The sequence below is a fragment of the Mycobacterium sp. OTB74 genome, assembly GCF_029892685.1.
Lineage (GTDB): Bacteria > Actinomycetota > Actinomycetes > Mycobacteriales > Mycobacteriaceae > Mycobacterium.
Map to the genome: position 1 here is coordinate 1 of NZ_JARXVD010000013.1, position 115343 is coordinate 115343.

Below are 115343 nucleotides of genomic sequence, written 5' to 3' on the forward strand. Positions count from 1 at the left end.
ACTCCTTGGGATACGGCTTGGACACGATGACATCCTTTCAGCCCAGCTCTGAAAACTAGGCAGATCAGGTGTCACCTATTCGTGCAGCAGACCCCTTTACTGCGATGTTAATTTGCGAAGTGAACTGTTGCGTACGTCTCTCGAGGTAGGTCACATGGGCACGCCTTACCCTCCTCCGAGCGGGGGGATTCGATGGGCCGGAAAGCGCGGGCAGTCCACGATTCGGCGCTGGACTAGGACGAACCTGTTTGCCTAGACACAAGAGAGCAAAGGAACTGCAATGGCCGCCGCCAGTCCACGTAAATCGCGGCGGACAAAGGGGAAGCACCGTAAGCCCTCGAACTTCCAGTCATCTACTTATGCGCACTGGTTAGGGATCGGCGCGGTCGGCATCGGGCTGGTCGCGTCGGCTGCCAACGCCACCGGTGTCGCGTCGGCCGATGATTCGTCGGGTACGAATTCGAAACCCAGCGCGCCCAGCCCCGGGACTGCGGCCACAAAGAAACCCGACGGGGCCAACCACAACAGCAAGGCCAAGCCGAAACGACCTACAACGACCGGCTCCACGCACGCGACCACTACAACCGACGGCGTCGGCGACGCTGCCCCTGCCGCCACACCGCGCACGCCCTCCGCCAAGGCCCATGGCCGGAAGCAGGCACAAACCGACCCGGCGCCGTCGGCCCACCCGGCTCCGGCGTCCGCGACCCATTCCTGGCGCCCCCAGAACGTCGCCGCCGCTCCGTCGGCCCGGACGCCGGCCGTCGCGGCAGCGGCGCCGACCAACGTGGTGGTGACGCCCGCGTCGGCGACGACCCCGACCGCCGCGCCGACTATTGCGGTCGCCACGGCCGCGACGTCATCTGCCCAGAACGCGAAAACCGAACCGAAGCCCTCCGGTTTCCAGGCCGCCATCGACGACGTCCTCAAGAAGATCGGTCTGGGCTCGTCCGCAAACTTCGGCTCATCGCCCGTCGGTTCCGTGGACGCGGTGGTGCCGACGATGTGGCTGGCCGCCCGCCAACACCGCAACGCCCAGATCAGCCAGATCAGTAAGCTCCCCGCGGCCACGACCACGACGTCGGATGTGCCGCCGGCCGCGGCCGAACCGGCGGCGGCCACCGACGCGTCGACGACCACGACGTTGTCAGAATCCGAGCGCGAAGCACTCAGCGCGACATTGAACAAGTTGTTGGGTTGGATCCCGGGTCTGAGTACCGTGAGCAACACGTTGGGCCAGGATCTGAGCCAATTCACCCACGCCGTCCAACACACGGACCTCACCGGGATCGCGGACGAAATCGGCAAGATGGCTCTCGATGTCATCGGCACGGTGCCGGTCGTCGGCGCGCTGCTCACGGGGGAACTGAACCACCCGGCGATGTCGGCCGCGGCCGTCTCCACCGCAGCCGTGTCGGCCGCAGCCACCTCCACCGCAGCCGTGTCGGCCGCAGCCACCTCCACCGCAGCCGTTGACCCCACCGCCGCGGCGTTTCTCTTCGTCTTGCAGAGGGCGGTCGATCGGCTGGCCGGCACGAGTTCCTGGATCTGGCACAACCTGGCGTGGGCCGGAACGCCACAGACGTTCGTCTCCGTAGCGACCAACCAAATCGACCAAGCTCTGGACGCCGCAGACACCCAACTCAACGCCTTGATCGCGAATCCGCCCGCGGGCTCCCCAGCAGCTGTGATTTCTGGGTTGGTCAGCATTCTGAACTTCTGGTCGACCCCCGCGATCCCGACCTACACATTCGCGGACACCCTAAACGCGCTGGGCGACTTCCTGAACCGGATCGTGCCGCAGGTCCAAATCGCCTCTGGGGCAGGCACACTCAGTGTGATCTCGGTGTACAAGATCGTGGGCGCTGCAGTGGCCGGAACTGCGACAGCCTTGAGCGACATGCTCAACAACGTCTATGACCCGCAACAGATCGAGATTGACGTCATCTACACAACCACCGGCGCCACCGTCACCAGGGATGACCTCAGCAACACCGCCAGTCTGGAAACCAAGATCGCCGCGTCGATACTCGTGGGCGGCGGCGTCTACAGCAACCCGGGAAAGCTCCTGTCCATGACGTTGCCGACCTGGACCGCCGCGCAGGTCAATCCGTCCACGATCGTGACCTACATTGTGCTGGTCGCGCTGTACAAGCGGTTCCAGGAGATTTCCAACTACGCACAGTTCAGCACCAGCACGACGTACGAGAGTTGGCTTTACACCATTGGGAGCGGCAGCTCGGAATCGGAGTATGCGGCGGGAACGTTCACTGCGCTCGACCAGGACGGCCGTGCGGTTAACTTCCAGCCCGCTGACGGGAACACCTACACCTCGGCATGGGGGGCGTTGGTGACGATCAACACCTACGGCGGTGGATACACCTACACGGCCACGCTTCCCGGCACTGCGTACTTCCACGCAGGCGCGGCCGGCCAGTCCGACACCGTGACCATACCCGTGTACACGGCGGACGGCGCGCCCTACAACGTCACCTTCGCGATCAAGATCATCGGCACGCAGAACAACGCCCCTACGGTGTCCAGCTCCGTGGGCAGCGCCGATGCGCTAGGTGTGGTGCGCGGCGCGGTCACCGGCACAGACGCCGACGGCGACACCTTGACCTATTCGCTGGTCAGCTCGTCGGTCACGGGTCTGAGCGGCAACTCCGCCTACACCACCAACGGCGGCACCGTCACCCTCAATTCGTCCACGGGCGCCTTCACCTATACCTCGACGGCGACGGGTGGTAGCTCGGCAAGCTTCCAGGTACAGGTGGACGACAGCCACGGCGGTGTTGTCACGACGACAGTCACGGTGCCGAACTCCACCGCGATCACCGCAGCCAACATCAACACCGCGACGCAGGGCGTCGTCACCGGGTCACTGCCGGCTCCGACCGCCGACGCCGGAATGTTCACCTACACGCTGGGCACCGGTCCGTCGAATGGCACTCTGTCGTTCAACCCGACCACCGGCGCCTTCACCTACACCCGGACCGCTGCGGGCCACACCGCTCCGGCCGCCGACTCGTTCACCGTGATCGCCACCGACGCCAACGGCCGCACGGTCACTCTGCAGGTGCCCGTCCAGCCGACGATCGCCAACACCGCGCCCACAGCGACGCTCACCACCGCCCCGACGGTCGGCACACTGTCCGGGACGACGCAGACCAGCACTGGGAAGTTCACCGGAACCGACGCGGACGGTGACACGATCACGTACACCGCGACCACCGGCTCCCAGGGCGGCACGCTCACGTTCAACCCAGACGGGAGCTTCACCTACACCGGGAATCTGTCGACCACAGTCCGCCACGCAGCCGCCAAGATCGGTGCCACGTCGGCACAAATGAATGACACGTTCACCGTCACGGCCAGCGACGGCTTTGGTGGCACTGCTACCTACACCGTCAATGTGCCGATCTATGCGATAAACACCCCGCCCACGATAACCGGCTTCGGCGGCCTCACCTGCGCCTTCGGCGTCTGCACGGTGGGCACGATGACCATCAGTGATGCCGATGGCGACAGCATTCCCAACACGGCGATAACCCCCGGCGCAGGCGCCGGGTACACCCTCGGCACCGGATCTGTCACCGTTTGGGGCTCCGGCACGACCACCATCTCGTGGAGCGCCGGCGGCACCCTCGGTACTACGCCGACGGCCAATACCTTCACCGTTTACGACGGCTACTACACCGTCACCAACGGTGTGGTCAACGTCGGCACCCTGTCGCAGGCCTGGGCGCAATGGGCCGCCGGCTCCGGCACCAGGACCACCGGCAACTAACCGTGATGTCTTCGTCTGAGGGCTAGCAACTGAGCCGACAAGCCCTTATTGCCCCCGCCGTCTGAGCAGCTGGCGGGAGGTCAAAACTTGGGTTGAGTAGTACCGCCCCATGCCAGGCGAAATTGCAGTGGCGCGCTACTTCACCTGTCGCGCCTCACGCGAATTACGATTTCCGCTATCTCTGATCAGCGAAAATTCAGCAAGAGCCGCCCGTGGGGACCTGCCTCACGTCGAAGGATTGCAACATGTCCAAACGCCGCCAGACCAGGTGCACACCACGGACGTCGGCTCGCAGGTGTGTGACCACCGGCGGTGCCGCCGCGATGACCGTGACCGGAATGCACCGTAGCAACCGAGCCGAGGCCGACGTTGAACGCAAGAAGGCAGCCCGCCGCGCCCATCAGCATCATCACCAGGCATCGACGTGGCTCGGCGCGGGTGCGCTCTCCCTCTGTGTCGGTGCGGCGCTGGCCAGCGGGTCGGGCTTGGCCCACGCCGACACGTCACACACCGGCACTTCCACGGCCGGCGGCAGTAGCCAATCCTTCGGCTCCAGAGGCTCTGCCACCCCGGGCTCCACGGCGAGTGGCCCTACCGCCAAGGGCAGCTCCCCAACCACCCCCGGCATCACCGGCCCGGGCAGCAGCACGGGCTCCGTCGGTACCGCCCGATCCGCGCTGTACATCGGCTCTGGTGCCCCGACCGGATCGAGCCACAATAACGGGGGCGGCTCCAATCCCCCCGGCACGATTCCCAGCGCGTCGAACACCAGCGGGACTATCCCCGCGTCCACGAGCAGCACGACCGGCACACACCGGAATTCCAACCCCACCACTGTGTCCACGTCCGCCATCGACTCGGGCACGACCGCATTGAGCACCCCGACACCGAGCACCGCGCCGCGGTCGGTCACGGCGGCGGTGGTGCTCGCTCCACCGAGCACCACGCCGGTCGGCACCGCGGCTGTCAGCCCGAGCGTGGTCACGGCGGTCACGGTCAGCACCCCGCCACCAGTGACAGCGAGCCCGTTAGAAGCCTTCGGGAATTCCCTCGCCGACGCGTTCTTGTCGTTTACCGGCCTGAACCCTGCAGACCCGCAGCCGAACCCGAGCAGCTTCTTTTACGTGTTCCAGCTGTTGAGCCTGGCGGTGGCCCGCGAGGTGGAGAACGTGTTCGATCCGGCACCGCCAGCCGGCACCCCAATCGTGGGCACCGCAGACCCCAACACCGGCACGGTCACAGGATCGGCAGTCTTTGGCACCGACCCCAGCGCGGACCTGACCTACACCGCTGACCCCACCAGTGCCGGCGGCGGCACGGTCACCTTCAACCCCACCACCCTGGCCTTCACCTACACCCCGAATGCGATCGCCAAGCTCAGCGCTATCGCCACCGGGACGGACAGCTTCACCGTCACCGTGCATGACGGCCTGTCGACGACCGCCGAAACCATCACCGTGCCCGTCTCACCGCCCACGATTGTGGCCACCGTCATCACCGGATACGGCCCGGCGGGGATCGCGGTCGCCCCCAATGGCAAAACCGTCTACGTCTCGAACTTCAGTTCCGGCACGGTGACGCCGATCGACACCACCACCAACACCGCCGGCACCCCCATCACCGTCGGAGTCAGCGGCTTGGAGGGCGTGGTGATCACCCCCAATGGCAGCACCCTCTATGTCGCTAGCGAGCAGAGCGGCACGGTGACGCCGATCGACACCACCACCAACACCGCCGGCACCCCCATCACCGTCGGGGGCGCGCCGTTTTATCTCACGGTCACCCCTAACGGCAAAACCGTCTACGTCGAAAGCGGCGCGGTGACCCCGATCGACACCACCACCAACACCGCCAGCACCCCCATCACCATCGGGGGCTCACTGTTTGGTCTCGCGGTCACCCCGAACGGAAGCACCGTCTACGTCTCCAACGGCATCAGCACAGTGACCCCGATCGACACCACCACCAACACCCCCGGCACCCCCATCACCGTCGGACTCGGCCCGGCGTCGGGACTGGTGGTCACCCCCGACGGCAAAACCCTCTACGTCGCCAACTTCAATTCCGGCACGGTGTCGGTGATCAGCACCGCCACCAACACCGTCGTCGATACCATCGGCCTCGGCCCAGGAACCGACCCGCAGGCGGCGGCGGTCAGCCCCGACGGCAGCCTCGTCTATGTCGTGAACGACGGCACTGGAACGGTGTCGGCAATCAGCACCGCCACCAACACCGTCGTCGGTACCATCCCCCTCGGCACATTAACCCAACCGCAGGCAGTGGCGGTCAGCACCGACGGCAGCCACATCTATGTTGCCCTCGGCGACGACAGGGTGTTGGTGGTCGCCGTGTAGCGCCCGGATCAGACCCGTCAGCAGGTAGCTGCTGGTCTGCCCTGTGGCCACGTCCACCCCGCGGAAACGGCGCTTGCGATTCGCGCACATCGCGCACGAAATCGTCGGGTTTCCCGCAGGATCACAGTATGAAACTGACTGCCATGCTCGCGCTCGGTGGATTCGCCTCGCTCATGATCACCGCCCCGACGGCTGCCGCTGCGCCACCGTGTTCAGCAAGCGGGCTGGCCAACACCGCCAGTGGAGTGCTGGCCCAGGCCGGTGGCTACCTGGATGCACACCCGGACGCCAACGATGTGCTGACCGCAGCGGGCAGCCAGCCGACCGATGAAGCCGAACGGTCCGTCCGCGCTTACTTCGTCGGCCATCCCGGTGAGTTTCTGGACCTGCAGAACATCGCACGGCCACTGACATCGATGCGCGGTCAGTGCGGGACGTCAGTTTCGCCGGGGCAGTTGGCGACGCTGTTCAACGCGTTGTCCTGATCCACCCCGTCATCGCGTAATCAGCCTGTCGCGCCGTACATCGCCATAGGATTCGGCGGTGCCCACGCCGTGGAGCGTTCCCCAGCATGCCGAGGCGCTGAACGCGCTGACTGCGGCCCTGCAGGACCCGGACTGCCCCGGGGCGGTTGTGCTGGGTCCTGACGGCGCAGGCAAATCCACGCTGGCCAGGCTGGCCGCCGAGCGGTACGCCGCGGCGCATCCGCAGGCTGTCCTGCGCCGGGTCATCGGGACCCCCACCGAGCGCCATGTTCCGTTCGGTGCGTTCAGCCATCTGGTTGACGTCTCCGATATCGGCAAGCCGGCCGCCTTGCTGCGCGCGGCACGCGAGTCGCTGCAGGCCGATGCCGAGGACGTGCTGATCGTCGACGATGCCAATCAGCTCGACGCGCTGTCGGCCACCCTGGTCTACCAGGTGGCGTTGGCCGGCGACACCCAGATGATCGTCACTGCCCGTGCCGACACCGCACCGCAAGCCATCCGAGCACTCTGGGACGACGGGCTGATGCGCCGCATCGACATCGGAACCGATACCGCGGCAACCAATCTCACCGATGTGCGGCGCTTTGTGGCCGAGCTCCCGATGCAGGCGCGCGAAGTACTTGACCTGCTCAGCGTGCAGGAGCCCATCGCCCTGGCCGACCTGGTGACGCTGACCTCGCAGCCGGCGGTGCGCGACGCCGAACGACTGGGAGCGGTGGAGCGTTTCGACCAGATAAGCCCCACCGGAACCACCGCGATGATCTACCCCGCCCATCCGCTGTTCGCCGAGACCGCGCGTGCGGCCCTGGACGAAAATGCCCGACAACTGCGCAGCCGACTGCTGCCGCTGACAGCGGCCCGCGCCCGCGAACACGCCAGCGACCGACTGCGCGTAGCCGAACTGGCGTTGGACAGCGACGACCCACAGTCGGCTCCAGAAATGGCGGCAGCGTCCGCCGAGGCGCTGCGGCTGGGAGATCTGCCGCTGGCAGAGCGGCTGGCCGAGTCCGCACTACGGCGCCAAGACACATTGGCTGCCCGGCTCATCCTGGGCCAGGCACTGGCCTGGCAGGGCCATGGGCGGGCCGCCGACGAGGTGTTCTCGGCAGTGGACCCCGCGCAGTTGTCTGACCCGGAGCTGATCGAGTGGGCGCTGCCACGAGCCGCCAACCAGTTCTGGATGCTTGGACAACCGGAGCAGGCAACGGCCTTCCTGCGCACGACCCGGCTCGGGCTCACCGAACAGAAGGCGCAGACCACCATTGACGCGCTGGCGGCGACGTTCGCGATGAACGCCGGAAATCCCGCGCGCGCTGCCCAACTCGCCGACGAGGTGCTCAGTTCGACGGGCGCCTCCGATACCGCGGTGGCATGGGCAGCCAGCGCTGCATCGTTGTGCGCAGCGCGGACGGGACGGTTCGCAGAGGTGGAACCGATGGCTCAGCGGGCCTTCGGTGCCGAGCACCCAGGCCTGCTGCGATTCACAGTCGGCCTGGCCCAGACCACCGCGCTGCTGATGGCTGGAGACAACACAGGTGCCCGGGCAGTGGCCCAGCAGTACACCGATTTCGCCGAACTGCAGCAACCGGGCCGTGCTATCGGCGAAGTGCTGTTGGCTCACGTTCTGCTGGAAACTGATGAATTGGAGGCGGCTGCAGAGCTTTTAGGCCCTGCGTCGATGATTCTGGAACGCACCGGCTACTCATGGGGCCCGCTGTCGCTGACCCTTCGGGCCATCGCGCTGGCCCAGTTGGGTCAACTCACCGAGTCGGCAAAGGTGTTGTCGCGGGCCGAATCCCGGCACGGGACCAAGTCGGCCCTGTTCGCCCCGGAACTCGGACTCGCCCGCGCCTGGCGATTGCGGGCCGGACGGGACCACCACGGAGCGGTCAGTGCGGCGCGGCAGGCCGCTGGGATGGCCGAGAGGTCCGGGCAGTTCGCCGTAGCGGTACTGTGCTGGCGCGCCGCAATACGGCTGGGTGACGTGCGGGCCGCGAATTCGCTGGATCGCGTTGCCGCGCAGGCTGATTGTGTGCTGGCACGAGAGGCGGTCGCCGAGTCCGCGGTTGCGGGCACGACCCAGCACGACTCCAGGTAGTTGTTGACGGGCCCTCGCGAACCTCAATACACATCACGTACATACCGCCTGTCGGCAATGAGTTCACGCTTGTAGGTTTGCGCCGCCGACTCAGACTTACCGCCATGAGTTCGGATGATGGTGGTCAGCGCGGCATCGACGTCCTTGGCCATCCGGGCGGCATCGCCGCACACATAGAAGTGCGCACCGTCCTCCAACCAGCGCCACAATACCTCGCCACGCTCGCGCATCCTGTGCTGCACATACACCCGCCGCGCCTGGTCCCGGGAGAACGCGAGGTCTAGCCGGGTCAGCAGACCGTCCGCCTCGAATGCCTCCAACTCGTCGCGGTAGTAATAATTTTCGGCCCTGTGCTGGTCGCCGAAGAACAACCAGTTGCGCCCGGTGTGGCCCAGCGCGCGACGCTCGTGCAGGAAGCCCCGGAACGGCGCGATCCCGGTCCCCGGGCCGACCATGATCATCGGGGTCAGCGCGTCTTCAGGCGGCCGGAAATGCGGAGCCGGTTGCAGGAACACCGGTACCTTGTCGGCGCGGTCAGCCAGGAAAGTAGAGGCCACACCGTGCCTCATCCCACCGCGAGCCCCTCGGTAGCGCACGACCGACACCGTCAGCTGCACCTCGTCTGGGCTGACCAGCGGACTGGACGATATCGAATAGGACCGGGGAGCCAAGCGCACCAACGCATCTCGCCACTCTTCGATGTCTGCACGCACCCGGAATTCCTCGACCAGGTCCAACCCGGTGCGGCCGTCAAGCCAACGATCCCTTTCTTCGCGGGGCGCACGCAGAATCTTGGCACCACACCGCTCGGCCAAGAAGTTGATCAGGTTCGGGGTCACTTTGCAGATGTCATACGACGTGCTGAGGGCTCCACGTAGGGATGTTTCACCACTATCGATCTCGATCACCTCGTCACCGGAGAACCCGGTGGCGGCGAGCCAGGCGGACACCGCATCGGCCGAGTTGTTGACAATCACGCCCAGTGCGTCGCCGACTCCATAACTGACATCGTGACCGGAAAGGTCGAATCCGAACTGACGCACTTCCTTGATCGATTCACCTGATGTGAGAAGAACGTTGCGGCACAACGGAACAGATAGCGGGTTGGCCCGGGTGAACGGAGCGGCTGGCTTGGTCGATGGTTTAGCCGGAACCGCGGGCTTGTCCGGTTCGGCGGCTGGGGTGGTGACCAGGTCGGTGACAGCATCTGCCCACTGCGCCAACGGTTCATCGTCGTATGCCTCGCAGTCGGCACGGGCCAATAGCGCGCTGGCGCCGAGCTCGCCGAACCGGCGATCCAGCGATTTGGCGTAGCCGCAGAAGTTGCCGTACGACCGGTCACCGATACCCAACACGGCGTACCGAACGCCGCTCAGGGACGGTGCGTCGGCAGCTCCGAGTTGTGCCCAGAACTCTGAGCCATTGTCCGGAGGGCCACCATCACCGAAAGTACTTGTCACGACGACGACATCGTGTGCGGCCGCGACCTCGGACAACGCGGTGCCGTCGAGTTGCCGCAGTCGCGCGCCGGCGATCCGCGCGGCCAGACGTGCTGCGAACTCTTCTGCGGTGCCTGTCTGCGACGCCCAGAGGACCAGTGGGCCAGTGGGCGTCTGCACCGGCTCTGCCTCGATCACCGGTGCCGCCGAACCATGTGCACCGGCCAGCGCGCCGTTGACCCAGAGTCGTACCGTCGCGCTGACCGGTGCTGAACCGGGCAATACCGGGACCCCCACGGCATGCTGGGCGCCGGCGAAAAATCCTGACAGGTAAACCTTTTCGTCCTCATTGAGCGCCGGTGGTCCGCTCAGGCCCAGAGTTGCGGCCAGCGGATGGAGACCGGCTACCACCGGCTCTGCTACCGGCTTGGGTGCTGGCGCGACCGGGGCCAGCCGGACCGCGCACGCCTTGAACTCGGGCTGCAGCGATTCCGGGTCCACCGCATCGTTGGTGACCGCATTGATGGTCAGGTGCTCGCCCTGCTCATCGTTCCAGTGGAACGGGGCAAAGCAATTGCCTTGGCGTACCCGGTCGGTCACCACTGCAGGCAGTACCGCCCGACCGCGGCGCGACGAAATCTCGACCGGCGCACCATCGGTAATCGCCAGTTCGGCAGCGTCGAGTGGATGGACCTCGATGAACGGCGACCCGTTGAGCTTGTTGAGCTTGTCCACCACACCGGATTTGGTCATGGTGTGCCACTGATGCTGAAGCCGTCCGGTGTTGAGCACCAACGGGAAATCGTCATCCGGCAGCTCGGCCGCATCCAGGTGGGGCCGAGCATGGAACACCGCCCTCCGGGACGGTGTCGCGAACGCGAGCTGGGGCTGGTGCCCGTCGATTTCGAAAAGGTCCTGGGACACACCGTCATTGAGGTAGCGGATCGGGTGCCGGTCGGTGCCTCCCCCGGGTGTGTCTTCTGGCGGGCAGGGCCATTGCAGCGGGGTCTGCCGCAGCCGTTCGTAGGTCACCCCGCGCAGGTCGTATCCGGTTCGGGAATTGGCGAATTGGCGGATCTCGGCGAAGATCTGCTCGCTGGACTTGTAGTCGAACTGGTCGCCAAAGCCCATGTGCCGGGCGACATTGCAGATCAGCTCCCAGTCCGGCCGGGCGTCGCCGGCTGCCGGGATGCTCTGCTGCAGCAGCGTCAGGTTGCGCTCGGAATTGACCATCACGCCATCGGCCTCGGCCCACAGGGTGGCCGGCAGCACGATGTCGGCGTAACCGTTGGTTGCGGTGTCCCGGTAGGCATCCTGGGTGATGACCAGTTCGGCGGCCTGCAACCCATCGATCACGGTCTGCCGATTGGCCACAGTGGCAACGGGATTGGTGCAGATGATCCATACCGCTTTGATGTCACCGGTGCCCAGCATCCGGAACATCTCGACGGTGCCGGGACCGACGTCAGTGCGGATGGTGCCCGGTTCCAGCTCCCACTGGTCCTCGACGAATGCCCGGTCGTCGGTAGAGGTCACCGCCCGCTGCCCTGGCAATCCCGGTCCCATGTAGCCCATTTCGCGACCACCCATGGCGTTGGGCTGACCGGTGAGCGACATCGGCCCGCTACCGGGCCGGCAGATCGCCCCAGTGGCGAGGTGCAGGTTGCAGATGGCGTTGGTGTTCCAGGTGCCGTGCGTGCTCTGGTTCAACCCCATGGTCCAGCACGACATCCACTCCCCCGCCTCGGCGATCATCTCGGCGGCGCGGCGGATGTCGGCTTCGGCGATACCGGTGATCGCGGCAACTGTTGCGGGTGGATAGTCGGCCAGGAACGCGGGCATGGTTTCCCAGCCCTCGGTGTACTCGGCGATGAATTCGGTGTCGATGGCACCGTTTTCGACCAGAAGGTGCAGCAGACCGTTCAACAGTGCCAGGTCGGTTCCCGGCTTGATCTGCAGGAACAGGTCGGCTTTGTCGGCGGTGGTGGTTCGCCGCGGGTCGACGACGATCAGTTTGGCGCCCTTGGCCATTCGATCGGCCATTCGCAGAAACAGGATCGGGTGACAGTCGGCCATGTTGGCACCGATCACGAAAAACAGGTCACTGCAATCGAAATCGGTGTACGAACCGGGCGGGCCGTCAGCACCCAGGGACTGTTTGAAACCGGTACCGGCGCTGGCCATGCACAAGCGCGAATTGGATTCGATGTGCATGGTGCGGATGAAACCCTTGGCCAGCTTGTTGGCCAGGTACTGCGCCTCGATGGTCATCTGCCCGGAGACATAGAGCGCCACCGCATCGGGACCGTGTTCGTCGATGATGTCCTGCAGCCGACGGCCGGCCTCTGCGGTGGCCTCATCTGTTGCGACACTGACCATCTCGGTGCCGCGTCGCACCAATGCGCTGGTGAGCCGACCGGCGTCGGCGGCCATCAACTCGGCATGGGTGGCTCCCTTGGTGCACAGCCGTCCGAAGTTGGTGGGGTGTAGCCGGTCCCCGGAGACTCGTGCGATCACGGGCAGGCCCGTTGCGGGGTCGCTGCGGGTTTGGACCGAAATCCCGCAGCCGACACCGCAATACGAGCATGCCGTGCGTGTGGTCACCGCGCCTGGTGACGTCATGGCCGTCAGCCCGCGCCCACCGGCGCAGGAACCATGACCGCCCGGCCGGACTCGCTGCGCACCCGCAGGAATACCACCCAGGTGACCGCAGCGCACACCACGTAGAAGGCCAGGAACACCCAGAATGCGTTGGTGGCCGACTTGGCCGGGCTGACATAGGAAGCCCTGAGCACGATGTTGATGAACACGCCGCCCAGGGCGCCGATCGCGCCGGCGAATCCGATCAGCGCACCGGACATCCGGCGGGCCCAGGCAGCCTTCTCATCACTGCTCAGCCCGTCCCTGCTCTGCGCCTTGGCCTCGAAGATCGCCGGGATCATCTTGTAGGTCGAACCGTTTCCGATGCCGGACAGGACGAACAAGGCGATGAAACCAACTACGTAGCAAGCCATTTCGGTGCCGTTGGCCACTCCGCGGTGACCGTCCACGATGGCGCCGGTGGCAACCAGGATGCCTGCGGCGAACATCATCGCCACGAAGGTGTACAGCGTGATCCGCCCGCCGCCGATCCGATCGGCAAGCTTGCCGCCGAACGGCCGGGAAATCGATCCCAGCAGCGGTCCCAGGAACGAGATTTGCGCGGCGTGCAGCGCAGCCTGGGCCGCGGTGTCTCCAGTGGCCAAGAAGTTGATCTGGAGCACCTGAGCGAAGGCGAAGGAGAATCCGATGAACGAGCCGAAGGTACCGATGTACAGGAAGCTCATCACCCAGGAGTGCCGGTACCGCAGCACTTCTGCGATAGCGCCGAAGTTGGCCTTCTGGTTACGCAGGTTGTCCATGAACAGCGCCGCCCCCAGCGCCGCCACCGCGATAAGCACCAGGTACACCGCACAGACCAGCCAGGCGGCGGTGTTGCTGACGGTCGCGATGACCAACAGGCCGACCAGCTGGATCACCGGGACGCCGATGTTGCCGCCGCCGGCATTGAGGCCCAGCGCCCAGCCCTTGAGACGTTGTGGATAGAACGCGTTGATGTTCGTCATCGACGACGCGAAGTTACCGCCGCCCAGACCTGCAACCGCGGCGACCACCATGAAAGTGGTGTACGAGGTGCCGTGATGGGTCATGGCCCATAGCGTCAACGTGGTCGGGATGAACAGCAGCAGTGCACTTGTCACCGTCCAGTTGCGACCGCCGAACTTCGCGGGAGCAACGGTGTACAACACCCGCATGAAGGCGCCGACCAGTGTCGGCATGGCGACCAGGTAGAACTTTCCTGCCGCGTCGATGTGAAAGATGCTCTGCGGCATGAAAAGGACCATCACCGACCAGATGGACCAGACCGAGAAGCCCACATGCTCGGCCACGATGGACCAGATCAGGTTGCGCCGCGCGATGTCCTTGCCGCCGGCCTCCCAGGCATCAACATCTTCGGCATCCCAGTGCTCGATGTCGTGGCTGCGGGTCAGTGCTCTCACGGATTCTCCTGAACTCGTAGTTGTGTTGATACAGATCTACGAGCGCGCGATTCCGCGGCCGTTGCGCCGCTATGTACGCTGCGTCAAACCCCGCTCACATCCTGGGCTTGTCGTGGTGCACAACGAGTTCCACAACCGCAGCGCGGTCGAAATGCCCATGAAACATTCAGGAAGGACAGCCCCAGGCAGAACCCCGTTACTGCAGCTCAGTACTGCCGGCTCAGTCCGGGCGCCGACTCGACCGACGTCGCCGCGCCCAACCCGCCCAGGACACCAGCACGATGCCGACCGCCAGCACCCGTACCAACCCGGTGGCAGACGCCGGATACAGCACTCCGGTGATGTAGTACGCGATGAACCCGTCGGGCGGCAGGGGGGCCATGCCGGCGCCTCGACGGGCCCATCGTTCGAAATCGGTGAGCGGGCAATCCAATCCGAACACCGTGCTCCAAACACCCCACAACTCCGCTACGACATGCAGCCAGATAACGCAAGGCCAGCGCCAGCTCAGAAATCCGCCGAACACCATGAAGGCGATGAAAAAGAAATGCACCGCCACCACGGCCCCCACCAGAAGTGGGAATGCCGTCATGGCGGTGCAATCAGTGACCGGTCAGGTCTAGTCAGGCTCACCCTTGTCGGCGCCAGCCTTCTCGTCGGCCGAGTCATCCTCAGCCACAGCGTGTTCGGACTCGACGGACTCGCCCTCAGATTCAGCTTCACCCTCGGGGTAATCCTCGGCTTCGTCCTCGTCGGCATGGACCTCAGCGTCGTCAGCCTCGTCCTCGCCGCTATCGGCAATCTCCTCGGATTCACCCTCACGCGACCGTTCGCGCAGCGCATCGACGATGAGCAACAGCACGCCGATGACGCTGGCTGCAATACACACCCACGCGATCAGCTCGTTGCTGGTGACAATCGCCGTAACCAGCGCCGCCAAGGCGATGACGGCCAGTACCAAAGCGATGATCAGCATATGTCAGCCGTCAGTTGTTGCCTCGATTGAACTGGCCGAAGCCAGCACCGTCACTGCCGGCCGACGAGTCCGCCGGTGCCGCAGAGCCGCGCTGGCCAAGCTCCTCGAGCTGCGACTCCAGGTAGGTCTTGAGACGGGTCCGGTACTCACGCTCGAAGGTACGGAGCTGCTCTAGCCGGCCTTCCAGCACGCCACGCTGCTGGTTGATGTTGCCCATGATCTCGGTGTGCTTGCGCTCGGCGTCGGCCTGCAGGGCGTCGGCCTTCTCCTGCGCCTGACGCAGCTGGGTGTCCGAACGAGTCTGCGCGTCGGCCAGCATGGCCTCGGCGCGCTGCTTGGCATCTGCCAGCGTGGTCTCGGCGGTGTGCCGGGCGTCGCTGACCAGAGCGTCGGCCTGCGCCCGCGCGTCGGCCAGCGTCTTGTCGGCCTCTGCCTTCGCCGATCCGGTCAACCTGTCTGCGGTGTCCTGGGCCAGGCTCAGTACCTTGGCGGCGCGGACGTGGTGGTCCTCGCCAACCGGGGCAGAGGCGAACTGCTGCGGCGGGGCAGGCGGCGCGACTGGCTCGGGCTCGGGTTCCGGCTCGGGCTTGGCGAATACCGGCGCGGGCACGGGCGCAGTAAGGGGACCACCGCCGGCACGGGCGGACTTCAGCTCGGAGTCGAGTTCGGCGACCCGCTGCCGAAGATCGCTGTTCTCCTCGATGAGCCGGGTCAGTTCGGTTTCAACGAGATCGAGGAATGCATCGACCTCGTCCTCGTTATAGCCACGCTTGCCAATAGGCGGCTTGCTGAATGCGACGTTATGGACGTCGGCTGGAGTTAGCGGCATCTTCTGCCCCCTTGAAGTCTTGGACCGTCAATCGCTGTCAGAGTGTAGAGCCATCGTGGAGTAGTAACTGGCGTCCATCCTGTCACAGCAGACCCGGCGGTTGCGTGTGAGGTCGAGAATTAAGAACGAATTTCAATGTTTCATTGGAATTTCCGTAGCGAAGGTCACAGCTGTCCAATAGCCGCAGAACGCAAGAAGCGTATTAATTACACGAATGTAATTAATACGCTTTTCGCAGGTCAGGGCATGACCGATCAATTCTGCGCCTACGCACCGACCTGGCGGAACGCGAACTGCATGCCGATGAACACGACCATGAGCAGCACCATGATCGACAGATCGAATCGCACCGCGCCGATGGTCAGCGGAGGGATCAAACGCCGCAACAACTTCACCGGCGGATCAGTCACCGTCATGATCGCCTCCAGCACCACCACGGTCAGGCCCCTGGGCTGCCAGTCCCGGCTGAACGATCTGATGAACTCGACCACCACGCGAGCAATCAGCAACAGCCAGAAGATGAACAGCGCAAAGCCCAGAATGTCGAAAAACAGCGCCAACGCAGTGGACCTCACTACCGTCTGAATGGGATTCCGGCGATCTGTGCCCCGCACATCGGGGCGCCGGTCGCACCCAGCGTACCCGCCGACCGCGGCCCCCTCCGGAGCGTGCCGAAGGCCCGTGCCGCCGCCGGTGGCTACTGGTAGCTGTAGAAGCCCGCCTCAGCGATGCGCCGCCGCTCTTCTGCGCTGACATCGACATCGGCCGGCGACAGCAGGAAGACCTTGGTAGCGACCTTGTCGAACGATCCGCGCAGCGCAAAGGCCAGGCCGGCAGCGAAATCGACCAGGCGCTTTGCATCGGCGTTGTCCATCGACACCAGGTCCATGATCACCGGGGTGCCGTCACGGAACCGCTCGCCGATGGTGCGTGCCTCGCTGTAGTCCTTGGGACGCAGCGTGGTGATCTTGGCAAGCGCGCTGCCGGCCTCGAACAGCTCGGCCATCCGGCGGGGCTCCATGGCGACCGCACCACGAGTGGCACCACGCAGGGTGTTGAACCGCGGGCGCTCGAACTCGCGCGGGCCGCGAACCGGCATCTCGTCGTAACCACCGCGGTAACCCATTGGGGCACTGTCCATTTCGCGTCCGTACTCACGACCGCCGAGGCGCTCGTCGTAGCCACGCGGCTCACCGCGGCCGTAGTCGTCGTCCTCGAACCGGTCCTCGCGACGGCGCGGGTAGGGGCGCGGCGAGTGGTCTTCGTCGTCGTAGTACTCGTCGTCGTAATCGTCCATCGGCGCCATACCAAAGTAGGCCTTGACCTTGTGCAATGTGCTCATCGGATGCCCCTAGCTCAGACTGTGGTGGTTGGTGTCTGTGATGTTTGTGTGACTGGAGTGACTACTCATGGTGACGTTAGAGGACGTGGTCCCATAAGCGCGGTACCGACACGCACACAGGTCGACCCGTATCGAACCGCGGTTTCCAGGTCATCCGACATCCCCGCCGACATGCCGAGTGGTTGCTGGTATTGCCTTTGGACCCTGACCAATTCGGCCTGCAACCGGCCGAACGATTGCTCGGGCTCGGCGGCCACCGGCGGAATGGCCATCAGCCCGGCCAATTCCAGCCCGGGTTCGCGGTGCGCGGCGGCGCACAGAGCGTCGACCTCAGCCGGTCGCTCCAACGAGACCCCGCCGCGCGCCGGATCGCCGTCCAGACTCACCTGGATGTAAACCCGCAGCGGCGCCGAACGACGACCGTGCTCCAAGGCGTCAACCGCGCCCCGCCCCAATGCAGAGATCAACGGCGCGCTATCGACTGAATGCGCCGCCCACGCCCAACCCGCAACAGCGCGGGCCTTGTTGCGCTGAATTCGCCCAATCATGTGCCAGCGAATTATGTTGTCGTTCAGTACTGATTCAACGTCGACGACTTTGCGGGCCGCCTCCTGCTCGCGCGATTCACCAAATGCATTACACCCCAATCGATACAACGCAATGACATCACTGGGCGGAAAGAATTTTGTAACTGGAAGAAATTCGATTTCGCTGCGATCGCGTCCGGCCGCTTCAGCGGCAGCATCGACACGGGCCCGCACCCGAACGAGTGCATCGGCAAGTTCAGCCTCGCGCACCGACATCGTCATTCCATCCACACCACCGACGCCAGCCGTCCGGTCGGAGCACCGCGCCGATGGCTGAACAGGTTCGGGTCATCGACAGTGCACCGCGGATCGATATCGATGGACTTGACCCCCGCAGCGGTGAGCTGTCGGGCAATACCGGCCCGCAGATCGAGTCCGGCAGTGCCGTGCGCGGTGGTGGTCAGGCTGCCGGGCAGCGCGGCCTCCACCTCGTCAGCCATCTCGTAGGGCACCTCATAATTGCGGCCGCTGACTGCCGGACCAAGCAGCACCGAGATGTCGGCGACATCGGCACCCATCCGCTGCATGGCCTCAAGCGTGCGCAGCACCACACCCTTGGCGGCACCAACCCGCCCGGCATGCACGCCGGCCACCACACCGGCTCGTGCATCACCCAGCAGTACCGGCACGCAGTCGGCGGTGATCACCGCCAGCGCGAGCCCAGGTTTCGTGGTCACCAGAGCGTCGGTGTTGTCGTAGGCTCCCCCGGCTCCAGTTCCGGGGCCTTCAACAACTTCGACATGGTCACCATGTACCTGGTTCATCCACACCACGTCGGCCACGCCGACACCGATCGCCGTGGCTAGCCGAGATCGGTTGGCGGCCACTGCCTTTGGATCATCGCCGACGTGATCACCGAGGTTGAACGTGTCGAATGGCGGCTTGGACACCCCACCGGCACGCGTTGTAGTCACCCTGCGGATACGGAAGGTCACGAGTCCCAGTGTCCGCGTCCTGCGCCCACCGTGATCAGTGCTTCATGAAAGGCGGCACGTCGACGTCATCGTCGTCATCACCACCGCCGACCCGCACCGTCACCCCATTGGTCGGAGCCGGAACACTGGTCGGATCGGCCGGCGTGAACGCGTTGGTCAACTTGCCGGCGCCGCCTGGTGCAAAGGTCTGGGGCGCGCGATGTGCGCCGCCACCACTCGAGGCCGGAGCGGTACCGGGAACCGCCTGCGTGACGGGCTTTCGGCCCGGACCGGCCGAATCAAACCCGGCCGCGATGACGGTGACCCGGACCTCGTCGCCGAGCGAATCGTCGATGACCGTTCCGAAGATGATGTTCGCCTCGGGGTGCGCGGCTTCCTGCACCAGCGATGCGGCCTCGTTGATCTCGAACAGCCCGAGGTCGCTGCCACCGGCCACCGACATCAGCACGCCGTGTGCACCGTCCATGGAGGCTTCCAACAGCGGCGAGTTGATCGCGATCTCGGCGGCCTTGAGGGCACGGCCGTCACCGCGCGCGGCACCGATACCCATCAACGCCGTGCCGGCACTGCTCATGACGCCCTTGACGTCGGCGAAGTCGACGTTGATCAGACCCGGTGTGGTGATGAGGTCGGTAATGCCCTGCACACCGTTGAGCAGCACCTCGTCGGCGCTACGGAAGGCATCCATCAGGGAGACCGCGGCGTCGCCCATCTGCAGCAGCCGGTCGTTCGGGATGACGATCAGGGTGTCGCAGCTTTCGCGCAGCGCCTGGATGCCGGTCTCGGCCTGGTTGGAGCGACGCTTGCCCTCGAACGAGAACGGCCGGGTCACCACACCGACGGTGAGCGCACCGAGCTTGCGCGAGATGGCCGCCACGACAGGTGCGCCGCCGGTGCCGGTGCCACCGCCTTCACCAGCGGTCACGAACACCATGTCGGCGCCGCGCAGCAGTTCCTCGATCTCGTCTTTGGCGTCCTCGGCAGCCTTGCGCCCGACCTCGGGGTCGGCGCCGGCGCCCAGGCCACGGGTGGAATCTCGGCCCACGTCCAGCTTGACGTCGGCCTCACTGAGCAGCAGTGCTTGGGCGTCGGTGTTGATGGCGATGAACTCGACGCCACGAAGGCCCTGTTCGATCATCCGGTTGACGGCGTTGACGCCGCCACCGCCAACGCCGACCACCTTGATCACAGCGAGGTAGTTGTGCGGGGGTGTCATTGGTCGTCTTCCTCCCTGGATCGGCCTTTGGAACGGTTGTCCCGAGCGAAATTTCTCGAAATAAACCCTCAACCTCAACCATAGGCTTAGAGTTATGTCAAGTTGTTCCGCGCAACCAGAACGGTAGGGTGCCGCCGCGCCGCAATCGCGCAGGCGCGCCGATAGTTCACGCGATTTTTCTGCCTGGGCGAGCGGAGCGACGGGGAAATAAATGGCCTGGGCGAGCGAAGCGACGGGAAATGTATGGGCTACTTCACAGTGGGCAGGTCGGGGCTGGACACGTCGTAGATATGCCCCGGTTGGGTCAGCAGCGCCCCCAGCTTCAGTGCTTTCTCGTCGGTCCGGTCGGTGGTTCCCCAGATGACCTGACGCCCGTCGTTCAGGGTCAAGATCAGCCCGGCCACCGACGGCGCACCGATCCGCACCACCTGGCTTTCGACCTCCGGACGCAGCGACAACAGCACCTCCAACGCCGCACGCGTCGGCGGGTCCTTGGGGCCCGGCGTATCGGTGTCCAGATACGGCACGCCCGCCGGCGGCGGCGCGGTCGCGAAGTCGACGCCATCCCTGTCGATCAGGTGCGGCCCGTCCGGAAAGTCCTTGACCGCCACCGGAACCCGCTCGACCACCGTGATGCGCAGGGTCGACGGGTACTCGCGCTGCACCCGGGCGCTGGCTACCCGCCTGATGGTGGCGATCCGCTCGGCCATCGCATCGGTGTCCACCTGCAAAAGCGGGGTCTCCGGTCGAACGGCCGCGGCCTGCTCGACCTCTTCCTGGCTGATGGCCGCCAATCCGGTGATCACGACATTACGTACCGACATGATCGGGGTGAAATACAGCACCAAACCCAGCGCCACCGCCAACACCGCCACCAGCGCCGACCACATCAGCATCTTCAGCCCTCGGATCACACCTCGGGTCGACGTGCGGGCGGCGTCTTGATTACCGTTCGCGCGGCGCTTGGCATCACGACGGGCCTCTTCGAGGGCACGGGACCTGGCCAACGCAGCGCGGCGCTCTTCACGTTCACGGCGAGCACGGCGGCGCGGGCCCTCGTAATCCGGCTGGCCCGGGTCGTCCTGCGGCGCAGCGGAATCCTCAGTCTCTTCAGGCTCCTCAGGTTCCTCGGCTCCAGCAGCCTCGTCCACCGCCTCGACCGCTTCAGCCAATTCGGCCGTCTCGGCTTCCGGCGAATCCGACGGTTCGGTCACGACAATCCCGGCCGCCCCGGGGCGGCCCGATTCGCCTTGGCCTGCAGCGCCGTCAAGATTTCCCGCCCCAGCAAGGTGACGTCACCGGCGCCCATGGTGACGATGACGTCACCAGGACCGGCCTTCGCGGCCACCCGTTCGGCGACCGCCGAAAAGTCGGGTATGTACTGCACTGGGGCACTGACATGTTCGACGATGCTGGCGCCACTGACCCCTGGCATCGGCGCCTCGCGCGCCGCATACACGTCGAGCACGAAGACCTCGTCGGCCCGGTCCAGAGCCTTGCCGAACTCCGAGGCGAAAGCCTTTGTCCGCGAATACAAGTGCGGCTGAAAAACCACTATCGACCGGGATGTTCCAGCCACCGCCCGCAGCGCTTCCAGAGTGGCCCGAACCTCGGTGGGGTGATGCGCGTAGTCGTCGAAAACCCTTACCCCGTAAGCGGTTCCGACCGCCTCGAAGCGGCGGCGGACGCCCTCGAAGTTTGTCAGTCCGTCCAACACCCGCTCCGGATCGGCCCCAACTTCGCGCGCGGCCAACAGCGCGGCCAGTGCGTTGAGCGCCATGTGCCGACCCGGCACCGACAACCGCATGCCGCGCTGGTGGGGTTCGCCGGCCAACTGAATGGCCGCCACCCCGCCGGTCCCCTGCTGCTGCCAGGTCAGCAGTCTGGCCTCCAGATCGGTGCGCTGGCCGCTGCCATAACGCAGCACCCGCACGCCCTTGCCTGCAGAACGCTGCGCCAGCGCCTCACCACCCGGATCGTCGGCACACACCACCAATGCACCGCCCGGACGAATCCGCGCCACAAACTCGTCGAACACTGCGGTGTACGCCTCGACGCTGCCGAAATGGTCCAGATGGTCGGCCTCGATGTTGGTCACCACGGCCACGTCTGGGGTGTACTCCAACAGCGAGCCATCGCTCTCGTCGGCCTCGGCAACGAAACAGGGACCGCTGCCGTGATGCGCGTTGGTGCCGGCCTCCCCGAGGTCCCCACCGACTGCGAAAGACGGGTCAAAACCGTTGTGCTGCAACGCCACAATCGCCATGGAGGTGGTCGTCGTCTTACCGTGGGTGCCGGTTACCAGCACCGTTCGGTAGCCGTTCATCAACTTGGCCAGAACCACCGGCCGCATGATCACCGGGATGCCGCGCCGGCGCGCCTCCACCAGCTCCGGGTTGTCCTTCGGGATGGCGGCATGGGTGCTCACCACGACGGTCGGTCCGCCCGGCAGCATGTCCAGCGACGACGCGTCATGGCCGATCCGGATCGATGCGCCGCGGGCCCGCAACGCCACCACCCCGCGGGATTCCTTGGCATCCGATCCGGACACCTGCCCACCCCGGTCAAGCAGTATCCGGGCGATACCTGACATCCCGGCACCACCGATGCCGACCATGTGCACCTGAGCCAGTTCGGGTGGCAACTGATTGGTGCTCATCGGGCGCCCGCCGCATGTGCAGCTTCAGCCGCGACGTCGAGCGCAACCTGCGCCACCCGCCGGGCGGCGTCGCGATGTCCGGCCCGGGAGGCCGCGGCGGTCATCTTGTCCAGTTCGGCAGAGTCACCAAGGAGCGCACCGACCGTGCCGGCGACGTACTGCGGGGTGAGGTCGGCGTCGTCGACCAGCAGGCCGCCGCCGGCGTTCACCACCGGCAATGCGTTGAGCCGCTGCTCGCCATTGCCGATCGGCAGCGGAACATAAACCGCAGGCAGACCGACTGCCGTGACCTCGGCGACCGTCATCGCCCCAGACCTGCAGATGGCCAAATCAGCTGTGGCATAAGCCAGATCCATTCGGTCCAGGTACGGCACCCCCACGTATGGCGGGGCACCGGGTGCCGGGTCGGGCAAATCCAGAGTGTTCTTGCGGCCATAGGCATGAAGCACCGAAATACCTTGTGCAGCAAGCCTTTCAGCGGCTCCGGAAACGGCCCGGTTGAGCGACTGGGCACCCTGCGAGCCGCCGAACACCAACAACACGCGGGCATCGTCGCCGAAACCGAAGAACTCACGGGCCTGCGCCCGCAGCGCGGCCCGGTCCAGAGCAGTGATCGATTCGCGCACGGGAATGCCCACCACCTCGCTGCCTTTGAGCCCGGAGTCCGGCACCGCGGCCAGCACCCGGCGCGCCGAGTGGGCGCCGACTCGGTTGGCCCAGCCGGCACTGGCGTTGGCCTCATGCACCACCACCGGGACAGCGCGACGACGCAGCCCGCCACGTGCGGCCAGATAAGCAGGCAGCGACACATACCCGCCGAATCCGACAATGACATCGGCCTGCACTGCATCGAGTACTCCGCGGGTCTCGCGCACCGCGGAGCGCACCCGCAGCGGGAGCCGGGCCAAATCCGCAGAAGGCTTGCGCGGCAACGGAACCGGAGTAATCAATTGCAGATCGTAGCCACGCTCCGGCACCAGCCTGGTTTCCAAACCGCGGGAAGTGCCCAGCGCGGTGATCCGAACATCGGGCCGCAGTGACACCAGGGCGTCAGCCACCGCCATCGCGGGCTCGATATGACCTGCTGTGCCACCGCCGGCTAGGACCACCGAGATATTACGAGTTCTCCCGTCGCTCAGCTCGCCTCGGCCCGAACTCACACCCAATCCTGACTCACCCGTACCGATGACCTTCCACTGCGCGGACCCTCCGGTCCGACATACGAGGGTCACGTCGTTGTTGACTCTGACGGTCACCATTTTGCCTTGCGCGCCGTCCCGCCCCGTCGGCCGGTATGGACTTACCTCGGCCGTGGTCCGATGCGGCGGCGCGGCCGTACCGCACCGGCACGTCGACACGGTGCTGACGGGCCGGCACGTTGCTCTTCGCCGGCCTGCCCCGCTTGTTCGCGTTTGCCGCTTTGGCGGTCTTGGTCCCCTTGGCCGGCTGATCGCGTTTGCGCTGGGCCGGGACGCCGGGCCGGGCAGCCTTGGCGGCTTTGGACCGCAACCGGTCGCGCGCGGACTCCAGCCGCGTCGGAGAGTAGGGCTCGGGCAACGGCAGCCGCAGCAGGCGGTTCATCCGATCGTCGCGACCGGCCCGTAGCGCAGCCACCGCCTCGGGCTCGTGCCGGGCCGCGTTGGCGATCAAGCCGATCAGTAGAAGCGTGGTGGCAGTCGCGGTGCCACCAGCTGATATCAGCGGCAGCTGGATGCCGGTGACCGGCAGCAGGCCGAGCACGTAGCCGACGTTGATGAACACCTGACCGACCACCCACAGCGTCGTCGTGGCGGTCAGCAACCGCAGGAACGGATCTGCTGAGCGGCGCGCAATGCGCATGCCGGTGTAGGCGAACAAGCCGAACAGACACAGCATGCCCAGTGCCCCGACGAACCCCAGTTCCTCGCCGATGATCGCGAAAATGAAGTCGTTGTGCGCGTTGGGCAGATAGTTGAACTTGGCTGTGCCCTGGCCCAGTCCGTCGCCGAACATGCCGCCATTGGCCAACGCGTACTTCGCCTGACGGGACTGGTAGCCGGTGCCGAGCAGATCAGCGTCCGGGCTCAGCCAGGCCCGCACCCGGTCCGACCGGTAGCCCGCCGAAACCGCCAGGACGGCGCCGGCCGCCATGGCTGCCAACAGTGAGGTGACGAAGACCCGCAGCGACAGGCCCGCGTACCAGAGCAACCCGAGCAGGATGATGCAGACCGACACCGTCTGCCCCAGGTCCGGTTCGGCCACGATCAGCCCGAGAGCGAGCACCGCGGCGGGCACCAGCGGAATCAACAGTTGCTTCAAGCTCGCGTGTTCCGCTCGGCGGCTGGCCAGCAGGTGAGCGCCCCAGATAGCGAATGCGATCTTCGTCAGCTCGGAGGGCTGCATGGAGAAACCCGCAACGACGAACCAACCACGAGCGCCGTTGGACAGGTGACCGATACCGGGAACCAGCACCAGCGCCACCAGGACGAGGCTGACCATGAATGCCGGCAACGCCATCCGGCGCATGAACGCGATGGGCAGCCGCAAGGCCACGTAGAAGGCGACCAGCCCGATGGCCGTCCACAACACCTGCTTGGCGAAGATGGTCCAGGGCGAGCCGTCCTCGTCATATGAGTGCACACCCGATGCCGAGAGCACCATGGTCAGTCCGAGCGTGACCAGCAGCGCCGCCACCGCGATCACCAGATGGAACGACGTCATAGGACGTCCGAGCCAGGCTCCGATGCGGGCCCGCGGCCCGATTCGGTCGGCTGCGACGGCTGTGATCCTGTCTGACTTATCGGCTTTGTTGGCTTGTTCGGCTCTGTCAGCGACGACCGAGGAATCAGCGTCCGTGGCACCGGCCGCGGCGCTGTCGTCGAGCGCGACGTCTTTGCGGCGACGCAGTTTGGCAAGGATTTCTGACATGCGACTACCGAACCTCGTTATTCACACGAGTAACAGCAGTCACATCTGACCCAGTTATCCCTTCCACCCCAGAATCCTCCCCCGTCATCCGCGCAGCACGCGGCACATCCAGCGCGTGTCGCGAGAATGACCGGATCGCCGCGATCAAACCCGCGGCGCGCTCCGCCGTGGGTCAGCGACCGCCGGACGAGAGCCATTCGCTGTAGAACAGGGCCACTCCCAGGCCACAGGCAATGGCTGTCAGCAGCCAGAATCGGATGATCACCGTGGTCTCGGCCCACCCGGCCAACTCGAAATGGTGATGGAACGGCGCCATGCGAAACACCCGGCGGCCTGTCGTGCGGAAGGCCAGAATCTGCACCACCACCGAGACGACCTCGGCCACGAACAGCGCACCCAGCACCACGGCCAGCGTCTCTGTGCGACTGGTAACCGACAGGCCGGCGATGACGCCGCCGAGCGCCAGGGACCCGGTATCGCCCATGAAAATCTTGGCCGGCGCGGCATTCCACCACAGGAAGCCGATGCACGCACCGGCGGTGGCCGCAGCCACCAACGCCAGATCAAGCGGGTCGCGCACGTTGTAGCAGCCCGGCAGTGGATTGGTCGCGCAGGCGTTCCGGTACTGCCAGAAGGTGATCAACACGTACGCGGCACTGACCATCGCCATGGCGCCGGCGGCCAGGCCGTCCAGGCCGTCGGTGAAGTTCACCGCGTTGGACCAGGCGCTGACCAGGATCACCACGAACAACACGAACAGCAGCGGCCCGAGCGTCACCGTCGCGATCTCACGCACATAGGACAGCCCGGCGCTTCCGGGCGTCAGCCCGTACTCGTTCCGGAACTGAAGCACCAGCACACCGAACAGCACCGCGGCCACCAGCTGCCCGACTGTCTTGGCGGTCTTGTTCAGACCCAGATTGCGGGCCCGACGGATTTTGATCAGGTCGTCGATGAAGCCGACCCCGCCCAGCGCAGTGGCCAGTCCCAGCACCAACAGGCCCGATGCCGACGGTCCTTCGCCGCCCACCAGCAGTCCGACCACATGGGTACCCAGATAGCCGGCCCACATGCCGGTCACGATGGCCACGCCGCCCATCGACGGGGTGCCGCGTTTCTTCTGGTGGCTGGCCGGACCGTCTTCGCGGATCTCGTGTCCAAAGCCCCTGCGGGTGAACAGCCGGATGAGCACCGGCGTCAGGACGATCGACACCGCCAGCGCAATACCGACGGCGAACAGAATCTGGATCACGCCTCGCCTCCCCTGGCCGCCCCTTCGCGCGCCAGCGCGTCGGCCAGCGACCCGAGGCCCGCCGAGTTGGATGCCTTGACCAGCACGACGTCACCGGGCTGCAGCTCGGCACGCAGCACGTCCAGCGCGGCAGCGGCATCGGGAACAGGTGTCACTTCGCTGCCCCACGATCCTTCCATCACCGCGCCGTGATGCATGGCGCCCATAGCTCTCCCCGTTCCGACGACGACAAGTCGTGACACATCTAAGCGCACGGCCAGTCGACCGATGCTGTCATGCTCGGTGATCGCGTCATCACCGAGTTCGGCCATCTCGCCGAGCACGGCCCAACTGCGGACCCGTGCACCGGATGCCCCGCCACCGGATTTGGCCATCCAGGCAAGAGCCTTGAGCCCGGCCCGCATCGAGTCCGGGTTGGCGTTGTACGCGTCGTTGACCACGACCACCCCGTCGGCGCGGGTGCTGACCTGCATCCGGTGCTTGGAGACGGGTCCGGCACCGGCCAGGGCGTCAGCCACCTGCGTCAGGCTGGCGCCGCACTCCAGGGCGACCGCGGCCGCACACAGCGCGTTGGAGACCTGATGGTCACCGTGCACCGCGAGGGCGACGTCGACCTGCCCGGTCGCGGTGTGCAGGGTGAAGCGCGGCCGCGCCAGTTCGTCGAGCGAGACCTCGCCGGCCCACACGTCGACGTTTGAGCCCGGGTCCCGCGACACCCGCACCACCTGTGCAGCCGTCTGCTCCGCCATGGCGGCGACGGCACCGTCGTCGACATTGAGCACTACCACCCCGGACGACGGAACAGCTTGCGGCAGTTCAGATTTGGTTGCGGCGATGGCTTCGCGCGAGCCGAACTCGCCCAAATGAGCGGTGCCGACGTTGAGCACCACACCGATCGACGGCGGCGCGATGGCGGCCAGCGCAGCGATGTTGCCTGGATGCCGTGCGGACATCTCCAGCACCAGGTAGGCGGTGTCGCGGGTGGCCCGCAGCACCGTCCACGGATGGCCCAGTTCGTTGTTGAACGAGCCCGGAGGCGCAATCACCTGGCCCAGCGGCGCCAGCACCGCGGCCAGCAGATCCTTGGTGGAGGTCTTGCCCGACGACCCCGTCACCCCGATGATCCGCAGCCCACCGGCCACCAATTCGTCGGCGACCGCACGGGCCAGTTTGCCGAGCGCGGCCAACACCGCCCCACCCGAGCCGTCGGTGTCGTGCTCCAACGCACCAGAAGATGAATCAACCTGTCCAGCAACGGGTTTCACCACAATCGCCGGAACACCTACCGGCCTGGCGGCCAACACCGCAGCGGCGCCTGCGGCCACTGCGCCGGCGGCGAAGTCATGACCGTCCGCCCGTGCGCCCGGCAGCGCCAGGAACAGCCCGCCGGGCGTCACGGCCCTCGAGTCGAACTCGACGGTGCCGGTCACCCGCGTCGTGGCGGCAGCCTCCGGAGTGATGTCACAGAGCTGCCCGCCGACGATGTCGGCGATCTGGGCCAGGGTCAGGTCGATCATGCGGATGACTCCAAAGCGTCTAGGGCAGCTGCCAATTCGTCACGGTCGTCGAACGGGCGGGTCTGCCCGGCTCGGGTCTGCCCTGACTCATGGCCCTTACCCGCGATCAACACGGTGTCGCCGGCCCGGGCCCACTGCACCGCATAGTCGATGGCCGCTCGCCGGTCACCGATCTCGACCACTTGCGCCGAACCTCCTGCCTGCGCCGCACCGGCCGCAATAGTGGCGCGGATCAGATCGGGATCCTCGTCGCGCGGGTTGTCATCGGTGATCACCACCAGGTCGGCCAGTTCGGCGGCCACTCGTCCCATCGGTTCCCGTTTACCGGCGTCCCGGTTGCCCCCGGCACCGAACACCACCGCCAGCCGGCCGCTGGTCTGCGGCCGCAGCGTCTCCAGAACCGCTTGCAGCGCACCAGGTTTGTGAGCGTAGTCGACCAGCGCCAGAAAACGTTGGCCGCGGTCGACAGGCTGCAACCGGCCGGGCACCGCGGCGGTAGACAGCCCGGGCGCGGCCTGCTCGGGCGTTACCCCGACCGCATCGAGCAGCGCCGTAGCCAGCAGCGCGTTGGCGACGTTGTAACCGCCGGGCAGGCCGATTCGCAGCCGATGCGGCGTGCCGTCGGGCCCTGTCGCGGTGAACTGCTGCCCACCACGGTCGGCGACGACGTCGCTGACAGTCCACGCCGCCGCACCACCGGTCGTGCTGACGGTCACCGGATCGACTGCCCGGCCGGCCATCTGGCGGCCCGCATCGTCGTCGACACAGATCACCGACACCGCCGCGTGAGTGGGCGAATCCGGCTCGAACAGCCGGGCTTTGGCATCGAAGTAGTCCGCCATGGTGGGGTGGAAGTCAAGGTGGTCACGGGACAGGTTGGTGAATCCGCCCGCCGCGTAGCGCACTGCGTCCACCCGGCCCAGCGTCAGCGCATGGCTGGACACCTCCATGACCACGGTGTCCACACCGCGCTCGACCATGGTGGCCAGTAGCGCCTGCAAGGCGGGCGCCTCAGGGGTGGTCAGCGAGCTGGGTAGGTCCCGGCCGTCGATGCGCAGTCCGACGGTGCCGATCAGCCCCGCGACGCGCCCGGCTGCTCGCAGCCCGGCCTCCACCAGATAGCTGGTGGTGGTCTTGCCCGAGGTGCCGGTGATCCCGACGACCTGTATCCGCTCGGACGGCCGGCCGTAGATCTCCGCGGCGACTTCACCCAGAACGGCACGGGGGTCCGGGTGTACCAACACCGGCACACTCACATCGAGCAGCTCCAGCCCAGCTGGGTCGGTCAACACCGCAACGGCTCCCGCCGCGATCCCGTCACCGGCGAAACTGGCACCGTGCACCGCCGCCCCCGGCAGCGCGGCGAACAACTCCCCGGACACCACGTCACTGCTGCTGAGCGTGACGCCGGTGAGCTGCAGGTCGGGAATGGACCGACCGAATGCCGCGGTGGCGCCGATGTGCGCGGCGACCGAGCCCAAGGCGGCCCCGACCGGCTCGGCAGGACGTAGAGACGCCATCAGCGGGACGCAATCGGAGATGCGAATGGAGGCAAGGACATGGCCATGACACAGTACCGGCTCGAGCGGGGGCGCCCTGCCGGTCAGGTCGCCTGCAGCACCAGCGGTGCACCCGGGTCCGCCGACAGTGGCACGTTGTCGCGCTGCAACAACCAGGCCGCGATGTTGTGGAACAGCGGTGCCATCGAGTGCCCCGGCGAACCGTCCGGATTGCGCTGCGGGTTGTTGGCCATGATGCCGACGACGTAACGCGGATCATCCGCCGGCGCCATGCCGGCGAAGGTGATCCAGTAGTGGTCCTCGTAGTAGCAGCCGCAGGCCGGGTTGATCTGCTGGGCGGTGCCGGTCTTGCCGGCGACCTGATAGCCCTCGACGGCGGCCGGCCAGCCGGTGCCCTGCTGAGTGCCGCGTGGGTCCTTCTGGACCACCGCGCGCAGCATGTTGCGTACCGTGCGGGCGGTCTCCGGCGAGACCACCTCAACGCCATCGGGGCGGGGCTGGTCGAGGTGGCTGCCATCGGCGGCGACGACGGACTTGACGATGCGCGGCGGAATCCGGACACCGTCGTTGGCGATGGCCTGGTACATACCGGTCATCTGCAACAGCGTCATCGAAAGTCCCTGCCCGATGGGCAAGTTCGCAAATGAGCTGCCCGACCACTGATCGATGGGCGGCACCAGGCCGGAGCTCTCACCGGGCAGGCCCGAACCGGTGCGTTGCCCGAGGCCGAACTTCTTGAGCATGTCGGCGAAGCGCTCCGGACCGACTCGCTGCGCCAGCATCAGAGTGCCTATGTTGGAGGACTTTCCGAACACCCCGGTGGTGGTGTACGGCTCGGTGCCGTGGCCCCAGGCGTCGTGGATGGTGACGCCGCCCATGTTGAGGGTGCCGGGCACCTGCAACACCTCATCGGGGTTGGACAGCCCGAACTCGATGACGCTGGATGCGGTGATGATCTTGTTCACCGACCCGGGCTCGAACGGCGAGGACACTGCCAGATTGCCCATCTGCTTGGCGTCCTGGCGACCGACATCCTGGGACGGGTCGAAGGTGTTGTCGTTCGACATGGCAAGAATCTCACCGGTTTTCGCGTCCAGCACCACCGCCGAGACGTCATGTGCACCGGACAAGTCCTTGGCTTGCTGCACCTGCTGCTGGACGTAGTACTGGATGTCGTTGTCCAGCGTCAGCTGGATGGTCGAACCGTTCATCGCGTCATGGCGATCGCGGTAACTGCCGGGGATGACCACGCCATCGGAGCCCCGGTCGTAGGTGACCGAGCCGTCGGTGCCGGAAAGCTTCGCGTCGAATGCGTCTTCGAGGCCCAGCAGACCATGGCCGTCCCACGCGATGCCGCCGACGATGTTGGCGGCCAACGATCCGCCCGGATATTGCCGGATGTCCTGACGCTCGGCGCCGACCTCGGGGTACTTCTTGGTAATGGCGTCGGCGACCGAGGGGTCCACCGCGCGGGCCAGGTAGACGAACGTGTCCTTGCCGCTGATCTTCTTCAGCACGGTCTGGGCGTCGGGCTTGTTGTTCAGCAGTCCGGCGACGCCGACGGCGATCTCGTTCAGTCTCTTGTCGGGATCGGGCGCCTTGGCCGGCATCTTGGTTTTGGCGTCAGTGAGCTGCTGACGGATTCGCACCGGCTGGAACGTCAAGGCGCGGGCCTCGATGGTGAACGCCAGCTTGGCATTCTTGCGGTCGACGATGCTGCCGCGCACCGCCTTCTCCACGTCGGTGACCTTCAGCTGGCCGGCGGCCTCGGCCCGCAGACCGGCCGCTCGTGGGCCCTGCAGGCTGAACAGTTGTACCGCGGCGATCAACAGCACCACGATGATCACGATGTTGCCGACCCGGTGCCGGAAGGCGAATCCCCCGGTGCGGCTCAGCATGCTCACCGGCTCACGGATACGCCGTTCACTTGCCGAATGTGGTTGGTTGGCACGCGGTTTGGCCGTTGGGGGTCGGCGTCGCCGACCGTTGGCCGGGCCGGTGCCACTCACGCCGGCGCACCCGGTGCCGATTGCGCCAGCAACGGTGCCCAGATCGGCGCACCGGGAGTGACGACCGGCGGCGAAACCGGCCGGGGCGCAATCGGTGCCAGCTGTACCGGCGGCTGCGGGACGACCTGCTGAACCGGCGGCACGGCCTGAGGCACGGCTTGTGGAGCCGGCTGAGCGGGTGCGGCTTGTGGAGCGGCCTGGACGGGCACAGCGGCAGGGTCGGTCAGTTGTTGGGCAGCAGGGCCGGGTGGCGTGCCAACCCCTTGCGGCGCAACGGGAACCGCCTGTGGAGCAGGAACCTGGCCGGGTACCACCGCAGGAGCCGGAGCCATGGGATCCGGCGCCCGTACGCTCAACTCACGGGGATCAACGACCCGCGGCGCCGGCGGAGCGGGTGGTGCCGGCGGGGCCGGGTCGGCCAGCGGAGCGTTCAAAGGTGGTGGCGGAACACCTTGTGCCGGTTTGGGACTGCCGACCACTGTCCAGTTACCGCCCGGGTCCTGCACCAGGTGCGCGGTGTCGCGCGACGGGATCATCCCCAGGTTGCGGGCAGCATCAGCCAGCGCCGGGGCTGCCTGCGCCTCGAGCACATCGCGTTCCAGCGCCTCTTTCTGTTGTTGCAGAGCCTGATTGGTCTCCTTGGCGCGCCCCAGCGTGTAGGAGTTCTCCGCTGCAGAGGTCGACAGCCACAACGTGACGGCCAACCCCAGGGCGAGGGCGACGATGATGAGCACGACGAACGGGACCCGTCCGAGCAGGCGCCGCGGGCTCAGATCGATCTCGGCGAGCCGCAGTAAAATCCTGTCCTGCAGCGAGGTGCGAACGACTTTGGGAGCCTTGGCCTTACGAGCCTTGGCCCGAGCCTTGGCCTGAGACGCGCTCTTCGGCCGCGACGGTGCGCCCGTGGGCCGGGCGAACGGCGAGGTCTGAGGACCCGACCGCTGCGGCCGGGTGTCACTCTTACCGCGCTTGGCGCGGGTATCGGCCTTACCGCGCGCGGCGCGAGTGTCAGCCTTGGTACCGGCCTTCCCGTCGCGACCGGCACCCCGCGCCGCCTCACGCTTGCCGTCCCGGGCTGTGGCGACGCTCCGCTTCCCACCCCGTTTGGCAATCTCGTTGTCGCGCAACGCAGTCTGCTTGCGGCCGTCGGTGCCGCCGCGGCCGGCCCGACCGTCCTGCCGGCTACTGCCACCGCGTACCGGTGCCGGTCGTCGTGCCATTATGCCCCTCCCCCTGTGGCAACTTTTTCCAAGGCGCGCAGGCGAACCGATGCGCTGCGCGGATTGAGTTCGAGTTCGTGTTCATCAGCCCGCTCGGCGCCGCGGGTCAACGACACAAAGGGTGGTTCGTGGCCGGGCAGTTCCATCGGCAAGCCCGCCGGGGTACGGGATGCGGTGGCATTGGTGAAGTAGCCCTTGATAATTCGGTCTTCCAGCGATTGGTAAGCCTCAACGGCAATCCGGCCACCGGGACGCAGGGCCTCCAACGCTGCGGGAATGGCAGCTCGCAAGCAGTCCAGCTCGCCGTTGACCTCGGTGCGCAGCGCCTGGAAAGTGCGCTTGGCCGGGTGTCCCCCGGTGCGACGGGCCGGCGCCGGGATAACGGCGTAGAGCAATTCGACCAGTTCACCGGTGGTGGTGAAGGGACGACGAGCCCGCTCACGGACGACCGCGCCGGCGATCCGGGACGCGAACTTCTCTTCGCCGTACTCGCGTAGGACGCGGGTGAGTTCCCTGGCGTCGTAGGTGTTCAGGATGTCAGCCGCGGTGAGCCCGACGGACTGGTCCATCCGCATGTCCAGCGGAGCGTCCTGCGCGTAGGCGAACCCGCGGTCGGCCTGGTCCAGTTGCATCGAGGAAACCCCGAGGTCGAACAGGATGGCGTCCAATTCCCCTGGGCGGTAACCGGATTGGGTCAGCGCATCGTCGATCCCGTCGTAGCGGGTGTGCACCGGGCGAAACCGGTCGCCGAACGGGGCGAGCCGCCGGCCGGCAAGTTCGAGGGCGGTGAGGTCGCGGTCCAGGCCGATCAGGGTCAGGCCGGGGAACTGCGTCAGGAAGCGTTCGGAATGGCCACCGGCGCCCAAGGTCGCGTCGATCAGCACCGCACCGGCACCGTCAGGATTGCGCCGGGTCAGTGCCGGTGCGAGTAGTTGGACGCAGCGTTCGAGCATCACCGGGATGTGCGGCCGGCGATCGGTCAACGCGACACCCCCAATCGGCTTGTCCGGGTCCTGCCTGTCTGGATCGAAGTGTGCGGCCCCTGCAACGAGGTCCCTGTCCGAAATCACGAACCTGACGTTGGGGAAGTACGCCAGGGTCGGTTCGGGCAGAGGCCACGCTGCACGGGCCAGCAGGTCAGTGGGCGTTTCCGAGCGCTTCATCGCTGGCCGCGGAGAAGTTCTCTTCGTGAAGGTCTTGGTAGGACTGCCAGGCGCCGGCATCCCAGATTTCGAGGTAATCGACCGCGCCGATCACCACGCACTCTTTTGACAGGCTCCCGTAACGACGGTGGTCGGCAGACAGGGTGATACGGCCCTGAGCGTCGGGGAGCTGCTCGTCGGCCCCCGCAGCGAAGACGCGCAGGTCGGCGCGAGCGGCGGGATCGTTCCGCGGGGTGCTGGCCACCCGGCGTGCGATTTCGGCTTCGAACTCAGCCTTTGGGTACACGGCCAGGCTGTGATCTGGACTTTTGGCGACCATCACACCTCCTGCCAGTGCTTCGCGGAACTTGGCGGGCAGCGTCAGCCGCCCCTTGTCGTCGAGCTTCGGCGTGTAGGTGCCCAAAAACATCAGGCCACCTCCCGCCATTTCGGAACCTTGCCGCTCCGATGTCCGCCACTTTACCCCACATTCCCCCACATTGCTCCAACCCGTGGCGAAAAGTGACCTCAGCTGCCCCACCTACCCCAGAGATCTCAGAGAAAACAGCGCCGTCAGCGCGCTGTCGGACCCGAAGAGCCAAGAAAAAGTGCAGTTCACAAGCCAGAAGGCAGTGCGGTGGGGAATTGTGGGGGCATTCGGCGCCCTCCCAATGGGGCGGCCGCCATCGCCGTCGCATGGCGGCCGTGCGGGATGACCTCCGGCGTGTCGCCGTAAACAGTCTGAAAACAAAACAGGGGCAGCCCTATAGGGCTACCCCTGCATAAGAGCAGTGATCAGTCGCTGGTCATTCGTCGAAACGACGCCGAAACCGATCTTCCATGCGGGTGGTGAACGAACCGCCGCCCCTGGTCCGCTTGGACCGGTTGGCACCCACGGGCGGCGCAGCCTTGTCCTTGGCCAGCACCCGCGGGCCGGTCAGCGCGAACACGGCGCCGGCGAACATCACTACGAACCCGATCACGCTGACGATGGGCAGCTGGTCGATCCACAGGACGCGGAATGCGATGCCAACCACCAACAGCGCCAGCCCGGCGACGAACAATGCCGTGCCCTGCAGCCGCCGCCGTGCCGACGGCGCGTGCAATGCACCGCCGCGGACACTCGACACGAACTTGGGGTCCTCGGCGTAGAGCGCGCTCTCGATCTGGTCGAGCATGCGCTGCTCATGATCGGAGAGTGGCATCCGTGCCTCCCGTTTGGCCCAGTGCCGCCGTGCGGCATCGTTTCTCGTGCCGCCGGTGCGGCATCGTCTTGCCCTGCCGCAGAGCGGCAGTTGTTCACAATCGCATGCACCCGCCGGTCACGGGCACCTAACAGTCATGATACGAGGTCATACAGACCCGTACCACATTGTTCGCAACTCCCGGATTGTAAGACTGGGCCAAGTACCCCCTAAACCCCGGATCTCCTCACCCCGAACGCATCCCGGGGCCATATCCTCTGGACGGACCTGGTCGGCCCCGCGCACCGAAAGGCACTACATCGTGGCGACGTTCCTCACCGATCTGTCGCCCGCAGATATGCAGCTTCGCCTCGATGACGCGTTGGCCGTGTACATCGAAGCCATGCAATACCCGCGTGGCACCGAACGGCAGCGGGCGTCGATGTGGCTGGACCACACCCGACGCGATGGCTGGTTTGCGGTCGCAGCGCTCGATGCCGGGGCGGATACCGCACTCGACGCGGACCCAAACTCCGCGAATGCAAACAATCTCGACCCCGCACTGATCGCCACCGCACCGATGCAAGGGGTGGCCTACGGTTACCGCGGCGCGCCCGACCAATGGTGGCAACAACAGGTATCCGAAGGGCTGCGCCGGATCGGCACCCCGGCCGACCGGATCGCTGACCTGATGACCGGCTACTTCGAACTGACCGAGCTGCACATCCACCCCCGAGCCCAAGGGCATGGCCTGGGTGAGGCGCTGATCCGCAGGCTGCTGGCCGGACGCACCGAATCGCACGTGCTGCTATCCACCCCGGAAATCCACGGCGAGGGCAACCGGGCCTGGCGGCTGTACCGCCGCCTCGGCTTCACCGACGTCATCCGCGGCTACTATTTTCCTGGCGACCCGAGGCCGTTCGCCATCCTCGGCCGAGCCTTGCCCCTGTGAGCCCCTGCGCCCTCTGAACACGTACGCCCAGGGAGATCTGGCACGATAACTGCGTGAACCGCCGCCGCCACCGCCTGCCGGCCCTAGCGCTGGTGCTGTTGTTGCTGCCGATAATGACCGGGTGCGTGCGGGTGCACACGTCGCTGACCGTCTCCCCCGATGACAAGGTCTCCGGGCAGGTAACGGCTGCAACCAGGGCGAAAGGCCCCGACGACAAGGGGCCCCAGCTGTCCAACAACCTGCCGTTCGCCACCAAGGTGGCGGTGTCCGAGTACCACAAGGACGACTACGTCGGCTCCGAGGCGGTGTTCTCCGACCTGAGTTTTTCCGAGCTGCCGCAGCTGGCCAACTTGAGCAGCGACGCAGCCGGCGTCGACCTCTCGCTGCGCCGCGCAGGTGAACTGGTGATCCTGGAAGGCCGTGTTGACCTCACCACACTCAGCGACCCGGATGCCGACGTAGCGCTCTCGGTGTCCTTCCCGGGCGACGTCACCTCAACCAACGGCGAACGGTTGGACAGCTCCACCGTGTCCTGGAAGCTCAAGCCCGGCGTGGTCAGCACCATGAAGGCCCAGGCCCGGTACACCGACCCCAGCGCCCGGTCCTTCACCGGTGCGGCCCTTTGGATGACGCTGCTGTCGTTCGCCGTGGCCGCCATCATCGGCGGGCTGGCCTTCTGGACTCGAGACCGCTCTCCCCGGTTCACCAGCCTCAGCGACTCCTGAAGGCTGGAAATCCGGCCGCACACACTAGGCTGGATTAACTTCGGGAGCACCCGGAGGCAAAGAACACCGGGTCAGGAGAGGGGCGCGCGCTGAGCGTGGACGCCGCAAGTCCGTCGGCTGGCGAGCTGGCGAACGCCATCACAGATCAACTGCGCGAGTATCTCGGCGAACGCCGGCGCGACAGTTCCTACATCGGCGACGACTACGCCGAGCTCACCGCTGCACTGGAGGAATTCGTGCTGCGCGGGGGCAAGCGGGTACGGCCGGCCTTCGCGTACTGGGGTTGGCGCGCCGTCACCGAAACGCCGGACCAACCGGCCGGCCCGACCGAGCTGCGCCTGTTCTCGGCACTGGAATTGCTGCAGGCCTGCGCCCTGGTCCACGACGACGTCATCGACGATTCGGCGACCCGACGCGGCTTGCCGACCGTGCACCGACTGTTCGCCGAGCGCCACCAACAGCGAGGCTGGCGGGGTTCCTCCGACCAGTTCGGCCTGTCAGCAGCCATTCTGCTCGGCGATCTTGCCCTAGCCTGGGCCGACGACATCGTGGTCAGCGCCGATATCTCCGTCGACGCGCACCGGCGGGTGCAAAACGTATGGGCCCACATCCGCACCGAGGTACTCGGCGGGCAGTACCTGGACATCGTCGCCGAATCCAGCGGAGCACAGACCGTGGATTCGGCGATGAACGTGAACATGTACAAAACCGCGTCCTACACGGTGACGCGGCCACTACAGCTCGGCGCCGCGGTCGCGGCCGACCGGCCCGACGTCCAGAAGATCTTCCACGAAATCGGAACAGACCTGGGCATCGCATTCCAGCTGCGCGACGACGTGCTCGGCGTCTTCGGCGACCCAGCCGTGACCGGCAAGCCGTCGGGAGATGACCTGCGCTCGGGTAAACGCACCGTGCTGCTGGCCGAAGCGATAGCCCTGGCCGAGAGCACTGACCCGACTGCCGCCGGGCTACTGCGGGAATCGATCGGAACCGATCTGGACGACGACCAGGTCGGCGCGCTGTGCGGGGTGATCGAATCGGTCGGTGCGCTGGCGGCCGTCGAGGACCGGATCACGCTGCTGACCGAGCGCGGACTGACCGCGTTGGCGGCGGCGCCCATCGACCCGAACGCCAGGGCCGGACTCACCGAACTGGCCCGCCGCGCGTCGAACCGGTCTGCCTGACGTTCATGGTCACCGCTATCGCCACCCAACCCCCGGGGCGTATCGCCCGATTGTCGACGTTCGGGCGTTCCCCCGAAGGCCGTCCTGCGCTGCTGGGCTTCGCCGGCGCAGTGCTGATCACCCTGGGCGGGCTCGGCGCCGGTAGCACCCGATTGCACGATCCGCTTCTGGAGTCCTTACATCTGTCTTGGCTGCGGTTCGGCCACGGCCTGGTGGTGTCCTCGATCCTGCTGTGGACCGGCGTCGGCCTGATGCTGATCGCGTGGCTGTGGCTGGGTCGCCGGGTGGTGGACCGCACTGCTGGACGGCGGGCAGGAGCGGAGCGATCCGGGGATGTTTCCGACTACACGATGATCGCGACCACCGGATTCTGGTTGGCACCACTGCTGCTGAGCGTGCCGGTGTTCAGCCGCGACACCTACTCCTATCTGGCCCAGGGCGCGCTGCTGCGCGACGGTCTGGACCCGTACATCGTCGGGCCGGTCGACAATCCGAATTCGTTGCTGGACAACGTGAGTCCGATCTGGACCACCACTACGGCACCGTACGGTCCAGCGTTCATCCTGGTCGCCAAGTTCGTCACCATGATCGTCGGCAACCACGTGGTGCAGGGCACCATGCTGCTGCGACTGTGCATGCTGCCGGGGCTGATCATGCTGATCTGGGCGGCACCCCGGGTGGCCCGGCACGTCGGCGCCAACAGCGCTGCGGCGCTGTGGATCTGTGTGCTCAACCCATTGGTGATCATTCATCTGATGGGCGGCGTGCACAACGAGATGCTCATGGTCGGGCTGATGATGGCCGCGCTGGCGGTGACGTTCAACCGTCGACCCGTGCTCGGTGTCAGCCTGATCGCCGTGGCTGTTGCGGTGAAAGCCACGGCGGGGCTGGCACTTCCGTTCATGGTCTGGGTATGGATGCGACAACTCCAGGAGCGTCGATCCTGGCGGCCGGTGACCGCCTTCGCCGCGGCCACCGCAGCGTCGGCAGTGATCTTCTCGGTGGTGTTCGCGGTGCTGTCCCTGTTGGCCGGGGTCGGACTGGGCTGGCTGACCGCATTGGCCGGCTCGGTGAAGATCATCAACTGGCTGACCATCCCGACCGCGGCCGCCAACGTGATTCACGCCGTCGGCGGTCTGTTCATGGCGGTCAGCTTCTACGCGGTACTGGACGTGACCCGCATCATGGGCATCGCGATCATCGCGATCTCGCTGCCCTTGCTGTGGTGGCGATTCCGGCACACCGACCGCGAAGCGCTGGTCGGTATCGCGCTGTGCATGGGCGTGGTGGTGCTGTTCGTGCCGGCCGCGCTGCCCTGGTATTACACCTGGCCGCTGGCCGTCATCTCCGCCCTAACCCAGAGCCGATCCGCGATCGCCCTGATCGCCGGGTTCTCGACCTGGATCATGGTGATCTTCAAACCCGACGGCTCGCACGGCATGTACTCCTGGGTGCACGTCATCTTGGCCACGGGATGTGGTGTCGCAGCGTGGTATTCGCTGGCGAAGGCGCCTGAACCGGAGACTGGCGAGGACGCGTTGGCGGAGCCTAGTACGCCGTAGACGGCCGAGCCGTCAGAACGCCACAGACGGCCCAGCCGTCAGAACGCCACAGACGGCCCAGCGTCAATAGGCCGCAGGCGGCCGAGCCGTCAATAGGCCGCAGACGGCCGAGCCGTCAATAGGCCATAGCCTGCGCACGCCGCAGCACTTCGCGCGCCTGGTGCGAATGCAGCGCGTCGACCGGACGCGCGTTGGCCTGCCGCTCAGTCGACCCGTCCCGGGTGATCACGAGCGACTCGTCGGCAGTGAACAACCAGCGCACGATGTCGGTCTCGTGGTAACCGCCGTCGTACAGCACCACCAACAGACCCGACAGCGGCTTGACCACATGACCTTTGGCGTCGAAAAAGACCTTGGGCACGACCACGACGCCCTTGCGGCGCACGGCGATCAACTGCCGGTCACGCAGATACTGATGAACCTTGGTCACCGGAACGCCCAACATGGACGCCACCGCAGGAAGGTCGTAGACCGCTTCGTCAGGATCGAGAACGTCCTCGGCGGCCGGAATGCTGCTCACCGCACTGATTCTAGAGCCGTACGATTGCCGGGTGCAGTCATCCCAGCAACCGGACCCGCTCCTCGGTGCGGTGCTCGATGGGCGCTACCGGGTCGACGCCACCATCGCGAGCGGTGGTATGTCGACGGTGTACCGCGGGCTGGATGTCCGTCTGGACCGCCCTGTGGCGCTGAAGGTGATGGATTCGCGGTACTCCGGTGATCAACAGTTCCTGACCCGATTCCAGCGCGAAGCCCGGGCTGCGGCCGGGCTCAAGGATCCGGGCCTGGTCGCCGTGTATGACCAGGGGTTCGACGGCCGTCACCCGTTCCTGGTGATGGAGCTGATCGACGGCGGCACCTTGCGCGAACTGCTGCGCGAACGCGGCCCGATGCCGCCGCACGCCGTCGCGGCCGTGCTGGCCCCGGTGCTCGGCGGACTGGCCGCAGCCCACGACGCCGGCCTTGTGCACCGCGACATCAAGCCCGAGAACGTGCTGATCTCCGACGACGGTGCGGTGAAGCTCGCCGACTTCGGCTTGGTCCGCGCCGTTGCCGAGGCCAAGATCACCGCGACCAGTGTGATTCTGGGCACTGCGGCCTATCTGTCTCCCGAGCAGGTCAGCACCGGCGACGCCGACCCGCGCAGCGACGTCTACTCCGTCGGTGTGATGGCCTATGAGCTACTCACCGGGGTCACCCCGTTCACCGGCGACAACACTCTGTCGGTGGCCTACCAGCGGCTGGACCACGACGTTCCGCCGCCAAGCGCGGCGATCGCCGGGGTGCCAAAACAATTCGATGATCTGGTGGCCTGTGCGACTGCCCGCGATCCGGCCAACCGCTACCTCGACGCGCGGGATATGGGCGCTGAGTTGGCAGCAATCGTCACCGACCTCGGGCTGCCCGAATTCCGTGTGCCCGCACCGAAGAACTCGGCCCAGCACACCGCCGCCGCGGCAGCTGAGCACAGCCCGGCACGGGCCGAGCGCACCACGACCGCCACAGGTCGGGCAGCAGAGCAGCCGAAGCCAAACCACACCCTGCAGTTCACCATGGACCCGGCGCAGTGGCACGATTCACGCAAGGCCGAATCATCTTATGCGGCAGGACAATTCGCGGGCATCAACATCGAAGACTTCGAATGGGCCCGGCAGCGTTCCCGGCGGCTGACCCTGTTCTGGGTGATCGCCGTCCTCACCATGACCGGACTGGTGGCCGCTGGCGCCTGGGCCTTGGGCAGCAACGTCAACGGACTGCTCTAAAACGCCGAGTGGCCACCTGCGACACGGCTTTTCGAGAAAACCGTGTGGCAAGTGGCCACTGGCGCGATGTTTCTAGTCGCGCAGCATCTCCGCGACCAGGAAGGCCAACTCCAGGGACTGCTGGGTGTTCAGCCGCGGGTCGCACGCCGTCTCGTAGCGGCCGGCCAGGTCGTCATCGGAGATATCCTGTGCGCCACCAAGGCATTCGGTGACGTTCTCGCCGGTGATCTCGACGTGGATGCCACCCGGGTGGGTACCCAGCGCACGGTGCACCTCGAAGAAGCCCTGCACCTCGTCGACAATCCGGTCGAAGTGCCGGGTCTTGTAGCCGGTGGAGGACTCGTGGGTGTTGCCATGCATGGGGTCGCACTGCCAGATGACCTGGTGGCCCGACGCCTCGACCTTCTGGATGATGCCCGGCAGCACGTCGCGCACCTTGCCGTTGCCCATCCGGCTCACCAGGGTCAGCCGGCCCGGCTGGTTGTTCGGGTCCAGCCGCTCGACGTACTCGACAGCCTGCTCAGGCGTGGTGGTCGGGCCGATCTTCACGCCGATCGGGTTGGCGATGGTCTCCATGAACGCGATGTGCGCGTGGTCGAGTTGGCGGGTGCGCTCCCCGATCCACACGTAGTGCGCCGACAGGTCGTACAACCGAGGCTCGGGGGCATCGATCGGGAACTCAGTAGACAGCCGCAGCATGGCGCGCTCGTAATCCAGCACCAGAGCCTCGTGGCTGGCGTAAATCTCGGCGGTCTGCAGGTTGCGGTCGTTCACGCCGCAGGCGGTCATGAAGTCCAGGCCGCGGTCGATCTCGGCGGCCAGCGCCTCGTACCTGGCACCAGCAGGCGAGGTCCGGACGAACTCGCGGTTCCACTCGTGCACCTGATGCAGCGAAGCCAGACCCGACGAGGTCAGCGCCCGCACCAGGTTCATCGCCGCACTGGCGTTGGCGTAAGCACGCACCAGCCGGGACGGGTCGTGCACCCGGGCCGCGGGGTCCGGGGCAAACCCGTTGACCATGTCACCGCGGTAGGAGGTCAGACCCAGCGAATCGGTGTCGGACGACCGCGGCTTGGCGTACTGCCCGGCGATCCGGGCCACCTTCACCACCGGCACGCTGGCGCCGTAGGTCAACACAACGGCCATCTGCAACAGCGTGCGGATGTTTGCGCGGATGTGCGGCTCGGTGTTGTCTGCGAAGGTCTCGGCGCAGTCGCCGCCCTGCAGCAGGAACGCCTTGCCCTGGGCCACGTCGGCCAGCTGGAGCTTCAACCGCTCGATCTCCGACGGAACGGTGATCGGCGGGACGCTTTCGAGCACCTTGCGCATGGCCGCGGCCTGGTCCGCCGGCCAGCTGGGCTGCTGTACCGCCGGGCGCGCGAGGGCCTCAGCGAGGCGCGCCCGCAGATCCTCGGGCAGCGGTGGCAGCTCGGGCAGCTGATCAATGGGTACGTCGACGGTCCAGTTCACCCGTCTATGGTAACCGCGCGGGACCAGCGCGTTTTACCACACCAACCCCGCAGCCGCCGAGAACTTCGATACCGCCGGGAGAAATACGGGCCCCATGCGCGACTATTAGTCACGTGGAGTGCGAGGTTGCCCGCGAAGCGCTGTCCGCGCGAATGGACGGCGAGCGTGAGCCCGTGCCTGCCCAACGGGTTGATGAGCACCTGGCCGGGTGCGCCGAATGCACCCGCTGGCATCAGCAGATGACGGCTCAGATGAGCCTGCTGACCGTCCTGGCGTCCGGCGATCGTTCGCGGATGGCGCCGGTGGCCGACACTGTGCCGCAGCTAACTCCCCCGACCCGCCGGATTATCTGGCCACAGATCGCCTTGGTGTTGGTCGGCGTGACCCAGTTGGGACTGACGCTGGCCCAAGCGCTCGGCGCCACGGTCGGCCTGCACGCGGGCCACCCGACCGGTGGCCACCTGGTCAACGAGGCGATTGCCTGGTCGGCCGCTCTCGGAGTCGCCATGGTGGCGGCTGCGCTGCGTCCGGCCCTGGCTCCGGGCCTGGCCGTGATCGGCGGGGTGTTCACCGCGGTACTGACCGGCTATGTGGTGGCCGACGAAGTCTCCGGTGCGGTCACCATGACGCGGGTGCTCAGTCACCTGCCCGCACTGGTCGGCACCGTGCTGGCCGTCGTGGTGTGGCGGCTGCGCACTACCGATCCTGACCCGCAGGCAAGCAGCGCACCTATCGAAGTTGACGACATCACGCTGCCGGACAACGCATCTCGAGGACGGCGCCGCGGCCACCTGTGGCCGACCGACGGCGCCGCCTGACCATCAGCGGGCCCGCCACCAGCCGACGGCGAGATCGGCAGCGATGAACGCGACCAGCGATAGCCCGAACAGCGGGGCGAAATAGCCGAACCCCACGAGCCCGACGAGCACCAGCGCGGCCTCATACGGCCGCAGCGCGGCCAGCACCGACGGCCCGGCACCCGCTCGCGCCGCCGGTGGCCCCGTGGGCAGCCGCAGATTCCCGGCAGGCCGGCGACGCCACCACATCCGGTACCCGAGCAGCATCCCGACAATCATCGCGACGGTGACCGCAATCAGGGCCACCTGGTTGAGCACGCCGAACAGAATCCCCATGTGCGCACCCACGATCCAGTCGGCGAGCTTGGCCATCAACGGCCAGTCGGCGAAGTTCAGGCGTTCTGTCACCACGCCGGTGTCGGGGTCGACGACGATGGCGTCATACCGGGTGGGCCAGTCCCGCTTGTTCTCGTCGACCCGCCAACCGTGCCCCGGCTCGGACGGCGGATACATCCAGATCGGGTTGCTCAGATGTGCGTCCTGCGCGGCCTGCAGTGCGGTGTCGATGCCGTGCAGCGTGCTCGAATGGTCGTGCTGGTCGTGCGGCGCTGAGTGGTGCGACCCCGCGGTGTGCGGCTGCTCAGTTTGCGACAGCTCGGTCGTCGGCAGCGCGGTATCCACCGACGGGGTCGTCCAACTCAGTTCAGATCGCAACTCGGCAACGTTGGCCCCGGCAAAACGCGACCACGTCAGGCCCGAAACCGCAAGCAGCGCAACGGCTGCCAGGGTCCACACCCCGAGTGCGCCATGCCAGGACAAAAGCCGCCGCCGGCCAGACGCCCGCAGATCCGGGATGACCAGACGCCGACCGCGCTGCTGACCAAGCCACAGCAACAGACCGGCCCCTGCGATCACCCACAACCAGCTGGCGGCCAGCTCGCTGTAGTTGCGGCCGAGCGCCCCCAGGTGGAGGTTGCGATGCAGCTCGTCGAACCAGGCCCGTACCGGCAGCCATTGGCCGTAAGTGGTCAGCGCTCCGCGGACCGCTCCCGTGTAGGGGTCGACGAACACCGTGCGGCCGTAGTCCGGCGGCACGTCGTCAACGGCGAGGGTCACCTGCGTCGTCTCGGTCGGGCTGGTTGGCGGCCGGATGCTGGCTACGGTGCCTTCCGGATGGGCCGCCCGCGCCGAAGACACCTGCTCGGCCAGCGGCAGCTGGCGCTCGCCGACCGCATCGACGGTGAGTTCGTGCCGGTGCACCGCGTCATCGATCTGCGGCACCACCGCGTAAAGCAGGCCCGTGATGGCAGCCACCAGGACAAACGGGGCGACGAACAGGCCCGCATAAAAGTGAAGTCGCACCAACAGCGGCCGGAACCGTGTCCAGGCCGACCGGTCCGGGGAGCCGGTTGAGCGGGGTTCTTGCAGCGGTGTTGGACTCACGATGGCAGCAGCTCTCAACTCTCGATGGGCACAGCAGTCTGAGATATCGCTGCATTGGTCGGTGTCCGAGCGCGAAAAGTTCCCGGCCGTCCAACGGCCGCTACGACGACTCGTCGTAGACTGGCTGTGATTGGTTGTCTGCTGGAAGGCCGGTATCTCATGGGCTCGAACCCCACTCGGGCCGGACGCGTTGCCCTGCCGGTCGTCGGCTACTTGATCGCGGTAGCTGCGCTGATCGGATACGCCGTGGCCTCCGGCAGCCATCGCTTTGTCGCCACCGGCGACACCTACCCCGGCCTTCTCACCGCATGCGCCGAGCCCATCGGCTATTTCACCGCGACCCTGGCCGGGGCCATCTGCCTCGGCGGGCTGGCCTACATAGTGACCACCGCGCGGCCCGATACGAACGGGCTGATCGACCCGCCGGCGTACCGCGTTCACCTTGTGCTGGAACGAGTTTCGCTGGTGTGGGTGGCTGCGGCTGCGATCATGGTGGTGGTTCAGGCGGCAAACAACTCAGGCGCCTCGGCCGTGCGACTGATCACCAGCGGGACCGTGGGCGATGCGATCGCCGCCTCCGAGATGTCACGGGCTTGGATCGCCACCACCCTCTTCGCCGCGGCGGTGGCGATCACGCTGCGGTTCACCGTGCGGTGGGTCGCGATGTGTGTCTTGTTGCTACCCAGCCTAATCGGGGTGCTGGCGTTGCCCGTCAACGGCAACGCGTCACAGGGGCCCAGCCACGACTATGCAACCAGTTCGATGATCGTGTTCGCCGTCGCAGTGGCGGTGCTGTCCGGCATGAAAATCGCGGCGGCCATCAGCCCACCGTCCGCTGACCTGCAGCGCCGCCTCACGCTTCTGACCACGGTGTGCGCGGCGGTGGCCTTGGTCTACGGCGCGATGCTGCTGCCCCTGCTGCTCGGCTCAGGTGGGCTGACCGGTGACGGCTATGGCCGACTGGCGATCGTGGCCGCCCTGGCGTTGGGCGCAACCCTGGTGCTCGACGTGGTGGCACTGCGCCGCGGCACCGGCGGAAGCTCGGCGGTGGTGCTGTTGGTGATCACCGCGCTGGCCGCACTGTCGGCGATGGCGGTGCAGACGGCGCCGCGATTCCTGGAGCACCAGTTCACCACCTGGGACATCTTCCTCGGCTACGAACTGCCCGACCCACCGAATGTGATTCGGATACTGACGGTTTGGCGGTTGGACACCTTCATCGGCGTCGGGGCGCTGGTGCTGGCCGCGGCGTATCTGTATGCCTACTTGCGGCTGCGCAGACGCGGCGACGAGTGGCCGGTGGGTCGACTTGTGGCGTGGCTGATCGGTTGTGCCGCACTGTTTTTCACCAGTAGCTCGGGCATGAAGGCCTACGGGTCGGCGATGTTCAGCGTCCACATGGGCGAGCACATGACGCTCAACATGTTCATCCCGGTGTTGCTGGTGCTGGGCGGACCCGTCACCCTGGCACTGCGCGCCCTGCCTCCGGCAGGCGAGGGCGCACCGCCCGGACCTCGGGAATGGGTGCTGCGCCTGGTGCATTCGAAGGTGACGGCGTTCATCTCGCACCCCGTGGTCGCCTTCGTGCTGTTCGTCGCGTCGCTCTACATCGTGTACTTCACCCCGATCTTCAACACCCTGGTGCGCTATCACTGGGGTCACGAGCTGATGAGCGTGCATTTCCTGCTGGTGGGCTACCTGTTCTACTGGGGCATCATCGGTATCGACCCGGGGCCCAAGCGGCTGCCGTTCCTGGGCCGACTCGGATTGTTGTTCGCGGTCATGCCTTTTCATGCGTTCTTCGGCATTGCGACCATGACCATGACCTCGACGATCGGCGGCCCGTTCTACCGATTCGTCGACCTGCCGTGGCTGCACAGCATCAACGCGGACCAGCACCTGGGCGGCGCGATCGCCTGGGGTTCAAGCGAATTGCCGGTCATCGTGGTGGTGATTGCATTGGTATCGCAGTGGGCCCGCCAGGATCGCCGCGCAGCGGTTCGCACCGACCGGCACGCCGACGCCAGCTACGGCGACGACGACCTGGACGCCTACAACGCGATGTTGCGTGAGTTGGCCCAGGGCCGAGGGCCCCGGCAGTAGAGCCGTTACCGACTGCACTGCCTGATTGGCGGCTCAGCCGCCGAAGTTCCTCAGGCGCAGGCTGTTCGACACCACAAAGAACGACGAGAACGCCATCGCACCACCGGCGATCAGCGGGTTCAACAGCCCGGCAGCCGCAATCGGAATCGCCGCGATGTTGTAGCCGAACGCCCACACCAGGTTCATCCGGATGGTGCGCATGGTGGCCCTGGCCAGATCAAGGGCCTGCGGCACCACGTCCAGACTGTCCCGGACCAGGATGATGTCGGCCGCACCGATTGCGACGTCGGTACCCCGGCCGATCGCCAATCCCAGGTCGGCGCAGGCCAATGCGGGGCCGTCGTTGATCCCATCGCCCACCATGGCCACCATGCGTCCGCTGTCTCGCAACTGCTGGATGACGTCGACCTTGCCATCGGGCAGCACATCGGCGATGACGTCGTCGATACCGACAGCAGCGCCCACAGCGGCCGCGGCCGCGGCATTGTCACCGGTCAGCACAATGGTTTTCAGCCCGCGCTCCTGTAATGCCGCAACAGCGCCGGCCGCCGAGTCGCGAACCGCGTCGGACACTGCGACCGCACCACACAACTCGTCGTCGACGGAGACGAAAACGACTGTTTCGCCGCGTGATTCAGCCGTCCGGCGCCCCTCGGTCAACGCCGCGGGGACAGCGCCGGCGAACCACCCCGGCTTGCCGACCTTGACGCGACGCTCCCCCACCACGCCGGTCACACCACGGCCGGGTGCGGCCTGAAAGTCACTGACCGACTCAGGATTCGGCGACGCCGTTGTAATAGCAACCGCCACTGCATGTTCCGATGCCGATTCCACCGCGGCCGCCAGCGCCAGCACCTGGTCGGGATCCCAGCCGTCGACGACGGTGACGGCAGTGACCGCGAGCCGACCGGTGGTAAGCGTCCCGGTCTTGTCGAAAACCACGGTGTCCACCGCGCGAATGGCTTCCAGCGCCCGGTAACCCTTGAGGAAGATGCCCAACTGAGCGCCGCGCCCAGAGGCCACCATCATGGCCGTCGGTGTCGCCAAGCCCAGCGCGCACGGGCAGGCGATGACCAGCACGGCCAGTGCTGCGGCGAATGCCTTGTCCGCGCCCGCTCCGGACAGGGCCCAGCCGGCAGCGGTCGAGGCAGCAATGGCGAACACGCACGGGACGAACACCGAGGAAATCCGGTCGGCAAGTCGCTGCGCCTGCGCCTTCTGTGCCTGTGCTTCCTCGACCAGTCGCACCATGCCGGCAAACTGCGTGTCGGCGCCCACCGCGGCGGCCTCGACGATCAGCCGGCCGTCCAGCACCACCGTCCCGCCGACCACGCTGCTGCCCTCGGAGGCTCGCACTGGCTTGGCTTCGCCGGTCATGGCGCTCATATCGACCGCGGCGCTGCCCTCGACTACCAGGCCGTCGGCGGCGATGGTCTGCCCGGGCCGCACCACGAACTTCTGTCCTTCGGACAGTTCCTCGGCCGGAATCGTCATCTCGGCCCCATCGGCCAGCAGGATCGTGACGTTCTTGGCGCTGAGTGCAGCCAATGCACGCAGCGCACTGCCGGCTTTCGACTTGGCTCGGGCCTCGAAGTAGCGGCCAGCCAGCACGAACACCGTCACCCCGGCAGCCACCTCCAGATAGATGGAGTCGCTGCTGGTCAGGGCCTGCCAGACACCATGCACCTCACGCGTGTGATGGCCGATGAAGATGGTGTACATCGACCACGAGGTGGCCGCGGTGACGCCGACCGAGATCAGCGTCTCCATGGACGCCGCGCCGTGCCGGGCGTTGCGCAGCGCGACCCGATGGAACGGCCAAGCCGCCCAGGTGACCACCGGCGCGGCCAATGCGGTCAGCACCCATTCCCACCCGGGAATTCGGGTGCTGGGGACCACCGCGAACATCACCGACAGGTCGGCCAGCGGCACGAACAGCACCGCTGCCACCGCGAGTCGGCGCAGCAGGTCGCGGGCCGTGTTGAGGTCTTCGTCGGGCTGGTCCTGCGGGGGCGTGCCCGAGCGCAGCGCAGCCTGGTAGCCGGCCTTGCCGACGATCTCGCACAGTTCGGCGTCGTCGAGTTCGGCGGGGGCATCGATGGTGGCGACCCTGGTGGCGTAATTCACCGAGGCGTGCACGCCGGGTAGCTTGTTCAGGGTCTTCTGCACCCGCGCGGCACAGGCGCCACAGGACATCCCTGTAACGTCCAGTTGGACGCGCCGGTCGGTCCCGTCAACTACAGGGGCCGTCATGTTTCTCCTCTTCCGCGGATGTCTCATTCATTAGTCGCGCCGCACCGCCCGTCGGTTCCCGCCGGAATCGTCCGCTAGGGTCGGCCCGTGAGTTTCCGCGGCGACGACGATCAGGTCACCCGGCTGGCACTGGCCGCCGGACGGGGCGATCGTGCCGCATTGGACCAGTTCATCAAGGCTACCCAGGCCGATGTCTGGCGCACAGTCGCCTACCTGGCAGAGCCGGCCAGCGCCGACGACCTGACCCAGGAAACCTATCTGCGCGCACTGGGGTCACTGCCCCGGTTCACCGGCCGCTCGACGGCACGGACCTGGCTGTTGTCGATCGCCCGACGGGTGGTGGTGGACCAGATCCGGCGCAAGCAGGCTCGCCCGCGCACCGTAGCGGGGGTCGAACCGGAGGCCATCGAGACCGCGGCCGAGATGCGTCGTCGGAGTTCTTCACGGTTCGAGGACATCGTCGAAATCCGGCTGCTGCTCGACGGTATCGATACCGACCGCCGCGACGCGCTGCTGCTCACCCAAGTGCTGGGCCTGTCCTATGCCGAGGCCGCCGAAGTGTGTGGCTGCCCGGTCGGGACCATCCGCTCTCGGGTGGCTCGGGCGCGTGATGACCTGTTGCGGGCAGGGCAGCACGACCAGAGCGCAGGCTAGTTCCATCGAGATTGCCGCCGGTTAGCCCATGTGCAGCGCCATAGACTGAGCAGGACGTACGGGGGAGGTCAACTGCATGGGCGCGTTGGATGCCTTCAATTCGATCTGGAGTCAGGCGCGGGCCACGTTCGGCGAGGGCGTCCCGGTCGACGGCACCTCGTATGACAAGAGCGCGCAATTCCGGGACCTCCAGTCACAAACCCAGGCGGCGGCTCCCGGGGCGCACTGGACGGGACCAGCGGCAGACAACTATGCCGATGCCAACGACGCCCACGCCCGCAAGTTCGGCCGGATGGCCGAACTCGATCAGAAATTGGGTGCGGAAGTAACCCGGTCAGCCGAGGCCGTCATGGCCGGCCGCCGCGACTTGGAATCGGTGCGGCAATGGGTGAACGACGCCGCCGCTGGACTGCCGAAGACCGCCGCCGGGGATGCGCAGCTGTATGCGGCCGTCTCCAAGGGCAGCGGCGAAATCGCCGACATCATCAAACGGACGCACGGTGAAATGGTGTCCGTCACGAGGCGGGTGAACGACATCAAAGCAGGGTGGGACGAACTTCGTAACCATCAGAATTAAGCCGGCGTTTGCGATCAGACAGGTTTCAACGCCGATGCCAAATAACTTGCCGCATTTGAATAGGCGGGCCTGGGGTGTCGCCACCCGGTGGTCACCCGTTGTCATCCAAGTTGTTCTGGCCGTGCTCGTCGTGATGATGTGTGCTGCCGATAATCGCTCTCGATGCGCTCGTCGCATTCGGGCTGACACGGGGTGGCGGGAAGATCGCGCAGATCGGGCAGGGCATGCTCGTCGGCTGCTTGGCGCCAGTGGTTACTTTGGTTCTGGCCGTTCCTGTCTTCCTTCTGCTCAGGTGACGTGCGTAGGCCACGAGTCGTACATCCCAGGGAACCAAACCGCACTCCCCTGCGACTAACTACATGTGATCGACCAATCCGCCCTGCGCTGGGCGCTGACCGCGGTGTTCGTCGTCGCGACCGTCCTGTTCGTCGTTGCGGGCCGACGTGCCAGCAGGTGCACCGACCAGACCGGTGTGCCGTTCACCGTGTGGACGCTGCATGCGCTGGCCTCCATCGTGATGATCGCAATGCTCTGGCCAGTCGGTATGCGGGTCTCACCGCTGCTCTACGTGCTGGTATTCACCGGCTGTGCGCTGTACTTCGCCTACCTCGCGCTGTTCGGAGACCGACTGCCGCACCCCATCTACCACTGCACGATGATGGCCGCAATGGCGCTGATGGGCCTGTTGATGGCGCCCAACTCAGCAACCCCGCCGATGACGCACGCCGGGCATCAGATGTCACACGGCTCGCACATGGCGATGGCCGAAGCGGCGCATCCCATACCCCACCTGCCGACGCCAACCTGGTTGACCGCGACTTCGACCACGCTGGCAGTCGGTTTCGCCGTCGCCTCCCTGTGGTGGTTCTACCTGCTGGTTCGTGGGCCGCAACGCCCCTACGCCGACCTGTTGATGGCGCTCGGCATGACCGCCGCCTTCGCCGCCATGGCGGCCTGACACCCACCCCCATCCGCTCCCGAGAGGACACTCATGCACAAATTCCGCTCCGCTGCAGTGCCCAAATTCCGCTCCGCCGCAGTGCCCAAATTCCGCTCCGCTGCAGCACTCGCCGCAGCCGCCGCCGTCGCCCTCGCCGCCCCCGCCGCGGCGCACGTCAAGGTGACCGGCGATGCCACCCAGGGCGGCTGGGGCGTACTGACTTTCCGGGTGCCGACCGAGTCGGACACCGCGTCCACCACCGACCTGCTGGTCACGCTGCCCGACGACCAGCCGATCATCTCTGTCAGCACCCAGCAGAAGCCGGGCTGGACGGTCAACGTCACCAAGAAGAAGCTGGCCACCCCGCAGAAGGACGACGACGGCAACGAGATCACCGAATACGTCTCGACCATCGAATGGAAGGCCAGTGCGCCGCAGGCCGTAATCCCGCCACACCAGTTCGACACGTTCGCCATCTCGGCCGGTCCGCTACCCAAATCCGAGTCGATCTCGTTGCCCGCGGTGCAGACCTACAGCGACGGCAAGGTGGTGAACTGGGATGAAAAGGCCAACCCGGGACAGGCCGAACCGGAGCATCCCGCGCCGACCGTGACGCTGAAGCCTGCCGGTCCTCAAGCCGCAGCCCCGACCGCCGCCGCTGCCGCACCTGCCTGGCCGGGAATCGCTGCGCTGGTCGTGGCGGCCGCAGCATTACTGCTGGGCATCGCTAACCTGGCTCTGTTACGACGAAAGAATTGAAATTCAGTGCAGCGCTGCTGGGGGTGTTGTTTGCCCTGCTCGCGCTGCCGACACTCATTGCGGCGCCGGCACACGCGCACGCGGTCCTGGTCGCCAGTGATCCGGTAGACGGCTCCAACCTTCCCGTCAGCCCGGCCCGCGTCACCCTGACGTTCGACGAACCGGTCCGTATGGTGCCCGGCGCCGTCCAGGTGGTCTCAGGCAACGGAGCGCACGTAGACCTGGGTGCACACCTGCAATCGGGCGGCGCGGTTGTCGAGTTGACCCTGCCCCCGAGCCTGCCGCGCGGTAGCTACACCGCGATGTGGCGGCTGATCTCCGCCGACGGCCACGAAGTGGCCGGATCCGTGAATTTCGGTGTGGGACAAGACCCGAACGCGCCACCTCTAACCCGTGACCACCAGGTGGAGGCGTTCGCCGTCAGCTCGGCGGCCATCCGCTGCACGTGGTACGCCGGGCTGGTGCTCGGTATCGGTGTACCGCTCATCTGCCGGGCGTTGTGGGTGTGGACACTGACGCTGCGCCGCACCCGGGTGTTGGCGGGCACCGGTTGGTTGCTGTTGGGCATCGCGGTGCTGGCCAGTTTCGCTGACATCGGACCGAGCACGATGCTCACCGCGCAGGCAGTGTTCGTGCCTGCACTGGCAGCGACGGGCGTGCTGATGCTGCGCCGCCCGTCGACCCCTCCGGCATTGTTTGCAGCCGCCGCAACAGCCGTGACCATCGGCGTGGCAGCGCGCGGCCACGCTGCGGTCGGTCCCAACCCGTGGCCGGCCATCGCGGCGACCGGCGCACATTTGTTGGCGATGGCGCTGTGGTTGGGCGGGTTGTGTGTGCTGGCTGTTGTGGTGCTGCCGGCAAAGCGGACCGACGGCCTGGACCGCTGGTCGCTGACGGCATTCGGGTGTGTGGCGGTGGTGATCCTCAGCGGCGAGTACCAGGCTTGGCGACAGATCTCCCCGATCGAGTCGCTGTGGTCCACCGGTTACGGAATGGCGTTGTGCGCCAAGGTTTTCCTGGTTGCGGTAATGCTGGCTGTGGCGCTGCTGGGCCGTCGCCCACTGACCACAGACCGGCTCCGACGAACCGTGCCGCTGGAAGCCGCGCTGGGCGTGCTGGTGCTGATCATGACCATGGTCTTGACCGGCGAACCGCCTGCCCGCACCACCTACGGCCCGGCGCTGACCGCAACCGCCGACCTGCCCGGCGGACGACAGGCGCAGGTTCACCTCGCCACCACCCGCCGCGGTGCCATTCCCATTGACGTGACGCTTGGAACCGCGGCCACATCCGTCCAGGGCACCTTGTCCAGCGCCCAGATCGCGTCGCTGCCGGTGCGGTTCACTGCCGGCCCCGACGGTCAGTGGCACAGCACCTACGCGACCGCTCCCCTTCCGGGCCTGTGGACACTACGGTTGACGGTGCAGTTCAGCGCGAATGATGCAGCGGTGACAAGCGTCCCGTTCCGGACTTGGTGACCGGTAGCTACCGCGGCGCCTGCAACAACTCCGCCATCAATTGGTACCTCTTAAGGTTGTGTCGCGCGTCGACCAGCGCGTCGTGCGAATCCCGTGGGCGCGGTGGCATCCGCGGGCTACCGCAGTCCTCCCAGAACTGCCGCAGTTCGCGGGTGAACCGAGGCATGGCCGGCGGCAGGTCGGTCATCGGTCCCCACAGCTGGCACAGCACCACGTGGTCGTAGGCACCGACCCAGGCCCACAATTCGATCGGTTCGTCGCCGTCGATGTCGAAGAAGTCCTCGAGTTCCGAACGGATCTGCCGACGCGACCGCCACACCTGGGAAGCCGGCGACGGCAGTTTGGGCAGCACGTTCTTGCGTACCCAGGAACCCGCCCACGCCGGATCGAATTCTGTTGACACCGCGTAATACTCGCGACCGTCCTCGGCCGCCACGCCGATCGAGATCAGCTCGATGGTGCGACCGTTGTCGATGAACTCGGTGTCGTAGAAGTACTTCATTCAGGCAACCAGCTTCACGGTCGAATCGTCCGGGTGGGGAATAACGTCAGGGTGAATACAACCAGGCCACACGGCAGCAGCAGCCGGCTACCAGCAATGAAGTCCGCATGGATCGGTGCATGCACCGTCGAGAACTTACGCCCGACGATGCGTGTCACCGCCCCCGCACGGCACTGACCCGCCGATCACCCCGATAGGCTGTCCGGCGAGATGCGTATCAAACGGTCGACCGACGGAACCGGGTTGTGGCCAACCGTGGCATGGCGGCTGTTGCAGTTGCTGGCCGCGGTGACGTTGATATGGGGCGGTTGGCAGCTGTTGGGCCACATTCCCTACCGGATCGACATCGACGTCTACCGGATGGGTGGGCGTGCCTGGTTGAACGGTTCGCCGCTGTACAGCGACGGCGCGATATTCCACACCCGCGGCGGGCTGGATCTGCCGTTCACCTACCCACCACTGGCCGCGATCGTCTTCGCGCCGTTTGCTTGGCTGCCGCTGCCCGGCGCCAGCGTCGCCATCACCATCACGACATTCGTGCTGCTGCTGGTATCGACCCTGATCGTGCTGACCGGGCTGAACGTCTGGCCACACTCAGTCGTCGGCGGTTCGGCTCTGGTCCGGCGCTGCTGGCTGACGGTGGCGATCGTGGGTGTCGCCGTGCTGTGGCTCGAACCGGTCCGTGCCAATTTCAGCTTCGGCCAGGTCAACGTGGTGCTGATGACGTTGGTGATCGCCGACTGCGTGCCCAGGCGCACCCCGTGGGCGCGCGGCCTGCTGCTCGGCGTCGCGATTGCGCTCAAGCTGACCCCGGCGGTTTTCCTTCTGTATTTCCTGCTGCGCCGCGACTTCCGCGCGATGCTCACCGCCGTCGGCTCAGCCATCGGCGCCACGCTGGTCGGCTTCGCACTGGCCTGGAGTGACTCGTGGGAGTACTGGACCACCACCATCGGCAACACCGACCGCATCGGCACCGCCACGCTGAACACCAACCAAAACATCTCCGGAACGCTGGCCCGGTTCGGGCTTGGCGCCACCCCGCGGTTCCTGCTGTGGGTGCTCCTGTGCTTCGCCGTGCTGGCGCTGACGGTGTGGGCGACGCACCGGGTGCTGCGGCTGGGTCAACCGGTGCTGGCTCTGATGTGTGTAGCGATGTTCGGGCTGGTGGTATCACCGGTCTCGTGGTCGCATCACTGGGTGTGGGCGCTTCCAACCCTGGTGACCACGACGGTGACGGCCTACCGGATGCGCAACGTCGCGTTGGCATGCGTCAGCGCGGTGGGCATCTGCCTGATGGTGTGGTCACCCATCCGACTGCTGCCCGAGCACCACGAGACCGCGGCGTCGCTATGGCGTCAGATCGTCGGCAGTTCGTACGTGTGGTGGGCGCTGGCGACCATCGCCGTCGTCGGAACTCTGAAGGGTGGTCCGGATGCGGCCGCCGACCGGCCGCAGAACGCGGCGCCGATCTCGGCAACCAACTAGACAGCTCGCGGGCGGGACTCAGCCGGCCGCGGCCGTGGGAATGCGCGCAGTGGTGCTGATGGCCTTGTCGCCGCCCTCTTTGAATGCTGCGGCGTAGATGTCGACGTACTCCTGCCCCGACAGTCGCATCAGTTCGTACATGACCTCGTCGATCACCGCGCGCTCGATGAACCGATTACCGGCCAGGCCCTCGAATCGGCGGAAGTCCATCGGCTTGCCGAACTTGACCTCGATCTTGCCGAACCGCAGGAACTTCGCCCCCGGCGGGTTGACCAAGTTGGTGCCGACCATGGCGACCGGAATGACCGGGATGCCGGTCTCCAGAGCCAGCCGGGCCAGGCCGGTCTTGCCCTTGTACAACCGGCCGTCCGGAGACCGGGTGCCCTCCGGGTACATGCCCAGCAATTTGCCTTCGCCCAGGATGCGGGCCGCGGTGTTCAATGCCGCCTGAGCCGAGTCGGCGTCGGTGCGGTCGATGGGCACCTGGCCGACGGCAGTGTAGAACCAAGCCAGGAATCGACCCTTGATGCCAGTGCCGGTGAAGTACTCGGACTTGGCCAGGAAAGTGATGCGTCGACGCACCATCAGCGGGAGGTAGAAACTGTCCATCACCGCAAGGTGATTGCTGGCAAGGATTACCGGGCCGCTATCCGGAAGATATTCAATCCCTTGGACTTTCGGCCGGCCGATGACGTAGAGCAGCGGTCCCAGCAAGAAGTACTTGAACAGCCAATACCACATCGAACCTCCCGCAGCGGGCGCCCGGACGGTGCCCTGCGACAACTTTACCCACCCGCTGTCGGGGCGACCACACGGCAGATCGGTCCGCGCTGCCAGCTACTCCTCGAAGGTCACTGGGATGGGCTGGTAGCGGCCCGGCGAGGGGCGATCCTGTGGATCCGCTGGCTCATCCGTGTCGCCGGCGGTCGACCCCGACGGATCGGTCGGCGGCTCCGGTTGCTCTGTCTCGCCGGCCCGTTCGGCCAGAATCGCGCGCAGCGCGATAAGGAAAGCATCGCTCTGATCGGCGATCAGGCTCAGCATCGGGTGCTGCTCACCTTTGGCCAACGCTGCCAAGGCACATACCGGGCACCACACCTGCTGGCATTTGCCGGGCCCGTCACCGGCAGTCAGCACGGCGGCCGCGGTCAACCGGAACACCGGCTCCAACCGGTCGAGCAGCGCCAGCGCCAGTTGCCGCAGTTCGGGAGTCAGCTCGCCCAGACCGTCGGCACCGAATCCGGAGTGAGTCACGAGGGCCACACCTCCGGATTCGGACGGAAACGCACGGTCAGCTCACGACCACGCAGTTGAGCGCCGGTCACGATGCAGCGGCGCAGGACAGCCGCCAACGGTACCCGCCGCCTTGTTGCGCCGGAGCCAATGATCAAGTCGTCATCGACGCGACCCAGACTCAGCGACCCCGGGTCAGCTTGCGGCAATTCTATCCGCAGTCGGTACACCGCATCCAAGCCCGACCCAGACTCGCGGTCGACGATCGGACGTGGTGGTTGCGGCGGCGGCGAGCCGTCCCGCAATCGGGCCGCATCGAGTAACTCCCCCAACGCCTTCGGGCCGATCGGCTCGCCGGACAGATGCGGCACCAGTACCAATTGCACATCGCCCATGACGGCATCCAACTCGGCGAGCGTGGCGCGTTGCTCGGCAATACGCTCGGCATACCAGTCGAACGCCGGGTGCGCCGGAAGGTTCTCGTATTCGTATGAATCATCTTGCACCAAAACCTGATTCACGATCAGCTCGGCGACCCGAACCCCCATCAGGGTCAGCGCCGCCAGGGTGCGCTCCGCCTCGGCAGCCACCACCCGTTCGGGGGTGAGCACCAGGTGCGCGCCGACGGCCTGCTCGTCGTCGAGGAGCGCCGCAAGCTCCTCGGTGGCCGTGGCCACCCGTTCGATCAGCACCACCATCGCCGCCGAGCGCGCGTCGGACAGCCCAACCGACAACCTGCGATGACGTGGCCAGGCGCGCTCCACATACAGCGCGAAGGCCGACGGCAGCGTCAGCATTCGCATCGCGTCCGCGGTGGATGCACAGTCGACTATCACCTGATCCCACCGGCCGGAGGCTGCCAGTTCGGCAACCTCGTGCAGCCCCAACACCTCCTGGATTCCAGGTAGGGCCGAAAGTTCTTCTGGCGCAATATTTCCCACGTCAGACTCGGAGTACCGCGCAGCCAGCGTCGCAGCCACCTCGCGCCACCGGGTTTCCAGTAACGCCAGGGTGTCCAGAGCCAGCGCGTCCAGGTAGCAGTCCGTGCCGTCGATACCGTCGATGACCACCCGGGTGGGTTCACGCAACCCGGTTGGAGCGACCTCGACGCCCAGCACATCACCCGTGGAATGAGCCTGGTCGGTCGACACGATCAGGACGTGTTGCCCGGACCGTGCAGCACGCACCGCGGTGGCCGTGGCCACCGTCGACTTGCCTACTCCACCCTTGCCGACGAACAGACTGATCCTGGCTCGCCCGGCAGGGCCACCCTGATCACGCAGTCTCGACTCGCTTCTTGAGATCCTTGAGCGCGGTGTCGGTGAGCTTCCGTTCAGCCTTGCGTTTGAGCAGGCCGATCATCGGGATGATCAGATCGACCGCCAACTCATAAGTCACTTCAGTTCCAGAACCCTTGGGCGACAAGCGATATGTCCCATCCATCGCCTTCAGTAGCGAACTGGACACCAGCGACCAGCTGACCGACTTGCGGTCCGGCGGCCACACGTAGGCCAACACCATGCTGTCCTTGAGAACCGACGCATCCAACACCAGCCGGGCGGTCTTGGGATAACCGTCCGCATCCACATCGAGGACCTCGGTCTCCTGGTACTCGGCCACCCAATCCGGGTACGAACCGATATCGGCGATAACGTCCATCACCGTCGCCGGGTCGGCATCGATGTAGATCGTCTGCGCAGTCTTGTCCGCCACCTTTTCACTTCCCCGAGTCACCGATGCCCGACGGACGATCACACGCCCTTCGGCCGAGCTCTCAATGTACCGTCACTACCCACCGGCGGCGGCGTGATGCTGACCATCCGCCGCCCCCAGAAAAGGCGTTTTCAGGCCAGCCGCGACACGCCCACCGGGCGCGTCCGCTCCAGATCGTTCTTGATCTCGAACGCCATGTTCTTACCGGCCACCCGGCGGCGATGGTTGAGCTGTGCCAGATCCAGCGTGGCCAGCTCAGCGCCCGAAACACCGGTCGGTTCCGCGTGCAGGAAGTAGTGCAGCACCGCGCCATCCATCACGGGCTCGAGCCAGACCTCCATGGTTCCGGTCAATGCGCCGGTGACGGTCCAGCGCTGCCCCACCGGGCCGCGGTCCTCAATGACCGCGAGCCTCAGGTCCGGCCACCACCGGCGCCAGCTCTTGGGATTAGCCACCGCGGCCCCGATATCGACCGGGTCGGCACACACGAAGGTCTCGTCGGCGATCTGGATGCTGTTCATCGCCCATCAGCTTCACATATGCGGTCACGGACCGTGGAACCACCCGACTACGCTGAGCACGGCAATGTCGCGACCCGAAAGGCCACTCCGTGCGCGAGTTCAGCGTTCCTGCATCCTTCACCATCGGCGAGCACGACAACGTCGTCAGTCCGGTGTTCTCCCTCGAGCGCGAAGACCCCAACCACGTAGCAATCCAGCGGCTGGTGAACGGCACCTGGACCGACGTCACCAGCGCACAGGTCGCCACACAGGTCCGGGCCACCGCACTGGGTCTGATCGCCAACGGCGTGCAGCCCGGTGACCGGGTCGCGCTGCTGTCCGCCACCCGGTACGAGTGGCCGATCATCGACTTCGCCATCTTGTCCATCGGCGCGGTGACGGTGCCGATCTACGAGACCTCGGCCGCAGAGCAGATCCGGCACGTCATCGCCGACTCGGGCGCCTTGCTGGCGTTCGCCGAGACCGACGACCACGCCGCCAAGATCGACTCGATCCGCGCCGAATTGCCCTCACTGAAGGAAGTTTTCGTCATCGAGGGGTCGGGCCTCGACGACGTGGCCACCGCCGGCACCGGCGTCGACCCCGCCGAGCTGGACGCCCGGCTGGCCGCCATCAAATCGTCCGACCCGGCAACCCTGATCTACACCTCGGGCACCACGGGCCGGCCCAAGGGCTGCCAGCTGACCCACTCCAACCTGTTGGCCGAGATTCGCGGCGCCAAAGCCTGCTTCCCGGACCTGCTGGCCAAGGGCGAGAAGCTGCTGGTGTTTCTACCGCTGGCCCACGTGCTGGCGCGGGTCATCGCGGTCACCGCCTTCACCAACCAGGTGACGCTCGGCTTCACCAGCGACATCAAGAACCTGGTGCCCATCCTCGGGGTGTTCAAGCCGACGCTGGTGGTCTCAGTGCCCCGCGTCTTCGAGAAGGTCTACAACACGGCCGAGCAGAACGCCCGTAACGACGGTAAGGGCAAGATTTTCGAGCTGGCCGCCAATACCGCGATCGAGTGGAGCCAGGCACAGGACACTCCCGAGGGCCCAGGCCTGCTGTTGCGCATCAAGCACGCGGTGTTCGACAAGCTGGTCTACGGCAAGCTCAAGGCCGCTCTGGGCGGTAAGTGCGTCGGCGCCATCTCGGGCGGCGCGCCCCTGGGCTCCCGGCTCGGCCACTTCTACCGTGGCGTCGGCGTCACCATCTACGAGGGCTACGGCCTGACCGAGAGCACCGCAGCCATCACCGTCAACCGGGTCGGTGAATTGAAGGTCGGCTCGGTGGGCAAGCTGGTGCCCGGGAACAGCATGCGAATCGCCGACGACGGTGAGCTGCTGCTGTCCGGTGGCGTGGTGTTCGGCGGCTACTGGAACAACCCGACCGCCACCGAAGAGGCATTCACCGACGGCTGGTTCCACAGCGGCGACCTCGGCGCCATCGACGAAGACGGTTACCTGACCATCGTCGGCCGCAAGAAGGAGATCATCGTGACCGCGGGCGGCAAGAACGTCGCCCCGGCCCCGCTGGAAGACCAGCTGCGTGCACATCCGCTGATCAGCCAGGCCATGTGCGTAGGCGATAAGGAGCCGTTCATCGCCGCGCTGATCACCATCGACCCCGAGGCGTTCGAAGGCTGGAAGCAGCGCAACGGCAAGGATGCCGGGGCTTCGGTCGGCGATCTGGCCGACGACCCCGATCTGGTCGCCGAAATCCAGGCGGCTGTCGATGACGCCGACGAGTCGGTATCCAAGGCCGAGGCGATCCGCAAGTTCCGGATTCTGCCGGTCGACTTCACCGAAGACACCGGCGAGCTGACGCCGACGCTGAAGGTCAAGCGCAAGGTGGTGGCCGAGAAGTTCGCCGCCGACATCGCAGCGCTGTACAGCTAGGCCGGGCTCACAGCAGCTCGGTCAGCCGCTGTCCCTTGCTGCTCCACTGCCAGTTGTCGAGCACGAATTGACGACCGGCCGCGCCCATCGCTGTGGCGCGGTCGGGGTCGGCCAGCACATCACTGATTGCCGCGGCGATCGCGCCCACGTCCCGGCCGTCGACCACGCGTCCGGTCCGGCCCTCCACGACGGTTTCCGGCGCACCGCCGGAATTGCCGGCGACCACCGGAACTCCGCAGGACGAGGCCTCCAGAAACACGATGCCCAGCCCTTCCACGTCCAGACCCGAGCCGCGGGTGCGACACGGCATGGCGAACACGTCGGCCATGGCGTGGTGGGCGGGTAGTTCGTCGCCGGGCACACCACCGGTGAACACCACGTGGTCAGTGACGCCGAAGCGGTCCGCGAGCTTATGCAGTTGGTCTCGGTATGGGCCGTTGCCGACGATCATCAGAGCCGCCCCGTCGATGCTTTGGCGGATCGCAGGCAATGCCCGAATCAGCATGTCCTGCCCCTTGCGCGGCACCAACCGGGACACACACCCGATCACCGGTCGCTGACCCAGCCTGTAGCGGGCGCGCAATTCGGCACGTGCCACGTCGTCCGGCACAAAACGGTCGCTGTCCACTCCGGGAGCCAGGTACTCCAGCGCGGCGTTCGGACCGAAGGCCGAGGCGAAGCGGCCCCGTGTGTAATGGCTGACGAACGTCACCACATCAGCGTTATTTCCGATGTGGCGCAATGCATTTCGTGCGATGGGCAGCATCGACCAGCCAACCTCGTGACCGTGTGTGCTGGCCACCACCCGGGTGGCGCCGGCCTCGCGGGCCAGCGGCGTCAGCAGCGCCAGCGGTGCCGCGGCACCGAACCACACGGTGTCGATGGCGTTTCTGGTGATCAGATTGCGCATGCGCAGGGCAACCGTCGGCTCGGGCAGCATCAGCGTCGTGGGATGACGGACGACTTCATACCCGGAATCGGCGGCGGCCCGATCGTAGTCCGGTGCGCCCTTCCATTTGGGCGCGTACACCGTCAGTTGGTGTTCCCCACGGGCGATCAGTTCGCCGACGAGGTTTTCCAGGTACGACTGAATACCCCCGCGGCGCGGCGGAAAGTCATTGGTGAGCAACAGGACGCGTGACATCGCGGTCAGGTTATCCGCTGAGCCACTGCCGCCACGCAGCCAGCATCGTGTCGCGGTTAATTCCGAGGGTTTGGGTCAGCGCCGTGTCGAGGTCCGGGTGGCCGGCGCCGCACGCGACCAAGTACAACTGGCGCAGCACGGGGTCACCGAACCGGGCCCCGACGAACCGGGCGAACCACCACGACCGGTCATAGGCCAGCGCCAGGGCGTCCCCCGTGACCTCGAAGTCGGCGTTGGTGGGCAGCACTGAGAATTCGGCCGCGCGGGCCGGGCCGGGCACCGGAGTGCGTGGCCGACCCACGTAGTCAGCGACGCCCTCGGTCAGGCTCCACGGCGCATCGGCTGCGGTAACCAACCGCGAGGCATAGTGAAAAAGCTCGTGACGCAACACGATTCGCAGCGCGCCAGGACTCATCCCGGCGGCGCCGGGAGCGAACACGATGCGTTCGACCGTCGTGGACGCGGCGATGTCGGGCCCACCCCCGGCCAGCGCCTGGAACTCCTCGTCGGTGCCGGTGGTGATGATGGTGATCTCGCGGCGCCAGTCATCACTCCAGAACGCGGTGACGGCCTCGACTGCTGGACCGATCTCGGCGGCAATCCGGGCCGACAGGGCGGAATCTCCCAGTGCCAGCAGATGAACCGTCCGGCCGTCACGCAGGGTGATGGTGCTCGGTGCGGGGGCGACAGGCTTCGCAGGCTCGGACGGCGGTGTGGTCGCTGGCGACGGACCGGCCGGCGCGGGGCGACGAGCAAGAACGAATGCCGCGGCCGCCGCTTCAGCGGCCAACAGGCCGAGCAGGGCGCGGCGGGAAGGACGGAACTCGCCCCGTGGCGGATTCAGTAGCGCCGGACCCAGTAGCTGCGGACTCAGTAACGACGAACGTTGTGGATCGGCGCGTTGTCCACCGGCGCGACCCGCACCGGTACGCCGAAGGTCGAGGCATGCACCATCATGCCGTCGCCGATGTAGATGCCCACGTGCGACGCATCAGAGTAATAAGTGATGACATCGCCGGGCTGCATCTGGTCTCGCGACACCGGCTGACCGCCTACGGCCTGTGCGTAACTGGAATGCGGCAGCGCGATGCCGGCCTGCTGGAACGCCCACATCACCAGACCTGAACAGTCGAACGCACCGGGACCAGCGGCACCCCACGAGTACGGATCACCGATCCGGGTCAGCGCGGCCTGCACGGCGATGGCACCCGCATTGGAGCCGCCGAGCTCCGGCTGATCGACTGTCGGAGCACCATCAGCGGGCGGATTGGGGCCGGCCGCCACGATCGACGGATCCTGACCCGGCGCTGGTGGCAAAGGATTGGGTACCGCCGGCGGCGGCGGAGTCGGCGGCAGAGCGGCGAGCGCCTCGCGCTGGTTTGGTGTCAGAGCGGAGTACCGAGACTTGACGATTGCGATCTGAACTTGAAGCTTGCTCTGCTTGGACTGCAGATCTGCGCGCACCGCAGCGGCTTGCTCGGCCGCGGTCTTGGCGTCGGCGGCCGATTTCGCGGACTCGGCCTCGGCCTTGGTCGCGGCATCGGAGGCGTCGTGGAAGCTCACCATCTGTGCGGACATCTCGGTGGCCATCACTCGCTGCACGGACAGCTGGTCGATGAGCTGCTGCGGCGAGCCTGCGTTCAAGATCGCGCTCATGCCATCGGTACGGCCACCCATATATTGAGCCGCAGCAATTTTGTCGACGGAAGTCTGATATGTTGCCAGCTGCCCCTTGGCCGCATCGATGGCGGCGACGTCCGAGTCATGCTTGGTTTCGGCGGTTTTTACCTCTGCCAGCTTCTTATCAAGATCGATCTGGGCCGCGTGCATGGCCTCTGTGGTCTGCTCAGCTTGGCGGGACAGTTGATGAAGCTTTGCTACGGCATCCTCAGATGGGTCACCATGTGCGTTTCCAGCAAACGCGCTGCCGAGTAACGTCAGCCCCGCTACTACACCGACAACAGGTCGCTGAATGGCACGAATGTTCAGGTGTAGGCGATCGAGACTCAAGATTTCGCGTCCTTCAACTGCAGGTTCGTGCGCTTCGAACTAACACTTAGGTCTCAGTTAGGTTACGAAACAGCAACGGCGTTGTCCAACGGGAGAGGCCAATTTATCAGGCCGCCGAAAGATTTGCTTAATCTGCATCACAGTGTGAGTGTCGTCACGCAACCCCAGCAGCCCCACCCGTTTCTACATCCAGGCCTGTGTCTTCGCCGCGCGGACGGCCGATCGGCACGAGCCGCAATCGCGGCGCCAGACCGGCCTCGGCGAGGACTTCCAGTGCACGACGCTCATCATCTAGCAACGTATCTGGCACTCCAAGCAGCACAGTGACAACACAGTCGTTGCACCCCGGCCCACGCACTGCGCAGTCGTCGCAGTCGATCTTCACCGGCCCCGAACCAAGCTGTCCCATATCTCACCCCTTTTTCGTCGGACCCCTGTTCATCGGACTGAGGCGCACGCTAGCGAGCCGGTCCGACAAAAACGCCAACGACGACCCGCCCGACATCCGAATTACACAAATGTGACTTGCTGTCGGTCCCCACGCCTACTGTCACGCTCATGGGCAGCACCACCGCGGCCGATGCCGAGCAGCTTGCGTTCGATCTCGATGAGGCACTGTTGCGCGACACCACCTTCGTCGTGGTCGACCTGGAGACCACCGGCGGCCGCGCCAAGGGCGGCCCGGACGGGACCGGCTGGGACTGCATCACCGAAATCGGCGCGGTCAAGGTGCGCGGCGGTCAGGTCATCGGTGAATTGGCCACTCTGGTCGACCCGGGCCGCGCGATCCCACCGCAGATCGTCCAGCTGACCGGCATCACCACCGCCATGGTCTGTGATGCCCCACGGATCGAATCGGTGCTGCCGTCATTCCTGGAGTTCTGTCGCGGCGCAGTATTGGTCGCCCACAACGCCGGCTTCGACGTCGGCTTCCTACGCGCGGCCGCAGAGCGCGCCCAGCTGGACTGGCCGCGTCCGCCGGTGCTGTGCACGGTCAAGCTGGCCCGCCGGGTGCTGACCCGCGACGAGGCCCCCAGCGTGCGGCTGTCCGAGTTGGCCCGGTTGTTCCGCACCACCACCACACCCACGCACCGCGCCCTGGACGACGCCCGGGCCACCGTCGACGTACTGCACGGTCTGCTGGAGCGGATCGGCAATCAGGGCGTGCACACCCTGGCCGATCTGCGCGGGTTCCTGCCCGACGTCAGCCCGGCGCAACGCCGCAATCGCCGACTGGCCGACGCGCTGCCGAATCGCCCAGGGGTGTACCTGTTCCGCGGACCGTCCGACGAGGTGCTGTACGTCGGCACCGCGGTCGATCTGCGTCGCCGGGTCCGGCATTACTTCACCGGAGCCGACCCGCGAACCCGGATCAAGGAGATGGCCTCGCTGGCGGTCGGCGTCGACCATGTCGAGTGCGCGCATGAACTGGAGGCCGGTGTGCGCGAGCTGCGGTTGCTGGCTGCGCACGCGCCGCCGTACAACCGGCGCTCCAAGGCCCCGCACCGATGGTGGTGGGTGGTACTGACCGACGAGTCATTCCCCCGATTCTCGGTCGTCCGGTCGCCCAAGCATGACCGTGCGGTCGGCCCGTTTCGTGCCCGCGCCGACGCCGTGGACGCTGCCGCGCTACTGGCCCGGTTCACCGGTGTGCGGACCTGTACGACGCGGCTGGCGCGCACCGCCCTACACGGCCCACGATGCCCTGAAGTAGAGCTGTCCGGGTGTCCGGCGCCCCGCGGCAGCACCGCCGCCGAATATGCGCACATCGCCCTAGAGGCCGCCAATCATATTGCCGGCATTGACAATTCAGCGCTGGCAGCGGCACTGCACCAGATCGACACCCTCGCCGCCGACGGCCGGTACGAGACCGCGGCCCGGCTCCGCGACCGCACCGAGACAACCATCGACGGGCTATGGCGCGGCCAACGTCTGCGCACTCTGACCACGCTCAGCGAGTTGGTCGCCGCACGGCCCGACGGAGCGGGCGGCTGGCACTTGGTGGTCATTCGGCACGGCCAGCTGGCTGCCGCCGGTAACGCCTGCAGAGGCGTGCCGCCGATGCCGATTGTCGACGCGATTTGTGCTGCGGCACAAGTGATTCTGCCGTCGCATTCGCCATTGGGCGGAGCGCTGGTGGAAGAGACGGCACTGATCGCACGTTGGCTTTCGGGCCCGGGTGTGCGGATCGTACGTACCGATGCCGATTCCTACACCGACTCCGAGGCCGGGTACTGCACGCCGGTCGCGGCGGCCGGCCGACTGGCGCAGTGGGCCGCCACCGCACGCTCAGCTCGAGTTGCTGCCGAACAACTCGAGCGGTCAGACCTTCTGGGTGAACCGGGCCCATCGCGCGAGCAGCTTCTCGGCCGCCCCGGAATCGATGGCCTCGGTGGCACGCGACAGACCCCGTTCCCACGCCGGCACCCACTGGGCGTCGCTGGCTAGCCCGGCATGCGCCACCATCGCGCCGGCCGCATTGAGCACCACGGCATCACGCACCGGACCGGGCCTGCCGCTCAGCACCTCACGAACCGACTCTGCGTTGGCAACGGCGTCACCACCGATGAGTTCACTCAGGTCGGCCCGCGCGAACCCGAACGCCGCCGGGTCCAACGTCAGTCGCTCCACAGTCCCGGCCTGCACGCGCCAGATGGTGCTGGTGGTGGTCGTGGTCAGCTCATCGAGCCCGTCATCGCCGTGCACCACCAGCACGCTGGAACCGCGGGCGGCGAACACTCCGGCCATCACCTCGGCCAGATCGCCCCACGCGCAGCCGATCAGGCCCGCTCGCGGCATGGCCGGATTGGTCAGCGGCCCAAGCAGATTGAAGACCGTCGGTACCCCTATCTCACGGCGCACCGCCGACGCATGCCGGTAGGACTGGTGGAACTGCGGGGCGAACGCGAACCCGATACCGACCTCCGCGACGCACCGCGCGACATCTCCGGGCGCCAGGTCGATCTTCACGCCGAGCGCCTCGAGGGTGTCCGCCCCACCGGACAACGACGATGCCGCCCGGTTCCCGTGCTTTATCACCGGCACCCCGCAGGCCGCAGTGACGATCGAGGCCATGGTCGACAGGTTCACGGTGTTGGAACCGTCACCTCCGGTACCCACGATGTCCACGAGGTCGGTCCCGATCGCCTCGGTGGGCACTTTTCGGGCGTGTCGCAGCATCACTTCGGCCAGCTCGGTCACCTCTGCCGAGGTCGGCCGTTTCATCTTCAGCGCGACGGCAAAACCGGCAATCTGCGCAGGGGTTGCCGAACCCGTCATGACCTGGTCCATCGCCCATCCAGCTTGACCGGCGGCAAGATTCTGACCGGTGGTCAGCCGACCAAGGATCTGGGGCCAGAGATTGGCGTCGGTGGTCGCTTGCAGACGGGGATCCGTGGTTGGCACGAAACCGATTATGGCCAATCTCGCCACCCGGGTGGAGTTCAACAACTACAAAGCGTCATACTTACCGCTGTGACGAGCGCTGTAGGTACCTCGGGAACCGCGATCACGTCGCGTGTGCATTCGCTGAACCGACCAAACATGGTCAGTGTCGGCACCATTGTGTGGCTTTCCAGCGAGCTGATGTTCTTTGCTGGACTGTTCGCAATGTATTTCACTGCACGCGCCCAGGCTGGTGGCGTGTGGCCGCCACCCCCCACACATCTGAACCTCGCCGAGGCAGTACCGGTGACACTGGTGCTGATCGCGTCGTCGTTCACGTGTCAGATGGGCGTGTTCGCCGCTGAACGCGGTGACGTCTTCGGCCTGCGCCGCTGGTACGTCATCACCTTCATCATGGGCGCGATCTTCGTGGCCGGTCAGGCCTACGAGTACACGGTCCTCGTCAGCGAAGGCACCACGATCCCCAGCAGCTCCTACGGTTCGGTGTTCTATCTGGCCACCGGTTTCCACGGGCTGCATGTCATCGGCGGTCTGATCGCGTTCATCTTCCTGCTGATCCGCACCCAGATGAGCAAGTTCACGCCGGCGCAGGCCACCGCGGCAATTGTTGTGTCGTACTACTGGCACTTCGTCGACATCGTGTGGATTGCGTTGTTCGCCACCATCTACTTCGTACGATGATCGGCTCGCCGATGCGTCCAATGAGAAGGGGTTCGATGACCAGCAAGTCCAGCGGAGCCGGAAAGCCGGCGACAGTGCGCCGCCGTCGGCTACACCGCCGCCTCTCAACGGCAATGCTGCTGTTGTTCGGACTTCTCGTGGCGGGCGGCCTGGCGGCTACCCTGACCCCGCGGCCCCAGGTCGCGATGGCAGACGAGTCGCAACTGGCCTTGCTGCGCACCGGTAAGCAGCTGTTCGACACCTCGTGTGTCAGCTGCCACGGTGCCAACCTGCAGGGTGTGCAGGACCGGGGCCCCAGCCTGATCGGCGTCGGTGACGCGGCCGTCTACTTCCAGGTCTCCACCGGTCGCATGCCGGCCATGCGCGGCGAGGCCCAGGCCACCCGCAAGCCGCCCGCGTTCGACGAGCATCAGATCGACGCGCTCGGCGCGTACATCCAGGCCAACGGCGGCGGCCCCCAGGTTCCTCGCGGAGCCAACGGCGAGATCGATCAGCACTCGTTCCTGGGTGACAACGTGGCCCGCGGCGGCGACCTGTTCCGGCTGAACTGCGCTTCCTGCCACAACTTCACCGGCAAGGGCGGCGCACTGTCGTCCGGCAAGTTCGCTCCCGATCTGGGCGAGGCCTCCAAGGTCCCGTCCCAGGTTTACGCCGCGATGCTCACCGGCCCCCAGAGCATGCCGAAGTTCTCCGATCGGCAGCTGACCCCGGAAGAGAAGCGCGACATCGTCGCCTACGTGCATGAGTCCGCTGATGCCCGCAGCCAGGGCGGTTACGGCCTGGGTGGTTTCGGCCCCGCGCCGGAGGGTATGGCGATGTGGATTATCGGAATGGTCGCCGTGATCGGCGTGGCTATGTGGATCGGATCGCGAGCATGAGCGACAACGTGAACATTCCCAGCGACGACGAGCTGCGCGAGATGTCGCGCGACGAGCTCGTCGCTCTCGGCGGCGAGATAGACGGTGTCCAGACCCTGTACAAGGGCGACCGCTGGCCAGTCGAGGGCACCAAGGCCGAGAAGCGCGCCGAGCGGTCGGTCGCTCTCTGGCTGCTGCTCGGTGGCGCCGCAGGTCTGGCCCTGCTGCTGGTGTTCCTGTTCTGGCCGTGGGAGTACAAGCCATTCGGCTCGGAGGGTGAGTTCATCTACTCACTGGCCACTCCGCTCTACGGCCTGACGTTCGGTGTGTCGATTCTGGCCATCGGCATCGGCGCGGTGCTGTTCCAGAAGAAGTTCATCCCCGAGGAGATCTCGGTTCAGGAGCGCCACGACGGCGCTTCCCCGGAGGTTCACCGGGCCACCATCGCTGCCAACCTGACTGACGCCTACGAGCGCTCAACCATCAAGCGGCGCAAGATGATCGGCCTGTCCCTCGGCGTCGGGCTGGGCGCATTCGGGCTCGGCACCGCGGTGGCATTCATCGGTGGTCTGATCAAGAACCCGTGGAAGCCTGTCGTTCCCACCGCCAAGGGCAAGACGGCGGTCCTGTGGACGTCCGGCTGGACCCCCCGGTTCCACGGCGAGACCATCTACCTGGCCCGGGCCACCGGACTGCCCGGCGAGTCCCCCTACGTCAAGATGCGGCCGGAAGATCTCGATGCCGGCGGCATGGAGACCGTCTTCCCGTGGCGTGAGTCCGACGGTGACGGCACTACCTTGGAATCCCACGACAAGTTGTCGGAGATCGCACTGGGCGTGCGCAATCCGGTCATGCTCATCCGGATCAAGCCCGAGGACATGTCTCGGGTGGTGAAGCGGAAGGGCCAGGAGAGCTTCAACTTCGGTGACTTCTTCGCGTTCACCAAGGTGTGCTCTCATCTGGGCTGCCCGTCGTCGCTGTACGAGCAGCAGACCTACCGCATCCTGTGCCCGTGCCATCAGTCGCAGTTCGATGCGCTGCACTTCGCGCGGCCGATCTTCGGCCCGGCGGCTCGCGCTCTGGCGCAGCTGCCGATCACGATTGACAAACAGGGCTACCTGGTCGCCAACGGCGACTTCATCGAACCCGTCGGACCGGCATTCTGGGAGCGCAAATCATGAGTCCACAGGGTCAGACATCGAAGCTGGCCGCACAGGCCAACGCGATCGATTCTCGGTATCACCCTTCGGCCGCTGTACGTCGCCAGCTGAACAAGGTCTTCCCAACGCACTGGTCGTTCCTGCTCGGTGAGATCGCGCTGTACAGCTTCATCGTGCTGCTGCTCACCGGCGTGTACCTGACGCTGTTCTTCGATCCGTCGATGACCGACGTCATCTACCACGGCGTATACCAGCCGCTGCGCGGCGTGCAGATGTCCCGGGCCTACGAGTCGGCGCTGGACATCTCCTTCGAGGTGCGCGGTGGTCTGTTCGTCCGCCAGATTCACCACTGGGCTGCACTGATGTTCGCCGCGGCGATCATGGTGCACATGGCCCGCATCTTCTTCACCGGTGCGTTCCGCCGCCCGCGTGAGGCCAACTGGGTCATCGGTTCGCTGCTGCTGATCCTGGCCATGTTCGAGGGTTACTTCGGCTACTCGCTGCCCGACGACCTGCTGTCCGGTATCGGTCTGCGTGCCGCATTGTCCTCGATCACGCTGGGCATCCCGCTGATCGGCACCTGGATGCACTGGGCGCTGTTCGGTGGCGACTTCCCGGGCCAGATCATCATCCCGCGCATGTACGCCCTGCACATCCTGCTGATCCCGGGCGTCATCCTGGCCCTGATCGGTGCACACATGGCGCTGGTGTGGTTCCAGAAGCACACCCAGTTCCCCGGCCCCGGCCGTACCGAGAAGAACGTCGTCGGCGTGCGCGTCATGCCGGTGTTCGCGGTCAAGTCGGGTGCGTTCTTCGCCATGGTCACCGGCATCCTCGGCATCATGGGCGGTCTGCTGCAGATCAACCCCATCTGGGAGCTCGGTCCCTACAAGCCGTCGCAGGTGTCCGCTGGTAGCCAGCCCGACTTCTACATGATGTGGACCGAAGGTCTGGCGCGTATCTGGCCGCCATGGGAGTTCTACCCGTTCGGGCACACCATCCCGGCCGTCATCGGCGTGGCGCTTCTCATGGGCCTGATCTTCACCCTGCTGATCGCATGGCCGTTCATCGAGAAGAAGGTCACCGGGGACGACGCGCACCACAACCTGCTACAGCGTCCGCGTGACGTGCCGGTCCGTACTGCGATCGGTGCCATGGCGATTGCCTTCTACATGGTGCTGACCCTGGCCGCGATGAACGACATCATCGCCCTCAAGTTCCACATCTCGCTGAACGCGACGACGTGGATCGGCCGCATCGGCATGATCGTGCTCCCCGCGATCGTCTACTACATCACCTACCGCTGGTGTGTGGGTCTGCAGCGCAGTGACCGCGCGGTGCTGGAGCACGGCATCGAGACGGGCATCATCAAGCGGCTTCCGCACGGCGCGTACATCGAGCTGCACCAGCCGTTGGGCCCGGTCGACGACCACGGCCACCCTCTGCCGCTGGAGTACCAGGGTGCCGCCCTGCCGAAGCGGATGAACAAGTTGGGCTCTGCGGGTGCTCCCGGTACCGGCAGCTTCCTGTTCGCCGATCCGGCGTCCGAGCAGGCCGCCCTCACCGAGGCCGAGCATGCGGCCGAGCACAAGGCGCTCACCGCGCTCAAGGAGTACCAGGACGGCATTTCGCCGGCCGACGACTCCAACGGCCACCACTAGTTCGATCTACGAGTTCGGCCCGGTCTGGTTCACACCAGACCGGGCCGAACTCGTTTGCGTCGAAGGTGCAGCACCCCCTACCCCACCGCGGCTCCGTCACCGCGGCCCCAGCGGCCTATCCTTCCCCATTCGGGCCATCAAAATTCTGCGGGGACCCCAACACCTGGAAGTGCACGGTGCCGCCCCAGGCCGCCAGGTAGCCGCGGTTGCATCCTCCGTTGACCCCTTCAGCTTGCACAGCGACCTCGTGCTCGCCCGCCGGCACCCGATACGCCGCAGTACGTTGCCCCGGCCCCAAGACGTAGGACTCCATCGCCTCGCCATCGATTCGGACGTGCGCGATGATGTCGGAGCAGTGGGTTGGATCTGCGGTGATCCAGACGTCCGACGACGTTGGGTAGTGAGTGGTCCAAGTTTCGACGTTTTTGCACCACTGAGTCCATGGCTTCGTGCACTGATCCACCGCGAAGTGCTCATGCCAGGTATCTGCCGATGCGGGAGCGGCGAGCGCAATCGCAGCAAACCCACTCGAAGCGGTGGCGCGTACTACTCGGATCGCAATTCGTCGATTATGTGTGAACTTCATGTCTGTCTCCTTCAAGATTGCTGTGAAGGTGACGCTATTTCTGCTGGGCGCCGTAGTCGCGAGTAGCCGAGTACTCAAATCGTGGTGTGCACCGACTTGTCGCAGTAGATGACGTTGAGACCGCAATCTGGGCGGCAAATGCCGAGTACTGAGATCCCTCAGCGCAGGACCAACGGAAGGCCGAACAGAAATCAGGCGGTGCGCGCCGACTCGGCCGATTCGTCCAGCACCACATGCAATTCCCGCAGGCAGTACCACGGAATGCCGACCATCGCTGCCGTGACGACGGCAGCCAGCCCGTACAGGATCCAGGACAGCTGATCGTGGCTGTCGGCCATCATGTAGGTGGCCAGGAAAACGAACAATGTGGCAGCACCCATCGCGGCCACAATCCCCGCCGTGCAGCGCAGCCACAAGCGATCGACAGCGGCTACCGGGAAGCCCAACATGCTGGTCGCCGGCGACGCTGAATACCGACGCACCACCGGGTCGTTGAAGGACCGCAGGCTGGTTCTTCCAGTGTCACCGAAACCAGCAGTCTCCTCGCGAGGCGGCTCCGCCGAGCCACCGAACAGCGGCCGCGGTGGGCCCTGGCCCGCACGTCGGGCCCGCAGCAGCAACGGAATGGCGCCAAGAATCACAGCCAGTGACACGCCAATGACGGCGTACAACAGCCACGGCGTGTGCGATCCGTCCGAACCGTTTGGATGCCTGGTGCCCAGGTCGACCAGCGCCACGACGGCCGCCACCCCCGCGCCCAGCGCTGCCAGCCAGGCGCCGATGCAGACGCCGACCAGGATCCGGTCGAACTGATCCGGAGTTGCGCCGGTCACTCGTGATCGGAACGCGGATTCAGATTGGGTGGGCATCAACAGCTCGTCTGCCAATCGTTGTTCTGCGAAGAGGCGATGGTTTGGCCGTCACTGGTGGTGATGGTGCAGTTCAGGTGACTCAGCCGCAACAAGCTGGACGCCTGTACCGACCCGTATTCAGACAACGAGATCGGTGTCAGGGTGATCGTCCAAGGAATGTAAACGTTCTGTTGGGTGCGCTGGTGTCCGGAAGCGTCGGTGTAGGTCACCGAGATCCGGTCCAGTGGCGCCTTGGTGCCATACACCGTGTACGTGACGTACTTCGGCCCGGCTGGGGTCGTCGTGGTCGGCGGCGGCGGTGCGGCCGCGGCCGGCGTCGACGGGGGTGGAGGCTCCGGGCTCGGCGGCGGGGGCGCCGGCTGCGTCACCGTCACCGTGGATGGCGGCGGGGGCGGTGGTGGCGGCTCCTCCGTCGTCGTTGTCTTTGGCGGCGGAGGCGGTGGTGTGGTCGTGGTGGTGAACTCGTCCTGGAACGGCGGCGCGGACGTCGTCGTACTGGTGGTCGGTGTCGCCGCGTTCTCAGAGCTGGTGTTTCGGGTCACCAAGATCGCCACCGAGGCGACCAGCGAGATCGCGGCGATGATCGCTACGACGCCGACTACCCAGGGCCAGCGTGGCGGAGGCATGTCCGCCGCCGGCTCTGCGCTACCTGGCTTGGCCTCATAGCTGTCGTAGTCGTAGAGACCTGGGTCCGGCGGCACGTATGGGCCGCTGGTGAAATGCTCGGACTCAGGCGCTGAATACGCCCTCGAATAGATCTCGGTCTCGCCGGTGCTCGATGCGTCCGAGGCCGAATCGTCCGAGTCCTTTGAATGTGACTCGCTCACCTAACGCCTATCCCTCTCGACTGCTCCATGGGCGCAGCGTCGCCGTAGCTACGGCAGACCGTACCTCGCGGCAACACTACCCAACCGGAAACCGGTAAGGACACCATGATGCCGACGGGCCGACAACTGACGCACGGTTGTGACCTGACCAAGAGGATCAGACGCCGGTCACCGCGAGGTCAGTGCTTCTCCGGACCGGTGTAGTACTCGAAGACCAGACCAGCGACCGAGGCCAGCACGAAGCAGACACCGGCAACAATCAGCCAGGGCAGCCACAATGCGATACCAACTGCAGTGGTCGACGCCGCCAGCGCGATCATGATGGGCCACCAGCTGTGCGGGCTGTAGAAACCCAGCTCGCCGGCACCGTCGGAGATCTCGGCGTCCTCGTAGTCCTCTGGACGGGTGTCCAGGCGGCGGGCCACGAACCGGAAGAACGTGGCGATGATCAGCGACAGACCGGTGCTGAGCACCAAAGCGGTGAGGCCGGCCCATTCGATGCCACCGTCAGCGAACATCGAGGTCAAGACGCCGTAACCGATCGACGCCAACGCAAAGAAGGCAGTCAGGAGTTCAAACAACCGGGCTTCGATATGCATGGTGTAGTTCCCTACTTGCTCGCCTGGGCGGGTGCGCCGACCTGCTCACCACGACGGGTATCGAACGGGTGCGTGGTCACCGCGGTGGGCGGCAGTCCGATCGACTGGAGTGCTTCGGCATTGGTCGCCTTCGGGTGATCCACCCGGTACTGCAAGTACTTCTGGAAGTCGGCCGGATCCACCACGCGCACTTCGAAGTTCATCATCGAGTGGTAGGTGCCGCACATCTCGGTGCAACGCCCGACGAAAGCGCCGGTCTTCTCGATCTCGGTGACCTGGAAGACGTTGTCGGAGTGGTTGGCCTGCGGGTTCGGAATGACGTCACGCTTGAACAGGAACTCCGGTACCCAGAAGCCGTGAACCACGTCGGCCGAGGCGATCTGGAACTCGATGCGCTTGCCCTTGGGCAGCACCAGGATCGGAATCTCGGTGCTGGTTCCGATGGTCTCGACCTTGTCGAAGTTCAGGTAGGTGCGGTCCTCGGGGTTCTGGCCGCGGATGGGACCGACCTTCTCCTCACCATGCTCGTCCTTGCCCTCGGGCTTGGACTTCATGGCGGCCTTGCGGGCTGCGTCGGCACCGTCGTAGTTGAAGCTGCCGTCGTGGAACGCCACCTTCTGGTAGCCGAACTTCCAGTTCCACTGGAAGGCCGTGACGTCGACGGTGACCTCAGGGTTGGGATCCTTGTGCAGCATCTTCTCCTGCACCACGACGGTGAAGTAGAAGAGCACCGAGATGATGAGGAACGGAACCACGGTCAGCACCAATTCCAGCGGCATGTTGTAGCCGAACTGGCGGGGCAACTCGGTGGCGCCCTTCTTCTTCCGGTGGAAGATCATGGCCCAGAAAATCAGCGCCCAAACAATGGCGCCGACCACGAACGAGGCGATGACGGACCACACCCACAGATCACGGTTTGCATGAGCTTCCGGGGTGATACCGGTCGGCCAACCAAGACCGAATACGTCCTGCCAGCTGCACCCACTGAGCAGCAGCGTCGACGCGCCAAGAATGGCGGACAACGCCACCAACCGGAGCCCGCGAGCGGTCACGTTGAGGCCCTCCTAGGAGTCGGTGAAGCTAGGCGAATACTACGCAGCGTAGACCACGCCTCGCGCGCCGAGCGAAGCGACCGGCCAAACCATTCCGGCGGTTCTGAACTCACCCGCCTGAACAGGCATACTGGCGCCGTGTGCGGACTGCTGGCCTATCTGGCCGACCCTCTTGCCGACCCCACTGCCGAGCCGTCGGCCGACCTGGTGAATGCGGTTTCTGACGCCACTCACCAGATGCGTCACCGTGGCCCAGACGAGTCGGGCGCGTGGGCAGACACCACCGTCCGGGCCGATGCGCACTCAGTGGTTTTCGGTTTCAACCGGCTCTCCATCATCGACATTGCGCACAGCCATCAACCGCTGCGTTGGGGCCCGCCCGAGTCACCGGACCGCTACGCCCTGGTGTTCAACGGCGAGATCTACAACTACTTGGAGCTGCGGGAAGAACTGGGGGCCGAGTTCGGCGCGCAATTCGCGACCGCAGGCGACAGTGAGACGATCGTCGCGGCCTACCACCATTGGGGCACCGCCGCCCTGAACCGGCTGCGCGGCATGTTCGCGTTCGCCCTGTGGGACACCGAGACCTGCGAATTGTTCTGCGCGCGTGACCCTTTCGGCATCAAGCCGCTGTACATGGCGACCGGCAGGGGCGGCACCATCCTGGGTAGCGAGAAAAAGTGCGTGCTGGAACTGGCCGCACGAGCCGGTGTCGACCTGAGCATCGACGAGCGTGCGGTGCAGCACTACACGGTGCTGCAGTACGTGCCCGAACCCGAGACGCTGCAGCGCGGCATCCGCCGGCTGGAGTCCGGCAGTTACGCGCGGATCCGGCCGGGTCAGCAACCCGACGTGACCCGCTACTTCCGGCCGACGTTCTCCACGGTGCCCTTTGCCGCAGGCTCCGAGCAGGCCCGGTACGACGAGATCACCGCGGTGCTGGAGGATTCGGTCGCCAAGCACATGCGCGCCGACGTGACGGTGGGCGCCTTCCTGTCGGGCGGTATCGACTCCACCGCGATCGCCGCACTTGCCATGCGGCACAACCCGAAACTGATCACCTTCACCACCGGATTCGAGCGGGAGGGCTTCTCCGAGGTCGACGTCGCGGTGGCCTCGGCTGAAGCGATCGGGGCGCGGCACGTGACCAAGGTGGTAAGCCAGGCCGAGTTCGTCGATGCGCTCCCGGAAATCGTCTGGTATCTGGACGAGCCGGTCGCCGACCCGGCCTTGGTGCCGTTGTTCTTCATCGCTCGCGAAGCCCGCAAACACGTGAAGGTCGTGCTCTCCGGCGAGGGTGCCGACGAGTTGTTCGGTGGCTACACTATTTATCGGGAACCGTTGTCGCTCAAGGCTTTCGACCGCGTTCCCCGCGGACTGCGACGCGGACTCGGCAAGGCCTCCAAGTCATTGCCGGACGGCATGCGCGGCAAGAGTCTGTTGCACCGCGGGTCGCTGACGCTCGAGGAGCGGTATTACGGCAACGCTCGCAGCTTCTCCGACGATCAACTGCGCGCCACCTTGACCCACTTCAACCCGGCTTGGACCCACACCGACGTGACCGCACCGATTTACGCCGAATCGGCCGGCTGGGATCCGGTGGCCCGCATGCAGCACCTGGACCTGTTCACCTGGCTGCGCGGCGACATCCTGGTCAAGGCCGACAAGATGACCATGGCCAACTCACTGGAACTGCGCGTGCCGTTCCTGGACCCCGAGGTCTTCAAGGTGGCGTCGAAGCTGCCGTACGACCAGAAGATCACACGAACCACCACCAAGTACGCGCTTCGGCGGGCATTGGAGCCGATCGTGCCGGCGCATGTGTTGAACCGGGCGAAGCTCGGCTTCCCGGTGCCTATCCGGCACTGGCTGCGCTCGGGAGAACTACTTGAGTGGGCGCACGCCACCCTCAACGCGTCTCAGACCGACTATCTGTTCAACCGCGACGCGGTGCGGCAGATGCTCGAGGAGCACCGCACCGGCGTCAGCGATCACAGTCGCCGGTTGTGGACGGTGCTGATCTTCATGCTGTGGCATGCCATCTTCATCGAGGGCACCGTCACCCCGCAGATCAGCGAGCCGGTCTACCCCGTCGAGCTGTAACTCTCCCGCACTTTCCCGCCCAAATGTCGATTTTGGCAGAGCGCGTCTAACCGAGGACCGCAGCGATCTCACTCGCGGCGTCAGCGCCGTAGGCATCCGAAAGGCGCTGCACCGCAGCCTTTTTGTCCAGGGTCCACTCCTGCGGACCGGATGCCTCCAGCACCAGGGTGGCCACCAGTGACGCCAGCTGCGCGGCCCGCTCGAGGCTCAGGCCAGCACCGCGGCCGGTCAGGAAGCCGGCCCTGAAGGCGTCGCCGATGCCGGTGGGGTCGGTCTTGTGGGTTTCGGGCAGCACGTCGACGTGCACGAAGGTGCCGTCCCGCCCGACGATGTCGACGCCCTTCTCCCCCAGCGTGGTGACGCGGAGCTGAATCTGCTTCATCACCTCAACCTCGGACCAGCCGGACTTCTGCAGCATCAGGTCCCACTCGTAGTCGTTGGTGAACAGGTACTCGGCACCGTCGATCAGCCGGCGGATCTCCTCGCCCGACAACCGGGCCAGCTGCTGACTGGGATCGGCGGCGAACTTGAGCCCCAGGGCGCGGCATTCCTCGGTGTGCAGGAACATCGCCTCGGGGTCGTTGGCCCCGATGATCACCAGTTCGGGCTCACCCTGGGCCGCCACCAGATCGGCGAGTTTGATGTTGCGTGCCTCGGACATGGCACCCGGGTAGAACGATGCCAGCTGCGCCATGTCGTCATCAGTGGTGCAGACGAAGCGCGCGGTGTAGGCGGACTCCGACTCCAGCACCTGCGAGCAGTCGACCCCGTGCGAGGTCAGCCAGCTGCGGTACTCAGTGAAGTCCTTACCGACGGCACCAACCAGCACCGGGCTGCCGCCCAGGAGGCCGATGGCGTAGGCGATGTTGCCGGCGACGCCACCGCGGTGAATCACCAGGTCGTCGACCAGGAAGCTCAGCGACACCTTCTGCAAGTGGTCGGCCAGCAGCTGATCGGCGAACCTCCCCGGGAAGCGCATCAAGTGGTCGGTGGCGATTGATCCGGTCACAGCAATGGTCACGAAGCGTCATCCTTCTTGGTCGGGCACGAAGTCGTCGCGCACGAATGGGGCAAGCTTGGATCGTCAAACTTAGACGGTCTACGAAATTTCGGCGCGCGTTTCGCCGACTCATGTGAAAGTCCGACTCCCCGGCCGAGGGTACCTAACGCTTTTCCCGGTCGGCGGGAAACGGTGCGCTAGCCTTGAAGACAACATGGACGGCGCATCTTCGCACCCCGAATCGTTCCCGCCCCAGCAGGATCCGGGAAATTCACCGCAGGGCGTACCCAGCGCCCCCGGACCTGATAGCACCCCGACCCCGGCTCAAGGTTTCCCTCAGGGTTCCATCCAGCCGCCCTATGCGACCTATCCGCTGCCGTACCCGGAATACGGGCCTACGGCCTACCCCGGAGCCCTGCCCCCACCGGTGCAGTACACGGCCCCGCCTCGCAACTCGAAGCGCACATTTTTGATCGGCACGGCCGTGGTCGCCGCGGTTGCAGCCCTGGTCGGTGGTGTCGTATTCGCGCTCAAGAGCGCCGAGGCCCACGGCGGGCTGGCAGCTGACAGGGCGAAGACGGCCATTCAGAGCTACCTGGATGCGCTACAGCACCAGGACAAGGAAGCTATCGCCCGGCACTCGCTGTGCGGGCTGTACGACGGAATCAAAGACCACTCCACCGACCTCGCGGTGGCCAACCTGGCCAGCGACGCGTTCCGTCGGCAATTCAGCCAGGCTCAGGTCTCGTCGATCGACTCGATTGTGATGCTGTCGCCGCATCAGGCCCAGGTGCTGTTCACCATGAAGGTGACGCCTTCCGGGCGCGGATTCCGCAGTGCGCAGACCAAAGGCGAGGTCCAAGCGGTGGCCCAGATTCTGGTGCAGAAGCGCGAGTCGCTGGTGTGCTCGTATCTGCCGAGGCCGTCGGACTCGCTGTAGCTGGTCCGACGGCCGATCAGCGGGTCAGTTGAACGAGTCGCCGCACGCGCACGAACCGGTGGCGTTCGGGTTGTCGATGGTGAAGCCCTGCTTCTCGATGGAGTCGACGAAGTCGATGGTGGCGCCCTGCACGTACGGCGCGCTCATCCGGTCAACCGTCAGGTTCACGCCGCCGACCTCGGTGGTGAGGTCGCCGTCGAGACTGCGGTCATCGAAGAACAGGTTGTAGCGCAGGCCGGCGCAACCGCCCGGCTGAACCGCGATACGCAGCGCCAGGTCGTCACGGCCTTCCTGATCCAACAGTGCCTTGGCCTTGGCAGCCGCGGCATCGGTCAGGATCACGCCGTGGGTCTCGGTCGAGGTACCGGTGCTGGTCGTGTCCTCAACAGTCATTGCATCTCCCTGGTGCGCACTCGATTTCCTGGTTAGTACCCAGGCACCCTCAACGGTACCTTGTCGGGGCGGTATTCCCGACTCCGAGCGCACAGTTAGCAGTCGCGCCAGTCCCCGGCTGCCACTGCGGACAGGCCGGTGAGCTGGTTCGCGGCGTCGGCGATGGCCAATTCCACCGAACCCGCGTGGTCGGCGATCGAATAGCCTGCCGCGATTCCCTCGGACGCCAGAGTGGCCGGGGTCAGCGTCACTTGACCAGCCAGCACCAACACCGGAATGTCGTGCGCGCGCGCCCCAGCGGCCAACGCGCTGATCACTTTGCCGTGCAGAGACTGGTCATCGAACCGTCCTTCGCCGGTGATGACCAGATCAGCAGCCGCCAGGTCGTCTGCCAGACCGGTTTGTTCGGCGATAACCGCAGCTCCGGAGGCCCGGCGAGCTCCGAGCGCCAACAGCGCGGCCCCCAAACCCCCGGCCGCTCCCGCACCCGGCTCGACGCTGATATCGCGCCCGGCGACCGCGTTCAGCTCACCCGTCCAGTCCGCCAAGCGCTGTTCCAGCTGTTCGACGGTATGCGGGTCGGCGCCCTTCTGCGGGCCGAACACCGCGGCGGCACCCATCGGCCCCAGTAACGGGTGCTCGACGTCCGTCGCCGCAATAAGTTCGACACCGGTCAGTCTGCGGCGGGCGACTCCCAGCCCGCCAAGCGCCTCGACCAAGCCGCGTCCACCGTCAGTGCAGGCGCTTCCGCCCAGACCGACCACAACCCGGGTCGCACCAGCAGATAACGCCGCGTCCAGCAGTTGCCCGACGCCACAGCTGTGTGCGGCCACAGCGGTGTGCACCGTGGGCGGCCCGCCGAGCAGCGCCAGCCCGCAGGCCTGCGCGCATTCCAGGTAAGCGGTACCGGCGTGCAGCACCCAGTGCGCAGTGACGTCCTCGTCGAGCGGTCCGGACACCCGAATCGACCTCAGCTCGCCCAGCCGGCTGGCCAATACATCGACGAATCCGGGGCCACCGTCGGACTGCGGGGCGTGGACGAGGGTGTCGGCGCCGCGCACGCTCCCCCAGCCGGCGGCGATGGCGTCGGCGGCCTGCACCGCGGTCAGGCTGTCGCCGTAACAGTCGGGTGCGATCAGCACCTGCAGGACGCGGGACGCGGTCATCCCGGCAGGTTATGCCGCCGCCGGTTCTGTCGCAGCGTGAGCGGCAAGTAACCTGACATGTGTGAATCTGCTGGGCCGTAAGAAGGACATCTCCGACTCCGGTGACGAGAGCTCCGCTGCCGACATCACCGAAACCGTGGGTGCCGACGACGACGGGACTGCGTTGACCGGAACCACCGCGCCCAAGGGTCGTCCCACGCCCAAGCGCAGCGAAACCACCCGCAAGCGCGGCCCGGTGGCACCTGCGCCGATGACCTCGGCCGAAGCGCGGCAGCGACGCAAGGAACTGCGCAACTCCCAGACCAAGGAAGAGCGCAAGGCCGAGCGGCTGGCGCGCCGCGCCGACATGGACAGCCGCCGCGAGAGGATGATGGCCGGCGACGAGGCATACCTGCTGCCCCGCGACAAGGGTCCGGAGAAGCGCTACGTCCGTGACATAGTCGACGCCCGCCGCAACGTGCTGGGCCTATTCATGCCGTCGGCCCTGGCGCTGGTGTTCTTCATGATGGCGCTGCCTCCGGTGCAGACCCAGGGCCTGCTGTCCATCGCCATGCTGGTGCTGATGGTGGTGATGGCCATCGACGGCGTCCTGGTGGGCCGACTGGTGAACAAGATGGTCGACGCGAAGTTCCCGGGCAACACCGAAACTGGTTGGAAGTTAGGGTTTTACGCAGCCAGCAGGGCGTCGCAGCTGCGCCGGATGCGAGTTCCGCGGCCGCAGGTCAAGCGCGGCGACAAGGTAACCTGACGCCGGTGCGGACCCTGGTGCTCGGCGGTATCCGGTCGGGCAAGTCGCAGTGGGCCGAGCAGCTTTTGACCGATGCACTGTCCCCCGATCAGCCGGTCACTTACCTGGCCACGGGCGTCGTCGGCACCGACGCAGACTTCGCGGCGCGGGTGGCAACTCACCGACACCGCCGCCCCGCACATTGGTCGACGGTCGAGTCTGCTGATGTCGCAACCGAATTGCGCAGGTCAACGACTCCACTGCTCGTCGACGACATCGGCGGCTGGCTGGTGACGGCCATGGATCGACAGGACGCCTGGACAGGCGGCTCAGTGGACCACGACGTCGCTGAATTGGCCTCTGCGGTAGAGGATTTCACGCAGCCACTGGCCCTGGTGAGCCCCGAGGTCGGGCTGACCCTGGTGCCCCTCACCGATTCGGGCCGCCGGTTCTCCGACGAATTGGGCACCCTCAACCAGCGACTTGCCGCAGTGTGCGACCGCGTGGTGCTGGTCGTGGCCGGCCAACCACTGACCATCAAGGAGCTCCGATGAACGATCCGCGCACCGAGTTTCCCGACCTGACCCCGCCCGACCGTGAAGCGGCCGAGGCCGCCCGCGCCCGGCAGAACATGCTGACCAAACCGCCCGGCTCGCTGGGCCGACTGGAAGAACTGTCTATCTGGGTGGCGTCCTGCCAAGATTCCTGTCCGCCAAAGGATTTCCGGCGCGCCCGCATCGTGGTGTTCGCCGGGGACCACGGCGTCACGCAATCGGGGGTATCGGCGTTTCCTGCCGAGGTGACCGGTCAGATGGTGGCCAACTTCGAAGCGGGCGGCGCGGCCATCAACGTGCTGGCCGAGGTCGCGGGAGCTACGGTCCGGGTCGCCGACATCGCCGTCGACGCTGACCCGCACTCTGCAGCGGTTGGCGCACACAAGATTCGGCGCGGCAGCGGCAACATCGCCGTCGAGGATGCACTGAGCGCCGAGGAAACCGTGGCGGCCATCGCCGCGGGCCGGGCCATCGCCGACGAAGAGGTCGACGCCGGCGCCGATCTGTTGATCGCCGGCGACATGGGCATCGGGAACACCACTCCGGCAACCACTTTGATCGCTGCACTGACCGCGTCCGAGCCGGTGACGGTGATCGGCCGTGGCACCGGGATCGACGACGCGGGCTGGGCCCGCAAGACCGCCGCGGTTCGGGACGCGTTGTTCCGCGCCCGTCTGGTGAAAGCGGATCCAGTTGCGCTGCTTGGGGTTTGTGGCGGCGCGGATATCGCGGCCATGGCCGGGTTCCTGGCCCAAGCGGCCATGCGCCGTACCCCGGTACTACTCGACGGCGTGGTGGTGACGGCTGCGGCGCTGGTCGCCGACCGGTTGGCCCACGGTGCGAAGGCCTGGTGGCAAGCCGGTCACCTGTCGACCGAACCCGCACACGCCGTGGCACTGCAGCGGTTGCAGATGACCCCGATCCTCGACCTGGGCATGCGCTTGGGCGAAGGCAGCGGCGCCACAGTGGCGTTGCCGGTGCTGCGGGCCGCGGTACAGACCCTGGCATCGATGGCGACATTCGGGGAAGCCAGCGTGTCCGACAAGAGCTCGTGATCGGTTCCCTCGCTTCGGCTTTCGCGTTCGGCACGATACTGCCGATACGCAGCTATCGGCCATTCGGGCGGGGGACGCTGACTGCACTTCCGGTCGTCGGCGTGGCGCTTGGCAGCGTCGCGGCCGCAGTGGTGTGGGGAGCCTCGCGTAGTTTCGGACCTGGTCCATTGGCCGGGTTGCTGGCGGTGGCCGCACTCCTGCTGCTTACCCGGGGTCTGCACATCGACGGGTTGTCCGACACCGTCGACGCGCTCGGCTGCTACGGCCCGCCGGAACGGGCGCTGGCCGTCATGCGCGGCGGCACCGCCGGCCCGTTCGGGGTGGCGGCCATCGTGGTGACCATCGGCATCCAAAGTTTGACGTTCGCCGCGGTCAGTCCCGCGGCGGTGGTGGTGGCGGTGACAGCCGGCCGGGTCGCAGTGGTGCTGGCGTGCCGCCGATCAGTGCCGGCCGCGACGGGCAGCACGCTGGGCGCGGTGGTCGCCGGCACTCAGCCACCCTGGGTGGTGGCGTTATGGATCGTCGCACTGGCCGGCGCATCTGCGTGCACGACGCCGCGGCAGTGGCAGGGCCCGGTGACGGTTCTGGTGGCACTGGGCGTCACGACGCTGCTGGTGGCGCATTGCGTTCGGCGCTTCGGCGGGATCACCGGCGACGTGCTGGGTGCCGCCGTCGAGGTGACGACGACACTGACTGCGCTCGGACTGGCCGTCCACTAACCCAGTCGGGTGATCCAGTCGTGAGTATCGGCGAAGGTGCCGCGCTGGATACCGGTCAGGGTGTCGCGCAGCGCCATGGTCACCTCACCGGGTTGGCCGTCGCCGATGGTGAACTCGCCCGCCGAATCGCCACTGCCGTACTTGACGTGCGCCACGGGAGTGATGACCGCGGCCGTACCGCAGGCGAACACCTCGGTGATCTCCCCCTCGGCGGCCTTTTTCTGCCACTCGTCGACGTCGATCTTGCGTTCCTCGACAGCGAACCCGGCGTCGACTGCCAACTGCAGCAACGAATCCCGGGTGATGCCGGGTAACAGCGAACCACTGAGCTCGGGCGTCACCAAGCGCGCCGAACCACCGCTACCGAACACGAAGAACAGGTTCATGCCACCCATTTCTTCGACGTACCGGCGCTCGATGGCGTCCAGCCAGACCACCTGATCGCAGCCCTGCTCGGCAGCCTGGGCCTGGGCCAGCAGGGACGCCGCGTAGTTGCCCCCGAACTTGGCTGCTCCGGTGCCGCCGGGGCTGGCCCGCACATACTCGGTGCACAGATAAACCGAGACCGGCTTGATACCGCCCTTGAAGTACGCCCCGGCAGGCGAGGCGATGACCAGGTAGCGGTACTCGTTGGCCGGCCGTACCCCCAGGCCCGGCTCGGTGGCGATGACGAACGGCCGCAGGTACAGCGACGCCTCACCGCCGGCTGCGGGCACCCAGTCGGCGTCCACGGCGATCAACTGCCGCAGCGACTCGACGAAGACGTCCTCGGGCAGTTCCGGGATGGCCAGCCGTCGGCACGAGGCCTGCATCCGGGCGGCGTTGGCCTCGGGCCGGAACGAGACGATGGATCCGTCGTTCCAGCGGTAGGCCTTGAGCCCTTCGAAGACTTCCTGCGCGTAGTGCAGAACGATGGCCGACGGGTCCAATTCGATGGGGCTGTACGGAATGACCCGGGCGTCGTGCCAGCCGCGATCGGTGGTGTAGTCGACGGCCACCATGTGGTCGGTGTGGAACTTGCCGAATCCAGGATCGGCCAGGATCTGGTCCCTTACTTCGCTGCTTGTCGGGTTATCCGTATGGGCAAGCGCAAATTCGAGGGGGCCATCGGTCATACGCCGATTGTATAGCCCGTGGCTAATTCATTTCCCTGTCGCTCCGCTCGCCCCCTAGTGCATTTCCCCGTCGCTCCGCTCGCCCCCTAATGCTTCTCCCCGTCGCTCCGCTCGCCCCCTAATGCTTCTCCCCGTCGCTCCGCTCGCCCCTACCGCGTTTTCGCCGCCACGAACGGCGGCGCCACGACCTCGCACTCCAGTGCCCGGCCGCGTACGTCGACGTTCACCCGTGCGCCGTCGCCGATACCTGCCGCGGTGTCCAGTAACGCCAGTGCGATACCCACTTTGAGGCTCGGCGAGAACGTGCCCGACGTCGTCACACCGACCGGCGTGTCGCCGTCAAGCACCGTCAGGTCGGCACGCAGCACGCCACGACCCACCGCCTTGAGACCGCGCAGCGTCCGCTTCGGTCCGGCTTCCTTCTCGGCCAACAGCGCGTCGCGGCCCCAGAAGGCGTCCTTCTTCCAACCGATGGCCCAGCCGCAGCGGGCTTGCAGCGGCGAAATGCCAAGAGACAGTTCATGTCCGTGCAGCGGGTAGCCCATCTCGGTGCGCAGGGTGTCGCGGGCGCCCAACCCGGCCAGTTCGCCGCCGGCTGCCTTCACCGCGGAGACCAGGGCGTCGAACACCGCACCGGCGCGGTCCCACTCGGGCAGCAGCTCGTAGCCGTGCTCACCGGTGTAGCCGGTGCGGCACACCCGCACCGGAACGCCCTCATACGAAGCGTCCTCGTAGCCCATGTAATCCATCTCGGTGGGCAGACCCAGCACCGTCAGCACCTCGGCCGATTTGGGCCCCTGCACTGCCAGCACGGCGTAGGACCGGTGCTCGTCGGTGATGGTCAGGCCTGCGGGAGCGTGCCGCTTCAACTCGGCAACCACAGCTGCGGTATTGGCCGCGTTGGGCACCAGGAAGATCTCGTCGTCACTGACGTAGTAGGCGATCAGGTCGTCTACAACTCCCGCGACGCCGCCTACCTCCTTGCAGCACAACGTGTATTGCGCTTTGCCCGGTCCGATCCGGCGCAGGTCGTTGGTGAATGCCGAGTTGACGAACTCCGCCGCACCGGGACCACGCACCAGCGCCTTGCCCAGGTGACTGACGTCGAACAGGCCGACCGCTTCGCGGGTCGCGTTGTGCTCGGCGACGGTCCCGGCGTACGACACCGGCATCAACCAGCCGCCGAATTCAGCGAAACTTGCGCCTAGTTCGCGGTGACGGTCTTCCAGCGGGCCCTGCAGCAGTTCGCTCACGCCACGTGAGCCTAATGGGCGCAGCCCCCAACCGGGGTAATAGCTGGCAGACTCGAAAGGTGGTCGATTTCGCCGCACTTGAGGCCGCCGGTATCGCCGACGCCCGGGGCCGCGCGCCGCTGATCGAATATCTGGACGGCTTGGGCTTCACTGCCGATCAGATGGTGGAGGCCGAGCAGCGCGGCAGGCTGTTCGGCCTGGCCGGCGACGTCGTGCAGTGGGGTGGTACACCCACGCACAGTCTGGCCGACGTCGCCGCAGCAATTGAGGTCCCACTGCCCGAGGTGATGCAGGCCTGGGCCGTACTCGGCCTGACCGTGGCTGATCCAAACCAGCGGGCACTGACCGAGGCCGATGTCGAGGCGCTGCGTACCTGGGCCGAGATCCGCCCAGCGGTGGGGAACGACGCTGCGCTGGGGTTTCTACGGGTGATCGGCGCGACCATGGCCCGGCTGGCCGAGGCCGAGACGTCGATGATCCGGGCCGACATGCCCGACCTGGACCTGGCCCACACCCACAACGAGTTGGTGACCGCCCGGGCCTACCGCGAAGCCGCCGCGTTCGTCCCCCGCATCGGCGCGATGATCAGTGCCGTGCATCGCCACCATCTGGCCGCTGCCCGAACGTATTTCGATGGTGTCATCCGCCGCGACTCATCAACGGTGGTGTGCGGCATCGGTTTTGCCGACATATCCGATTTCACCCGACTCACCCGAGTGCTCAAGCCCAACGAATTGTCGGCCTTGCTCAACGAATTCGGGTCCGTCGCCAGCGACGTGGTGCGCGTCGATGGCGGCCGGGTGGTCAAGTTCATCGGCGACGCGGTGATGTGGGTCAGCGCCACCCCGGAATCACTCGCCAAGGCCGCACTGGACCTGGTTCATCATCCGCGGTCGACCGCGGCGAACCTCAAGGTGCGGGCCGGGCTGAGTTTCGGTTCGGTGCTCGCCACCGGCGGCGATTACTTCGGCAATCCGGTCAATCTGGCCGCCCGACTGGTGGCCGCGGCCCGACCAGGACAGATCCTGGTCGCCGCACCCTGGTACGAGATGCCCGGCGACTGGCCGATCGCCGTGCAAGACCCGTTGGAGCTCAAAGGTTTCGAGGGTCCGGTCACCGCGTATGAGGTGTGCGCCGGAGACTGACCCGGAACGCCCTCGCGTCGATGGTTAGGGTGAATACCGTGAGCAGCACACCTGGTTACCTGTCCCCTGCCGTCACCGTCGCAGTCGACCTGCCCGAGGACTTGACGTCCGCGGTGCTGATCGTGCCCGTCGTCACCGGTGAGAACGACGAAGCGAACATGCTGGACAGCGGGTTCCTCAACGCGCAGGCCGTCGGCGAGATCAAAGCCGCGCTGCGGGTGCTGGGTGCCAAGGGCTCCGCTGAGCAGCTGACCAGGGTGGTGGTCCCCAGCCTGCACAACGCCAGCGTGTTGACCGTCGGCCTCGGTAAGGCCGTCGACGAGTGGCCAGCCGAGTTGATCCGTAAGGCCGCCGGCGTTGCGGCACGCTCGTTGAACGGCACCGAAACCGCCGTGACGACGCTGTCGGCGCTGGACGTCGAGGCGACCGTCGAAGGCCTGATCCTCGGCTCGTACCGGTTCACCGAGTTCCGCAGCGCCAAGACCGCGCCCAAGGAGCCTGGCCTCAGCAAGGTCATCGCGCTGTCCACCGCATCCGACGCCGCCGCCAAGGCGGCTCGCGGCGCCGATATCGCCACTGCCGTGGCCACCGCGCGCGACCTGGTGAACACCCCGCCCAGCCACCTCTACCCAGCCGAATTCGCCAAGCGGGCAAAGGCTTTGGGTAAGTCGGCCGGCATCGAGGTCGAAGTACTGGACAAGAAGGAACTGGAAGAGGCCGGCTTCGGCGGCATCGTCGGGGTGGGCAAGGGCTCCTCGCGCGGACCCCGGCTGGTGCGCCTCAGCTACCTCGGCGGCAAAGGCAAAAAGCCCAAGAAGGTGGCGCTGGTCGGCAAGGGCATCACCTTCGACACCGGCGGCATCTCTATCAAGCCGGCCGCCAACATGCACCAGATGACCTCCGACATGGGCGGCGCGGCGGCGGTGATCGCGACTGTGGTGCTGGCCGCCCGCCAGAAACTGCCCATCGACGTCATTGCCACGGTGCCCATGGCCGAGAACATGCCGTCGTCCACCGCGCAGCGGCCGGGTGACGTGCTGACCCAGTACGGCGGCATCACCGTCGAGGTGCTCAACACCGACGCCGAGGGCCGGCTGATCCTGGCCGACGGCATCGTCCGGGCTTGCGAAGACAAGCCCGACTACCTGATCGAGACCTCCACATTGACCGGCGCGCAGACCGTCGCGCTGGGCGCCCGCACCCCCGGTGTGATGGGCAGTGAGGAGTTCCGCGACCGGGTGGCGACGCTGTCCCAGCAGGTCGGCGAGAACGCCTGGCCCATGCCGCTGCCCGACGAATTGAAGGACGACCTGAAGTCCACTGTCGCCGACCTGGCCAATGTCAGCGGCGCGCGGTATGCGGGCATGTTGGTGGCCGGGGTGTATCTGCGCGAGTTCGTCGCCGACGGCGTGCAGTGGGTGCACCTGGACATTGCCGGCCCGGCCTACAACACCGGCGGGCCGTGGGGCTACACCGGCAAGGGCGGCACCGGAGTGCCGACCCGGACGATGTTCGCCGTGCTGGAGGACATCGCAGAAAAGGGCTAGCCGCCCAACGGCTGAATTGCCGGCACCGCCGGCAACGGCTGAATTGCCGGCACCGCCGGCGTCGGCTAGAGCAGCTTGCCGCGCGCGGTACTGCGTAGCACCTGCGGCGCCAGCCGCGACGTGCCATACAGCAGATATGCCTCGGGCGCGACCGGGCGCACCGCCTTGCCCGTCTTCACCGACGCCACAATGGCTTTGGCGACCTTCTCGGGCCCGTAATTGCGCCGGGCGAACGCCTTGGTCAGCTGCACCCGAAGGCCGGCCACCTTGCCGGCCTTGTCACCCGACACGTCGAACGTCGTTGCGTTGATGATGTTGGTGTTGATCACGCCGGGGCAGATGGTGGTCAGGCTGATGCCCGCCTCATCGAGTTCGGCACGCAGACAGTCGGAGAACATGTACACCGCGGCCTTGGAGGTGCAGTAGGCGTTCATGGCCTGGGACGGCGCATAGGCCGCCATTGACGACACGTTGACCACGTGCCCGCCGGTGCCGCGCTCCACCAATCGGCGCGCGAAAGCCCGGCAGCCGTTGACCACGCCGCCGAGGTTGACGTCGAGCACCCGGTCCCACTGTTCGGCCGGGGTGTCCAGGAATGTCCCCGCGTGGCCGATGCCGGCGTTGTTGACCACCACGTCGGGCACCCCGTGCACTTCACAGATCTGGTCGGCGAACCGCTCCACCTCATCGGCGTCGGCGACATCGACCACATAGGGATGGGCCGTGGCTCCGCGCGCGGTGAGCAGCGCGACGGTTTCCTTCAGCGCAACCTCGTTGATGTCGCTGACGATCAGCTCGGCGCCTTCGCGGGCGAACGCCAGCGCGGTTTCCCGGCCGATCCCGCTGCCCGCCCCGGTCACCGAAACCAGTGTGTCGCTGAAGTATTCACGCGAGCCGCCAACCTTGGCGCGGCGCAACGCCCGGGTCGGTTCGCCACCGGCCAGGTGGTCGGCCAGTTCGCGCACTGCGGTGGCCAGCACCTGTGGATGCGACATCGGCGACCAGTGCCCCGACTTGATGTCGCGGCGCCACAGTTGCGGTGCCCACTGGGCGGTCTCGTCATATAGGTGCGGCCGGACAAACTGGTCGTTCGTGTTGACGATCACCTGCACCGGCACGTTGACGTAGTGGTCGCGGCGTCCGGTGACCAGGGTGCGCCAGTAATTGGCCGGGTACACCTTGAGGCTGTTGGCCGCGTCGGAAGCGAAGCTGTCCGAATGCCGAATCTGGTTGTCCGACAACCCGTCATGAAGCTTGAGCATCTGCGGTATGACGGTCGGCACGGTGGCCCGCACAGCCACGGGTGCCACGCCGGGAACCGAGAAAGCGGCCTGGTAGGTCAGCCGCAGGAACTGCGACACGCTCTGGGCGAAGCGGCGCGGCCGGTAGGGACGCTTGAGGCCGTCCATGATGAACCGGCGGGTGTGGTCGGCGCTGGGGCCCGAGGTGGAAGTGAACGACGCGATCCGGTCGACGGCTTCCGGACGAGACAGGTACTCCCAGATGCCCACCGAACCCCAGTCGTGGGCCAGCACGTGCACCTTCTCGCCGGGCGCCAGTTCATTGATGACGGCCGCGAAATCGTCGGCGTAGTGCGCCATGGTGTACGACGAAACCCGCTTGGGCACATCGGAATTGCGAGACCCTCGGTTGTCGTAGCGGATGACCCTGAAGCGGTCGGACAGGTGCGCGATGGTGGCGTCCCACATGTCGTGGGAGTCGGGCCAGCCGTGCACCAGGACCAGTACCGGAGCATCCGGATTGCCCTCTTCGTACGCGGCGATCCGCGTCCCGTCGGCACTGTCGACCAACCGCATCTTCTACCCCTTGTCCGCGACCGCAAATACCTAATACCCGCGGTACCGATATTGCAGGACACTATCTGACCAGGGCGCACAGTCAAGACACTGGCCGCTCAGCCTTCAGCGAGTTCGCGCCGCAGCGCCCGTTGCCGCTTGATCCGTCGACGCGAATCGTAGTCACGCATGCGCTGCGGATAGCCGACCTTCAGCACGTCGTACACCGGAATTTGCAGTTGGTCGCTGAGTTTTCGAGCTCCGGCGATACCGCCGGTTCGGCGCCTGGTCCACTCGCCGTCGGCAGCAACTAGCACCACAGTGACTTCGGTGACGGCCGTCTTGGGTTCGACGAAAGCCTCGACCCCGTAGTGGTCCGCAACCCAGGCACGCAGATAGTTCAGATCACCGGCACTATCGGCGCCGGTGATCTGATTGCGGAACATGTCGAAGAGTCCCAACTGTGAACCGCTCCTTCCAGTGCTGTCACCTGCGAATTCAACGTACAGGCGGCGCAGATGGTTCCGGAGCCGACAAAGTCTCCCGGTCTACGACGACCGCGCGGCCCGGGCATGACAGGATGGGCTTCGGCAATCGCCTACGACGAGCGACCTTTTCGAGGAGTCAACGCAATGGCCATCTCTGTCCAGATGCCCGCACTCGGTGAGAGCGTGACCGAGGGAACCGTCACCCGGTGGCTCAAGCAGGAAGGCGACACGGTCGAACTGGACGAGCCACTGCTCGAAGTTTCGACCGACAAGGTCGACACCGAAATTCCGTCCCCGGCCGCCGGTGTGCTGACCAAGATCGTCGCGCAGGAAGACGACGTCGTGGAGATCGGCGGCGAGCTCGCCGTCATCGGTGAGGCCGGTGAGGCTTCCGCCCCCGCTGCGGCACCTGCCCCGGCTGCCGCTCCCCCGGCGCCTGAGCCCACGCCGGCCCCGGCCCCAGCCGCAGAGGCCCCAGCGGCTCCGGCACCCGCACCGGCCGCTCCCGCACCGGCCGCGCCGGCTCCGGCCGGCGATGGCACTCCGGTTCGGATGCCCGAGCTCGGCGAGTCCGTCACCGAAGGCACTGTGACCCGCTGGCTGAAGAAGATCGGCGAAACCGTCGCCGTCGACGAGCCGTTGGTCGAGGTCTCCACCGACAAGGTCGACACCGAGATCCCTTCCCCGGTGGCAGGCGTACTGCTGTCCATCACCGCTGAAGAGGACGACGTGGTCGCCGTCGGCGGCGAGTTGGCCAAGATCGGCGTCCCGGGAGCCGCCCCCGCCGCAGCCCCGGCTCCCGCTGCACCTGCCCCTGCTCCGGCACCGGCTGCTGCACCCACCCCGCCGCCGACACCCCCGGCCCCCGCGCCCGCTCCTACCCCGCCGCCTCCGGCTCCTGCCGCACCTGCACCTGCTGCGCCGGCACCCGCCGCGTCGGCACCCGCCGGGGACGGCAGCCCGTACGTCACCCCGCTGGTCCGGAAGTTGGCCGCCGAGAACAACATTGACCTGAACAACGTCAAGGGCACCGGCGTCGGTGGCCGAATCCGCAAGCAGGACGTGCTCGCCGCGGCTGAGGCCGCCAAGGCCCCCGCACCTGCCGCCCCGGCTCCGGCCGCCGCTGCCGTCGCCCCGGCTGCACCCAAGGCCTCGGCCGCTCCGGCACCGGCGTTGGCCCACTTGCGCGGAACCACCCAGAAGGCCAGCCGGATTCGGCAGATCACCGCCAAGAAGACCCGCGAGTCCCTGTTGGCCACCGCCCAGTTGACCCAGACTCACGAAGTCGACATGACTCGCATCGTGGCGCTGCGGGCCAAGGCCAAGAACTCGTTCGCCGAGCGCGAAGGGGTGAATCTGACCTACCTGCCGTTCATCGCTCGCGCAGTGATCGACGCGCTGAAGATTCACCCGAACGTGAACGCCAGCTACAACGAGGACACCAAGGAGATCACCTACTACGACGCCGAGCACCTCGGCTTCGCGGTGGACACCGAGCAGGGCCTGCTCTCTCCGGTCGTCCACAACGCCGGTGACCTGTCCCTCGGCGGCCTGGCTCGCGCCATCGTCGACATCGCCGACCGGGCCCGCTCGGGCAACCTGCGGCCCGACGAGTTGGCCGGTGGCACCTTCACCATCACCAACATCGGCAGCCAGGGCGCCCTGTTCGACACCCCGATCCTGGTTCCGCCGCAGGCAGCCATGCTCGGCACCGGTGCCATCGTCAAGCGGCCTCGGGTCGTCGTGGACGAGGGCGGCAACGAGTCGGTCGGCGTGCGGTCCATCTGCTACCTGCCGCTGACCTACGACCACCGACTGATCGATGGCGCCGACGCCGGCCGGTTCGTGACCACCATCAAACGTCGTCTCGAAGAGGGTGCGTTCGAGGCCGACCTGGGGTTGTAGTCCCATGGGTCGGCCGGTCATAGCCATCTCAGGCTCGTCGGGGCTGATCGGTTCGGCACTCGTGTCGGCGCTGCGTGCCACCGATCATCGGGTGCTGCGTATTGTCCGCCGGGCCCCGGCGAACGCCGATGAAGTGTTCTGGAACCCAGCGACCGGTGAATTCGATTGGCGCACAATGCAATCGGTCGACGCGGCGATCAACCTGTGCGGGGTGAGCATCGGTTCCCGACGTTGGTCCGGCGCGTTCAAGCAGAGCCTGCGGGACAGCCGGATCGGTCCCACCGAGGTGCTGGCCGGCGCCGTGGCGGACGCCGGGGTGCCCGTGCTGATCAACGCCAGCGCGGTCGGCTTCTACGGCGACACCCGCAACCAGGTGACCGACGAAACGACCAGTGCCGGAACAGGTTTCCTGGCCCGACTGTGCGTCGACTGGGAAGCTGCGACGCAGCCGGCCGCCGAGGCTGGAGCCCGGGTGGTGCTGGCTCGTACCGGGCTGGTGCTGGCGCCGTCGGGCGGCATGCTGGGCCGGCTGCGGCCGATCTTCGGCCTCGGGTTGGGCGCCCGGCTCGGTAGCGGCCGTCAGTACATGCCGTGGATCACCCTGGAAGACGAGGTGCGGGCGCTGCTGTTCGCGCTATCTCACGAAGAGCTGTTCGGCCCGATCAACCTGACCGGCCCGGCACCGGTGACCAACAGCGAGTTCACCGAGGCGCTCGGGCGGGTCCTGCACCGGCCCACCCCGCTGTCGGTCCCAGGGTTCGCTCTGCGCACAGCGTTCGGCGAGTTCGCCGACGAGGGGCTGCTGAGCGGGCAACGCGCCATCCCGGCCGCCCTGGAAGAGGCCGGCTTTGAGTTCCATCAGCGGACTATCGGCGAGGCGTTGTCGTACGTCACCGCCCCGAATGCGGCCTGATCGCAACCAAAGAGGACGCCAATGAGCACCGCACTGAATTCGGTCGGTCACGCATTGGCCCTGGCCGGTTCGATGACCTGGGAGATTCTCTGGGCGCTGATCCTCGGGTTCGCGCTGTCGGCAGTGGTGCAGGCCGTCGCCCGCAAGACCACGATCGTTCGACTGCTCGGGGATGACCGACCGGCCACCTTGGCGGTGGCCGCAGGGTTGGGCGCGGCGTCATCGTCGTGCTCGTACGCTGCGGTTGCCTTGGCCCGCTCGCTGTTTCGCAAAGGTGCCAACTTCACTGCGGCGATGGCCTTCGAGATCGGCTCCACCAACCTCGTCGTCGAGCTGGGCATCATCCTTGCCCTGCTGATGGGCTGGCAGTTCACCGTCGCCGAGTTCGTCGGCGGTCCCATCATGATCGTGCTGGTGGCTGCCTTGTTCCGGCTGTGCGTCCGCCCCGGTCTGATCCAGCAAGCCCGCGAACAGGCAGATCGTGGGCTCGCCGGGTCGATGGAGGGCCACGCCGCCATGGACATGTCGGTTCAGGGGCCCGGATCGTTTGGCCAGCGCCTGTTCTCACCGCGGGGGTTTACCGCGGTTTCGCATGTGTTCGTCATGGAGTGGGCCGCGATCATCCGCGATCTGATTCTCGGCCTGCTCATCGCCGGAGCCATCGCAGCCTGGGTCCCCGATTCGTTCTGGGGTCACTTCTTCTTCAGCGACGACGCCACCTGGTCGACGATTTGGGGGCCGATCATCGGTCCTGTCGTGGCGATCGTGTCGTTCGTCTGCTCCATCGGCAACGTGCCGCTGGCCGCGGTGCTGTGGAACGGAGGGATCAGCTTCGGCGGTGTGATCGCCTTCATCTTCGCCGACCTGCTGATCCTTCCCATCCTCAACATCTATCGCAAGTACTACGGCGTCCGGATGATGCTGGTGCTGCTCGCCACCTTCTACGCCGCCATGGTCGCCGCGGGCTACCTCGTCGAATTACTTTTCGGCACAACCGGTCTCACCCCCACCCATCGCGCCGCAATGGTGATGGAGAGCGGAATTTCGTGGAACTACACCACGTGGCTCAACATCGTCTTCCTGCTCTTGGCCGCGGTGCTGATATCCCGATTCGTCAGCACGGGCGGCATCCCGATGCTGCGCATGATGGGCGGCTCCCCCGACCCCGGCTCGGGCCCCGCCGATGCCGCCGGCGGACACCACCACCATCCCGCGCACTGAGCGCCCGTTCGCACCGGCGCCGTGGCGCGAGTACCGTCGATCAACGTGCCGATCAGATCTTCCCGCGGCCCCATTGAGGTGCGCCGACTGGGCACTGTCGAGTATCACGACGCCTGGCAGCTGCAGCGCGAACTCGCCGAAGCCCGCGCCGATGGCACCGGCCCCGACACCCTGCTCCTGCTGCAACACCCGCCGATTTACACCGCGGGCCGCCGTACCGAGCCGCACGAGCGCCCGACCGACGGCACCCCCGTTGTCGATACCGATCGTGGCGGCAAGATCACCTGGCACGGTCCCGGTCAGCTGGTCGGCTACCCGATCATCGGCTTGGCACAGCCCCTCGACGTGGTGAAGTTTGTTCGGCTGCTTGAAGATTCGCTGATGAGTGTGTGCGCCGAGCTGGAGCTGGAGACCATCCGCGTCGACGGCCGTTCCGGGGTCTGGGTGCCTTCAGCGGCGAGCCGCGAATCCGGTACCGACCACGTGAGGCCCGAGCGCAAGATCGCCGCAATCGGCATCCGGGTGGCGCGTGCCACCACGCTGCACGGGTTCGCCCTGAACTGCAACTGCGACCTGCGCGCCTTCGGTGGCATCGTCCCGTGCGGCATCGCCGACGCCGGGGTGACGAGTCTCACTCAGGAACTGGGCCGGGCGATCACCCCCGACGACGTCATGGACCAGGTCGCCGCGGCGGTCTGCTCTGCACTCGGGACGACCTCCGGTGCCGCGGCACTAACATCGACACCATGAGTGTGGATCCGGGTAATCGCAAGCTGCTGCGCCTGGAGGTCCGCAATGCCGAGACCCCGATCGAGCGCAAGCCGCCGTGGATCAAGACCAAGCTGCGGATGGGTCCGGAGTACAAGGAGCTCAAGGGTCTGGTCCGGCGCGAGGGCCTGCACACCGTGTGCGAGGAGGCCGGCTGCCCCAACATCTACGAATGCTGGGAGGACCGCGAGGCCACCTTCCTGATCGGCGGCGAACAGTGCACCCGGCGCTGCGACTTCTGCCAGATCGACACCGGTAAGCCTGCTGACCTGGACCGAGACGAACCGCGCCGGGTCGCCGAGAGTGTCCAGACCATGGGCCTGCGGTATTCGACGGTTACCGGCGTGGCCCGCGACGACCTGCCCGACGGTGGCGCTTGGCTGTATGCCGAGACCGTCCGGCAGATCAAGGCGCTCAACCCGAACACCGGCGTCGAGCTGTTGATCCCGGACTTCAACGGCATCGCAGAGCAACTGGAGACGGTGTTCGAAACCCGTCCAGAAGTATTGGCGCACAACGTGGAAACCGTGCCGCGCATCTTCAAGCGAATCCGTCCCGCGTTCCGATACCAGCGCAGCCTGGATGTGCTGACCGCGGCCCGGGACTACGGATTGGTCACCAAGAGCAACCTCATCCTCGGCATGGGTGAGACTCCCGAAGAAGTGCAGGTTGCGCTGCGCGATCTGTACGACGCGGGCTGCGACATCGTCACCATCACCCAGTACCTGCGCCCGTCGCCGCGGCACCATCCGGTGCAGCGGTGGGTGCACCCCGAGGAATTCATCGAGCACCAGCAGTTCGCCGAGTCGCTCGGATTCGCCGGGGTGTTGGCCGGGCCGCTGGTGCGCTCGTCGTATCGGGCCGGCCGGCTGTACGCCCAGGCCGCCCGATTACGACCCCCGGTTCGGTGAACCTATCCTGGTGGCATGGCAAAGACCCGCAACCCTGCCGAGCTGAAGGCCGCCAAGGCCGAGGCCAAGGCCGCCAGTAAGGCGCAGGCCAAGCAGCGCCGTGCCCAACTGTGGCAGGCGTTCCAGATCCAGCGCAAAGAGGACAAGCGGCTGCTGCCGTACATGATCGGCGCGTTTGTCCTGATCGTGGCGGTCTCGGTCGGTGTCGCGGTGTTCGTCGGCGGCACCTTCACCATGGTCACGCTGATCCTGCTGGGCGTTGTGCTCGGCGCACTGGTCGCGTTCATCATCTTCGGCCGGCGCGCGCAAAAATCCGTCTACAGCAAGGCCGAGGGCCAGACCGGCGCGGCGGCCTGGGCGCTGGAGCAGTTGCGTGGCCAGTGGCGCGTCACGCCTGGCGTTGCGGCGACCGGCAGTTTCGACGCGGTGCACCGGGTCATCGGTCGCCCGGGTGTGATCTTCGTCGGCGAGGGGTCGGCCCAACGCCTCAAACCGCTTATGGCGCAAGAGAAAAAGCGCACTGCACGGCTGGTCGGCGAGGTGCCCATCTACACCGTTGTGGTCGGCAACGACGAGGACCAGGTTCCGCTGTCCAAACTGGAGCGGCACCTGACCAAGCTGCCCAGCAACATCACCGTCAAGCAGATGGATGCGCTGGAATCCAAGATGGCCGCACTGGGCTCCAAGCTGGGGCCGGGTGGGCTGCCGAAGGGCCCGCTGCCCGCGGGCGCCAAGGTGAAGGGCATGCAGCGCACCGCCCGCCGCAAGTAGGGCAACTAACGGCGTAGGACTGCGGTGTTCGTCACCCGGTCCTGCAGTCCGCGGCCGTCGGCATCGGTGAACAGGGCCGGCACCACCAAGGCCACCAGCACGCCGCGCACCACCGCCCGGATGAACCCCACCCTGGGTACGTTGTCGACCGGCACCACCACCAGGCCCAGCGCCAGCTGGCCGGGGGTAAACCCGAAGAGCGACAACGAGATAACGCCGAGTACGAACCACACCGCCAACACCGCGGTGGACAGTGCGGACAGCGAAATCAACCCGAATCTCATTGCGAGAGCGGCCAATCCGTAAGCGATCAGCCAGTCAACGAACAGCGCAGCGATCCGACGGCCCATCCGCGCCAGCGACCGCGATCCCTCCGCCGGCAGCCCCAGATCCTGCCCTGGATAGCCGTCACGGGGACCTTCGGATTCGGGCCCAGAGAGCCACGAACCCAACCGAAAACCATCTGCACCGGGCATGGTGTCAGGATAGGCGGGTGCCCGCGGTCACCCCTAACCCTGACCGACACATCTGGCCGATCGCGTAACTTCCGCGCAACATACGGTTGATCGGAGTGCAACATCGTGTCCCTAGCGTCAACCCGCGGGTTACACCAGTAAAGGAGAACACTCAGTGGCAGAAAAGACGTCCGACGACATCTTCAAGCTGATCAAGGACGAAAAGGTCGAGTACGTCGACATTCGCTTCTGCGATCTGCCCGGCGTCGTCCAGCACTTCTCGATCCCGGCGTCGGCGTTCGACGAGAGCGTTTTCGAAGACGGATTGGCTTTCGACGGCTCGTCGGTCCGCGGCTTCCAGTCGATTCACGAATCCGACATGATGCTGCTGCCTGACGCCGAAACCGCGCGCATCGACCCGTTCCGCGCGGCCAAGACGCTGAACCTCAACTTCTTCGTGCACGACCCGTTCACCCGCGAGGCTTACTCGCGCGACCCGCGCAACGTGGCCCGCAAGGCGGAGAACTACCTGACCAGCACGGGTATCGCCGACACCTGTTACTTCGGCGCCGAGGCTGAGTTCTACATTTTCGACTCGGTTGCCTTCGACTCGAAGATGAACGGCACCTTCTACGAGGTGGATTCAGAGTCCGCATGGTGGAACACCGGCGAGCCCTTCGAGGCCGACGGCAGTGCCAACCGCGGCTACAAGGTCCGCCCGAAGGGTGGCTACTTCCCCGTCGCGCCGTACGACCACTACGTGGACCTGCGCGACGAGATGTCGACCAACCTGCAGAACTCCGGTTTCACCCTGGAGCGCGGCCACCACGAGGTGGGCACTGCCGGCCAGGCCGAGATCAACTACAAGTTCAACACCCTGCTGCACGCGGCCGACGATGTGCTGCTGTTCAAATACATCATCAAGAACACCGCCTGGGCCAACGGCAAGACCGTCACCTTCATGCCCAAGCCGCTCTTCGGCGACAACGGCTCGGGCATGCACGCCCACCAGTCGCTGTGGAAGGACGGCAAGCCGCTGTTCCACGACGAGTCCGGTTACGCCGGTCTGTCCGACATCGCGCGCCACTACATCGGCGGCATCCTGCACCACGCCCCGTCGCTGCTGGCGTTCACCAACCCGACGGTGAACTCCTACAAACGTCTGGTGCCGGGCTACGAGGCCCCGATCAACCTGGTCTACAGCCAGCGCAACCGCTCGGCCTGTGTCCGTATCCCGATCACCGGCAACAACCCGAAGGCCAAGCGCCTCGAGTTCCGCTGCCCGGACAGCTCGGGCAACCCGTACCTGGCGTTCGCGGCCATGCTGATGGCCGGCATCGACGGCATCAAGAAGAAGATCGAGCCGATGGCCCCGGTCGACAAGGACCTGTACGAGCTGCCGCCGGACGAAGCCGCCAACATCCCGCAGGCTCCGACCTCGCTGGCCAGCGTCATCGACAGGCTCGAAGAGGACCACGAATACCTCACCGAGGGTGGCGTGTTCACCGAGGACCTGATCGAGACCTGGATCTCCTACAAGCGTGAGAACGAGATCCTGCCGGTGCAGATTCGCCCTCACCCGTACGAGTTCTCGCTCTACTACGACTGCTAGACCAGCTAAAGCGCTGACCAGCAGCTAAGCGGGCCAAACGGCTAGATCGTCCGCAGCAGTTTCAAACGAGTCCATCCGCTCGGCAATCACAGCACCAACTGCCGAACGGGTGGACTCGTCTGCGTCAGGCGAGAATTGACCGAACATGTCAGTATTGACGGCGTGCGCACACACCGGACCGCGGGTGTCCTTGGAGCTACAGTGGTGACAACCTTGGCGCTGCTGAACACAGCCGTCGGCACTCCTTCCTCCGCCGCTAATCCATGCCCCGACATCGAGGTGGTGTTCGCTCGCGGCACCGATCAGGCACCTGGTGTTGGCGTGATTGGACAGGGATTTGTCGATTCGCTGCGCCCGCATGTCGGCGGGAGATCCCTTGGGGTATATGCAGTCGACTACCCTGCGAGCCACGATTCGCCTAACTCCGCCAACGCGGGCGCCAAGGATATGAGCGCTCGTGTCGGGTACATGGCGGTGAACTGTCCCGGTACCCGGATGGTGCTCGGGGGATATTCCCAAGGCGCCGTTGTGACCGATCTCATCACCACGGCCGGTGTGCCACCCGCGGGCTTCGTTCCCGCGCCGCTGCCGCCGCAAGTGGCTGATCACGTTGCCGCGATCGCCGTCTTCGGAAATCCATGGGACAAATTGCCGGGGATGACCGCGACCAGCCCGCTGTATGGAGCTAAGGCCATTGACTTGTGTAACCCGGGAGATCCAGTTTGCTCCGACGGTGGGGATTGGAAGGCGCACGAACTCTATGTGCCCGGGATGGTTAATCAGGCCGCGGTTTTCGCCGCGAGTCGGCTCTAGCAAGCGCCCGGCTACATCTGACATGTAACCTCGGGTCGGGTTGCCCCTATCATCAGCTAATGGCCAAAACGTCGACGATCGAAGCCCGGTTGGAAAACCGGCTCAATTCCCTTACCCCCGTTGTGCTGTCGGTGTTCAGGATGGTGATCGGATTCCTGTTCGCCTGTCACGGCGCGTCGGTGCTGTTCGCCTGGCCGGTCAACTTCGGTATGGGCACGCCGGCTTTCGGCGCATGGCCGGGCTGGTTCGCCGGAGCCATCGAACTGCTGGTCGGTATCCTGGTGTTCACCGGACTGGCCACCCGGGCCGCCGCATTCATCGGCTCCGGCCAGATGGCGGTCGCCTACTTCTGGCAGCACCAGCCCAAAGCCCTACTCCCCCTTGCCAATCACGGTGAGCCCGCGGTGCTGTTCTGCTTTGCTCTGTTCCTGCTGGTGTTCACCGGTGGCGGTGTGATCGCACTGGACACCCTGCGCAAGAACTAGACGTCCAGCCCCATATCGACCCGGAAGCGTTTCATCCCGTCGATCTTCTCAGCGACGGTGGCCTGCGGGCCGCTGTAGAACATCCACGGCATCGTCACGTTGCCGGTGATGCCCGCCGCCTCCGCTCGCTGGAAATGCTCCGGCAGGTACGCATCGGACAGCGGGGTCAGGATCTCGAAACCCTCCAGCGGCAAGCCGTTTTCGGCCCGGATCGTCCGCACCCGGGTAGCTGACGCGATGGCCTGCTCCAGAGTGATCAAGTCACCGATCCAACCATCGTTGCGGGCGGCCCGGCGCAGCGCGATCTCACTGAGACCACCGACGTAAATCGGCACGGTCGGCGGTGTGGGCTCCATCTCCAACCGAGGCACGTCATAGAACTCCCCGGAGAACTCCGTCCAACCGGGCTGCCACAACTGCCGGATCAGCTCGAGCATCTCGTCGGTGCGCTTACCCCGGCGCTCGAAAGCCTGCCCCATCAAAGCGAATTCATCCGCACACCAACCGACCCCGACGCCGAACTCCACCCGACCACCGGACAAGCAGGCCGCGGTGCCGACTGCCTTGGCCACCGAGAACGGGTCCCGCATGCCGGGGATGTACACCGTGGTCACGAATTTCACCCGGCTGGTCACCTGAGCCAGCACGCCGACCAGCACCCACGGGTCCGGCCAGTGCGTGAACGGCTGCCAGCGACGTTGCCCGTCAGGGGTGTACGGATAGGGCGTTGACAGGGTCTCCAGGTTCACCACGTGATCCGGAATGGCGATCCCGTCGTAGCCGAGTTCGTCTGCGGCCCTGGCGACCTCGACCAATTCCGAGCTGTCCAGGAACGCCAGGCTGACGTAGAACTTCATCAGGCTCCCCGCGCCCAGGACGGCCGGATGAAGATGCCGTCAGCCTCGACGGTGATCCCCTTAGCGTCGGAAATGGTGCCCCGGGCATACGTTTTCACGCCGTCGACCCGGTCGATCCAGGCCTCGGTCCGGACCGGCCCCAGCGGTGTCCCACGCAGATAGCGCAGCGTGATGGTGCCCGTGAAGTGCGGCTTGGTCAGTCCGTCGCTGGCGGCCTCGCCCAGCAGGTGATCCAGCACCAGCGCACAGATACCACCGTGCACCAGTCCCGGCGGGCCCTCGTATGCCAATCCAAGATCGAACTCGGCCCAGCACCGGCCATCGTCGCTGGACGCTTCATGGACGATGTTCATCGGCGGTGCGATTGCATTGCGCATGCCCACAGCAGGATTCGCGTAGGCCAATGGACGCCCGGTTCCCTCGTGCCGCAAGGTCAAGGTGCTGGTGTGCTGCGCCGAGGCCAACTGCTCGGTAACGGCTTCGATGGTCGCCTGAGCCTCGGCGATGGTGCCCGCGTCCACGCCGGTGCGGATGCCGGCGTCGATCAACCGGCGCACAGCCTCGGTGAATGGTTCGTACAGCGCCCGCTGACGTCTGTATTCCTCGTCGGTGATCACATCGAAGGGGAAATCGGCCATCGGATTAGTCACTGCGCTACTCTCCAAAAACCTTACGTACCACTGCCTTTGCCCTTCTGGTGACGCGCAGGTAGTTGTCCAGGAACTCCCCGCCATCGCCGTTCTGCCAGCCGGCAGCCAACGCCACGGCGTTGAGTTGCCGCCCCGGTCCGGGCAGTTGGTCGGTGGGCTTGCCCCGCACCAGCACCAGCGCATTGCGCGCCCTGGTGGCGGTCAGCCAGGCCCGCCGGAGCATCTCCACGTCCTCGACGTCGACCAGCCCGGCCGCCTTGATGGCGTCCAGTGTCGCGAGTGTGGACGTGTTGTGCAGCGCGGGAACCTCATGGGCATAACGCAACTGGAGCAGCTGCACAGTCCATTCGACGTCTGCCAGGCCGCCGCGGCCCAGCTTGGTATGGGTGTTCGGGTCAGCCCCGCGCGGCAGTCGCTCGGCATCGACGCGGGCCTTGATCCGCCGGATCTCCTGCACCGCGGCGGCCGACACGCCCCCTGACGGATACCGCGTCTTGTCCACCATCAACAGGAACCGCTCGCCCAGTTCGAGGTCACCAGCCACTCGGTTGGCCCGCAGCAGTGCCTGAATCTCCCACGGCTGCGCCCACTGCGCGTAGTACGTCTCGTACGACGCCAAAGTCCTTACCAGGGAACCATTTCGGCCCTCGGGCCGCAGCCCGGCGTCGACCTCCAACGGCGGGTCGGCGCTGGGTTGTCCCAGCAGCGTCCGCACCTGTTCGGCCACGCTGATGGCCCACCGCACGGCAGCGGATTCGTCGACGTCACCAATCGGGTCACACACGAACATCACGTCGGCGTCCGACCCGTAGCCCAGTTCTGCGCCACCGAGCCGGCCCATACCAATCACCGCAATGCGTGCCGGCGCAACACCGTCCGGCGACTTCGCCCGGATCACGGAGTCCAGCGCGGCCTGCAGCACCGCGACCCACACCGAGGTCAAGGCCTGGCAGACGTCGGTCACCGACAGCAGACCCAGCAGATCCGCCGAAGCCACCCGGGCCAGTTCCCGCCGGCGCAAAGTACGGGCCGCGGCGATAGCCCGAGCCGGGTCGGAGTGCCGACCAGCCGAGGCCACCAGTGCCCGGAACACCCCATCCGGTTCCACCTCAAGCAATTTGGGCCCTTGCGGCCCATCGGCGTACTGCTGCAGGACCTCCGGTGCCCGCATCAGCAGATCAGGAACGTAGGCCGAGGTGCCCAGCACCCGCATCAGCCGTTTCGCGACAGCACCCTCGTCGCGCAATGTCGACAGGAACCAGCGCTGTTCGGACAGTTCTTCGCTGATCCGCCGGTAGGCCAGCAGACCCGCATCAGGATCTGGGGTGTCCGAGAGCCAGTCCAGCAGGGTCGGCAACAGCACCTGTTGCACCGTGCCGCGCCGCCCACTCGCACTGGTCAGCGCAGCCAAGTGGGTCAGCGCACTCTGCGGGCCTTCGTAACCCAGTGCGGCAAGCTGCCTTTCAGCCGCTTCAGTGCCCATGTCGGCCCCGAGGTCAGCGGCGCGTGTGCCCACCGACTCCAGCAATGGCTGGTAGAACAGCTTGGCGTGCAGCCGGGACACCCGCATGTGCTGGCGTTTGAGTTCCTCGCGCAGTACCCCGAGTGCATCGTGTTGCCCATCGGGCCGGACGTGCGCCGCGCGCGCCAGCCAGCGCCACGCCTCGACGTCGCCGTCCTCCGGCAACAGGTGGGTGCGCTTGAGCCGTTGCAGCTGCAGCCGGTGCTCGAGCAGCCGCAGAAACTCGTATGACGCCGTCATGTTGGCGGTGTCGTCGCGGCCGATGTAGCCGCCTTCACCAAGGGCGGCAAGCGCATCGACGGTGGAGGCCACGTGCAGTGAATCGTCGTTGCGGCCGTGCACCAGCTGCAGCAACTGCACCGCGAACTCGACATCGCGCAGACCACCGCTGCCCAATTTCAACTCGCGGGTGCGAACACCGGCCGGTACCAACTCTTCGACCCGACGCCGCATGGCCTGCACGTCGGCCACGAAATCCTCACGGTCGCAAGCGGTCCAGACCATCGGCATCAGTGCCTTGATGTACTGCTTGCCCAACTCCGCATCGCCGACCGCAGGCCTGGCCTTCAGCAGCGCCTGGAATTCCCAGGTCTTGGCCCAGCGCTCGTAGTAGGCGATGTGCGATTCCAGGGAGCGCACCAGCTGGCCCGCCTTGCCCTCCGGCCGCAACGCCGCGTCCACCTCGAAGAAGGTCTCCCCGGCGAAGCGCATCATCTCCCCGGCAACCCTTGAGGCGGTCTGGTCCGTGGTATCCCCGACGAAGATGATGTCGACATCGCTAACGTAATTCAGTTCGCGCGCGCCACATTTGCCCATTGCAATCACGGCGAGCCGAGGTGGCGCGGCGTCCGGCCCGCACACCGTCCGGTTCGCGACGATCAACGCCGCACCCAGTGCGGCATCGGCCAAATCGGACAGCTGCTGACCCACCGTGACGAACGGCAGCACCGGCTCGTTCTCGACTGTCGGGGCCAGGTCGAGCGCTGCCAGCACCAGCAGCCGATCTCGGTAGCGAGTGCGCAGTTCCGATGATGCGACAGACAGGTCCGAGGCGATTTGTTCGGCCAGTGCACCCAGGTCCTCAAGCAGTTCTGCGCGCGTCGGCAGCTTCACCCGACCGCGCAACAACCGCCACGAATCAGGATGTGCGACAAGGTGATCGGCGAAGGCCAGCGACGAGCCCAGCACCGCGAACAGCCGTCCGCGGAGCGACTTGTCCGAGACCAGCAACCTGTTGAGTTCGTCCCAGCCGGGGCCGAGCACCTCCGCGATGCGAACCATTGCCTGCAGTGCGCTGTCGGCGTCGGGCGCCCGCGACAACGACCACAGGAGCTCGACGTGGGCATCGGTGTTCCAGCCCAATTGGTCCAGATCGGCACGCGCTGACTGCGCAACCAAACCGAGGCGGCCGACGCTGGGTTTAGACGGACGCTGGGTCGCGGGGTTGGGCACCATCCGACGTTAGCGCACCGCCCGGCAGCGCATATATCCGCTACCTGCCTGTCAGAGCGCCAGGTATTCCTTCAGCTCGAACGGCGTGACATGGCTGCGGTAGTTCTCCCACTCGGCGTGCTTGTTGCGCAAGAAGTAGTCGAACACGTGCTCACCCAACGCCTCGGCGACGAGCTCGGATTTCTCCATCTCGCCCAGTGCCACACCGAGGCTCGACGGCAACTCCTTGTAGCCCATGGCACGGCGTTCCTCGGCCGTCAGGTTCCACACGTTGTCCTCGGCCTCGGGCCCCAGGGTGTAACCCTTTTCGATGCCACGCAGGCCAGCGGCCAGCAGCACCGCGAACGCCAGGTACGGGTTGCATGCTGAGTCGGGGCTGCGCACCTCGACGCGCCGCGACGACGCCTTGCGCGGGGTGTACATGGGCACCCGCACCAGCGCCGAACGGTTGGCCGCGCCCCAGGAGGCGGCGGTCGGCGCCTCACCGCCGTGCACCAGCCGCTTGTAGGAGTTCACCCACTGGTTGGTGACGGCGCTGATCTCGCTGGCGTGCTCCAGGATGCCGGCGATGAACGACTTGGCGACATCGGAAAGCTGCAGCGGGTCCTCGGCACTGTGGAAGGCGTTGGTCTCGCCTTCGAACAGGCTCATGTGGGTATGCATGGCCGAGCCCGGGTACTGGCTGAACGGCTTGGGCATGAATGAGGCCCGCACACCCTCATTGATCGCGACTTCCTTGACCAGGTAGCGGAAGGTCATCACATTGTCGGCCATGGACAGGGCGTCGGCGTAGCGCAGGTCGATCTCCTGCTGGCCGGGCGCGCCCTCGTGGTGGCTGAACTCCACCGAGATGCCCATCTGCTCCAGCGCCTCGATGGCGTGCCGGCGGAAGTTAGGTGCCGAATCATGAACAGCCTGGTCGAAATAGCCGCTGTCGTCGGCCGGGATGGGCACCGACCCGTCATTGGGGCCGGGCTGCAACAGGAAGAATTCGATCTCCGGGTGCACGTAGCACGAGAAGCCCAGGTCGCTGGCCTTGGCCAGCTGACGACGCAGGACGTGCCGCGAATCGGCCCAAGACGGCGAACCATCGGGCATGGTGATGTCGCAGAACATCCGGGCCGAGTAATGCTTGCCAGCGCTCTTGGTGGTCCAGGGCAACACCTGGAACGTCGACGGATCGGGACGCGCCACCATGTCGGCTTCGGACACTCGGGCAAAGCCCTCGATAGCCGAGCCATCGAAGCCGATGCCCTCCTCGAACGCGCCTTCCAACTCGGCGGGTGCGATCGCCACTGACTTGAGATAACCAAGCACATCGGTGAACCACAGTCGGACGAATCGGATATCGCGTTCTTCCAGCGTGCGCAGCACGAATTCCTTCTGGCGGTCCATGACCGCAGCGTATGCATCGGCTGTTAATTCTGTGTTACCAACACACGTTCGTAATTCTGTGTTACTAAGACTGATTCGCTTGTCAGCTATCGGCTGTAGATAACTGACGGTCAACAATGCAGCCCGGACTCGGGTTCAACGCCCTGGAGCAGGAACGCCACCACTGCGGTGTCGATGCATTCATTGCCACTGAACACCACGGTGTGCTGGGTGCCCTCGAACGTGATGAGCGACCCGGCCATGTCGCGGGCCAAGTCGACGCCGGCCTGATACGGGGTGGCCGGGTCATGCGTCGTGGACACCACGACCACCTTGCCGTCACCTGGCGAGACAGCCTCATGTGGCGCGGACGTCGCCGGCACCGGCCAATTGGCGCACATGTCGTGCGGCGCTTGACCCGTGTATTGCCCGTACGACATGAACGGTGCCACTTCGCGGGACTTCAGGTCCGTCGCGGCCCACACCGCCGGGTCTGTGGGGAACGGCGCGTCCACACAACGAATGGCGGTGAAGGCGTCCTGTAGTGGTGCGTAGTGGCCATGGCGGTCACGGTGCTGGTAGTCGTCCGCCAGCATCAACAGGTCGGTCGCGTCGGTGTGACGCTGCAGGCCGAGCAGTCCGCTGGTCAAGAATTTCCAGTAGCGCTTGGTGTACAGCGCGTTGGTGGTGCCGGTGATGGCGTCCTGGTAGCTCAGACCGCGTGGATCGCCCGGCGTCGGGCCCGGCTCCTGAGCCAACGGATCGATCAGTTGGTGGTAGCGCGCCACGAATAGATTCGGGTCGGTGCCCAGCGGGCAATCCTCCGATTGGGCGCAATCGGTCGCATAGTCATTGAAAGCCGTTTGGAATCCGGCTAGTTGCAGGAGGTTCTCGGTGACCGGATCGGCATTCGGGTCGACCGCACCGTCGAGGACCATGGCCCGCACCTGTTGAGGGAAGCGCCCGGCGTAGGCCGCGCCCAGTTCGGTGCCGTAGGAGAAACCTAGGTAGTTGATCTGCGCCTCGCCAAGTGCCGCGCGCACCACGTCCATGTCCCTGGCCGCCGAGGCGGTCCCCACGTTGGCCAGGAACTCCGGGCCCATGCGGCTCAGGCAGTCCTGGGCGACCAAGCCGTTGACCTCATCGATGTGAGCCACCCCGGCAGGGCTGTAGTCGACCATGGGATCACGCCGGTAGGCGTCGAATTCGGCGTCACTACGGCAGCGAAGTTGCGGCGTGGAATGCCCGACGCCACGGGGGTCGAAACCGACCAGATCGAAACTGCGGCCGATCGGGCTGTCACCGATTTCCGCAGCCATACCGGCAACGGTGTTGACCGCCGAGGCTCCCGGCCCGCCGGGGTTTACCAGCAATACCCCCTGCCGAGGACCCGATGCGGGCACTCGGATGACGGCTAATTTCGCTTGCGGCCCACCAGGATTGGCGTAATCGACCGGGACACTGACGGTGGCACAACGGGCGGTTGGCAGATCCGCGGTGTCTCCGATGAACGCCTCGCAACTCCCCCAGTTCGGTGCCTGCTCGTAGTAGGCCTGCAAACTGGTCGGACCCGCATGCGCCACCGGGCAGGCCATTGGAAGCGTCACCAACAGCGCTGCGGCAATCCTGCCAACCCGGCTGCCCGACGACCACATGACGAACATGTTCGCACGGGTAACCCACAAGACCCGCACCAGGGCGGCCGGGGTGACTACCCGGAGATCAGACAGAGATCAAATGGTTATCCGCAAGGGCCACTCAGCATTTCGCACCCGGCGGCGGCAGCGTGCCGTCGATGAGGTACGCAGCTGCGTGGTCGTCCACACACTTGTTGCCCTGGAACACAACAGTGTGCTGGGTGCCGTTGAACGTCAGCAGGCTCCCGCCGAGTTCCTTGGCCAGTTCGACTCCGGCCTGGTAGGGCGTCGCGGGATCGTTGACCGTCGACACCACCAGGGTCGGGGCCAGGCCGTGCACCGAAATCTGGTGCGGCTTGGACGTCGGCGGCACCGGCCAGAATGCGCAGGTGCCCAGCGGGGCGTCGCCGGTGAACTGGCCGTAGCTCATGAACGGCGCCACCTGACGGGTGCGACGGTCCTCCTCGATGACCTTGGCGCGGTCGGTAACCGGTGGCTCGTCAACGCAATTGACCGCAACGCGGGTATCGGTCGAGTTGTCGTAGTGACCGTCGGCGCCACGGGCCATATACGCGTCGGCCAGCCTCAGCATGGCGTCGCCGCTGCCGTTCTTCAGATCTGTCAGACCCTCGGTGAGGTCCTTCCACATCGATGGCGAATACAGCGGCAGGATGGTGCCCACTATTGCGTCGCCGTAACTCAGACCGCGCGGATCCTTTGTGGGAGCAGGCTTTTGGACCAGCGGATCAACCAGGCTGTGGTATACGTCGGTGATCTTGGTCGGGTCGGTGCCCAACGGGCAGTCGGGGCTGGTGGCGCAGTCGGCGGCATAGTTGTTGAAGGCCACCTGGAATGCCGCCGCCTGGTTGATGTCCGCCTCGATCGGGTCGGCGTTCGGGTCCACCGCACCGTCGAGGATCATCGACCGCACTTTGTCGGGGAAAGCCTCGGCGTAGGCCGAGCCGATCCGGGTGCCGTAGGAGTAGCCGAGGTAGGTCAGCTTCTGGTCGCCGAGTGCGGCGCGGATGGCGTCCAGATCCTTGGCGACGTTGGCCGTGCCAACGTTCGCGAGGAATTCTTTGCCCATCTTGTCCACGCAGCGCTGTACGAAGGCCTTGGTCTCGGACTCGATGTGCGCAACGCCGGCCGGCGAGTAGTCGACCTGCGGGTCGGCCCGGATCCGGTCGTTGTCGGCATCGGAGTTGCACCACACCGCAGGCTTGGATGAGCCGACCCCGCGCGGATCAAAGCCGATCAGGTCGAAACGCTCGCGAACGCTGGCCGGGATGGAGCCCAGCAGCGAGACGGCCGCACTGACGCCCGACTCTCCCGGGCCGCCGGGGTTGATCACCAGCGAACCGATCTTCTCACCGGTGGCCTTGAACCGGACCAGCGCCAGCCGCGCGACGTCGCCGTCGGGTTTGCTGTAGTCGACCGGCACCGACAGCATCGCGCACTCGGCTCCCTTGGGAACCCGTGACTGTGCCTCAGGCGAGGTGGTCTGGCACGCCGACCACTCGAGCGGGGTGCCCGGCTTGGGCACCGATCGCAGCGCACGCCCTTGCACCACCTGGCTGCAGCCCGTCGCTAAAACGAGCACCATGGCGGCCGCGAGCGTCGCCCGTCTGAGGTTCATGGTCGACCATGGTGCCATGAGCCCGCATCGGACCTGCTTACGGCGTTGCTAAGGCCGTGCCACGTGTCGAGACGCGGCCGCCGGTGGTGTGCTGCGTCACTGCTCGGTGGCGGCCACCAGTTCCTGCAACTCGACAGCGAAATCGTCGGCCATGGTCCAGAGGTCGGGCATCAGTTCCGGGCAGGAGATCAGGCCGACATCCAGAGACCCGTTGAGTGACATCACGGTGATGTTCAGGCCCGAGCCGTGGAACAGCGGCCCCAGCGGATACATGGCCTTGACCTCGGCGCCGAGGAAATACAGCGGGACCTGCGGCCCGGGCACGTTCGAGAGGACCAGGTTGTGCACGGGCTTGACCTGCGTGAGCCGACTGGAGGCGTAGACCCGCATCGCGACACCGAACACCGTGGGCGCGGCAAACTGCGTCCAGTCCTGCAGCAACGTGGCACTGATAGCCGAACTGTGTTGCTTGGCAACCGAACTCGCCTCGGCGATGGCCCGTAGCCGCTCGGCCGGATCTTCGATGTTGGTCTCCAGTTTGGTGAACATTCCGGATACCTGGTTACGGCCGGGGCGGTCGGAACGCTCATGCACCGACACGGGGACCATGGCGACCAATGTGTTCTCAGGCAGCGAGTCGTGCTCGATCAGGTAGCGCCGCAGCACGCCGGACACCAACGCCATCACCACATCGTTGACCTTGACGCCGAAGTGGTTCTTGACGGTTTTGACGCCGTCGAGGTCCAGATGCGCGAACGCGAGGTTCCGGTGTGTGGTGATGGTGTCGTTGAACGCGGTTTTCGGTGCGTTGAACGGCGCCGCCATGGTGAGGCCCTTGTTCGCTCTGCGGATGGTGTCGAACACAGTGTTCAGCGTCGAGGGCACCACTTTGGCCAGCTTCAGCGGACGGGTGACGAATTTCGCCGCACCACGTAGGACGATCTCGAACTCCGTGGCGCCGATGTTGCCAGCGACAGGCTCGGGTGCCGGAGCCTCCGGTTCGGTGGTGCACAGCTGCGACATCAGATTGGCGCCGGAAACCCCGTCCACGCCCGAGTGGTGCATCTTGGTCATGATGGCCAGCCGGCCGCCGGTGCGCGGATCGGTGCCTGCGATGTTCTCGATCACCCAGGCCTCCCACAGCGGGCGGCTCCGGTCCAGTGGCAGTGCCGCGATATGCCCGCAGATTTCGGCCAGCTCGGCGCGGCCGCCCGGGGCCGGCAGCCCGATCCGGTGTAGGTGGCGGTCGATGTCAAAGTCCTTGTCCTCCACCAGAACCGGATGATCGAGGTTCAGTGGCGAGTCCCTCAGCTTCTCGCGGAATTGCGGCATGGCGGCAACCCGTTCGGCCAGAGCGGCACGCAGCTTGTCGTAGCTGTACCCAGCGGGAATGGTCGACGTGTCGACTTCCAGGATCATCGATACGTGCAGCGGCTGCGCAGCGGTCTCCAGGTATAGGAAGCTTGCATCCAGACCGCTGAGCCGTTGGTATCCGGGCATGCCGTGATGCTATTCCGGCGCAAGGTCGTGGTGTGAGGTAATCCACTTCACGTGTTGTTCACCTGAGACGCCGGCAGTGGCAGACTTAGGTTGTCAAATGTCCCGGGGACCCGTTGGGCCTCGAGGTGCGAACCGACCAACACATTTTGAGGACGATGATGTCTGATCAGACGGTTTACGGCGCTGCCCAGGAGCCTGCCTGTAACGCTGCGCCCCGTACCAAAGTGCGCACCCACCACCTGGCCAAATGGAAGGCCGAAGGCCACAAGTGGGCGATGCTGACCGCGTACGACTACTCGACGGCCCGGATTTTCGACGAGGCTGAGATTCCAGTGCTGCTGGTGGGCGACTCGGCGGCGAACGTGGTGTACGGCTATGACACCACCCTGCCGATCGGCCTCGATGAGCTGATCCCGCTGGCCCGTGCCGTGGTCAAGGGCGCTCCGCACGCGCTGGTAGTCGCCGATCTGCCGTTCGGCAGCTATGAGGCCGGCCCCACCCAGGCCCTCGCCACGGCCACCAGGTTCATGAAGGAGACCGGTGCCGCCGCGGTGAAGCTCGAGGGTGGTGAGCGCATGGTCGAGCAGATCGCCGCGCTGACCCAGGCCGGCATTCCAGTGGTAGCGCACATCGGCTTCACCCCGCAGAGCGTCAACAGCCTTGGCGGCTTCCGGGTGCAGGGCCGCGGCGACGCGGGTGATCAGACCATCCACGACGCCATCGCGGTGGCCGAAGCGGGCGCCATCGCCGTGGTGTTGGAAATGGTTCCGGCCGAGCTGGCCACCCAGATCACCGGCAAGCTGACCATCCCGACCGTCGGCATCGGCGCCGGCGCCAACTGCGACGCGCAGGTGTTGGTGTGGCAGGACATGGCCGGTATGACCAGCGGCAAGACCGCCAAGTTCGTCAAGCGGTTCGGCGAGATCGGAGCCGAATTGGGCCGGGCAGCAAGGCAATACGCCGCCGAGGTGGCGTCCAGCACGTTCCCGGCCGAGGAACACTCCTACTGAGCTGATAAACCAAAAGCCCCTCTTCCGATGAAGAGGGGCTTTTTTGGGTCTGTTCGCGCGGCTACGCGAATTCAGGGGCGCGTTTGCCCAGGAACGCGGCAATACCTTCGGCGCCGTCCACTGATGATGCGCACTTGGCAATCATCCGGCCCTCGCGCTCGAGCTGAGTCTCGTAGTCGGCACCGTAGGTGGTCAGCAGCAGCTGCTTGACGGCCGAGTTCGAACTGCGGGACTGTCCTGCGACCTCGGCAGCCAGCTTCTCCAGCGCGCCGGCCAGTTCCGCGTCGGGCACCACCTTGGTGACCAGTCCCCAGTCCGCGGCCTCGGCGGCCTTGAGCACCCGGTTGGTGATCATCAGTTCCTGGGTGCGGCGCAGCCCGGTCAAGCGTGGCAGCACGTACGTCGAGCCGCCGTCCGGGCTCAGGCCCGCCTTGGTGTAAGCCATGGTGAACGACGCCGACTCGGCCGCCAGCACCAGGTCACCGGACACCCCGAGTGGGAAACCGGCTCCGGCGGCCACCCCGTTGACCGCTGTAATCAGCACCGCGTCCATCCGGGCGAAGGTGGACATGGCGCGGTGCAGGTCGTCGGCGATGCCCTTGACGAAGACGCCGGCATCATCGGCGGCCGCCATGGCTTTGAGGTCGCCGCCGGCGCAGAAGAAGCGGCCGGCGCCGGTCAGGGTTACCACCTTGACTGCGGCGGTGTCGCACAGCGCGGCCGCGGCGGCCAGTTCACGGGTGAGGGTGTCATTCATGCCGTTGGCCGCATCCGGCCGATCGAGCACGATATTCACAACGGGCCCGGATTGGGTGAACTTCAGCGTCTCGAATTCGGTCATGGCCCAAGACGTTATCGGGTGCTCTGCCGACCCCGGCACAGGCCCAGCCTTTCGGCTGAGCGGTCGCGCAGCGCGTCGAAGTCGCCGTGGTAGCCCAGCGTTCGCAACGCTCCTTCGGCCACCGTCCACGCCTGGTCGGGCGGGCACCAATGGTCGTCGGAGCGGACGTTGATCACTGACTCGACCAACCGGAACGGCAGGTCGCCCGCCGCGGGCGGTCCCCCGCATTCGACTATGGCCGCGTCCGCGAGCCGCCGGTAACGATCACGCAATTCCTCACGGCGGGAACGGAATTCGGCAAACCGGTCAACCCTGAGTTCGGGCAGCAGATACAGCACACCCAGATTCCATGCGCCCGCGCACAGGTGGCTGACGTCGCCCACCACCAAAGTGTGCAATCGGACCGGCGCCGGATCGGAGTCGGCCAGCAGTTCAGCCGCCAGCTGCAGCGGCTCATCGATGGTGCCCGCCAGCAGTGCGTCGAGGATGTCGTCCTTGGTGGCGAAATGGTGATACAAGGAGGCCTGCCGAACCCCGACCGCTTCGGCGATCCGGCGGGTGGAGGAATTGGCATAGCCCTGGGTGGTGAACAGTTCGGCGGCGGCGTCGAGGATCTGTTCGCGGGCGGTCTCGCCCGGACGCCGAGGTTGTTCCAACCTG

At 66.1% G+C, this 115343-nt stretch carries 100 protein-coding genes and 1 pseudogene (1 of these 101 running past the window's edge); 41 read left to right on the forward strand and 60 right to left on the reverse strand.

Annotation, left to right across the window (positions count from 1 at the left end):
* The first annotated feature begins 280 nt into the window (after nucleotides 1-280).
* On the forward strand, nucleotides 281-3790 hold the full coding sequence (locus M2432_RS17505; RefSeq protein ID WP_280828099.1) for an Ig-like domain-containing protein: 3510 nt from the start codon (nucleotides 281-283) through the stop codon (nucleotides 3788-3790).
* 409 nt (nucleotides 3791-4199) lie between these two features.
* Here the strand turns inward: M2432_RS17505 and M2432_RS17510 are convergent, their stop codons facing one another.
* On the reverse strand, nucleotides 4200-4784 hold the full coding sequence (locus tag M2432_RS17510; protein WP_280828100.1) for a hypothetical protein: 585 nt from the start codon (nucleotides 4782-4784) through the stop codon (nucleotides 4200-4202).
* 19 nt (nucleotides 4785-4803) lie between these two features.
* Between M2432_RS17510 and M2432_RS17515 the strand changes: the two genes are divergently transcribed.
* The 3 genes from M2432_RS17515 (at nucleotide 4804) to M2432_RS17525 (ending at nucleotide 8727) form a co-directional block, all read left to right on the forward strand.
* On the forward strand, nucleotides 4804-6144 hold the full coding sequence (locus M2432_RS17515) for a YncE family protein (RefSeq protein WP_280828101.1): 1341 nt from the start codon (nucleotides 4804-4806) through the stop codon (nucleotides 6142-6144).
* Nucleotides 6145-6272: 128 nt separating this feature from the next.
* A complete protein-coding gene (locus tag M2432_RS17520) occupies nucleotides 6273-6629 on the forward strand; it encodes a heme-binding protein (RefSeq protein ID WP_280828102.1) in 357 nt (118 codons plus the stop codon).
* Nucleotides 6630-6687: 58 nt separating this feature from the next.
* On the forward strand, nucleotides 6688-8727 hold the full coding sequence (locus tag M2432_RS17525; protein WP_280828103.1) for an ATP-binding protein: 2040 nt from the start codon (nucleotides 6688-6690) through the stop codon (nucleotides 8725-8727).
* A gap of 23 nt (nucleotides 8728-8750) precedes the next feature.
* On the opposite strand, the gene M2432_RS17530 is transcribed toward M2432_RS17525, so the two are convergent.
* The 22 genes from M2432_RS17530 to M2432_RS17635 form a co-directional block, all read right to left on the reverse strand.
* A complete protein-coding gene (locus tag M2432_RS17530) occupies nucleotides 8751-12788 on the reverse strand; it encodes a bifunctional nitrate reductase/sulfite reductase flavoprotein subunit alpha (RefSeq protein WP_280828104.1) in 4038 nt (1345 codons plus the stop codon).
* 5 nt (nucleotides 12789-12793) lie between these two features.
* Complete coding sequence (locus M2432_RS17535; protein WP_280828105.1) at nucleotides 12794-14206, reverse strand: nitrate/nitrite transporter; 1413 nt, start codon at nucleotides 14204-14206, stop codon at nucleotides 12794-12796.
* Between the two features lie 220 nt (nucleotides 14207-14426).
* A complete protein-coding gene (locus tag M2432_RS17540; RefSeq protein WP_280828106.1) occupies nucleotides 14427-14798 on the reverse strand; it encodes a DUF2784 domain-containing protein in 372 nt (123 codons plus the stop codon).
* Nucleotides 14799-14825: 27 nt separating this feature from the next.
* Complete coding sequence (locus M2432_RS17545) at nucleotides 14826-15182, reverse strand: DUF308 domain-containing protein (protein ID WP_280828107.1); 357 nt, start codon at nucleotides 15180-15182, stop codon at nucleotides 14826-14828.
* A gap of 10 nt (nucleotides 15183-15192) precedes the next feature.
* Nucleotides 15193-16011 carry a DivIVA domain-containing protein gene (locus M2432_RS17550; RefSeq protein ID WP_280828108.1) on the reverse strand — a complete coding sequence of 273 codons (819 nt, stop codon included), beginning with the start codon at nucleotides 16009-16011 and terminating at the stop codon, nucleotides 15193-15195.
* Between the two features lie 266 nt (nucleotides 16012-16277).
* On the reverse strand, nucleotides 16278-16571 hold the full coding sequence (locus M2432_RS17555; protein WP_280828231.1) for a YggT family protein: 294 nt from the start codon (nucleotides 16569-16571) through the stop codon (nucleotides 16278-16280).
* A gap of 137 nt (nucleotides 16572-16708) precedes the next feature.
* Nucleotides 16709-17353 carry a cell division protein SepF gene (locus M2432_RS17560; protein ID WP_280828109.1) on the reverse strand — a complete coding sequence of 215 codons (645 nt, stop codon included), beginning with the start codon at nucleotides 17351-17353 and terminating at the stop codon, nucleotides 16709-16711.
* A 65-nt stretch (nucleotides 17354-17418) separates the two neighbouring features.
* Nucleotides 17419-18162 carry a YggS family pyridoxal phosphate-dependent enzyme gene (locus M2432_RS17565; protein ID WP_280828110.1) on the reverse strand — a complete coding sequence of 248 codons (744 nt, stop codon included), beginning with the start codon at nucleotides 18160-18162 and terminating at the stop codon, nucleotides 17419-17421.
* Nucleotides 18159-18875 (reverse strand): peptidoglycan editing factor PgeF, encoded by a 717-nt coding sequence (gene pgeF, locus M2432_RS17570; RefSeq protein ID WP_280828111.1) that lies wholly within the window; start codon nucleotides 18873-18875, stop codon nucleotides 18159-18161. Before pgeF ends, M2432_RS17565 begins: the two co-directional genes overlap by 4 nt.
* Nucleotides 18876-18909: 34 nt before the next feature.
* Nucleotides 18910-20091 carry a cell division protein FtsZ gene (ftsZ, locus tag M2432_RS17575; RefSeq protein ID WP_280828112.1) on the reverse strand — a complete coding sequence of 394 codons (1182 nt, stop codon included), beginning with the start codon at nucleotides 20089-20091 and terminating at the stop codon, nucleotides 18910-18912.
* 248 nt (nucleotides 20092-20339) lie between these two features.
* The gene (locus tag M2432_RS17580) at nucleotides 20340-21305 is read right to left on the reverse strand and encodes an FtsQ-type POTRA domain-containing protein (protein WP_280828113.1); all 966 of its coding nucleotides are present in this window, start codon (nucleotides 21303-21305) and stop codon (nucleotides 20340-20342) included.
* Nucleotides 21302-22750, reverse strand: coding sequence for a UDP-N-acetylmuramate--L-alanine ligase (gene murC, locus M2432_RS17585; RefSeq protein WP_280828114.1), 1449 nt, complete (start codon nucleotides 22748-22750; stop codon nucleotides 21302-21304). The genes M2432_RS17580 and murC overlap by 4 nt, the downstream gene beginning before the upstream one ends.
* Entirely contained in the window at nucleotides 22747-23889 is a 1143-nt protein-coding gene (murG, locus tag M2432_RS17590; protein ID WP_280828232.1) for an undecaprenyldiphospho-muramoylpentapeptide beta-N-acetylglucosaminyltransferase, read from the reverse strand. Before murG ends, murC begins: the two co-directional genes overlap by 4 nt.
* A 34-nt stretch (nucleotides 23890-23923) precedes the next feature.
* Nucleotides 23924-25657 (reverse strand): putative lipid II flippase FtsW, encoded by a 1734-nt coding sequence (gene ftsW, locus M2432_RS17595; RefSeq protein WP_280828115.1) that lies wholly within the window; start codon nucleotides 25655-25657, stop codon nucleotides 23924-23926.
* Nucleotides 25658-25829: 172 nt separating this feature from the next.
* A complete protein-coding gene (mraY, locus tag M2432_RS17600) occupies nucleotides 25830-26909 on the reverse strand; it encodes a phospho-N-acetylmuramoyl-pentapeptide-transferase (protein ID WP_280828116.1) in 1080 nt (359 codons plus the stop codon).
* Nucleotides 26906-28426, reverse strand: coding sequence for a UDP-N-acetylmuramoyl-tripeptide--D-alanyl-D-alanine ligase (gene murF, locus M2432_RS17605; RefSeq protein ID WP_280828117.1), 1521 nt, complete (start codon nucleotides 28424-28426; stop codon nucleotides 26906-26908). Before murF ends, mraY begins: the two co-directional genes overlap by 4 nt.
* Nucleotides 28423-29946, reverse strand: coding sequence for a UDP-N-acetylmuramoyl-L-alanyl-D-glutamate--2,6-diaminopimelate ligase (locus tag M2432_RS17610; RefSeq protein WP_280828118.1), 1524 nt, complete (start codon nucleotides 29944-29946; stop codon nucleotides 28423-28425). The genes murF and M2432_RS17610 overlap by 4 nt, the downstream gene beginning before the upstream one ends.
* An 83-nt stretch (nucleotides 29947-30029) precedes the next feature.
* Nucleotides 30030-31862: a penicillin-binding protein 2 gene (locus M2432_RS17615; RefSeq protein WP_280828233.1), complete on the reverse strand. Its 1833-nt coding sequence runs from the start codon at nucleotides 31860-31862 to the stop codon at nucleotides 30030-30032.
* Nucleotides 31863-31951: 89 nt separating this feature from the next.
* A complete protein-coding gene (locus M2432_RS17620; protein WP_280828119.1) occupies nucleotides 31952-33175 on the reverse strand; it encodes a hypothetical protein in 1224 nt (407 codons plus the stop codon).
* The gene (gene rsmH / locus M2432_RS17625; protein WP_280828234.1) at nucleotides 33175-34311 is read right to left on the reverse strand and encodes a 16S rRNA (cytosine(1402)-N(4))-methyltransferase RsmH; all 1137 of its coding nucleotides are present in this window, start codon (nucleotides 34309-34311) and stop codon (nucleotides 33175-33177) included. The genes M2432_RS17620 and rsmH overlap by 1 nt, the downstream gene beginning before the upstream one ends.
* Nucleotide 34312: 1 nt before the next feature.
* On the reverse strand, nucleotides 34313-34747 hold the full coding sequence (gene mraZ / locus M2432_RS17630; RefSeq protein WP_280828235.1) for a division/cell wall cluster transcriptional repressor MraZ: 435 nt from the start codon (nucleotides 34745-34747) through the stop codon (nucleotides 34313-34315).
* A 376-nt stretch (nucleotides 34748-35123) separates the two neighbouring features.
* Entirely contained in the window at nucleotides 35124-35522 is a 399-nt protein-coding gene (locus tag M2432_RS17635) for a DUF3040 domain-containing protein (RefSeq protein ID WP_280828120.1), read from the reverse strand.
* 301 nt (nucleotides 35523-35823) lie between these two features.
* Between M2432_RS17635 and M2432_RS17640 the strand changes: the two genes are divergently transcribed.
* The 4 genes from M2432_RS17640 to M2432_RS17655 all read left to right on the forward strand — a co-directional run bounded on the left by M2432_RS17640 (nucleotide 35824) and on the right by M2432_RS17655 (nucleotide 39924).
* Nucleotides 35824-36453, forward strand: coding sequence for a GNAT family N-acetyltransferase (locus M2432_RS17640; protein WP_280828121.1), 630 nt, complete (start codon nucleotides 35824-35826; stop codon nucleotides 36451-36453).
* A gap of 113 nt (nucleotides 36454-36566) precedes the next feature.
* On the forward strand, nucleotides 36567-37178 hold the full coding sequence (locus M2432_RS17645) for a DUF3153 domain-containing protein (protein ID WP_280828236.1): 612 nt from the start codon (nucleotides 36567-36569) through the stop codon (nucleotides 37176-37178).
* Nucleotides 37179-37273: 95 nt separating this feature from the next.
* Nucleotides 37274-38362, forward strand: coding sequence for a bifunctional (2E,6E)-farnesyl/geranyl diphosphate synthase (gene idsA2, locus M2432_RS17650; RefSeq protein ID WP_280828122.1), 1089 nt, complete (start codon nucleotides 37274-37276; stop codon nucleotides 38360-38362).
* A 5-nt stretch (nucleotides 38363-38367) separates the two neighbouring features.
* On the forward strand, nucleotides 38368-39924 hold the full coding sequence (locus M2432_RS17655) for an alpha-(1->6)-mannopyranosyltransferase A (RefSeq protein ID WP_280828123.1): 1557 nt from the start codon (nucleotides 38368-38370) through the stop codon (nucleotides 39922-39924).
* Nucleotides 39925-40039: 115 nt separating this feature from the next.
* On the opposite strand, the gene M2432_RS17660 is transcribed toward M2432_RS17655, so the two are convergent.
* Nucleotides 40040-40444 (reverse strand): Rv2175c family DNA-binding protein, encoded by a 405-nt coding sequence (locus tag M2432_RS17660; protein WP_280828124.1) that lies wholly within the window; start codon nucleotides 40442-40444, stop codon nucleotides 40040-40042.
* Here M2432_RS17660 and M2432_RS17665 point away from each other — a divergent pair.
* Entirely contained in the window at nucleotides 40434-41687 is a 1254-nt protein-coding gene (locus tag M2432_RS17665) for a protein kinase (RefSeq protein WP_280828125.1), read from the forward strand. The two genes, M2432_RS17660 and M2432_RS17665, sit on opposite strands and share 11 nt — an antisense overlap.
* Before the next feature lie 72 nt (nucleotides 41688-41759).
* On the opposite strand, the gene M2432_RS17670 is transcribed toward M2432_RS17665, so the two are convergent.
* On the reverse strand, nucleotides 41760-43157 hold the full coding sequence (locus tag M2432_RS17670) for a 3-deoxy-7-phosphoheptulonate synthase class II (RefSeq protein WP_280828126.1): 1398 nt from the start codon (nucleotides 43155-43157) through the stop codon (nucleotides 41760-41762).
* Nucleotides 43158-43270: 113 nt separating this feature from the next.
* On the opposite strand from M2432_RS17670, the gene M2432_RS17675 reads away from it, so the two are divergent.
* Entirely contained in the window at nucleotides 43271-43975 is a 705-nt protein-coding gene (locus M2432_RS17675; RefSeq protein WP_280828127.1) for a zf-HC2 domain-containing protein, read from the forward strand.
* A 3-nt stretch (nucleotides 43976-43978) separates the two neighbouring features.
* Here the strand turns inward: M2432_RS17675 and M2432_RS17680 are convergent, their stop codons facing one another.
* Nucleotides 43979-45397: a PepSY domain-containing protein gene (locus M2432_RS17680; protein WP_280828128.1), complete on the reverse strand. Its 1419-nt coding sequence runs from the start codon at nucleotides 45395-45397 to the stop codon at nucleotides 43979-43981.
* A 159-nt stretch (nucleotides 45398-45556) separates the two neighbouring features.
* Between M2432_RS17680 and M2432_RS17685 the strand changes: the two genes are divergently transcribed.
* Entirely contained in the window at nucleotides 45557-47500 is a 1944-nt protein-coding gene (locus M2432_RS17685; RefSeq protein WP_280828129.1) for a cytochrome c oxidase assembly protein, read from the forward strand.
* A gap of 33 nt (nucleotides 47501-47533) precedes the next feature.
* On the opposite strand, the gene M2432_RS17690 is transcribed toward M2432_RS17685, so the two are convergent.
* Nucleotides 47534-49753, reverse strand: a complete 2220-nt coding sequence (locus tag M2432_RS17690) for a heavy metal translocating P-type ATPase (RefSeq protein WP_280828130.1) — start codon at nucleotides 49751-49753, stop codon at nucleotides 47534-47536.
* Nucleotides 49754-49840: 87 nt separating this feature from the next.
* Here M2432_RS17690 and sigC point away from each other — a divergent pair, with 87 nt between their 5' ends.
* From sigC to M2432_RS17715, 5 genes are all read left to right on the forward strand, one after another.
* Nucleotides 49841-50407 carry an RNA polymerase sigma factor SigC gene (sigC, locus tag M2432_RS17695; protein WP_280828131.1) on the forward strand — a complete coding sequence of 189 codons (567 nt, stop codon included), beginning with the start codon at nucleotides 49841-49843 and terminating at the stop codon, nucleotides 50405-50407.
* Nucleotides 50408-50483: 76 nt separating this feature from the next.
* Nucleotides 50484-50984: an EspA/EspE family type VII secretion system effector gene (locus M2432_RS17700; RefSeq protein ID WP_280828132.1), complete on the forward strand. Its 501-nt coding sequence runs from the start codon at nucleotides 50484-50486 to the stop codon at nucleotides 50982-50984.
* Nucleotides 50985-51345: 361 nt separating this feature from the next.
* Entirely contained in the window at nucleotides 51346-51942 is a 597-nt protein-coding gene (locus M2432_RS17705; protein WP_280828133.1) for a DUF5134 domain-containing protein, read from the forward strand.
* Nucleotides 51943-51975: 33 nt separating this feature from the next.
* Nucleotides 51976-52683 (forward strand): YcnI family protein, encoded by a 708-nt coding sequence (locus M2432_RS17710; RefSeq protein WP_280828134.1) that lies wholly within the window; start codon nucleotides 51976-51978, stop codon nucleotides 52681-52683.
* Nucleotides 52680-54161, forward strand: a complete 1482-nt coding sequence (locus M2432_RS17715; protein WP_280828135.1) for a copper resistance protein CopC — start codon at nucleotides 52680-52682, stop codon at nucleotides 54159-54161. The genes M2432_RS17710 and M2432_RS17715 overlap by 4 nt, the downstream gene beginning before the upstream one ends.
* Before the next feature lie 7 nt (nucleotides 54162-54168).
* Here M2432_RS17715 and M2432_RS17720 read toward each other — a convergent pair whose 3' ends face one another.
* Nucleotides 54169-54663, reverse strand: coding sequence for a polyadenylate-specific 3'-exoribonuclease AS (locus tag M2432_RS17720; protein WP_280828136.1), 495 nt, complete (start codon nucleotides 54661-54663; stop codon nucleotides 54169-54171).
* A gap of 210 nt (nucleotides 54664-54873) precedes the next feature.
* On the opposite strand from M2432_RS17720, the gene M2432_RS17725 reads away from it, so the two are divergent.
* Complete coding sequence (locus tag M2432_RS17725) at nucleotides 54874-56148, forward strand: glycosyltransferase 87 family protein (protein WP_280828137.1); 1275 nt, start codon at nucleotides 54874-54876, stop codon at nucleotides 56146-56148.
* An 18-nt stretch (nucleotides 56149-56166) separates the two neighbouring features.
* Here the strand turns inward: M2432_RS17725 and M2432_RS17730 are convergent, their stop codons facing one another.
* The 5 genes from M2432_RS17730 to M2432_RS17750 form a co-directional block, all read right to left on the reverse strand.
* A complete protein-coding gene (locus M2432_RS17730; protein ID WP_280828138.1) occupies nucleotides 56167-56889 on the reverse strand; it encodes a lysophospholipid acyltransferase family protein in 723 nt (240 codons plus the stop codon).
* A gap of 96 nt (nucleotides 56890-56985) precedes the next feature.
* Nucleotides 56986-57402 carry a hypothetical protein gene (locus tag M2432_RS17735; protein WP_280828139.1) on the reverse strand — a complete coding sequence of 139 codons (417 nt, stop codon included), beginning with the start codon at nucleotides 57400-57402 and terminating at the stop codon, nucleotides 56986-56988.
* The gene (locus tag M2432_RS17740; protein WP_280828237.1) at nucleotides 57399-58664 is read right to left on the reverse strand and encodes an ArsA family ATPase; all 1266 of its coding nucleotides are present in this window, start codon (nucleotides 58662-58664) and stop codon (nucleotides 57399-57401) included. The genes M2432_RS17735 and M2432_RS17740 overlap by 4 nt, the downstream gene beginning before the upstream one ends.
* A complete protein-coding gene (locus M2432_RS17745) occupies nucleotides 58657-59094 on the reverse strand; it encodes an SRPBCC family protein (protein WP_280828140.1) in 438 nt (145 codons plus the stop codon). Before M2432_RS17745 ends, M2432_RS17740 begins: the two co-directional genes overlap by 8 nt.
* A 131-nt stretch (nucleotides 59095-59225) precedes the next feature.
* Nucleotides 59226-59615: a polyketide cyclase / dehydrase and lipid transport gene (locus M2432_RS17750; protein ID WP_280828141.1), complete on the reverse strand. Its 390-nt coding sequence runs from the start codon at nucleotides 59613-59615 to the stop codon at nucleotides 59226-59228.
* Between the two features lie 89 nt (nucleotides 59616-59704).
* Here M2432_RS17750 and M2432_RS17755 point away from each other — a divergent pair, with 89 nt between their 5' ends.
* Nucleotides 59705-61495 carry a long-chain fatty acid--CoA ligase gene (locus M2432_RS17755; protein ID WP_280828142.1) on the forward strand — a complete coding sequence of 597 codons (1791 nt, stop codon included), beginning with the start codon at nucleotides 59705-59707 and terminating at the stop codon, nucleotides 61493-61495.
* Between the two features lie 7 nt (nucleotides 61496-61502).
* Here M2432_RS17755 and M2432_RS17760 read toward each other — a convergent pair whose 3' ends face one another.
* The 4 genes from M2432_RS17760 to M2432_RS17775 form a co-directional block, all read right to left on the reverse strand.
* Nucleotides 61503-62639, reverse strand: a complete 1137-nt coding sequence (locus tag M2432_RS17760; RefSeq protein ID WP_280828143.1) for a glycosyltransferase family 4 protein — start codon at nucleotides 62637-62639, stop codon at nucleotides 61503-61505.
* A 10-nt stretch (nucleotides 62640-62649) separates the two neighbouring features.
* Nucleotides 62650-63429, reverse strand: a complete 780-nt coding sequence (locus M2432_RS17765; protein ID WP_280828144.1) for a peptidase — start codon at nucleotides 63427-63429, stop codon at nucleotides 62650-62652.
* Between the two features lie 80 nt (nucleotides 63430-63509).
* Entirely contained in the window at nucleotides 63510-64649 is a 1140-nt protein-coding gene (ripC, locus tag M2432_RS17770; RefSeq protein WP_280828145.1) for a peptidoglycan hydrolase RipC, read from the reverse strand.
* Between the two features lie 154 nt (nucleotides 64650-64803).
* A complete protein-coding gene (locus tag M2432_RS17775) occupies nucleotides 64804-65058 on the reverse strand; it encodes a hypothetical protein (protein WP_280828146.1) in 255 nt (84 codons plus the stop codon).
* Between the two features lie 149 nt (nucleotides 65059-65207).
* Between M2432_RS17775 and M2432_RS17780 the strand changes: the two are divergent.
* Nucleotides 65208-67034: pseudogene (locus M2432_RS17780) on the forward strand (DEDD exonuclease domain-containing protein); the annotation flags it as partial.
* On the opposite strand, the gene trpD reads toward M2432_RS17780, so the two are convergent.
* A complete protein-coding gene (gene trpD, locus M2432_RS17785) occupies nucleotides 66972-68054 on the reverse strand; it encodes an anthranilate phosphoribosyltransferase (protein ID WP_280828147.1) in 1083 nt (360 codons plus the stop codon). The pseudogene M2432_RS17780 and the gene trpD overlap by 63 nt on opposite strands.
* Nucleotides 68055-68123: 69 nt before the next feature.
* On the opposite strand from trpD, the gene M2432_RS17790 reads away from it, so the two are divergent.
* From M2432_RS17790 to M2432_RS17805, 4 genes are read left to right on the forward strand one after another with little or no spacing between them, the layout of a single operon-like run.
* Nucleotides 68124-68735, forward strand: a complete 612-nt coding sequence (locus tag M2432_RS17790; protein ID WP_280828148.1) for a heme-copper oxidase subunit III — start codon at nucleotides 68124-68126, stop codon at nucleotides 68733-68735.
* Between the two features lie 35 nt (nucleotides 68736-68770).
* Entirely contained in the window at nucleotides 68771-69613 is an 843-nt protein-coding gene (locus M2432_RS17795; protein WP_280828149.1) for a cytochrome c, read from the forward strand.
* Nucleotides 69610-70773, forward strand: coding sequence for a ubiquinol-cytochrome c reductase iron-sulfur subunit (locus tag M2432_RS17800; protein WP_280828150.1), 1164 nt, complete (start codon nucleotides 69610-69612; stop codon nucleotides 70771-70773). Before M2432_RS17795 ends, M2432_RS17800 begins: the two co-directional genes overlap by 4 nt.
* Complete coding sequence (locus M2432_RS17805) at nucleotides 70770-72413, forward strand: cytochrome bc complex cytochrome b subunit (protein ID WP_280828151.1); 1644 nt, start codon at nucleotides 70770-70772, stop codon at nucleotides 72411-72413. Before M2432_RS17800 ends, M2432_RS17805 begins: the two co-directional genes overlap by 4 nt.
* A gap of 115 nt (nucleotides 72414-72528) precedes the next feature.
* Here M2432_RS17805 and M2432_RS17810 read toward each other — a convergent pair whose 3' ends face one another.
* The 5 genes from M2432_RS17810 to M2432_RS17830 form a co-directional block, all read right to left on the reverse strand.
* Nucleotides 72529-72999 (reverse strand): hypothetical protein, encoded by a 471-nt coding sequence (locus M2432_RS17810; protein WP_280828152.1) that lies wholly within the window; start codon nucleotides 72997-72999, stop codon nucleotides 72529-72531.
* A 191-nt stretch (nucleotides 73000-73190) separates the two neighbouring features.
* Nucleotides 73191-73868, reverse strand: coding sequence for a DUF2561 family protein (locus tag M2432_RS17815; protein ID WP_280828153.1), 678 nt, complete (start codon nucleotides 73866-73868; stop codon nucleotides 73191-73193).
* On the reverse strand, nucleotides 73868-74698 hold the full coding sequence (locus tag M2432_RS17820; RefSeq protein WP_280828154.1) for an MmpS family transport accessory protein: 831 nt from the start codon (nucleotides 74696-74698) through the stop codon (nucleotides 73868-73870). Before M2432_RS17820 ends, M2432_RS17815 begins: the two co-directional genes overlap by 1 nt.
* A gap of 179 nt (nucleotides 74699-74877) precedes the next feature.
* Nucleotides 74878-75297 (reverse strand): cytochrome c oxidase subunit 4, encoded by a 420-nt coding sequence (locus M2432_RS17825; protein WP_280828155.1) that lies wholly within the window; start codon nucleotides 75295-75297, stop codon nucleotides 74878-74880.
* Nucleotides 75298-75308: 11 nt separating this feature from the next.
* The gene (locus tag M2432_RS17830; protein ID WP_280828156.1) at nucleotides 75309-76349 is read right to left on the reverse strand and encodes a cytochrome c oxidase subunit II; all 1041 of its coding nucleotides are present in this window, start codon (nucleotides 76347-76349) and stop codon (nucleotides 75309-75311) included.
* 138 nt (nucleotides 76350-76487) lie between these two features.
* Between M2432_RS17830 and asnB the strand changes: the two genes are divergently transcribed.
* Complete coding sequence (gene asnB / locus M2432_RS17835) at nucleotides 76488-78452, forward strand: asparagine synthase (glutamine-hydrolyzing) (protein WP_280828157.1); 1965 nt, start codon at nucleotides 76488-76490, stop codon at nucleotides 78450-78452.
* A 46-nt stretch (nucleotides 78453-78498) separates the two neighbouring features.
* On the opposite strand, the gene M2432_RS17840 is transcribed toward asnB, so the two are convergent.
* Nucleotides 78499-79473, reverse strand: a complete 975-nt coding sequence (locus M2432_RS17840) for a carbohydrate kinase family protein (RefSeq protein ID WP_280828158.1) — start codon at nucleotides 79471-79473, stop codon at nucleotides 78499-78501.
* A gap of 193 nt (nucleotides 79474-79666) precedes the next feature.
* Between M2432_RS17840 and M2432_RS17845 the strand changes: the two genes are divergently transcribed.
* Nucleotides 79667-80392, forward strand: a complete 726-nt coding sequence (locus tag M2432_RS17845) for a hypothetical protein (protein ID WP_280828159.1) — start codon at nucleotides 79667-79669, stop codon at nucleotides 80390-80392.
* A 24-nt stretch (nucleotides 80393-80416) separates the two neighbouring features.
* On the opposite strand, the gene M2432_RS17850 is transcribed toward M2432_RS17845, so the two are convergent.
* Complete coding sequence (locus M2432_RS17850) at nucleotides 80417-80785, reverse strand: iron-sulfur cluster assembly accessory protein (protein ID WP_280828160.1); 369 nt, start codon at nucleotides 80783-80785, stop codon at nucleotides 80417-80419.
* Nucleotides 80786-80880: 95 nt separating this feature from the next.
* On the reverse strand, nucleotides 80881-81951 hold the full coding sequence (locus M2432_RS17855; protein ID WP_280828161.1) for a glycerate kinase: 1071 nt from the start codon (nucleotides 81949-81951) through the stop codon (nucleotides 80881-80883).
* 61 nt (nucleotides 81952-82012) lie between these two features.
* On the opposite strand from M2432_RS17855, the gene M2432_RS17860 reads away from it, so the two are divergent.
* Genes M2432_RS17860 through M2432_RS17875 form a run of 4 tightly spaced genes read left to right on the forward strand, consistent with a single transcriptional unit; the run spans nucleotide 82013 to nucleotide 85006 of the window.
* Nucleotides 82013-82699 (forward strand): DUF3043 domain-containing protein, encoded by a 687-nt coding sequence (locus M2432_RS17860; protein ID WP_280828162.1) that lies wholly within the window; start codon nucleotides 82013-82015, stop codon nucleotides 82697-82699.
* Between the two features lie 5 nt (nucleotides 82700-82704).
* Nucleotides 82705-83232 carry a bifunctional adenosylcobinamide kinase/adenosylcobinamide-phosphate guanylyltransferase gene (locus M2432_RS17865; RefSeq protein ID WP_280828163.1) on the forward strand — a complete coding sequence of 176 codons (528 nt, stop codon included), beginning with the start codon at nucleotides 82705-82707 and terminating at the stop codon, nucleotides 83230-83232.
* A complete protein-coding gene (gene cobT, locus M2432_RS17870; protein WP_280828164.1) occupies nucleotides 83229-84287 on the forward strand; it encodes a nicotinate-nucleotide--dimethylbenzimidazole phosphoribosyltransferase in 1059 nt (352 codons plus the stop codon). Before M2432_RS17865 ends, cobT begins: the two co-directional genes overlap by 4 nt.
* Nucleotides 84284-85006 (forward strand): adenosylcobinamide-GDP ribazoletransferase, encoded by a 723-nt coding sequence (locus M2432_RS17875; protein ID WP_280828165.1) that lies wholly within the window; start codon nucleotides 84284-84286, stop codon nucleotides 85004-85006. The genes cobT and M2432_RS17875 overlap by 4 nt, the downstream gene beginning before the upstream one ends.
* Here M2432_RS17875 and M2432_RS17880 read toward each other — a convergent pair.
* On the reverse strand, nucleotides 85003-86121 hold the full coding sequence (locus tag M2432_RS17880; protein ID WP_280828166.1) for a branched-chain amino acid aminotransferase: 1119 nt from the start codon (nucleotides 86119-86121) through the stop codon (nucleotides 85003-85005). The genes M2432_RS17875 and M2432_RS17880 overlap by 4 nt on opposite strands.
* A 149-nt stretch (nucleotides 86122-86270) precedes the next feature.
* Nucleotides 86271-87374 (reverse strand): glycine cleavage system aminomethyltransferase GcvT, encoded by a 1104-nt coding sequence (gene gcvT / locus M2432_RS17885; RefSeq protein ID WP_280828167.1) that lies wholly within the window; start codon nucleotides 87372-87374, stop codon nucleotides 86271-86273.
* 59 nt (nucleotides 87375-87433) lie between these two features.
* On the opposite strand from gcvT, the gene M2432_RS17890 reads away from it, so the two are divergent.
* On the forward strand, nucleotides 87434-88519 hold the full coding sequence (locus M2432_RS17890) for an adenylate/guanylate cyclase domain-containing protein (RefSeq protein ID WP_280828168.1): 1086 nt from the start codon (nucleotides 87434-87436) through the stop codon (nucleotides 88517-88519).
* A gap of 38 nt (nucleotides 88520-88557) precedes the next feature.
* Nucleotides 88558-90066 carry a leucyl aminopeptidase gene (locus M2432_RS17895; RefSeq protein WP_280828169.1) on the forward strand — a complete coding sequence of 503 codons (1509 nt, stop codon included), beginning with the start codon at nucleotides 88558-88560 and terminating at the stop codon, nucleotides 90064-90066.
* A 65-nt stretch (nucleotides 90067-90131) separates the two neighbouring features.
* Here the strand turns inward: M2432_RS17895 and M2432_RS17900 are convergent, their stop codons facing one another.
* Together M2432_RS17900 and M2432_RS17905 are read right to left on the reverse strand one after the other, a co-directional pair.
* Entirely contained in the window at nucleotides 90132-91883 is a 1752-nt protein-coding gene (locus tag M2432_RS17900) for an SDR family oxidoreductase (RefSeq protein WP_280828170.1), read from the reverse strand.
* A gap of 98 nt (nucleotides 91884-91981) precedes the next feature.
* Nucleotides 91982-92308, reverse strand: a complete 327-nt coding sequence (locus tag M2432_RS17905; RefSeq protein ID WP_280828238.1) for an oxidoreductase — start codon at nucleotides 92306-92308, stop codon at nucleotides 91982-91984.
* Between the two features lie 186 nt (nucleotides 92309-92494).
* Here M2432_RS17905 and sucB point away from each other — a divergent pair, with 186 nt between their 5' ends.
* From sucB to M2432_RS17935, 6 genes are read left to right on the forward strand one after another with little or no spacing between them, the layout of a single operon-like run.
* Complete coding sequence (gene sucB, locus M2432_RS17910; RefSeq protein ID WP_280828171.1) at nucleotides 92495-94255, forward strand: 2-oxoglutarate dehydrogenase, E2 component, dihydrolipoamide succinyltransferase; 1761 nt, start codon at nucleotides 92495-92497, stop codon at nucleotides 94253-94255.
* A 4-nt stretch (nucleotides 94256-94259) separates the two neighbouring features.
* Entirely contained in the window at nucleotides 94260-95168 is a 909-nt protein-coding gene (locus tag M2432_RS17915) for a TIGR01777 family oxidoreductase (RefSeq protein ID WP_280828172.1), read from the forward strand.
* 21 nt (nucleotides 95169-95189) lie between these two features.
* Entirely contained in the window at nucleotides 95190-96389 is a 1200-nt protein-coding gene (locus M2432_RS17920; protein WP_280828173.1) for a permease, read from the forward strand.
* Nucleotides 96390-96428: 39 nt separating this feature from the next.
* Entirely contained in the window at nucleotides 96429-97139 is a 711-nt protein-coding gene (gene lipB, locus M2432_RS17925; protein WP_280828239.1) for a lipoyl(octanoyl) transferase LipB, read from the forward strand.
* Nucleotides 97136-98068: a lipoyl synthase gene (lipA, locus tag M2432_RS17930; RefSeq protein WP_280828174.1), complete on the forward strand. Its 933-nt coding sequence runs from the start codon at nucleotides 97136-97138 to the stop codon at nucleotides 98066-98068. The genes lipB and lipA overlap by 4 nt, the downstream gene beginning before the upstream one ends.
* A 15-nt stretch (nucleotides 98069-98083) precedes the next feature.
* Complete coding sequence (locus M2432_RS17935) at nucleotides 98084-98839, forward strand: DUF4191 domain-containing protein (protein ID WP_280828175.1); 756 nt, start codon at nucleotides 98084-98086, stop codon at nucleotides 98837-98839.
* A 5-nt stretch (nucleotides 98840-98844) separates the two neighbouring features.
* On the opposite strand, the gene M2432_RS17940 is transcribed toward M2432_RS17935, so the two are convergent.
* Nucleotides 98845-99315 (reverse strand): RDD family protein, encoded by a 471-nt coding sequence (locus tag M2432_RS17940; RefSeq protein WP_280828176.1) that lies wholly within the window; start codon nucleotides 99313-99315, stop codon nucleotides 98845-98847.
* Between the two features lie 154 nt (nucleotides 99316-99469).
* On the opposite strand from M2432_RS17940, the gene glnA reads away from it, so the two are divergent.
* The 3 genes from glnA to M2432_RS17955 all read left to right on the forward strand — a co-directional run bounded on the left by glnA (nucleotide 99470) and on the right by M2432_RS17955 (nucleotide 102204).
* The gene (gene glnA / locus M2432_RS17945) at nucleotides 99470-100906 is read left to right on the forward strand and encodes a type I glutamate--ammonia ligase (RefSeq protein WP_280828177.1); all 1437 of its coding nucleotides are present in this window, start codon (nucleotides 99470-99472) and stop codon (nucleotides 100904-100906) included.
* A 204-nt stretch (nucleotides 100907-101110) separates the two neighbouring features.
* On the forward strand, nucleotides 101111-101719 hold the full coding sequence (locus M2432_RS17950; RefSeq protein ID WP_348536318.1) for a cutinase family protein: 609 nt from the start codon (nucleotides 101111-101113) through the stop codon (nucleotides 101717-101719).
* Between the two features lie 59 nt (nucleotides 101720-101778).
* Nucleotides 101779-102204 carry a DoxX family protein gene (locus M2432_RS17955; RefSeq protein WP_280828179.1) on the forward strand — a complete coding sequence of 142 codons (426 nt, stop codon included), beginning with the start codon at nucleotides 101779-101781 and terminating at the stop codon, nucleotides 102202-102204.
* On the opposite strand, the gene M2432_RS17960 is transcribed toward M2432_RS17955, so the two are convergent.
* The 7 genes from M2432_RS17960 to M2432_RS17990 all read right to left on the reverse strand — a co-directional run bounded on the left by M2432_RS17960 (nucleotide 102201) and on the right by M2432_RS17990 (nucleotide 112832).
* Nucleotides 102201-103061, reverse strand: coding sequence for a TIGR03619 family F420-dependent LLM class oxidoreductase (locus M2432_RS17960; RefSeq protein WP_280828180.1), 861 nt, complete (start codon nucleotides 103059-103061; stop codon nucleotides 102201-102203). The genes M2432_RS17955 and M2432_RS17960 overlap by 4 nt on opposite strands.
* Entirely contained in the window at nucleotides 103061-103699 is a 639-nt protein-coding gene (locus tag M2432_RS17965) for a PaaI family thioesterase (RefSeq protein ID WP_280828240.1), read from the reverse strand. The genes M2432_RS17960 and M2432_RS17965 overlap by 1 nt, the downstream gene beginning before the upstream one ends.
* A gap of 16 nt (nucleotides 103700-103715) precedes the next feature.
* Nucleotides 103716-106688 (reverse strand): bifunctional [glutamine synthetase] adenylyltransferase/[glutamine synthetase]-adenylyl-L-tyrosine phosphorylase, encoded by a 2973-nt coding sequence (locus tag M2432_RS17970; protein WP_280828181.1) that lies wholly within the window; start codon nucleotides 106686-106688, stop codon nucleotides 103716-103718.
* Between the two features lie 48 nt (nucleotides 106689-106736).
* Entirely contained in the window at nucleotides 106737-108080 is a 1344-nt protein-coding gene (locus M2432_RS17975; protein ID WP_280828182.1) for a glutamine synthetase family protein, read from the reverse strand.
* A 110-nt stretch (nucleotides 108081-108190) separates the two neighbouring features.
* A complete protein-coding gene (locus M2432_RS17980; RefSeq protein WP_280828183.1) occupies nucleotides 108191-109723 on the reverse strand; it encodes an alpha/beta hydrolase in 1533 nt (510 codons plus the stop codon).
* Nucleotides 109724-109817: 94 nt separating this feature from the next.
* The gene (locus M2432_RS17985) at nucleotides 109818-111332 is read right to left on the reverse strand and encodes an alpha/beta hydrolase (RefSeq protein WP_280828184.1); all 1515 of its coding nucleotides are present in this window, start codon (nucleotides 111330-111332) and stop codon (nucleotides 109818-109820) included.
* Between the two features lie 96 nt (nucleotides 111333-111428).
* Nucleotides 111429-112832, reverse strand: a complete 1404-nt coding sequence (locus M2432_RS17990) for a wax ester/triacylglycerol synthase family O-acyltransferase (protein WP_280828185.1) — start codon at nucleotides 112830-112832, stop codon at nucleotides 111429-111431.
* A 158-nt stretch (nucleotides 112833-112990) separates the two neighbouring features.
* Between M2432_RS17990 and panB the strand changes: the two genes are divergently transcribed.
* Nucleotides 112991-113842: a 3-methyl-2-oxobutanoate hydroxymethyltransferase gene (panB, locus tag M2432_RS17995; RefSeq protein WP_280828241.1), complete on the forward strand. Its 852-nt coding sequence runs from the start codon at nucleotides 112991-112993 to the stop codon at nucleotides 113840-113842.
* Between the two features lie 61 nt (nucleotides 113843-113903).
* Here panB and M2432_RS18000 read toward each other — a convergent pair whose 3' ends face one another.
* Together M2432_RS18000 and M2432_RS18005 are read right to left on the reverse strand one after the other, a co-directional pair.
* Nucleotides 113904-114683, reverse strand: coding sequence for an enoyl-CoA hydratase-related protein (locus tag M2432_RS18000; RefSeq protein ID WP_280828186.1), 780 nt, complete (start codon nucleotides 114681-114683; stop codon nucleotides 113904-113906).
* 11 nt (nucleotides 114684-114694) lie between these two features.
* Nucleotides 114695-115343, reverse strand: partial view of a TetR/AcrR family transcriptional regulator gene (locus M2432_RS18005; RefSeq protein ID WP_280828187.1) — the 3' portion only. It continues 26 nt past the right edge of the window; only the last 649 of its 675 coding nucleotides appear in the window; the start codon falls outside the window, past its right edge; it ends in the stop codon at nucleotides 114695-114697.

Bases quoted from the DNA above. Each gene is read 5' to 3' on its own strand.
- M2432_RS17550 (WP_280828108.1), bottom strand. From the start codon at position 16,011: ATGCCGCTAACTCCAGCCGACGTCCATAACGTCGCATTCAGCAAGCCG.
- M2432_RS17685 (WP_280828129.1), top strand. From the start codon at position 45,557: ATGGGCTCGAACCCCACTCGGGCCGGACGCGTTGCCCTGCCGGTCGTC.
- M2432_RS17955 (WP_280828179.1), top strand. From the start codon at position 101,779: ATGGCCAAAACGTCGACGATCGAAGCCCGGTTGGAAAACCGGCTCAAT.
- ftsW (WP_280828115.1), bottom strand. From the start codon at position 25,657: ATGTCAGAAATCCTTGCCAAACTGCGTCGCCGCAAAGACGTCGCGCTC.
- M2432_RS17505 (WP_280828099.1), top strand. From the start codon at position 281: ATGGCCGCCGCCAGTCCACGTAAATCGCGGCGGACAAAGGGGAAGCAC.
- M2432_RS17635 (WP_280828120.1), bottom strand. From the start codon at position 35,522: ATGCCACTCTCCGATCATGAGCAGCGCATGCTCGACCAGATCGAGAGC.
- M2432_RS17845 (WP_280828159.1), top strand. From the start codon at position 79,667: ATGGACGGCGCATCTTCGCACCCCGAATCGTTCCCGCCCCAGCAGGAT.
- M2432_RS17795 (WP_280828149.1), top strand. From the start codon at position 68,771: ATGACCAGCAAGTCCAGCGGAGCCGGAAAGCCGGCGACAGTGCGCCGC.
- M2432_RS17645 (WP_280828236.1), top strand. From the start codon at position 36,567: ATGACCGGGTGCGTGCGGGTGCACACGTCGCTGACCGTCTCCCCCGAT.
- M2432_RS17545 (WP_280828107.1), bottom strand. From the start codon at position 15,182: ATGCTGATCATCGCTTTGGTACTGGCCGTCATCGCCTTGGCGGCGCTG.
- M2432_RS17700 (WP_280828132.1), top strand. From the start codon at position 50,484: ATGGGCGCGTTGGATGCCTTCAATTCGATCTGGAGTCAGGCGCGGGCC.
- M2432_RS17725 (WP_280828137.1), top strand. From the start codon at position 54,874: ATGCGTATCAAACGGTCGACCGACGGAACCGGGTTGTGGCCAACCGTG.
- mraZ (WP_280828235.1), bottom strand. From the start codon at position 34,747: ATGTTTTTGGGCACCTACACGCCGAAGCTCGACGACAAGGGGCGGCTG.
- M2432_RS17905 (WP_280828238.1), bottom strand. From the start codon at position 92,308: ATGTTCCGCAATCAGATCACCGGCGCCGATAGTGCCGGTGATCTGAAC.
- M2432_RS17900 (WP_280828170.1), bottom strand. From the start codon at position 91,883: ATGCGGTTGGTCGACAGTGCCGACGGGACGCGGATCGCCGCGTACGAA.
- M2432_RS17710 (WP_280828134.1), top strand. From the start codon at position 51,976: ATGCACAAATTCCGCTCCGCTGCAGTGCCCAAATTCCGCTCCGCCGCA.
- M2432_RS17690 (WP_280828130.1), bottom strand. From the start codon at position 49,753: ATGACGGCCCCTGTAGTTGACGGGACCGACCGGCGCGTCCAACTGGAC.
- M2432_RS17720 (WP_280828136.1), bottom strand. From the start codon at position 54,663: ATGAAGTACTTCTACGACACCGAGTTCATCGACAACGGTCGCACCATC.
- M2432_RS17990 (WP_280828185.1), bottom strand. From the start codon at position 112,832: ATGCCCGGATACCAACGGCTCAGCGGTCTGGATGCAAGCTTCCTATAC.
- murF (WP_280828117.1), bottom strand. From the start codon at position 28,426: ATGATCGACCTGACCCTGGCCCAGATCGCCGACATCGTCGGCGGGCAG.
- M2432_RS17940 (WP_280828176.1), bottom strand. From the start codon at position 99,315: ATGCCCGGTGCAGATGGTTTTCGGTTGGGTTCGTGGCTCTCTGGGCCC.
- M2432_RS17810 (WP_280828152.1), bottom strand. From the start codon at position 72,999: ATGAAGTTCACACATAATCGACGAATTGCGATCCGAGTAGTACGCGCC.
- M2432_RS17920 (WP_280828173.1), top strand. From the start codon at position 95,190: ATGAGCACCGCACTGAATTCGGTCGGTCACGCATTGGCCCTGGCCGGT.
- M2432_RS17760 (WP_280828143.1), bottom strand. From the start codon at position 62,639: ATGTCACGCGTCCTGTTGCTCACCAATGACTTTCCGCCGCGCCGCGGG.
- M2432_RS17565 (WP_280828110.1), bottom strand. From the start codon at position 18,162: ATGACGATGTCGGTGCGCGAGGCTGAACTTGCCGATGCACTCGTTCGG.
- M2432_RS17815 (WP_280828153.1), bottom strand. From the start codon at position 73,868: ATGCCCACCCAATCTGAATCCGCGTTCCGATCACGAGTGACCGGCGCA.
- M2432_RS17960 (WP_280828180.1), bottom strand. From the start codon at position 103,061: ATGAAGTTCTACGTCAGCCTGGCGTTCCTGGACAGCTCGGAATTGGTC.
- M2432_RS17800 (WP_280828150.1), top strand. From the start codon at position 69,610: ATGAGCGACAACGTGAACATTCCCAGCGACGACGAGCTGCGCGAGATG.
- M2432_RS17520 (WP_280828102.1), top strand. From the start codon at position 6,273: ATGAAACTGACTGCCATGCTCGCGCTCGGTGGATTCGCCTCGCTCATG.
- M2432_RS17965 (WP_280828240.1), bottom strand. From the start codon at position 103,699: ATGGCCGATTTCCCCTTCGATGTGATCACCGACGAGGAATACAGACGT.
- lipA (WP_280828174.1), top strand. From the start codon at position 97,136: ATGAGTGTGGATCCGGGTAATCGCAAGCTGCTGCGCCTGGAGGTCCGC.
- M2432_RS17530 (WP_280828104.1), bottom strand. From the start codon at position 12,788: ATGACGTCACCAGGCGCGGTGACCACACGCACGGCATGCTCGTATTGC.
- M2432_RS17750 (WP_280828141.1), bottom strand. From the start codon at position 59,615: ATGAACAGCATCCAGATCGCCGACGAGACCTTCGTGTGTGCCGACCCG.
- M2432_RS17730 (WP_280828138.1), bottom strand. From the start codon at position 56,889: ATGTGGTATTGGCTGTTCAAGTACTTCTTGCTGGGACCGCTGCTCTAC.
- M2432_RS17975 (WP_280828182.1), bottom strand. From the start codon at position 108,080: ATGGACCGCCAGAAGGAATTCGTGCTGCGCACGCTGGAAGAACGCGAT.
- M2432_RS17915 (WP_280828172.1), top strand. From the start codon at position 94,260: ATGGGTCGGCCGGTCATAGCCATCTCAGGCTCGTCGGGGCTGATCGGT.
- M2432_RS17560 (WP_280828109.1), bottom strand. From the start codon at position 17,353: ATGAGCACATTGCACAAGGTCAAGGCCTACTTTGGTATGGCGCCGATG.
- M2432_RS17540 (WP_280828106.1), bottom strand. From the start codon at position 14,798: ATGACGGCATTCCCACTTCTGGTGGGGGCCGTGGTGGCGGTGCATTTC.
- M2432_RS17970 (WP_280828181.1), bottom strand. From the start codon at position 106,688: ATGGTGCCCAACCCCGCGACCCAGCGTCCGTCTAAACCCAGCGTCGGC.
- ftsZ (WP_280828112.1), bottom strand. From the start codon at position 20,091: ATGACACCCCCGCACAACTACCTCGCTGTGATCAAGGTGGTCGGCGTT.
- M2432_RS17620 (WP_280828119.1), bottom strand. From the start codon at position 33,175: ATGGCACGACGACCGGCACCGGTACGCGGTGGCAGTAGCCGGCAGGAC.
- M2432_RS17980 (WP_280828183.1), bottom strand. From the start codon at position 109,723: ATGTTCGTCATGTGGTCGTCGGGCAGCCGGGTTGGCAGGATTGCCGCA.
- sucB (WP_280828171.1), top strand. From the start codon at position 92,495: ATGGCCATCTCTGTCCAGATGCCCGCACTCGGTGAGAGCGTGACCGAG.
- M2432_RS17655 (WP_280828123.1), top strand. From the start codon at position 38,368: ATGGTCACCGCTATCGCCACCCAACCCCCGGGGCGTATCGCCCGATTG.
- M2432_RS17880 (WP_280828166.1), bottom strand. From the start codon at position 86,121: ATGACCGATGGCCCCCTCGAATTTGCGCTTGCCCATACGGATAACCCG.
- M2432_RS17775 (WP_280828146.1), bottom strand. From the start codon at position 65,058: ATGGGACAGCTTGGTTCGGGGCCGGTGAAGATCGACTGCGACGACTGC.
- M2432_RS17825 (WP_280828155.1), bottom strand. From the start codon at position 75,297: ATGCATATCGAAGCCCGGTTGTTTGAACTCCTGACTGCCTTCTTTGCG.
- M2432_RS17805 (WP_280828151.1), top strand. From the start codon at position 70,770: ATGAGTCCACAGGGTCAGACATCGAAGCTGGCCGCACAGGCCAACGCG.
- M2432_RS17850 (WP_280828160.1), bottom strand. From the start codon at position 80,785: ATGACTGTTGAGGACACGACCAGCACCGGTACCTCGACCGAGACCCAC.
- panB (WP_280828241.1), top strand. From the start codon at position 112,991: ATGTCTGATCAGACGGTTTACGGCGCTGCCCAGGAGCCTGCCTGTAAC.
- M2432_RS17985 (WP_280828184.1), bottom strand. From the start codon at position 111,332: ATGAACCTCAGACGGGCGACGCTCGCGGCCGCCATGGTGCTCGTTTTA.
- murC (WP_280828114.1), bottom strand. From the start codon at position 22,750: ATGAGCACCAATCAGTTGCCACCCGAACTGGCTCAGGTGCACATGGTC.
- cobT (WP_280828164.1), top strand. From the start codon at position 83,229: ATGAACGATCCGCGCACCGAGTTTCCCGACCTGACCCCGCCCGACCGT.
- M2432_RS17855 (WP_280828161.1), bottom strand. From the start codon at position 81,951: ATGACCGCGTCCCGCGTCCTGCAGGTGCTGATCGCACCCGACTGTTAC.
- M2432_RS18000 (WP_280828186.1), bottom strand. From the start codon at position 114,683: ATGACCGAATTCGAGACGCTGAAGTTCACCCAATCCGGGCCCGTTGTG.
- M2432_RS17665 (WP_280828125.1), top strand. From the start codon at position 40,434: ATGCTGCTCACCGCACTGATTCTAGAGCCGTACGATTGCCGGGTGCAG.
- M2432_RS17935 (WP_280828175.1), top strand. From the start codon at position 98,084: ATGGCAAAGACCCGCAACCCTGCCGAGCTGAAGGCCGCCAAGGCCGAG.
- M2432_RS17610 (WP_280828118.1), bottom strand. From the start codon at position 29,946: ATGGCGTCTCTACGTCCTGCCGAGCCGGTCGGGGCCGCCTTGGGCTCG.